This is a genomic window from Rosenbergiella collisarenosi, from assembly GCF_018494085.1.
Classification (GTDB): Bacteria; Pseudomonadota; Gammaproteobacteria; order Enterobacterales; family Enterobacteriaceae; genus Rosenbergiella; species Rosenbergiella collisarenosi.
This window is the reverse complement of sequence record NZ_JABBFP010000002.1, coordinates 56,869-172,211: the sequence shown is the minus strand read 5'-3', so window position 1 is coordinate 172,211 and position 115,343 is coordinate 56,869. Positions and strand designations below refer to the sequence as shown.

The window sequence follows — 115,343 nt, the reverse complement described above, 5'->3', positions numbered from 1 at the left end:
CTTGCGTTAACGGTAGCGGTGCGCCGACCGAGACGACAAAAGCAGTCGGGAAATCGGTAGCAAACCAACGACCAATTTCCGCCATGGACCGAGGATCATCACCGTTACGATGAAACAAAATAAATAATTGTGGCTGTGGCCCGCTCCCCTGCTGAACCATTACATAGTCGATATGTGCCATAAATGACCTCTTACTGATGGGTGCCTCGCCGCCGCTTAGTGCGGCTTAGGCAAAAGGGTTAAAAGTATTGCCGTTTCACGGCGTAACTGTGCCAGCCACTGTTTATGGCTGTATGTTTCAGGTAGCTGTGATTGGCGAAGGCAGTGTTGAAGACTCGATCCAAGCGCCAAATGGGGGTGATCATGACTCGCGCGCCACAGCGCAGGATAACTGACGCTCAGTGGCCGATGCGCCTGCGCGAAGCCGATCAACTCGTCATAATCGTCGGCAGAAAACCTATTATCAGCGTTAATAGGACACGCCAGTGTAATATCTGGACTATAGCGAGCCTGTTGCAGGGGCCAGTCGCGTTGGAAATGTCTGGCGGCCAGTTGGCACAATTGTTGACCCGCCTGCGATATCGGATAAATCGCCATGGCGGCAATACAGCCACTACTGGCCTCGCGCTGAGTCCCTATTCTCACCAACTGGAAACCACAACGCCGCCAAAACTGCCACAGGTCGGGTGTAAAACCGAAACTGACCGAAACAAAATCTTTATCTTGGCTCTCATCGATAACAGCAGTGACTAAGCGTCGGCCAAGCCCGGCACGGCGCAACGGCTCACTGATAGCGATACGGCTAATACGTCGACTTGCCAGGATCATCGCTTGCGGGAAGCGGCTATGCGCTGCTAAAGACTGCGCCACTAAATTACCTCGTGGTCGGCGTTCGCCACGCCACACGGCTTGCGCCAATTCGCCGGATTGCTGGCCTTCATCGACCCATCCCAACGCCCCGTAACAAGACTCCCCCGCCACCAGCTGACAATAACCTGTATGTGGGGCATCCATCATACGCCGTAAGTCGGTAGGCGTAGTGCGGTAATGAGCAGCTTGTAAGAGTTGAAAAGTGCTCAACGCGAGGCGTGGTTCGACATGCCAATCGTGCGGGTGATAAGTCCGCAAATGTAGAGAGAGTTCATCGGTATTAGACGCTTGCGGTAGGTTATGTTGACCCAGTATCTTTTCGATAAAGGTTTCTAGCGGATCGCAGGCCCGATAGCGCTGCGGCTCATGCAGTCTGTAGTGCCGGGTTATCGCCAATAAGGCACTGAGTTTGAGCAAAAAGCCCTGCCCCGTTCCTTCATAGCCTTCGGTGGTGGTCAGTAATAAGCAGCGAGGGAAACGCTCAACTAATGCTTGTAACTGTGGCAGTGGTAAGGAGGCGGCTTCGTCAACAATCAACCATTGCCAATCTGGGGACGCCGCTTGACCTAGGATCGAATCTGGCGACTGAAAATAATAATGATCGCCAGCGAAGTGTGCGAGCACCGAGGTCGATATCTTGGCCGGTCCGGTAATTAAGCAGGGAGGATACTGCGCGGCCAACATCCCACCGAGGGCTGACTTCCCTCGGCCACGCGGGGCAGTAACAATGCAGGTAGCCGTCGGCAGTGCGGCTATCTCTGCAACGATCGCCCTCTGTTGTGCTGCGCCTTGTGGCTGCCAGTCGGTCGTAGGCTGTGCCAAGCGTAGGGGTTTGATCTCGCCTTCACGCCAAATAAGGGTATCGGCAGCCTGTTCTAACTGTTGCCAAAAGTGATGATAAAAAATCGGTGTCGCGATGGGCTGCTCACACTCTGCCCAACGTTGGCTATCGTGGTCCAGCAGAGAGTCTAGCGCAGACGGTATGGGCATCAACACGACCAGCCAGCTCCCCGCCACCAAGGTCCCCGCCAGCGCTGCAAGGGCTTCCAGATGGATCCCCTGCGTCGCATCATAGATAGCATGCAGCCACTCTTGACCAAGAAATTGCCGCGCTCGCTGTGCGAGGACTTCCGCTGTGTGCCCCGTTGCAGCCGTGGTCACGCGCAACCAATCACCCGGAAAGTCATCCTGCCACTCGCGCAATGCGGCGGTACGAAAGGATTCGCTACCGCTGATAACACAAATGCGTCGCAACCCCTTGCGACGCATTTGCTCGGCAATCAACCTAGCCTGCACGTTAACTATCCAGCGAAGGTGTTACATTGACTTGGTTCGCCACTGTCGAATCCACGCTTAAACCATGTATAACGTTGCTGCGAGGTACCATGTGTAAAGCTATCGGGAACGACGCGGCCTTGGCTCTGTTGCTGCAGCTTATCGTCACCAATCGCTTGTGCCGCGTTCAATGCCTCTTGCAGATCGCCGGTCTCTAAGACCTCTTTTTGCTGCATATAGTGTCCCCACACGCCGGCAAAGCAATCAGCCTGTAGTTCAAGCTTCACAGAGAGATGATTCGCATCAGTCTGCGAGCCTTGTTGCATCTGTTGACGGACTTTGCTCTCGATACCGAGTAGGTTTTGCACATGATGTCCGACTTCGTGGGCGATAACATAGCCCTGAGCAAAATCGCCACCCGCACCAAGCTTATTCTTCATTTCGTCATAGAAAGAGAGGTCAATATAGACAGTCTTATCGGCTGGGCAATAGAAAGGCCCCATTACCGATTGTCCGGTTCCGCAGCCTGTCCGTGTGGCATTACGATACATAACCAATTTAGGCGGTTGGTACGTCTTGCCCATTTTTTGGAATATTTCGCCCCAGGTATCTTCAGTATCAGCGAGAACAACTCTCGTAAATTTAGCGGCCTGTTGGTCATCGGCGCTCTGCGTCGCAGGAGCGTGGGATTGGCTGACCGAGGTACTTTGTCCGCCACCACCCAGCAACGGCGTTAAGTCGTATCCGTAATAGCCGGCTACCACCACCACGATAAGTAAAACGATACCGCCTTTACCGGCAGGGATACGAAAGCCTGAGCCTCCCCCGGTCGGTGCTGGACTCTCGCCTCGACGGTCTTCAACATTGTCACTTTCTCTACGTCCTTGCCAACGCATACTCTACCTCTCCATCTCGATAATCGCTTATAGATAAATAGTAATCGTAGAGCGCGCGGATAACCAGTAGAAAAACTAAAGTTGTAATCAGGGAAGGGAAAACAGAGGCGCACCCGCTCCTGAAGAGCGAGTGCGATAAATCATTAATTGAGGGGAACACCAAGACGTTGAGCAACGACTTCATAGGCTTCAACGACGCCACCTAGGCTTTGGCGGAAGCGGTCTTTATCCATTTTATCTAATGTTTCTTTATCCCATAGACGTGCGCCATCGGGTGAGAACTCATCACCCAGCACGACTTCACCATTAAATAACCCGAATTCGAGTTTAAAATCGACCAGAATAAAGCCAGCATCATCGAACAATGCCGTAAGGACTTGGTTTGCCTTGAGAGTTAATTCACGCATACGCGCTAGATGTTCGCCGCTGACCCAACCGAAAGTTTCACAATAGGACTCATTGATCATCGGATCGTGGTGCGCGTCATCCTTTAGGAACAGGTCGAAGAGCGGTGGAGTCAACACGAGTCCCTCCTCAACGCCAAGGCGCTTAACCAGCGAGCCTGCTGCACGATTACGCACCACACACTCTACGGGAACCATATCGAGTTTTTTAACTAATGCCTCGGTATCGGAGAGTAATGCTTCCATCTGCGTCGGGATACCAGCTTGCGCCAGTTTTTCCATAATAAAATGATTGAACTTGTTATTGATCATACCTTTACGGTCAAACTGCTCAATACGTGCTCCGTCTCCGGCTGAGGTATCGTTGCGAAATTCCAGAATTAGCAGGTCCGGGTTATCGGTGCTATAAACTGTTTTTGCTTTACCGCGATACAGTTCAGCTTGCTTTTGCATCTTATTAACTCCACTCGTCGTCGACTCTGAAAATGACTCTGCTTAGCACGCAGATTTCATTGCTACGCAATCGTTTACCTAGCTAGGTACTATTATGCCAAAATAAAATAAAAAAAGGCCGGAAATTTCCGGCCTGAGCATAAAATTTATTTATTTAACGCGGCTTGCAGTACAGCGACTAGCGCATCATTCTGCGATTGCGTCAGGATATGGCCCTTCGGATCGATAAACTGCAGGCTACTGCGGTTATCGAGGTCACCGACTTGTAGCTTATATTTACCTTCTGCCAATTGCGGATCTTTCGCTCCCAGTGACGTCCACTGGCTGCTACTCAATTCGCTGTAGCTCAGTTGCAAGCTACCATCAGCACGATTGCTATCGGATACGGTCATCCCTGCCAGCGGTAGCGCTTTAGGGAGACGTTGCCAGGTCACATCAAAAGGCGCACGCACGATAAGGTTAGGTAAGCCGGTATCGTCCGCGCCGCTTTGCACATCAATACTCCCGGTACGGCTTGCAGCAGCAGCATTTTGGCGATCCGTCGCAGCAGTATTCAGCTGTGATGAAATATCATTGAGTAGCTGAGCAGTATAGCGCTGGATCTCTGTATTACTCGTTACCGCCTGCCCTTTTTGCTCTAGGGCAATAGGTTTCACCATCAGCGTTTGCTCGTAACCTTGTGCCACGACAGATACTTGGTAACGGCCACGATATTGGTGATCTTCGTCTTCACGGTTCCAGCTTATCCAGTCTGTAGTGAGCTGTTGACGGGCATCGTCTTGCTGCGCGATAGCAAACTTGTTCGCGCGTAGCGCGGCGACGGTTTGTCCCCACAGTGAAGGGCCTGTGTTAGCGATCTGCAGCACACCAGTAGTGCCTTGGAACTGAGCACGACTGCCATTAAGCAGAGACAGTGCCTGTACCGGTGGGCGAATATCTAATTGCTTACCGACTGCCCCTTGCGCGCGCCCTTGTGGGACGGCATAGTTTGCGGATTCTAGCGGTAGGATCATTCCTTGCGGAACACTCAGCTGGCTAAGCGCTGGCGCATTGAGATAATCTTCATTGCCATTCACTTCGCGTTTGTAGTGTTGATCATGTGAGCAACCGGCGAGTAGCATTGCCACGGATAATCCAGCTACTTTAACTACCGCCGAATTTTTAACTGAGTAAGCCATTAAAACTCCCTAACTTATCGCAGACCTGCATCACGGATTGCCTGTAACAGTATCGGTTCCGAAGTAGCCGATAGCGGTGTCATTGGCAGACGCAAGGTATCATTAGCGATCAATCCCAGCTGTTTAGCCACCCATTTCACTGGGATAGGATTTGGTTCATAAAATAAGTGCTGATGAAGCGCCATGAGTCGTTGGTTTAGAGTTCGTGCTTCAGTAAAATTCCCTGCTGCGGCAAGCGCGCATAGCTGAGCCATTTCGCGAGCAGCAACGTTCGAGGTTACTGAAATAACGCCCTTCCCACCCAACTGCATAAAGTCTAACGCTGTTTCATCATCACCACTAAGTAAAATAAAATCTTCTTTGGTCAACGCTTGGATCTGACTTACACGGGATAAGTTCCCCGTTGCTTCTTTAATTCCGATAATATTTTCTACTTCGGCAAGACGTGCAACGGTTTCCGGCAACATATCACAGCCAGTGCGTCCCGGCACATTATAAAGTAATTGCGGTAAATCGGTACTCTCTGCAATCGCTTTAAAATGCTGGAAGATCCCTTCTTGTGTAGGGCGATTATAATAAGGGACTACGGTTAAACAGCCTACTACGCCGCTGTTCTCTAAACGTTGTGTCAGGGCGATACCTTCCGCGGTAGCATTAGTACCGGTCCCCGCAATCACAGGGATGCGTCCAGCCGCGAGTTCAACGGTACGCAGGACGACGTTGATGTGTTCGTCATGGGTTAAGGTTGCTGATTCACCTGTCGTGCCCATGGCAACGATTGCAGAAGTTCCACTATCAATGTGGTAGTCGATTAATTTTTTTAGGCTGCTCTCGCAAACTTGCCCGTTTTCGTCCATCGGTGTGACGAGTGCAACAATACTTCCGGTAAACATAGCTATCCCCTCATTTCCCAAGGTCTTCATGGTAAGGTGTCCATCGCACTAAAAGCAAGATGATGAATGCACTCAACTGCTTGTCAGCAGTTTTTTTTATGTTTACCTTAAGATAATTAGTAAAACTCTGGGAAATATCACATTGTCATCGTCACCTGTGCATTTAGTTATCACCGCGCTCGGCAGCGACCGCGCCGGAATAGTCAATACCATTACCCGACACGTTAGCCAATGTGGGTGTAACATCGAAGATAGCCGGCTGGCGTTACTCGGTGGGGAGTTTACCTTTGTGATGCTCCTTTCCGGCTCCGCTAACGCAATTAATATGATCGAATCGACATTACCGATTAAAGGCGCTGAACTGGAACTGCTGATTGTCATGAAGCGCACACCTACAGGGTCGACCCCCGTGCGCCACGAAGGCTTCTCACTGACCGTTGATGTCCCGGACTCTCCACGGATTATCGAGCGTTTTACGGCATTGTTGACACAGCATGATATGCACATCGCCGAACTGATGACCCGCGCGCACCCAGGGACTCCCGCAATATTGTCTATTCGCATCCATGCCTATGGAAGTTCTGCCAAAGCGTTAGCCGATCTCGCTTATAATTTTCAGCAGCTATGTCAGGAATTATCCGCGCAAGGAACGCTACAAGCCGACGGGCGACAGGAAACCGACCGCTTATAAAACCGCCTTTTCATGTATGACATTTATAATTAACTTGAAAGCAGATAAAACTACGCTCTATCCTTACCATTGCAAAAACAGTTTTCCGCCGTAATCTATGCTGAAATAGATGACTGATGAACCCATCAGTTCTGGCACATAACGATTGGAGAGAGACTATGTCCCCGTTGAATGTAGGCGATACCGCGCCGCAATTTACTTTACTCGACCAAGATGGCGAAGAAGTTAGTTTATCTGATTTCAGTGGTGAACGCGTTCTCGTCTACTTTTACCCTAAGGCTATGACGCCGGGCTGTACGGTGCAAGCCTGTGGTCTGCGCGATAATATGTCTTCGCTAAAAACGGCTGGGGTGCAAGTCTTAGGGATTAGCACAGACAAACCAGAAAAACTTTCGCGTTTCGTTGAGAAAGAACTGCTTAACTTTACCCTACTCTCCGACGAGGACCATAAGGTCTGCGAAGCTTTCGGCGTCTGGGGCGAGAAGAGCTTTATGGGGAAAACCTACGACGGCATTCATCGCATCAGCTTCTTGATCGACGGCAAGGGTCAGGTTGAAAAAGTCTTTGATAATTTCAAAACCTCCAACCACCATGATATCGTCTTAGAATACGTACAGGCCCATTGATAAGGGCGTTCCAGCGAGGGGGCGTAGTGGCTTTACTAAATAAAAGGCTGATCGCAACAGCAGTTGCCGCTTTTCTTAGCTGGAACAGTATTGCTTTGGCCGATGTGGCCGACACCCTACCGGATATCGGCACCACGGCCGGCGAGACACTGTCCATCAATCAAGAACTACAGATGGGCGATTTCTACGTACGCCAGCTCCGGGCCAGCGCGCCATTAATCGATGACCCGCTGCTCACGCAATACATCAATGGCGTGGGACAACGACTAGTGGCTCATGCTTGGTCGGTAAAGACTCCCTTCCATTTCTTTCTTATCCAGAACGATGAGCTGAACGCCTTTGCTTTCTTCGGCGGCAACGTGGTACTCCATTCTGCCCTGTTCCGTTATACCGATAACGAGAGCCAATTGGCCTCGGTCATGGCGCACGAAATTTCACACGTGACACAGCGCCACCTGGCACGTGCAATGGCCGATCAAAAAAGTACTGCACCTCTCACCTGGGTCGGTGCACTAGGATCTATTCTACTTGCCATGGCGAACCCTCAGGTAGGAATGGCCGCATTAACCGGTACTTTGGCCGGATCGCAGCAAGGGGTCATTAGCTTTACGCAAGAGAATGAGCGAGAGGCCGATCGTATCGGCCTGCAGGTACTCCAGCGCTCTGGCTTCGATCCCGAAGCAATGCCTGCATTCCTGCAAAAATTGGCCGACCAAACGCGTTTCTCTTCGACACCGCCAGAGATCCTACTGACCCACCCCCTGCCAGATAGTCGTCTAGCCGACGCGCGAAACCGGGCTAACCAAATGCCACGGCTGATCGTTCAATCGTCGCAAGATTTTTACTTTGCCAAAGTCAGGATCTTAGCGATGTACGGCTCAGAGCAGGAGAAGAACCAACTGGATGATGTGCTCAGTAACTACGATAAGGGCAATAGCCGCGAAAAATTAGCGGCAACTTACGGCCGTGCAGTGATGTTTATGCAAGCCAAAAGTAATGATAATGCAAAGCGATTAATCACGCAGTTGCTTAGTCAACAACCGACCAATCCTTGGTTTCTCGATCTCGCCACCGATATCGATATTGCCTTGAAACAACCCAATCAAGCGGTTAACCGGCTGACCAGCATCCCTAACTATGCGGCGAATCCTGTTCTTCGCGTCAATCTTGCTAATGCGTATCTCGAGGCTAAGCACCCAGCACAAGCCTTGGCGATCCTCAATCGTTATACTTGGGACTATCCGGACGATCCGATCGGTTGGGATCTGATGGTACAGGCTACCGGAGATCTCGGCATGACCAACGAGCAACGCTTCGCTCAAGCGCAAGGGTTAGCACTCAGCGGTCAATTGGATCAAGCTATCAGGGCCTTAAGCGATGCCAGCGGTCAAGAAAAAACGGGGAGCCTCGCACAGCAGCGCTATGATGCGCGTATCGATCAGTTACGTGTGTTGCAGCAGCGTTTTCGGCAATATCAGAAAGGATAGTGGTACAGGTGTGGTTAGCTAGCGGTTATGTGCCCTAATTATCCTTATTAATTTCTCGTATAAAGCCCTCTCTTTTTTTTCCGACTCCCCAAGCTGCGTCAATAAGACGAGTACAGACCGGCGAGGCGTTGCCATACTTTCACTCTCTATAATGCGTTTTTGGAAAACAGAGAAAAATAATAAAGGTAGCAATAGAGGGTATTAACCGTACAGGTTAAATACTGATAAACCTTATTGCACTTAGAAAAGTATTCATCCGTTTTCCCACCTAAAGCCCCAGCGCCTCTTTCACAAAAGGAATGGTTAATTTGCGTTGTAGACGAATGGATGCATGATCGAGCTTATCTAAGGTTTCAAACAGAGTACGCATTTCACGATCGAGGCGTTTAATCAGAAAGCGCCCCACATCCTCCGGGAGTTCGAACCCACGAATGCCAGCACGCTTCTGTAAGGCCAAGACTTTTTCATCATCGTTTAGCGGCTGTAACCAGTAAATCTGCCCCCAATCTAACCGAGAGGCCAAATCTGGCAGCTGCAGATCGAGCTGGCGAGGCGGCGCATTACCACTAATTAATAGCCGCGTTTTCCCCATTTCCAGAATACGGTTATACAGGTCGAAGATCGCCATCTCCCATTCCTCATCACCGGCGATGCAATGAATATTATCAATACATACCAACGCGAGTTGCTCCATCCCCTCCAGCACTTCTGGCGAAAACCAGGTTCTCTTATCTAAGGGGACATAGCCCACCGCTTGTTCACGCGCCGAGAGTTCGCTACAGGCTGCATGCATCAAATGGCTGCGCCCGGCTCCTTCCCGTGACCAAAAGTAGATATAACCGCCCTGAGGCTGATTGAGAACCGTAGTAATCGACGCGAGTAACGCGGAGTTTGACCCGGGCCAGAAACTGGAAAAGGTTTCATCATCAGGTAGATAGAGTGGTAAAGAGAGTTGTGCTGGCGTGTTCAGAATAACCTCAATAATGGGAGCCAGTTAAAATCATAGGCAGTTTAGCATAACTTTTCGTAAGTGTTGACTGCGTTGAAATAGCGACGACCCTACCATTAAAAAAATAGGGGAAAGCTTTTCTACTTCCCCCTATTGAGTTAATCCTGGCTCACCGCTTCCGGCATCCAGCGTTCAATAAGATAGAAAATCAGGCTCAGCGCAATACCTACTACTGTAGCTAATGCCATCCCTTTCAGTTCAGCCGCGCCGATATGAATCGACGCCCCGCTCACCCCAATAATAAGAATAATAGCGGTAAGAATTAAATTTTTCGCTTTACTGTAATCGACTTTAGCATCGATCAATACGCGAATACCCGACGCGCCGATCACCCCATAAAGCAACAATGAAACGCCGCCCATCACGGGGACCGGAATGGCCTGAATTATTGCAGCGAGTTTCCCGACACATGATAGTGCAATAGCCATGATTGCCGCCCCACCGATTACCCAAGTACTGTAAACGCGAGTAATCGCCATCACGCCGATGTTCTCGCCATAGGTCGTATTCGGTGTCGAACCAAAAAATCCGGAGAATACCGTCGACAACCCATTCGCCAGCATCGAACGATGCAAACCCGGGTCGCGGATCAGATCGCGTTTTACAATATTCGCCGTCACTACGAGGTGACCCACGTGCTCGGCAATCACCACCAGCGCCGCGGGTAATATCGTTAAAATAGCCATCCATTCGAAGCGCGGATGATAGAACGTCGGCAAGGCAAACCAAGCCGCGTGTTGTACCGGCACCCAGTCAACCATACCGAGCGCCCCTGCGACGACGTAACCCGCGACCACCCCAATTAAAATCGGGATAATGGCGAAAAAGCCGCGGAATAATACGGCACCAAACACCGTCACGCCGAGAGTGATCATCGAAACGACTAGGGTATGGCTATCACTCACTGCTCCAGCGTCGGTCACTAAACCCGCCATCTTCGCCGCCACCCCCGCTAACTCAAGGCCGATGACTGCGATAATCGCGCCCATCGCCGCGGGAGGAAATAGGATATCCAACCATCGGGTGCCAGCATATTTAACGATTAGCCCGACCAAACAAAATAGCAGGCCGCAGACGATAAAGCCGCCTAACGCAACCTCATAGCCCTGGGGTAGCAACAACAATACGGGTGAGATAAAAGCAAAACTCGACCCTAGATAGGCGGGGATTTTACCTTTACAGATAAACAGATAGAGTAATGTGCCCACGCCATTAAACAACAGTATGGTGGCGGGATTGACGTGAAAAAGAACAGGAACCAAAACCGTAGAGCCGAACATGGCGAAAAGATGTTGTAGGCTGAGCGGAAGCGTTTGATACAACGGTAAACGCTCATCGACTTCAATAGTACGACGACGCATAGTCACCCCCTGAATTAGGCATAAAAAAACCGACCATTGGGTCGGCATTCACGAATAAAGACGCTTACTTAGTACCAAAAATTTTGTCGCCAGCATCACCCAATCCAGGGATGATGTAGCCGTGCGCGTCGAGGCCTTGATCGATCGACGCCGTGTATAACTCCACGTCAGGGTGGGCGGCTTCAAGTGCTGCAAGCCCTTCTGGAGCAGCAACCAATACCAATACTTTAATTGCTTGGCAGCCTGACTGCTTTAATAGATCGATCGTAGCAATCATCGAGCCACCGGTTGCCAACATCGGGTCAACCACCAATGCCATCCGCTCATCCATATTCGAGGCGAGTTTTTGGAAATAAGGCACCGGCTCGAGGGTTTTCTCGTCACGGTATACACCAACTACGCTAATACGGGCGCTAGGGACGTGTTCCAGCACCCCTTCCATCATGCCAAGACCTGCGCGCAAGATAGGCACGACGGTAATTTTTTTACCTTTAATTTGTTCAATCTCGACCGGGCCATTCCAACCGTCAACAGTCACTACTTCGGTTTCTAAGGTCGCCGTGGCCTCGTAGGTTAATAAGCTGCCGACTTCTGAGGCAAGCTCACGAAAACGCTTGGTGCTGATTTCATTCTCGCGCATCAAACCTAATTTATGGCGAACCAGTGGATGTTTTACTTCAACGATTTTCATACCTTCTCCCCGAGCAAAAAAAATAAACTGCTAAAAAATCGACGGATTATAGCGCTTTTTAAGCGATGGCGGTATGGCTGATGGCAAAATTACCCCGCTTTTTTCATGGGTATCCCCTTCGTTTAGACTTATCGTTACTCAAGCGAAACTGAGGCTCGCAAACGATTGCGACGACTGATAGAATAGCCGCGCTCTCATTTAATTACCAACCGCAACTCGCGTGGGGATTTTGCAGTGACCGACAAAACCACTCTTAGTTATAAAGATGCCGGTGTTGATATTGATGCTGGAAATGCACTAGTCGATCGAATTAAAGGTGTTGTGAAAAAGACTCGTCGCCCTGAAGTCATGGGTGGATTAGGCGGCTTCGGAGCACTCTGTTCACTGCCGACCAAATACCGTGAGCCGGTATTGGTCTCAGGCACCGATGGCGTAGGAACTAAGCTACGTTTAGCCATGGACTTAGGCCTTCACGATACCATCGGTATTGATCTGGTCGCCATGTGCGTGAATGATCTTGTCGTGCAAGGGGCAGAGCCTCTGTTTTTCCTCGATTACTACGCGACCGGAAAGCTTGATGTCGATACCGCGGCATCGGTCATTACTGGTATTGCGGAAGGTTGCCAACAATCCGGTTGTGCACTCGTTGGCGGCGAAACCGCCGAGATGCCTGGGATGTACCATGGTGATGATTACGATGTCGCAGGGTTTTGTGTCGGCGTTGTCGAAAAGTCCGAAATTATCGATGGCAGTAAAGTCGGTGCCGGGGATGTATTGATCGCCTTAGGGTCAAGTGGCCCGCATTCTAACGGCTACTCATTAGTCAGAAAGATTTTAGAAGTCAGCAACACCGACCCGCTAACCGAGCAACTGAACGGTCAATCTTTAGCGGATCATCTTCTCGCCCCAACGCGTATTTATGTTAAAAATACGCTCGCGCTCATCGAAAAATTTGATATTCACGCTATCGCGCACCTTACCGGTGGGGGTTTCTGGGAAAACATCCCGCGCGTATTGCCTGAAAATACCCAAGCCATTATCGATGAAAGTAGCTGGCAGTGGCCTGCGGTGTTCGGCTGGTTACAACAAGCCGGTAACGTGAGCCGTCATGAAATGTATCGAACCTTCAACTGTGGTGTGGGAATGATTATCGCTCTACCGGCGGCGGATGCCGAGGCGGCTATCGCTTATCTACAAGAATTAGGTGAAAACGCTTGGCAGATCGGCCATATCACAGAAGGGGATGCGGCTGAGCAGGTTGTGATTGCATGAAACGCATTGTTGTCCTGATCTCCGGATCAGGCTCCAACCTACAAGCCATTATCGATGCCTGCCAACTCGGCAGGCTCAACGCCGAGATCGTGGCCGTCTTCAGTAATAAAACGGATGCTTTCGGCTTGCAGCGTGCACAACGTGCAGGCATCGCTACGCAAAGCCTTGCCATCGGCGACTATGCTGATCGCCAGGCCTTCGATCGCGCATTAATGCAACAGATCGATAGCTATCAGCCAGACTTAGTGGTGTTAGCAGGCTATATGCGCATTCTGAGCTCATCGTTCGTTTCGCATTATCTGGGCCGGTTACTCAATATTCATCCTTCTCTCTTACCGAAGTATCCCGGTCTGCATACACATCGGCGGGCGCTAGAGAATGGCGATAGCGAGCATGGCGTGAGCGTGCATTTTGTGACTGAACAGCTTGATGGTGGCCCCGTTATTCTACAAGCCTCCATCCCTGTGCTACCTGATGATACTGAGCAGGATCTTGCCGAACGCCTGCTGATTGAGGAGCACCGGATCTATCCGCAGGTTATTCAGTGGTGGGTGGAAGGACGTTTATCCCTAAGAGGCGATCGAGCATGGCTCGATAATGAACCTCTCTAGCTCACCCATTTGAACAGGCCGCAGACTTATGCGGCCTTTTTTATCTTACTTCGCCATCGTCACAAAACGAATATGCGTCGGCGTACCGATTTGCAAGGTTGCACCCGTTGGTGACAGGTCACCGGTCTCGAGATCGCGCGCAAACTCCACCACATTATTCGAGTAAACGTTCGCCACGAACAGATAACGACCCGTCGCATCAAACGTAAAGTCACGCGGCTCTACGCCACCCGCGGAATAGGTTTTGGATGCAGACAGCTTACCTGTCGCCTTATCCACCGCATAACGAACAATCTGGTTCTTCTCGCCACGGTTGCCTACATATAAGAAACGACCATCTGGCGACAGTGATAGACCTGCGCCACTCATATCGTCAGGCTTAGTCGAATCAGTCAGTTTCTCAGATTGCAGTAGCTCAGTCTTCCCTTGGTTAAAAGAGTAGACCTTCACCTGCGCGGACATCTCCGTCGTGATGTACAGATGCTTACCATCGGCAGAGAATAAGCTATGACGAGGACCATCGCCTTCTGGGAAGTTGATAGTTTTATCTGCTAACAAGCTGAACGGCTGTTTAGCTTTAGTATCGTAGTGATAGACCTGGATCTTATCCGCGCCCAAGTCGGCGGCTAGCACGTACTGACCATCAATACTGAACGTGACCGAATGCGCATGGCCCGAAGATTGGCGTTCCGCAACTTTGTTACTCCCTTGGTTATACGGGAAGAACTGTTGGGTTTTACCTAAACGGCCATCGCTCTGTACAGGGATAGCGCTCACTCCAGCTTGTCCGTCTTTCGCGGAATAGTTAGCAACCAGTAAGTAACGACCATCACGACTCAACGCCGAGTGCGTAGGGTGCATGCCGCTGCTATCGACGGTATTCAATAAGGTTAACTCACCATTTTTCTCAAGATGGTAGGCGCTGACTTTACCGTCTTCAACCTCGTTGACGACGTAAACGCGCTGATGCGTAGCATCAATCGTCAGCCAGGATGGACTTTGCGCTGGCGTTAGGGCAATCGGCATCATGCTGCCATTCGCCGCGAGGCGTACCGTATAAATGCCTTGGCTAGGATAGAACGCTTTCTGGACGCGCGCGCCCTGTGCCTCACCGGTCCAAGAACCGACGAGAAAGGTTTGCTCCGCAATAGCGGGTTGCTGATTTAATAAACGTGCCTCATCCGCGCTCGCCGCTTGGTTGAACAACAGTGCTGCCGTAATCCCTAGGTATTTTTTCATTAATATTTCCTAACAATTAAATAAAGACTAAGAGTGGCGTAACTCATGCCAATTGGCAAATAAAAACCACTGCTGAATCACCGATAGACAAAAGTGGTGATTGATCGCCATAATGGTGAAGAGAAACTGCAGTCTGCGTTCTGTTATGATCAACGGAGTCAGGATGGGTCAAGAAAAGCTGTATCTAGATAAAGAAATCAGTTGGTTAGCCTTTAACGAGCGCGTGTTACAGGAAGCCGCCGATAAACGTAATCCGCTTATTGAACGCATGCGCTTTTTAGGGATCTATTCCAGTAACTTAGAAGAGTTCTATAAGGTTCGTTTCGCCGATCTTAAGCGGCGGATCCTGATTAGCGAAGAACAAGGCAGCCATAACGTCCCTCGACATCTACTTAAGAAGATCCAACAACGCGTGGTCGTGGCCGATCAGGAGTTCGATGTCCTGTATAATGACCTGTTATTGGAGATGGCGCGTAACCAAATTTTTCTTATCAACGAGCGGCAACTCTCGGCGAATCAGCAACACTGGTTAAAAATCTACTTCAATCAACAACTGCGCCAACATGTCACCCCGATTGTGTTAAATGCAGAAACCGACCTCACGCAGTTTTTAAAAGACGACTACACCTATCTCGCAGTAGAAATTATCCGCCAACAGGACCGACAATACGCCCTGTTAGAAATCCCTTCGGATAAAGTTCCGCGCTTTATCGATCTCCCTGCCGAGCCGCCGCGGCGGCGTAAGCCAATGATCCTTTTAGATAACATCATGCGCTACTGCCTTGATGATATCTTTAAAGGCTTCTTTGACTACGACCAGCTCAATGCGTATTCGATGAAGATGACGCGCGATGCGGAATACGACCTAGTGACTGAGATGGAATCGAGTTTACTGGAGGTGATGTCCTCCAGCCTTAAACAGCGTCTTACTGCCGAGCCGGTACGCTTTGTTTACCAACGCGACATGCCCCCGGAAATGGTCTCGCTACTCTGTGAAAAGCTCTCGATCACCAATTTCGACTCGATTCTTCCGGGCGGCCGCTACCATAATTTTAAAGATTTTATTAAATTTCCGAATGTCGGAAAATCAAACTTAGAGAACAAAGCCTTACCCCCTATTCGTCACAAAGGGTTTAACGCGTTTCGTAACGGCTTTGATGCGATACGTGACCGCGATATTTTGCTCTACTACCCCTACCACACCTTCGAGCATGTGTTGGAGTTCCTGCGTCAGGCCTCTTTCGATCCTAGTGTGTTAGCGATAAAAATTAATATCTACCGCGTTGCCAAAGACTCGCGGATTATGGATGCCATGATCCATGCCGCGCATAATGGTAAAAAAGTGACGGTCGTAGTCGAATTACAGGCACGGTTTGATGAAGAAGCCAACATCTATTGGGCCAAACGGCTGACCGAGGCCGGTGTTCATGTGCTTTTCTCTGCCCCAGGCTTAAAAATCCATGCCAAGCTGTTTTTAATCACGCGTCGTGAAGGCGATAAAGTTATCCGCTATGCCCACATTGGCACGGGGAACTTTAACGAACGGACCGCGAGAGCTTACACCGACTACTCACTGCTCTCGAGTGACGCGCGGATCACCAACGAAGTCCGTCGCGTCTTCAACTTTATCGAAAATCCCTATCGCCCGGTACAGTTCGAGTACCTGATGGTTTCGCCGCAGAATACCCGACAAAACCTCTATCGCTTAATCGATACCGAAATCGCTAATGCACAGCAAGGGCTCGCGGCGGGTATTACCCTAAAAATCAATAACCTGGTCGATAACGGCCTCATCGACCGCCTCTATGCCGCCTCGGGGGCCGGAGTGAAGGTCAACTTACTCGTCCGTGGAATGTGTTCACTAATACCCAACATGCCGGGGATCAGTGAAAATATACATATTTACAGCATTATTGACCGCTATCTTGAGCACGACCGCGTCTACGTCTTTGAGAACAATGGCGACCCGAAAGTCTTCCTCTCCTCTGCTGACTGGATGACCCGCAATATCGATAATCGGATCGAAGTCGCCGTCACTATTCTCGATCCGAAGGTCAAGCAACAGATCTTAGCGATCATCGCTATTTTGTTTAGTGACACCGTTAAAGCGAGAATTATTGATAAAGAGCTTACAAACCGTTATCGTCCGCGCGGTAACCGACGTAAAGTTCGGGCGCAGCTCGCTATTTATCATTACATTACTACCATTGAAAGCACCGACTAACTTATGCCTATAAGCCAAAACAGCCCTGAAAAACCACAAGAATTTGCAGCCATTGACCTTGGTTCGAACAGCTTCCATATGGTCATTGCGCGCGTTGTTGATGGTGCAATACAAGTCCTTGGCCGTTTAAAACAACGCGTCCATCTTGCTGATGCGATTACTTTAGATAATCAGCTCACCGAAGAAGGAATTGAGCGGGGCTTAAATGTTCTCGCGCTTTTTGCTGAACGATTACAGGGCTTCGCTCCCGCAAATGTCTCTATCGTAGGCACTCACACGTTACGCGTCGTCGACAACGCCGAAGAATTCCTCAATCGGGCAGCGGAGGTTATCCCGTATCCCATTGATGTGATATCCGGTAACGAGGAAGCGCGTTTAATTTTTATGGGCGTCGAGCATACGCAGCCGGAAAAAGGCCGTAAGTTAGTCATCGATATCGGCGGTGGCTCCACTGAGCTGGTGATCGGTGAAGATTTTGAACCACAGCTCATTGAGAGTCGTCGCATGGGCTGTGTGAGTTTTAGTAAACTCTATTTTCCCGGCGGAAAAATCAGTCATGATAACTTCCGCCGCGCTCGCCTAGCGGCGGTACACAAACTTGAGACTCTCGCCTGCCAATATCGTCAAGCCGGTTGGCAAGTGGCAATGGGCGCTTCAGGCAGCATTAAAGCGGCCTGCGAAGTACTGGCCGCACTCGGCGAGAAAGAAAAAGTGATCACCCGCGATAGTCTCGCGTTGTTGTGGGAGAAAATCAGCGATTTCGATACCATGGATGAGCTCGATTTACCGGGGCTATCCGACGATCGTAAGTCCGTCTTCGTACCGGGATTAGCTATCCTCTGCGGGATCTTCGATGCCCTACAGATCAAAGAGCTGCTTTATTCAGATGGCGCGCTACGTGAAGGCGTCCTCTATGAGATGGAAGGCCGTTTTCGCCATCAAGATATCCGCAAACGCACCGCATTAAGCCTTGCCGAGCACTACGTCGTCGATCGCGACCAAGCCAAGCAAGTGTTGGAAACGACGCGAGTCCTACATCGTCAGTGGGAGAAGCAGAACCCCAAGCTCGCCAATAAAGCCCTCACCGCACTACTCGAATGGGCGGCGATGTTACATGAAGTCGGCTTAACGATTAACCACAGCGCGATGCAACGCCACTCGGCCTATATTTTGCAACATTCGAATATGCCCGGCTTTAGCCAACAACAGCAACTGCTGCTGGCGACGTTAGTCCGTTTTCACCGTAAGGGCATTAAAACCGACGACGTTCCGCGTTTCACTGCCTTTAAGCGTAAACAGTTTTTTCCGCTGATATTCTTATTACGCCTCGCCATTCTCTTGAATAACCAGCGTCAGGCCACTACACGCCCAGAAAAACTCTTATTGCATACCGATGAAGGCCACTGGACGTTGATCTTTCCAAAAGAGTATTTCAATCAAAATGCGCTAGTTCAATTAGATCTCGAGCGTGAACAAGCCTACTGGGCGGAAGTAACGGGATGGCAGTTGAATTTAAGCGAAGAAAAATAGCGCTTTACGCTGAGGTAAGTATGACAACACATCCAAAAGTAGAGGCTCTGCACCCTATCAAGCTGGCTGCTCCCCACCCCGAAGTCGTCGCGCTAGTGCCTCGATTGGTCGAAGGGGAGATTTTGGATCTTGGCTGTGGCTCCGGTCGGCATGCCCTTTACCTGCAACAGCAAGGTTTTCCCGTTACCGCATGGGATAACGACCTACTGGCCATCCAACACTTAACGCAGCTGAGCGCCAACGCCGCGCTCACGGGAATTACTGTTGCAACGCCCGATCTAAACCACCACCGGTTTAATGGCCAGTACCACGCTATTGTGGCAGTGGATACCTTAATGTATTTAGACCCCTCGGTGATCGGTCAGTTGATTGCCGATATGCAAGCAGCCACCCTTAAGGGGGGATACAACCTTATCGTCTGCGTGATGCGCGATGAACACCAAGCCAGTCCAGTCGAGTTCCCGTTTAGCTTCAGTTCAGGCGAGTTAAGCCATTATTATCGACGTTGGCATATTGTTCACTATCATGAACAGCTAGCGACTTGGTCCCCTCCCGCTTCGCCGACTGAACCAATATCGCTACGCTTTGCAACCTTATTGGCGCAAAAAATCTCGATTAAAGCGTTGTAATCTGCCGGAGGGATGATACCGGTTACTGTCTTCCCTCCGCTAACCCTGGAACCTTTTGATGAATAACTCACCCTTAAGTCGTCAGAAAAAGAAAAGCCGATCATTGATTCGAATTGTCTTCTGGTTAAGTCTAGTATTACTGGTAGCACGACTGATTTGGGTCCTGCCTGCTGCGTTTGACCATCACCGGGCCAAACAAGAAAGTACCGGAGCGCAACCCAAGGTCTCAGCCCCTTATCAGGCTACGCCTAGCCCCTAATTTATGACAATAAGGATATCTTAGCCCAGCTGAGAATCACAAAGGATGTAATATGTCAGAAGTGTATAGTCAATTACTGGCCCAACGCCGCCAGAATATTTTAGAGTTAGTGCTCAACAACCCATTATTGGTTGATAGCCTGCTAGAACCTGAAAAAAAACTGACTAACTCACAAGTTAAACAGGTCGCCCAACAGAAGCAACAACTGATCGAGACCGTTCTGGTGCTGCATGCTGCGGATATCGCGGATATTTTGGAGTCAATGCCAGAAGAAGCGCGACAAGCGGTATGGCAGATAATTCCTGTAGAGAACCGTGGGCGGATCTTAGTCGAGGCTTCTGAAACGGTCTGGGAAAGCCTGATTGAATGTATGAGCGATAAGCAGACCCTACAAGCTATCGCTCCCCTCGACCTTGATGATCAGGCCTGGTTATCGCGCTTTTTATCCCGCGATCTCACGGGAAAATTGTTAACTGGCCTTGAACCTAAGCAACGCGCACGTATCTTACAACTGATCGGTAAAGATCGTGGTGGCGTGGCGCAGGTGATGGACTTCAACATTATCACGGTGCGGCCGAATGTCACCCTTGGCGTGGTGCAACGCTATTTACGTCATCTGAAGAAAATTCAAAGTGGTACCGATAAGATCTTTATTATCGATCACCAAAATCAGCTTCTAGGCGAACTCCTTCTCACCGATATTCTGCTGCACACTCCCCACGCGAAGGTATTGGACGTGATGAATCCTCATCCTGTGACCTTCCAACTTGATGAACAGGCTGAAAATGCCGCCAGTGCCTTTGAGCGGTATAACCTTATCTCCGCAGCAGTGACCGACGGTGAAGGTAAATTGATTGGCCGGATTGCGATTGAAGACATCATCGACTTAGTCAATCAAGAGAACGAAAACAATATCCGGAAGATGGGCGGGATACGCGAAGAAGAAGATGTGTTTGCCCCGGTGGCGAAGTCGGTCAGAAACCGGTGGGCATGGTTAGCCCTTAACCTCTGTACCGCCTTTTTCGCCTCGCGGGTAATCGGTTTATTCGAAAATACTATTGCTCATCTGGTCGCCCTAGCAACCTTGATGCCGATCGTCGCTGGTATCGGCGGTAATACCGGTAACCAGACGATTACCATGATCGTTCGTGCCTTAGCCCTCCATCAAATCGAGCCGAGCAACTTCTCCTTTCTGTTTTTACGGGAAATTGGTGTCGCACTGATCAACGGCATCCTCTGGGGGGGCGTGATGGGTGGCATCACTTACTTGATGTATCACAATCTGGCACTCAGCGGCGTAATGATGCTGGCGATGGTGCTTAACCTCCTGCTGGCGGCCTTTATGGGCGTTATGATCCCACTGATTATGACCAAACTTAAACGCGATCCCGCCATCGGCTCTAGCGTACTGATTACTGCCACCACCGATACTGGCGGCTTCTTTATTTTCTTAGGATTGGCCACGCTGTTCTTACTGCATTAATTCCCTGTGGCACGGTTCGCGCCGTGCCCCCCGCTTTTAGATTTTTATTCACTGAATCATGGAACCGGTTTTTGATTGGCCATCAGAACCATTGCTGCGCCTAACGGTAAAAATGTTTCAAAATTTAATTATTCAAATAAATGAATAATTAATCTAAATCGGGCTAACTAATCATTGCCCCCCCACCAAAAAGGCTCTATATTGGCCGCGCTTTTTTTAGCACACACTTTTAATTATTTTATTTAATCAATTGGGGCTGAGCGCAGCCTTGGTTGTGGGAGAGATATGATGACGGATAAGGTCCGTATTGAAACTTTAGATGCCACCTCTTTCAAGGGGAACAACGATCAATTCTTGGCGCGTCAAGCAGAATTTGAATCGAATGTCAGAAGTTATCCACGCAAGTTGCCTTTAGCGATTGCTAAAGCGAACGGCGTCTGGATCACCGACGTTGAGAACAAAGATTATCTTGACTGTCTGGCTGGAGCAGGAACCTTAGCATTAGGCCATAATCATCCTGATGTCCTGCAAAGCATCCAAAATGTTATAAGCAGCGGCTTACCGTTACATACCTTAGATCTGACGACTCCGTTAAAAGATCAATTTTCAGAATATCTCCTCTCTTTGCTCCCTCACCAGGGTAAAGATTACTGTCTACAATTCACCGGCCCGACCGGTGCAGATGCTGTCGAAGCTGCCCTTAAATTGGCGAAAAAGACCACGGGCAGAAACAGCGTCATCAGTTTCTCCGGCGGCTACCATGGCATGACCCACGGTGCGCTATCGGTCACCGGAAACCTCGGACCGAAAGAAGCCACCAGCGGTATGATGACTGAAGTGCAGTTTATGCCTTATCCGCATCTTTATCGTTGCCCACTGGGGATTGGCGGTCAAGCGGGGATCGATGCACTCGGCTACTACTTCGAAAATCTAATTAATGACGTCGAAAGTGGTGTTCGTAAGCCCGCTGCGGTGATCTTAGAAGCCGTTCAAGGCGAAGGTGGGGTTAACCCAGCGCCAGTCGAATGGTTACAACGAATCCGTAAAGTGACGCAAGAACACGGCATTCTGTTAATCGTCGATGAAGTCCAAGCGGGCTTCGCTCGTACCGGCCGTTTCTTCGCCTTCGAGCACGCAGGAATCGAACCCGATATTATCGTGATGTCTAAAGCGGTAGGCGGCGGTTTACCGCTCGCGGTACTGGGCATTAAGAAAGAGTTTGATGCTTGGTCACCGGGTCACCACAGCGGCACCTTCCGCGGTAACCAACTGGCGATGGCCACCGGTCTTACCACGCTGAAAATCTTGAAAGAGCAAGATATTGCTGGTCAAGTCGCGGTCAAAGGTGAGTGGCTGAAGGCGCAGTTAACCCAACTGCAAAAACGCTTCCCGCAAATCGGTCATATCCGGGGTTTAGGTTTAATGATCGGTATGGAAATTGTGAAACCACAAGCTCCCACCGACCACTTAGGCTGCCACCCTGCCGACCCTGAGCTGGCGGTACTACTGCAGAAGAAATGTTTCGAAGCGGGGCTCATCCTTGAGCGCGGCGGACGCAACGGTTGCGTCTTACGTCTTCTGCCATCACTACTGATTAGCCAAGTTGAATTGACCTTGTTCCTCGAAAAGTTCGAGCAAGCGTTATTAAGCGCCGGCCTGCAACCTCAGGGATAATTATGACCAACCCTATCCTTACCGGTACGCCTGAAAGCCTTCAGGCCTATCAAGAAGCGATGACACAGAGCCAGCAAGCCGTCGCGGCTTGGCTTCAGCAGCCGGAAATGTATCAAGGCAAATCCGTTGCAGAACTTCGTGAGCGCATTAACCTGCACTTCACGGCTGAGGGCTTAGGTAACAAAGAAACTATCGACCGTGCGGTGGAGTATTTTCTGAAGGACAGCCTAGCGGTCCATCATCCACAGTGTGTGGCGCATCTACACTGCCCAAGTTTGGTGATTAGCCAAGCGGCGGAAGTGTTTATCAACGCCACTAACCAAAGTATGGACTCTTGGGATCAAAGCCCGTCGGCTACCATCATGGAAGTGAAACTGGTCGAATGGCTACGCAGCCAAATCGGCTACCCGGCGGGTGACGCCGGGGTCTTCACCAGTGGCGGTACTCAGAGCAACATGATGGGACTGATGTTGGCCCGCGATGCGTTTTTCGCACGTCGTGGCCACTCTATCCAACAAGATGGCTTACCGAATAACCTGCGTAACTATAAAGTTTTCTGCTCTGAGCACGCGCATTTCTCTGTGCAGAAAAATATGGCCCTGATGGGTCATGGTTACCAGTCGGTCGTGCAGATCAAAACCGATGAGTATTCGCGTATCGATCTCAACGATCTCTTGGAAAAGCTGGCAACCGCGAAAAGCCAAGGCGAAGAAGTGATGGCTATCGTTGCCACCGCGGGAACGACTGATGCGGGGGCGATCGATAACCTTACGGCTATCACCACCTTAGCGGCTGAGCAAAATATCTGGGTACACGTCGATGCAGCGTGGGGCGGAGCCTTACTGCTGTCGGAGAAATATCGTCACTGGTTAGCCGGGTTAGAACAGGCTGACTCGGTCACCTTAGATTTCCATAAGCAATATTTCCAAACCATCAGTTGCGGCGCGTTCCTACTAAAAGATCCGAAGCACTACGAGTTAATGCGCTATCAAGCGGCATACCTTAACTCAGAGTTCGATGAAGCACAGGGTGTCCCTAACCTCGTGTCGAAATCATTACAAACCACTCGTCGTTTCGATGCATTGAAACTGTGGATGGGTCTTGAGGCGCTCGGGCAAAAGCAGTATGCCGCGATTATTGATAATGGTGTGACCTTAGCACAAGATGTTGCCGCCTATATCGAAAGCATGGCTGATGTTGAGTTAGTGATGAAGCCTCAGCTGGCGAGTGTCCTGTTCCGCGTTCGTCGTGATGGCTTTGACGATACGCAAACGGCGCTGTTTAATCAGAAGATTGGCGATGCACTGCTTGACTCTGGACGGGCGAATGTCGGGGTGACCGAACACAACGGCGTGACCTGCCTAAAACTGACGTTACTGAATCCTACTGTGACGGTAGACGATATTAAAACGCTGTTAGCGTTAGTCTTGCAAACGGCAGAAACGCTGTAGAGATACAACAAGGCCCCTATCAACAGGGGCCTTTTTCTTATCCTACGATGAAATTCCTTGAATAACTACCTTGCCTAAAAAAGTACGGCTGCCTGTCTGAGCCAAGCACCTTCCCCACTGATAGCTGACTTCGCCTTTAGGCGTGAACACACCACACTGACCGATAGGGTTAAGTTACGCCTCTGCCTCGCGTAGGTTATCCCCGCTTGAGGCGTAATAATACTTATTGAACCCAGATTTAACTGCAGCGCTATTTATTACCCTAAGATGCGATGGTCGCAGCGAAAGAAACTCTCGGCCACTAGAGAGTGCGGCGAGGTGAAGGCGGTATGGTCAGCGTATAACTCAGATTAGTCGACGCCGAAGGTTTCGGCGTATTTTGCAGGGCACTAGGTTGATACTGTCGTGGGGAAGAGTCGTCAGCTCTTTAGCGACTTTCGTGAGGTATGAGGAGATCTCATACCTCACTTGTGCTTCTCAGCCGTTACTTATCTCAATTGAGGTTAAAATTCAACGCTTGCACTGAGGACCACATTACGCGTTTGCCCCTCTGAGACACGTAAGTTTCCGCCACTTGACGTGTAATAGTGTTTATTAAAGAGGTTGTTCAAATTAAGTTGTAAATGCGTTTTCTTCCCTAACAGTTGGTTATCCCAACCAATAAAGGTGTCCGCAACCGTATAGGCTGGCAGACTGAAACTATTATCCGGGTCTCCTGCACGTGTTCCCATGTAACGCACCCCACCACCGAGACGGAAACTCCCTGGTAACGAATGAATAGTGATGTTATGGCTTAAATACACCCCACCTGAATTTTGTGGCGCGTTTTGTAGAAGATTTCCGTTATTGTCTGAATTATTTTTGTCATTAACAATTTTCGCTTTGCCGTGACTATAATTCGCACTGAAGTCCCAACCTGGATAAATTTCACCGTTCAGTTCGAACTCAACGCCAGTTGAACGGGCTTTATCCACAGCATAAGTATCGCCGTTTAAATATAAGGAAAGATTACGCTCATCAATACGGTAAAGTGCAACAGTGGCTAATAATGATGGCGTCAGCTGCCACTTACTGCCAACTTCATAAGAAGTTCCTTCCTCAGGCGCACCAATATTCCCGTTATCATCTGGGTTAGTCGACGGTGTAAAAGATTTACTCATACTGCCGTAGAAAGATACATCGGGTGTCAGCTTATACACTAGCCCAGCCTGAGGGAGAAATTTGTTACCTTCATCGTCGTAACTAAGCGTCGTCGGGATCCCTTTCGTTTCTCGTTGTTCATAATGTTGATAACGAGCACCTGCAACAAGTATCCACTGTTGTGTTAATTCAATATTATCTTTGAGGTAAATAGAATGGTTATGAACTCTATTCAGTAGGTGTTTATCGGCTGATTTTTCTGTTGTGCTGTCCGTAACGGTTTGTAGGCCATAGACTGGGTTGTCGAGTGTAAAATCGCTGTTCTTTTTACCATTATAAGCGTGTGCACGGTACGTTTGGTCCATTTCATAATCGGTCCCAACGACAAGGTTATGCGTCATACCCAGGATTTTTGGCGTACCAATCATATCCCAAGACAGATATTTTGTTTGATGATTAAAACCGCGGAAAGCATCCGCACGACGGGTTACGACTCCCGTGGTCGTATTCACCGCCGTAGTCGTCACATTATCGCTATTGTATTTACGCTGGTTAAAGCCACCGGTAATACGTGTCGACCACGTATCATTGAACTGATAATCCCAATGTGAACTTAGGGTTTGCGTACGTCCCCATGCTCGGTTTGAGTAATCATCAAGTCGTGTTTTATAGCCAATATTAACGGGTTTACCCTTAATAAACGCTGTCCCGCGATCATAGGGAATATCGTATTGGTAATTTTCGTAGGTAATATTAAAGCTCGCCTTCTCACCGTACCACTGCAATGAAGGAGCGAGTAAAGTATGTTTATTATTGCCAAAACTACGCCAATAATCCTGATCTTGCTTCTCGGCAATAAAGCGAAAAGCGAAACCATTACCTAATGGACCGGTAATATCAATATTTCCAGCACCACCCCCCGTACCGTTATAGTGCCCACCCACTATAGTGCGCCATTGATATTCCGGTTTTTTACTGACAACGTTGATCATTCCCCCGGGATTTAGAATACCGTATAACAATGAGGAAGAACCTTTTAATACCTCAACGTGATCCGTTGTCTGATCGAAGTTTAATCCCTCACTACTGCGAATACCGTCGCGGAAGACAGAACCATCAGCATTAAGCCCAAAACCACGGCGAATAATGCCATCTTCAGTCTGACCTAGGGTGTTCGACTCGGAAGTTCCGCTGACAAAACGCATCGCTTCAGACACAGTTGTGGTTTGGAAATCTTGAAGCTGCTGTTGAGTCACAACACTGACCGACTGCGCTTCATCCAATTTTGAAGTAGGAGTTTTACTTGCGATAGACGTTGTTGGGCTAGAGTAGCCATCACCGTCATCCGTCTTATTAGCCGTAACGGTCAGCGTATTATTGTTAGTCTTATCGGTACTCTCGGCAGCGTAACTTCCCGCTGAAGAGACTAATGCTCCGCCATAAACCGCAAGCCATATTTTGCTTAATGGACGCTTGTAATGAGACATATTTCTGTCGTGCTTCATATCTACTATTTCCCAGGCGAATAAGGTCTTTTTTATAATTAGGATCGTCCCTTCCCCCAGCAACAGGCTGTAAAGGATGAGGGTATTGCGTTTAAGTGGTATGACGTCGAATAAATAAAAATACACACATTGATGTAATTGAGAATCATTCAATCACGAAGTAATGTAGTAGTATAGTTATTTTAAAATTAATTCACTACAGACCATCATTGACTGAAAACGGCGATTAAAAAACCGATTCCATCGCATTTCCACAGAAAAATAGCGGTATTACCACGACACCTTCTCTACATCGGGATATCGATGATCAATTACATCTTGACTACTACAGTGATTATTATCAAAATCACTACAAAGAGAATGAGAGTCATTCTTAGTTAAAAAGAGTCGATGCATTAATGTCATTTCCGCTTGCTACCGAAAATCTCTGCGCGGGTTACGATAAACATCAAGTCATTCATGATGTTACCCTCACTATTCCCGCGCGAAAAACCACCATCATTGTCGGTGCCAACGGCTCTGGAAAATCAACATTGCTGCATACTCTCGCCCGTCTTAAACCCGCGCTAGACGGTAAAGTATTGCTAGAAGGATGCGACCTTTCGCAGCTTAACCGCCGGGATATCGCTAAACGAATGAGCTTTCTAGCGCAATCCTCACCGATTCCCGACGCGATTAAGGTCTCCGCGCTAGTGGCTCGCGGACGTTTCCCTTGGCAAGGTCTTCTACATCAATGGTCGCCGCACGATGAACAGGCGGTCAATGAGGCACTGCAGCTCACCGGGCTAACGGCCTTTAAGGATCACCCCGTCGCGGCACTTTCTGGCGGGCAACGCCAGCGCTGTTGGATTGCCATGACGCTGGCACAACAAACGCCCCTTTTGTTACTGGATGAGCCGACGACCTATCTCGATTTACGCTATCAGGTCGAGGTACTGACGCTGTTACAAACGCTCACCCAGCAGCACAATAAGACCGTGGTCATGGTGTTGCACGATCTCAATTTCGCCCTCCATTTCGCCGATAGGCTCCTGTTCGTGAAAGCTGGCAAGGTCATTGCCCAGCTCGATGATGCTAACGACTGTACTGCAGAGCTGATTGAGGAAACCTTCGGCGTGCGCACCCACTTGGTTAGCGATCCGCGTACCCATAAGCCGATCGTCGTTCCGCATTGGTCAGCCAATGAAGGTTAGATCATTGCCCTTAGCTTGGGTGGCCGCCGTCTTATTACTCTTGCTGACCCTGCTAGCCTTTGCCGAGCTGAGCATAGGTGCGATGCACTTCTCTGTGGATACCCTCCTGCATGCGCTTTTTCACTATCAACCCACGGTGTTCAGCGATCGCATTATCGTCGATATTCGCCTATTACATCTGATTGTCGCTGCCGTGGTCGGAGCCTGCCTTGCGATGGCGGGGTATTTGCTGCAAACGATTATCGGTAACCCGTTAGGTGAACCGCATATTTTTGGTCTTAATGCAGGGGCCTCACTGGCGGTGGTGGCCTGTAGCGCCTTCGGTAATGCGCTATTACTCTCGCCGTTTTTACGTCCGCTGATTGCGGCCATCGGCGGTGGTGCCCTATTTAGTGCAGTATTATTCGCCGCCTACCTAAGCCGACAAGGGTTAGCGGTCGTCACCACGACACTGTGTGGGATTACGCTCTCAGCGTTTGCTGCCTCCCTGACCTCGCTTCTCTTGCTGTTCAATGAGCAGACGTTACAAGCTACGTTGCTCTGGTTAAATGGCGATATCGCGGGCTTAAACTGGTCTGCGGTCTATGCCACTTTACCGCCCTTTCTACTGGCGGTAGTCGTTGCGTTCCTGGTCTCACCCGCGCTCTGTGTGCTAAGTCTTGGCGAACAGGTTGCCGAGGGGCTCGGGGTTCGAGTACTGCGTTCACGGATTATAGGGCTTGGGGCCATCGCGCTATTTTGTGGGATCGCCGTCTCCTTGGCCGGTCCGATTGGCTTTGTCGGCTTAATCGTCCCCAATATCGTCCGCCAGCTTATTACCGTGCAACCGCGTAGTGCCTTGTGGGTCAATGCCTTGATGGGGGCTGTGCTATTACTGGTGGCCGATCTCTGCGCGCAGCATCTGCTCGGGAGCCAGTCTTTAGCCACAGGTACCGTCACCGCACTCCTTGGCGCACCGGTTTTCGTGGCATTGGCAGTGAGGTATTTTCGATGAGGCGTTCATTGCTACGTTCAGCGGATAAACCGCTACGTCTTGGCAGTATGAGTATCCTACTCTCCCCTCACGCCCTGTTAGCGGCTAGCCTATTCGCGCTAGTCATTGTGCTGCTGCTGATTTTCTCACTGACTCAGGGTGAGTTACCTCTCTCGCTTCGTGAAATCTATGAGCAACTTACCCATGCACAGGCTACCGCCTCACTCAATCAAACGCTCTTTTGGCAAATGCGTCTACCGCGCAGCGTGGTGGCGATCATTGCCGGAGGAGTATTAGGCGCCGCCGGGGCGGTAATGCAATCCACCACGCGTAACGGTCTAGCGGATCCCTCGTTATTGGGGATCAAGGAGGCCGCCTGCTTAGTGGTATGGATCGAGTTATTATTTTTTCCGACGCTCTCCCCACTATGGCGGCCGATCTCCGCCATGATCGCCGGCTTACTGGTAACAGGCATCGTTATGTTATTGGCCAGAGGGACCGCAAGCTCAAGATTTATTTTGATCGGTATTGGGATAAGTTGGGGGCTGAATGCACTGCTAGGCGTCATCTTGACGACGCTCGACCCGAAACAGGCGCAACAGCTGATGCTGTGGATGGCGGGTAGCCTGCAACACGCCACCCTCGATACGGCGCAATTTATGTTACTTATCGCGCTGCCCATTTTCGCGCTCCTACTCTATAGCTGCCGAGCCAGCACTATCCTGCAACTGGGAGACGCGACCGCAACCTCCCTCGGCGTTAATCCCCTACCGATAAATAGGCTGCGGGTGATAAGCGCGGTGATCTTAACGGCACTAACGGTCTCAACAGTGGGAAGCGTTGGGTTTATTGGTTTGATGGCTCCCCATCTTACGCGGCGGATCGTCAGCGGCGGACAAAGCTACTTACTCTGTGGCAGCGCACTCGTTGGCGCGCTATTGCTGCTGCTGGCCGATTGCGTAGGCCGTCTAGCCTTCGCCCCGACTCAACTGCCCGCGGGGATCATCGTCGCCTTACTCGGCGGCCCTTTTTTATTCATCTTATTGTGGAAACGCGCCACACACCGTTAACGACCAGGAGTCAGGATGCGCTCAGTAATATTACTTTTAGGACTTTGTGTGAGTCTCATCTGTACGGCGGCGGCCCCTCCCACCCGCCACTTTCTGGATGATGTTCAGCGCGATGTGGTGATCCCACAGCAGCCGCTGCGTATTATTTCTTTGCATGACTTAGATATTACGATCCCGCTGCTGGAACTCGGCGTAACGCCCGTTGGTAGCCATGGCCGCCTATCGGCGCAGGGCAAACCCTATCTGCGATCAGCAAAACGCTTAACCGGGCTCGATTTCGATAATACGTCTATTCAATATTTAGGTACTGCTGATATTAACCTTGAGAAGATCGCAGCATTACATCCGGACCTGATTATTACCGAGCCGAGCCGCACCACCGACCTACAGCAGTTACAGAATATTGCCCCAACGGTGAGCATCGATAACCGCCAAGGTGGGCCAGTAAGACTCTACCAACGGTTAGCCGACCTCACGCATACCCAAGGGAAATATCAACAGTTAGTGAGCAGTTATCAGGCACAAATTGCCGAATTACGGCGCTTACGAGGCGAACATCAGGTGACGGTATCCGTATTACAGGCCAACAATGGCAAGGTGAATATTCTGCATACCTATCATGCGCTAGGCCAAGTTTTGCGCGATGCCGGATTTAGTTTCCCAACACTTATCGACCAACTACCTGAAGAGGGACGCGCCAACCTTAATGCAGAGCAGTTACCGGCATTGGATGCCGATATCGTTTTCGATACATGGCGGGGGGACGGTGATTTGACCGCGCAGGATGAGCGTAAGGCGATGGACGCAGTGTTACCCGGGTGGTGCCAGTTTATGCAAGCGTGCCAACGGGGACATTGGGTAATGGTTGCCCGCGAGGATGCCATCGTCAATAGTTTTGCCTCGCTATCGAAGATGGTTGCCGTGGTCGAGACCAGCTTATCCGGGATGACCCTACCCCCGGCCACTCATTAAGGGAAGACTATGTCCATGCGACACGACTTATTTTCTGAGCGCTTACGCGCACGTATCGATAGCCTCTCTTCAGGCCTGCAACAAGTGCTGCTCTATATCGATCAACACCGTGCATTAGTGATTGAGAGCACCGCGTTAGAGATCGCCGCGGCCACGCAAACCTCAGATGCAACCGTGGTCCGTGCCATTCAAGCTATCGGCTTTAGCGGCTTGCGAGAATTGAAATCCGTACTGGAACAGTGGTTCGATCCCCCGTTAAACTCCGCCGATAAAATGGATACTACCTTGAGCCATCTTGCCGAGGATGTGAACCAATCGATCGACTATGTGGTAGAGGGCCATCTCACCGCCGTCCAAACCCTACGTAGCGGAGAAAATCGTCAGGCCATCGCCCAAGCGGTTTCTTTACTGGTCAATGCCCGACAATTAGCGATTTTTGGTATTAACGCTTCAGGGATCTTGGCGGAGTACGCTGCCCGCCTATTCCATCGCAATGGCTTGCCTACCCTCCCGCTTAATCGCTCTGGTATCGGCCTAGCTGAACAGCTGCTATCGCTACAACGCGGCGATGTGTTGATTATGATGGCGCAAAAATCCGCTCACCGTGAAGGGATGACGACGTTACGCGAGGCCCAGCGCCTAGGCGTTCCCGTTATATTACTGACCAGTGCTAAAGAGTCTAAATTCGTCCAGCAGGCCGATGTGGTGATTCATGTCCCGCGTGGTACAGAACAGAGCAATATGCCGTTACATGGGCCAGTGTTGGCTTGTCTCGAAATCTTGGTTGTCGCTACCGCCGCCTCAATGTCACAACGGGCGGTGAAGTCGATGAAAAGACTACAAGAATTACATCGTGGGCTAAAAAATACAGCATCAAAAAAATAGGGCGATTCCGAGTAAATAAAACGGTCGCTTCTTAGGCCTGAACTATACTTAGCGTTCTCTAATAATAACAAAGCTTCATCAGGGATAAGCTATGCCTAGACTTTCACCTTCCGATGCGGAAAAACTGGTTTCCTCGGATACGATTAAACAACGCCTATTTTTTATCGTCCTCGTTGCCACGATGGGGGCGCTTGCCTTCGGTTATGACACAGGGATCATCTCGGGAGCCCTCCCGTTTATGACGCAACCACTCGATCAGGGCGGATTAAACCTGACGCCATTGACCGAGGGACTCGTCACTTCTGCATTAATTTTCGGTGCGGCGGTAGGTGCCTTTATCAGTGGTTTCGTTTCAGACCGCTTCGGCCGTCGCGTCACCTTGCGCACGCTCGCATTAATCTTTGTCCTCGGTGCACTCGGTACGACCCTTGCGCCGAACGTACATATCATGATTATGATGCGATTCTTGCTGGGAATTGCGGTCGGAGGGGGATCATCGACCGTTCCGGTATTTATTGCCGAAATTGCCGGGCCTCGTCACCGTGCACCGCTGGTCAGCCGCAACGAGCTGATGATCGTCGCCGGGCAGTTAACCGCCTACATCGTCAGCGCCCTGATGAGCGTTTTGCTGCACGACAACCATCTGTGGCGCTATATGCTAGCGCTCGCCACGGTACCTGGCTTGCTGCTCTTCATCGGCACCTTTTTCGTTCCAGGCTCGCCACATTGGCTGGTAGCCGAGGGACGACTACGTGAGGCGGTACGCATCATGCGCCGCCTACGCCGGTCGCGTAAAGAGGTACGTAAAGAGATCAACCAGATGCGTGAGCAAGCTAAAGCCTCACGCGAAGGACCATCGACCAAGGAGCTACTCAAAGAGCGCTGGGTCGTACGTCTTTTATTATTAGGGATCGGTATGGGCGCAGTCGCTCAGTTTACCGGCGTCAACGCCTTTATGTACTACACGCCGATCATCCTAAAAACGACGGGAATGGGAACCAACGCATCCTTAACCGCAACTATCGGTAATGGTGTCGTAGCCGTAATTGCCGCGTTAATTGCTTTGAAGGCCGTCTCTCATGTGAAGCGTCGTTCGATGTTAATTTTCGGCCTGCTCGCCGTGATCCTGATGCAATTAGCCTTGGGTTCCGTACTCATTTTCCTACCGAAAGACATGACGCAGAGCTATTTAGCACTCGGTTGTATTCTGTTATTCCTATTCTTTATGCAGATGTGTGTCGCCCCCATTTACTGGTTATTAATGTCTGAGCTCTTCCCGATGAAGCTTCGCGGTGCTCTCACCGGTATTGCGGTAGCCTGCCAATGGATCTGCAATGCGGCGGTGGCCTTTATTTTCCCGCCGATGCTCTCGGCGATCGGTAACCAAAGCTTCTATGTTTTCGCTGCCATTAACCTGGTTTCTCTGGTCTTCGTCTTCTTTTGCCTACCGGAGACGAAAGATAAATCTCTTGAAGAGATCGAAGCCATGATGCGTAAACGTTACGGTAAGAAAGAGGAAGTCCCCGCTAACGTTAAGAGTGCCTAACTTAAGCAAAACGCCCACTTCGGGCGTTTTTTTTGCCATATTTCTGACATGTTGATCTGTTGTACTCTCTCTGTCTGATTACTCGTGAGGTGTACCATGCAACGTCTCTGTGCTTACCTACTCTCTGCCAATTATCCTAAATATATTAAGCGTACGGCTTTTCGTCTCGCACTCTGGCATGCCCATAGCCTACGCTAACGTTGTCAGGGGAGATGGACTCCCCTGCATTTTACAACTCGATATTGTCATGTGCTCTGCACGAAGAGTATTGTGTGGAAACGACCTCTTTTTTTGCCTTATTTCCTCTCTTCGGCAACCCTGACCAGATGTAGGGTGAGTACGTTATTTTCCCATTCCTCGTTTTCGATGAACTGAACCAGCAAAATTTCGGCTGTTTGGTTGTCGTACCGCGACGAAAACAGTCGCGACTTGGTTGGATACATAACGATTCATAGCTCAGAACTTATTTAAGCGGCTTTAAGGGCTAAACCTAGCATTCGTTTTAGAGCGTTTGAGTGGTGCACGTAGGATCAGATTAGGACAAATAGCACAACTACCTTGGGTGTACCCGGTGTATTGATGCTGGATATTTTTTTAAAGACGCAACAGGACGTATCGGCCTACGAACGAGTTCACCGTTACAGTTCGGACATATCCCCTCTAATTTAGTCTTCGTGCAATGACGACAAAAAGTACATTCGAATGAGCAAATAAAAACGTCTCTCGATTCAGGAGATAAATCCACATCGCAAAGTTCACAGTTTGGTCGTAGCTCTAGCATGTTTTTTCTCCGTTTCATTCCTTGTTTTTTTTAGGGCTCTCTTAAAAGTGGCTGATGTTGAATACTAATGCGTGGCATACCGTGTCCCAATCTTTCCAGTGGAGGGATTGTAATTTCCCTTGGTACTGTAGTTATTTAATTGAGTGCTGTCTCTTGTCGTTCTTTCGTATGAGTTGACATGGATACCATTTGATCTCATATACCCACTAGCTCTGCTGTGGCTATAACTGCTTCCGGTTCCTGATAAATGGTAGTAGCGACCTCCTGCAATCGCTGATGTAGAGAGGATGAGTGATAGTGCAGCAATGGCTATTTTTTTCACGTTTAGGGAATCCTTCATTGTTAGCTATTTATTGGCCTTAGGATTAACCTTATTACGTTATTCATCCAATCAGGACTATTAGTAATTATCTCTGCTCTAATACTTTCTTTGCTACGTCTTCTTTTGCTGGGCACACTTGTAGTCATGGTTCTTACGCTGAACCCGATGAATGTTGAACTTGCTGACACCACCATAGAGAAACCGATTAATTCTATGAGCTAGCAGGAAATATTGCCTAATTTCTATGCGCGGGCTATGTTCGTTTTAGAAGGGCTTACATTAGGCTAGTCCCTCTATAGGCTTATTGATATCGTAATAATTGAGGGGAGATGATGGAAGGGTAGGTGAAACCATTCGCAGGGCCACTTATGTTTTCAAGTGTGATGATAAAGGCAATTGGTTGTGTTCGATTGATAATTCTTACGGTACTGATCTTCTAAACGTCTAGCCTAATAATATGTAGGGATTACTCATGACTACGATATTTTTTACAAACCATAAGGTTACAGCAATACGCATGGGCGCTTACAAGCACTGATTAAGCTATCAGACCACTTTCCGCTATATGGCTTTCTCAAACATTTTAAGATGAATAGAAATCTACCACAGTGAATTCAGTCTATGTAAACTTTATAGACTTGGCGAAACAGGCTGCCTCTTCTCGGCCTACATAGGGTCCATAATTATCTATCCGTTTGAATCCATTATTTTTATAGAACCTCACTGCTCTGAAGTTGATGTGCCGTGTTTCAAGCCATATTTCACTATACCCCTTATTTTTAGCCCATGTTTCCAGATAATTCAGTAGAGCACTGCCGCTACCTGGAATGCTACGGTCTGAAAACATTCTTTTGAGTTCGCCTATATTTGGGGTTAATGGCCTAATGGCTCCGCATCCTACAGGCCTTCTATACTCATCTCTTGCGAGTACCCATAAGCATCCACTTGCATCCATTGAATCTACGTTAAAATGACTTTTACCACTATCGCCAGTAATAGTCGTCAATTCTAATGAAAGTCTTTCTATTAGAAATAGAGATTCCGTAGAACGCGGATCAGCGACTTCAACGGTGATCATGACAAAGTCCTTTAGTTGCTATTTAGCTAAAAAATTACACCAAAGATAGAGTTTTGGATAGGGTTGAGAAATTCCCTGACACCACTATCAAAGAATAATGTCAGCATAAACCAGAGCGATGCCCTGGCTTATTAAGCTTATTTTTTGTGCATAATTTGACAGATGCGCGATCTATGTCACATATTTTAAGGAAGACTTTATTTATTACTGCACAGGAGCGCACGATGAAGATGACCTCACCTTCGCAGTTTTCTCGACGCAACTTTTGCCAACTGCTGCTCGCCGCCTCGGCGATGCCGCTCAGTAGTTACGCTCGTTCTCAAGCAGAGTCCCCCCGTGTCGCCATTCAGCCCCTCTCCCTCACAAAAGTGGTGAATGGCGTACCGAACGATAAACTGCCGTTACTGATTTATCAACAGGCAGTTCCTGCTTCGACTGATGATGCGGATGGCTATCTTAGCCAGCTCTTCGCGAAAAATGGCTGGCCGGTACAATGGCGTTATCAAATCTTCCCCTTTACCCATTATCACTCGAATACCCATGAACTCCTGGGTGTTAGCCAAGGTAGCGCCAAGGTTCAGCTAGGCGGCGAGACGGGGCCAACCGTATCTGTTAACAAAGGCGACGTGATCTTAATTCCCGCGGGAGTAGGTCATAAACAGCTCTCCGCTACGGAAGATTTCCAAGTACTCGGCGCCTATCCTCAGGGGCTAAGCCCGGATCTCTATCACGACGACCCCTCGAAACTGGCAGAAGCTCAACAACATATCGCCAAGATTACGATGCCGACTACCGATCCGGTGACCGGCAAGCAAGGTGGTATTTTAACTCTGTGGAAAGCCTAATTTTTCGATCATTATTGGAACCGATTCCATTACTACGAGGATATTATGTCTGTTAAGAAAATCACTTGTCTTGCTTCTCTGTTGCTCGCCACGACCTTAGGAAGCCATACGGCCCTCGCGGCGCCCCCCTCTTCTGCGCCTGAAATCCATAATATCGGTATTGTCGGCGCAGGGAATATGGGCGAAACTTTAGGAAAACTTTGGGCCGATGCGGGATACCACGTCATGCTCGCCTCACGCCATCCCGATAGTTTGCAATCTACCGCCAAGGATATCGGTCATGGTACTCAAGTAGGAACCGCCGAGCAGGCTAGCCAATTTGGCGATGTCGTGGTGATGGCGGTCCCTTATGGCGCTTTGCCACAACTGGGTAAATCTCTTCACCAGCAACTTGCGGGTAAAACCGTGATCGATGTCAGCAATCCCTATCCAGGTCGTGATGGGGCAACCGCGGCAAAAGCTCTGAGCCTGGGTAGCGGTAAGGCGTCGGCACAATATTTATCGGGCGCACATGTGGTACGAGCCTTTAATTCGTTAGCCGCCACGGCTATTGCCTCGAATGCGCATCACTCACCGCTGATTGCAGTGCCTTATGCAGGCGACAATCCTCAAGCCTTGGCTCAGGCCAAAACGTTGATCCAGCAGGCTGGCTTTGCTCCAGTGAAGACTGGCGACCTCGCCACGGCGACACGTTTTCAACCAGGTTCATCGCTATTCTTGCAAGTATTAGATGAGAAAGCGCTGCGGGCGCAATTGGCCAGCGCCCGGTAATCGATGATGACTGAGCACTCAACGTCGCCGGTACTCGGGCGCTTTCAGCGCTTAGTATCGATTAAGCAAGAAGAGCTAGCCCCACTCTGTTGGGGCTGGTTATATATCTTTTCGCTACTATGCGCCTACTATATCTTGCGCCCAATCCGCGATACGGTAAGCACCCTCACCGGCGCGCACTCACTGCCTTGGTTATTTACGGCGGTGTTAATCACCATGCTACTACTACAGTGGCCTTATAATAAGCTCTCTCAACGGTTACCCCGAGAGCGTTTTATTAGCTATAGCTATCAAGCCTGTGCTGTAATCCTCTGTGCCTTCGCATTGGGATTTTCGCGCCACGGTGGGCTGCACGATCTGTTCTTGGGCCGCGCTTTTTTTATCTGGGTGTCGGTCTTTAACTTATTTGCGGTATCCGTCTTCTGGGCGCTGATCGTCGATATTTTTGATAGCGAACGCGGAAAACGGCTATTTGGCTTGCTGGCGGCGGCAGCGACGCTCGGTGCGATTGGTGGTTCCGGTTTAACCAGCCTAGTCGCCGACCATCTCTCGACCCCCATGTTGTTGCTTATTGCCGTCGGGCTCATCCAAGTCTCAGTGTTTAGCGCCAGACGTTTATCGCGCTGTGGTCGCCGACTGTCGCACACCACGAAGGAAGAACAGCCTCACCCCCCCGCTTCAGGCGGTGGGCTAGCCCCATTACTAATCGGTATTCGTCAGACGCTAGCCTCTCCCTATTTACTGGGGATTTGTGGTTATATCCTCTTCTATTCTGTCACCTCAACCCTGCTCTATTTTCAGCAGGCGACCATCGTCCAGCACGCCTTTACCCAACCCGCGCAACGGACAGCCTTTTTTGCTAATGTCGATTTGGCGATAAACGTATTAACCCTGATTTGCCAGCTAACCGCCAGTGGTAAGATACTCGCGCGTTGGGGCGTTGCACTGAGCTTAGCCCTGCTGCCGCTAGTCAGTATCGTGGGCTTTGGCTGGCTGGGCGTGGCCCCCAGTTTATCCGTTCTGGTCGGTTTTACTATCGTGCGACGAGCAATCAACTTTGCGTTGGCCCGTCCCAGTCGCGAGATCTTATTCACCGTGGTACCCACCTCGGAGAAATACCACGCCAAGGTATTTATCGATACCCTCGTTTACCGAATGGGCGATCAAGTGGGGGCGTGGAGCTATCAGGTCGTGGGCCTACTCGGGGTTGCCGCCCTACCGTTGACGCTACTTAGCATTACCTTAGCGGCAGGCTGGGCAGGCTTGAGCCTAGCCTTGGGGCGAGCTCAGCTTCGTAAGGCTCAGCAATTGCCGCAAGAGCCGCCCTCGTCATTGCAAAAATAAATTAACTGAGATGAGGATACACCCCAGGCCCAATGGGTAAGCCGCAGAAATACCAAAGGCTGAGCAGTGCAATCCAACTGATAAAGAAAACCAGTGGATACGGCATGATCAGCCGGTAATAAGTTACCAGCTCGGCCTCTTGACTCGCTTCTAGTTAAAAAACCAGTATAGCGGGAAGAGGATAATATCCTAAAGTATTGATATAACCGGTTAAGTGTCGTAAAGATAACCTTCAATTGTTGATTAGGAGTGGAGTCGTTATGGTACCTCGATTAGAAACAGCTCGACTTATCCTCGCCCCGTTGGTCGCAAACGATGCCCCCTTGATTCAGCAGGCTTTCCCGCGTTGGGAGATTGTGAAATACCTGACGCGTAAAGTGCCTTGGCCCTATCCTGCCAAGGGTGCGGAGACCTTCTGTGCCATGACCCTGCAAGCGATGCAGCAGCAAACGGAGTGGGTATGGACGCTGCGCCCTCTCTCTTCGCCTGAGCAATTTATCGGTCTGATCCGCCTCGCCTTAGAAGTGGATAACAACCGCGGATTTTGGTTAGTGCCAGAATGGCAAGGCCAAGGTTATATGCGTGAAGCCTGCCACGCGGTGACAGACTTTTGGTTTAATCAATTAAGGCAACCCGTTCTGCGCGCGCCAAAAGCGAAAGAGAACCATCGCTCACTTAAGATTTCACAGGAGAGCGGTATGCGAATGATCCGTGAAGAGATCGGCGAATACCATATCGGCGATGTGCCTTCGACATTATGGGAAATTACTCGCGACGAGTGGAATGGGCGGAAAGCGGTTAAGACGCATGCAGCCATGAGCTAAACGCCTAGCATCAAGACAGCGTTAAGAGGGTAATGACGGTTTGATTACCCCTATCGGTTAGGTAATAAGGTCAACCTACTGAGGCTGCATTGAGGACTGAGAGTTGGTAAACACTCGTCAGCGCTTCAAGCTCTTTCTTCGTAACACGGCGAGGATACATCTTTATCTACTAACCACGCGCAAAAGTGAAAAGAATAATTTCTACAATGAAGTTTATAGCTTTGTCTCTCATTGCTTCTCCAGATAAAAAATCAGCCTCTACAACTAACGAAGATGAATGTGGGCCTTTATATTTTTGTAGCAACTAAAACAAGCAACAATAGCAATTAGTAATGAGCAGAAGGTATCAAGGTAGAAGTCCAACTCGATGGACTGAAGGAATAGGTAAGACGTCACATCGGTATTTACCGAGCAATAGCCGTTAAGCGATAAGTAAGAATACCGGTAGGCTGATAGAGACAGCCTCACAAATTATCATCGACGATAAGTCGACTAGTGGCTTTACTACGCTTGTCGAAACACTTTAAACCTAAAAGTACCTCACAGAACCCTCATCTTTGTCTGGACAACGTTCCTATAAGAGCTAAAATTAGACCATATTTTAGCTCTGTGGAGTATTTACTATGCTAACCAAATCTATCCTAGCCAATCGCACATCATCGATTAGCGAGTTTAAAAAGAATCCATCGGCGGCTATGTCTGAGTCTAAGGGTGAGCCACTGGCTGTGCTAAGTCACAATAAGGCCGCATTCTATTGTGTACCCCCTGCCCTATTCGAAATATTAATCGATCAAGTGGGCGACCAACTTTTACTGCAAAAAGCCTTGTCTCGAGCAGACGACGAAGAAGTTGAGATTAGTCTGGATGACCTATAATGAGTCCAGCTTTTAAAGCTAAGCTAGTCTTTAAAAAACAGGCCCTTTCGGAATGGCAAGCCCTTTCCCCGGCAATTAAAACGAAGTTTAAGAAGCTCCTTGAAAAACGTCTGAACTCGTATGAATTGCTCACAATGCCGAAAAATAGGCTCTCATTACAGCATAACTGCTACAAGATTAAGCTTAGAACTGACGGCTATCGCTTAGCTTACACCGTGCATGATGAGTCAGGCGGCACATATATCGTAAAAGTCACTGTCGTGGCCGTCGATCGTAGAGATTCAATTTATGAAGAGTTAGCCGCCAGAATGGAACGATAACTGGCGAATTAGATGACCATAGGCTAAAGCGTTTTTTCTCAACGACTGCGGCTTACTGAGAGGGATTGCCTGCCTCGCCCTATTCAGCCGCTACCCGATTCAGCGATGAATGAGATAGCTAAAATGCTTAGCGAATTAGAACTGAATTAACCCTGGTGCGATGAGCTGACCGAGCCAGGGTTGGTTTAAACAACTATCTCAACTGATCCGATAATTTTTTCGAATCATAATAATCGCCCTGGTAAGTAATCTTACCTTTTGACACCTTGATAAAACTCACCCCATCAAAGCTGATTTTTTTATGCGTAGCCGGAGTACCGGCCCAAGCACCATCGTTAGTTCCGGTAAAACGCCATTGGAACGCAATTGTGTCGCCGTTATAGACCGGTTTACTGGTCATCACCCAGCGTAAATCAGGTACTGCATCGACGAAGGTTTTAACGACCTGTTGTGTGGCCTGTTGCTTACCGACGACGGGCTCACCGACCGAGGCATCGTAATAACTGACTTTGTCCGCGAAATAAGTCCCTGCCTTGTTACTGTCGTGCTGGTTCCACGCCTGCATATACTGCGTGACGACCGTTAGCGGCGTCGTTTCTGCATAGCTTAGTCCGCTCGTCAGGCAGAGTGTGAAAAGAGTGTAGGCACCGAATTTACGCATTATCACCTCGCTTAGTCTTGCTCAAGATCGATCATCACATGTTTCACTCGGGTATATTCCTCCAGCGCATAGGCCGAGAGATCTTTACCGTAACCTGACTTCTTAAAGCCGCCGTGAGGCATTTCTGCACAGAGCGGAATATGGTTGTTAACCCAAACGGTGCCAAAGTCGAGATCGCGCGTGAGTCGATGGGCCTTCGCCACCGAGCCGGTCCATACACTAGCGGCGAGCCCATAGTCGACGTCATTGGCTTTGCTGAGGGCATCAGCCTCATTGTCGAAGGATTGTATCGTCATCACCGGACCAAATACTTCCTGTTGAATCGCCTCATCTTCCTGCTTTAGTCCTGAAATGATGGTCGCTGGGAAATAAAACCCAGCCCCTTGCGCCGCACTACCGCCGATTTCCACTTTGGCATGGGCCGGTAACCGTTGTATAAAGCCTTCGACTTGCGCCAGCTGATTCGCACTGTTGAGCGCCCCGAATAAAGCGTCGCTATCATCAGGCTTGCCGAAACGGATGTGCTCAGTTTTAGCGACCAGCTGCTGTAAGAAAGCCGGATAAATTGAGGCCTCGACTAAAATACGCGTCGCGGCGGTACAGTCTTGGCCCGCATTGAAGAAGCCCGCGGTCGTAATACCGTCAATCGCCTTCTCGATATTCGCATCGGCAAAAACGATGGCCGGCGCTTTACCGCCTAACTCTAAATGGGACTTAGTCAGATTCGCAGCCGCCGAAGTGGCGACCTGTACACCGGCACGCACCGAGCCGGTAATGGAAACCAGTGATGCGTTAGGATTGGACACTACCAGCGATCCGGTTTCCGCCTGCCCTAAGATCACATTAACGGCACCTTTTGGGAAAAACTCTGCCGCCAGCTCGGCCAGTAATAGGGTGCTCATCGGTGTAGTATCACTGGGCTTAAGTACCACCGTATTCCCTGCGGCTAAGGCAGGCGCGATTTTCCAAATCGCCATCATAAAAGGATAGTTCCATGGCGTGACTTGCCCAACTATGCCCAGAGGCTCGCGGCGAATGCTTGAGGTAAAGCCGTCTAAATATTCGTAGCTGGCTCGTCCCTCTAAATGCCGGGCTGCTCCGGCAAAGAACCGCAAAGCATCACAAGAGGCCGCGACCTCTTCTTTCTCTATAAAGTGTTTTAACTGTCCAGTTTCTCGGCATTGCAGGTCGACGAGGCGTTGCGTGTTAGCCTCAACCGCCTCAGCTAGCTGAAGTAAGGCTTTTTGTCTCTCGGAGGGCGTGGAGCGTCGCCATTGCTTGAAGGCGCGGGCCGCCGCCTGATACGCCAGCGTCACCTCGGCGGCCTCTCCTTTTGGGCTCTGGGCATAGCAGCTACCATCCACCGGACTAATCAAGTCAAAATAGGCCGTTGATGCCGCATCAACGTATTGGCCATCAATAAAATGTTTCAGTCGTTGCATCGTTTTATCCTCGATAAGTTCACTACAAACCTAAGAAAAATGCACTCGCCGGGGATTCTCGCTCTAAGGCGTGGCGCAGCGCTTTGAAAAATACCCTTGCTGTGTTAAGACTGTTTTCCTCGTGGACAACCGGTAAAAGCATAACGATGATGACGCATGCGATAATATTCGCGCCAATCGGACAGGCAAGCCGAGCGGAACAGATTGTGACCCGCCTCGCCAATGCCATCATGACTGGGCTGTTGCAGGCCCATGAACAGCTGCCCAACGAAGCAGAGCTGGCCAAGATGCTGGGGGTTTCGCATATCACGGTACGCGAGGCCTTGAATACACTGCGCGCCAAGGAGCTGATTTACACCAGTCGTGGACGCCACGGTGGCAGTTTTGTCTGTGCGAACCTTGAAAATCGACCCCATAACTATCATCCGCTCCGTCAACTCAGTAGTGATTACTTGCTCGATCTTGGTGAGATGCATTGTGCCGTACTGACACACAGTGCACGCCTCGCTACTAAACGAATGAGCGAGAGTGAACAGCTCACCTTCTTCGCATTAATCGACGCTTTTCAGCAGGCAGATAGCGCTGAATCGCGCGCTCAAGCCGATATGCGCTGCTTACTCTTTCTCTCTGCAAGCTCCCAATCGGCTCGCTTAGCCAATAGCGAATTATTGCTGCAATCCGAATGGGCACCGTTCGTGGCGCTACTCTATGGTGATGACGCATTACATCGGCAATGCGTGCAACGTTATCAAGAACTGATGGAAGCTTTGTCTCAACACCGTAGCGAAGCGGCTACCCAAGCTGTCAGTGATCTTATTATGTTTATCGCTGAACAGCTTCTTGACTGTAAGCGCAATCTCAATATCCCCACATCAGGGAGACTCTCTTAAGTGAAATCGACTGCCTCGTTACACGCCGTTATTGACTCACTCGAACAACTGTTCGATCAATGTTCACGCTCAAGCCAGCAACTCGCTCTGCAACTCACGCAGCTATTGACACCTCTCGTCACCGCGGTCCTGCCCACGGCGCTACCGGTTCACGCCTTCCCTACTCCACCCATCAAATCCCTCATCCGCGACGCGCTCTCTACCAATCGCTTCGCTTCTGGGGCGGGCTTTGCCTATCACGCCGATAGTCCATTAAATCCGCAGGCAACTTGGTCCCTATTCTGGATGTATAAAGAAGCCGCCGATGGCACTACACTGGAATTAACGCCGCTGCCCCATCAACATCTCGACTTTCGCACCTTCGAATGGTTCCTTAAGACTAAATCTTCGAAGGACCACTATTTTCACGGCCCCTATGTCGATTACATCTGCAATACGTCTTACACCATGACCTCTGCAGCACCGATTTTTATCGAAGAGTGCTTCTATGGGGTTGCCGCCATCGATATTTTGGTCAGTCGTATCGAAGAGGAGATCGTCAATGCCCTTTCTTCGCCAAGGACTAAGCTAGTGGTGACCAATAGCTTCGGTCGTATTATTTTTTCGACGCTAACCGGCTACCGTGTCGGGGATATCCTAGGGAGTAGCACGCTGAGGCTCAGCCACCAGCATGCTCTTTTTTCCCTGTACTTACCGCTATGATTCCGTTTGACGGCGCAGTTCTCTCAGCGCATTAGCATGCTCTAGCGCATCGTTTTCTGGTGCGCTAGATTTCCCGTAAGGACGGCGAATCAGCATGTAGAGTAATCCAACGCCAACCACGATCGCCAAGCCAATCAGCACTGTCCATTTATCGATGAAGTTAGGACTCTCCGCAGGTTGGGCCAGTAGGTAGATCCCCACCACGCCATAGGCCAATGCGATGACGTTCACTATTAATCCACTCCCGCCGATATGCCATTCTCCTCCAGGCTTCCAGCCTTTTAAACGTTGACGTAACGCGGCGAAGACGACCATCTGGAAAGAGAGATAGATGCCGATGACCGCAAACGCGGTAATACGCGCTAAGTTATCCGGTTGGAAATAGACCCAGACACAGAAGATCACCGGGAGTAGACAACTGATAATCATCGCGTTATCGGGCACATCATGAGTGGATATTTTCGCCATCCAACGGCTGCCTGGTAACATCTGATCGCGAGAAAAGGAAAAAATGAGGCGGCTTAGTGCAGCTTGTAACGAGAGTATGCAAGAGAGCATGGCGATAATCGCAATCACGATAAACACTTTCGCCCCAATGGGCCCCAAGGCCTCGTTGAGAATCGCTGGAATGGGATCACTGACCTTACCGCTGACAATATTGCGTAGATTAGGTGAGGAAAGCAGATACCCTAATACCGAGATAATCGCCGAGATTGCCCCGAAGACAATACTTAGGATCATCGCTACAGGAATTTTACGACTGGCGTCTTGCACTTCTTCCGCGACGTTGCCGCAGGCCTCGAAACCGAAGAACATAAACAGCCCCATCAGCGAGGCGGCCATAAAGGCCCCGACATAACTACCGCTACTCGATAAGATCCCCATTGAATCGAAGATAACGGAGAAGGGTTGTGAACGGTGAAATATTAACAGATAGATCCCTAATGCAATCACACTGACAATCTCACACCAAAAGCCAATTCTTGCGACACGAGCGAGGTTTTTAGTCCCTGATAGATTTACTCCCATCATCACCGCTAGCAAGACCACTGAAGTCATCAGGAGATGAAGCGGTGTAGGGCTAAATGCAGCAAGGCTGGCCACAAACGTAGCGGTATATTCCGCAATCGAGGTAATGGTCACCACCAAAGCCCATAAATAGACCCAAGCCGCAATCCACGCATATTTTCTTCCCCATAAGCGCCTTGCCCAAGGGTATAGCCCTCCCGTGATGGGGTATTGTGAGGCGATTTCGCCAAAGACTAACGCCACTAACAGTTGCCCTACCGCTGCGATGACGATCCACCAGATCGCCGGAGGCCCCGCGAGGGTAATAGCCAAGGCGAATAGTGAATAGACGGCGGTCAGCGGTGAAAGATAGGTAAAGCCTAACGAGAAGTTGGAGATAAGCCCAATTGAGCGTTGGAATTGCTCTTTACCAGCTTGCGGTGCATCTTGTACGGGGGATTGTGTTGATTTTTCCATTGTAGAGTCTCTCGCTGGCACAATACATTCAAAAAAGTGAACTCATTTATAAAACATAAAGGATTATATTTATAATGTTTTAGATCACGGTTCTAGAAAAATAATTTAAAATTATTTAAAAACAAACAGTTAGATGGCATATGTTTTTCTTATCGTTGCTAGTTATTGGGGGAGAGAGGCTTCTTTGGTTAAAGATGCTGATAAATTTCCTTAAATATCTCTAGAGAATTATCATATAAATCAAATAATCCTAAATTGTTGATGCTAAGGTTAGCCAATTATGTGAGAAGTAATTTAGTGCTGAAGATCCGACATAGCAATGTTCAATCTTAGAACTAGAAATACAGTTTAGGATATAACTTCCTACCACTTAGCTTAGAACCCGCTTGGTTGCAAGGTTTCAATTTTTACTTTTAAGTGTGCGTTAGTCTTTGATTGACTCCAATCTCCATCACACACTACAACGATTGCAACTTAGTAGATTACGTTTCAACATATCATCTATTTTTAGCCTTAACTGATGTATTGGTCCTTGAAGCGAGAATAACCGAACAAGGAAAAAATGATGTAGAAATACAAGGTTTTTCCTTGCAAGGAGAATAACTTTAAGACGATGAAAGTAATATTAGTTCGACATGCCGAAACTGACTGGAATGTGAAAAGAATTATTCAGGGACACAGCGATAGTTCGCTAACACCTAAAGGTTTACGCGAAACTTCAGCCTTACTAGCGGCGCTAACTATCCATAATTATCAAGTGGAATGTGTGTATACTTCTCCACTTAACCGTGCCTTACATATGGGGCGGAGTCTATCTGACCACTTTCTCTGTCCATTGATAATTGAGCCTGCGCTTAAGGAACAATCATTTGGTCAGTTTGAGGGGATGTCATTAGACCTAGTCATGAAGCATTATCCAAAAGAAGCTAATGAGCTATTTAAGCTCAATCCCGAGTTTCGACCTGTGGGCGGAGAGTCACTGGCGGAGTCTTCACAGCGCATTGTTCACTTTATATATAATCTGGAAAAAACTTCACCTCACGAAACTATCTGCGTAGTGTCTCATGGTCGTATTATTCAAGGAATTGTTACGTTATTGAAAGAAAGGACTCTTAATAATTTCCCTGAATATACACAACCGAATGCAAGCTACACCTTATTTGATCTAGTTAATGGGGAATGTATCGCTCTAAGATGGGGAATCGCTTCTCACTTGCTTAAAATTTAGCGGAAGGAGTAATGATTAACTTTAATTAAATACCTCTTTATCCTTATACAATGCCTATTGAGCGATGAACCATAGCAGACTTCCAAACTATTTATATTAATCTTATCTATTCGGGTGAACTTTATATCAAAGTTCTCCCTCAACGGCATATCATCCTTCATCGCAATTGACTATCTTTACTCCCGCGGCGGTTGATACCGCTCGCCGCAGACATTTTCTTATCCTGCGTGTCTTGGCAGTTAATACAATAGATCACTCCCGGTAATGCTTGACGGCGAGCGAGCGGTATAGGCTCACCACAGGCCTCGCAAAATTCCGCGCTTTCACCGTGGTGGAGCTGACTCCTCGCCTGCGCGATGGCGTCGTCGACGGTATCATCAATCTGTTTTTGAACTGCGCCATCTTCCGCCCATCCTCCAGCCATAGTACCTCCTGAATCATCCGTACAAATAATAAGTATAGATGAAGGGTGATAGGTTTGCTGGCAGTGCCTATCCTAGATCTCACCTACTGCTTAGGGAGCAGTTTAGCGGTCATATGCACGCCATTGTTGAAATGTGCTTCAGTAATTTTGTAAGAGGCACCTGCTTGCTTGGCTTGCGCGGCGACGATACCTTCGGCTTCGTCGATCGTAGAGGCACATGCTGTAACACTTTGCGCAGAAGCTCCAAATGAGGCGAGAGTTAAAGCAAAAATGGCGACAATTTTTTTGATTGATTTCATGATTCTGTTCCGTAGTTTTACTGGTTTTGAATAAGACCCTGTTGCGATAGCCGCTATAATACTCACCGTCTTTTGGATTGAATATCGAAAACAATTGCCAATCTTATTCAAATAATTAGATGTAAATTACATTAACTTTGTCAGCCTAATTCAGTAAAAGAGTGGAGAGATAAACAGTTAAGCGCCTCGACATAATGCGATGAGGCTTCACCTCAAGAGCAAAATCACTTATCCTTCTAACCTTAATCTGTCACCGCTGAGACCATCATGGCGAGTATTATCGATACTTTTATCGCCCCACCCTGCGAGGCCGCAATCGAGATCCTCTATCAGGATGAGGCACTACTTGTCATTAATAAGCCCAGCGGATTATTGAGCCTTTCTGGTAAAAACCCGCTTAATTGGGATTCGGTTCATTACCGTCTGCTTCAGCAGTTTCCGGGGTGTACGCTGGTGCATCGACTCGATTTTGGTACCTCCGGTCTGATGCTCGTTGGGTTGAATAAAGCCAGTACTGCTGCCCTTAGTCAGCAATTTAGTGAACGTTCTGTCGACAAGACTTATCATGCCCTTCTTTGCGGCCATCTTCCGAGTAATAGCGGGATCATTGACGCACCTATTGCAAAAGATCCGCAGCACTTCCCCCTAATGCGAATCGATGCAACGACAGGTAAATCGGCGCAATCTGGTTATGAGGTGGAGCAACGTATTGAGTATCCGTTGAGTACCGGCCAAACACTGCCGATCACACAAGTGAAACTGTCGCCGCTAACAGGCCGCACACATCAATTACGGATCCACTGCCAATATTTGGGCTATCCCATTTTGGGCTGTGACCTGTATGGTGGCCGTGATTATCTAGACTCAGCACCGCCCCTACGCCTGATGCTTCACGCCAGCGCGATACGCTTCCAGCATCCCCTCTCTGGCATGGCCATGGCACTTGAAAGCCCACTGCCCTTTTAACTATCCTGACAACAACAAAGGACATAATGAATCGTTATTTCCAAGAAGTGATTGATGCCCACCAGCTCATCAGTGATGTTCTGGGTGAACACGACGCTAGCGGCGATAAACGCTTACAATTACTCGCTCGATTCAACCCTGCGTTTACCATGGTAGCGCCCAATGGGGCGATATTTGACCATCAACGACTCGTCGACTTTTTCGAACAGCAACAAGGCACGCGCCCTGGGCTTACGATCTCGCTTTTCGACTTTATCCTGAAAAGCCGGTACAGCGTTCCGCAGGAGCTTCTATCAGCATACATGGGCCTATACGGGCTGATCGTTCTTACGGTCAATATTGCACTTAGTGGCTACATCTCTTCTGAGCGTAGAAAGGCGGCGACCATTCAGGAAATGTATGACTGTAATGTCCTTAGAATAAAATGGAACGACCTCCGCGTGGGAAAGAAAATTTCCAGGGATAACGTATTCAGGGCAGCACGTTTCTATCAGGACAGGCCGGACAAGGCACAAGCCCGGTTTGGCAGCGAAGGATGGTACGTCAATAAGTTCTACGATGCACCGCAGAGTGTAATGGCTTTATTGTGCCACGGTAAAAACTTCGGCTGGGACAGGTCTTTAAGGGATCGTCTGAACGTGTTCTATATCTGGGGCATATCCATATCGTTTTTCAGCCTGCTTCTATATGCGGTTATGATGAAGGCTACGCTGAACGATGGCCTTTTTTACGTGGTTTTCACCCTTCCCTTAATCAGATACATTCTCCTGCAGTTTCTCGATAACAGGAAGAGCAGGGACAGGATTGAAAAAGTGAAAGATTACATAGATAAAGAAATATCGGATATCAAGATTGCCGGCCGTTTTAACAATGATGACCTGAACCATAAACTCAGGTCCATTCAGGACGAGGTTTTTTCACACCGCGCAATGAGCCCGCCAGTGCCGAACTTCATACATCTCAGGATGAAGAAGGACAACGAAGCGGTTTATAACGACTACTTTGAGGAAAACCTTAGGCTGATGACGTTTCCGGAAAGCTGACTGCTTCAGGCTTAATTAAGGAGTGTGCTTTCACCTCAGCTTATAGAAAACATAGGCCTCATTTTGCAGCATCATAGGTACCGTTTCTTTTCCTTCATTTGTCTGAAGCATCAGTTGACCAAGCAGGCCTGGCGTAGCTATATTTGGTGCCTGATAGTTAAGATTTGTATAAATTGACAGTTCTGCAGTGGAGCAGATCCGGCGCGCATTTTCATACATACCCCACACAGTCAAAGCTCGGTTGGTTACAGGACTGATCGCGGTAATGACCTTCTCGATTAGATTGATTTTTTCACGAATTGATTCAATCGCGGTCTGTTTATCTACGGTTCTAATTTTTATCCAGATGCAGTCATGGTGAAAAAGTCTGTTGCGGTAATCTCTTATCTCTTTTAGAAGGTTCAATAGTTTACGACGGGCCTCAATAGGTTTATTGTCAATTACGCTTAGTCTTCTCAACGCTTTGGGAAGAGAGTTTGGCCAGAGGTAATTGGTTTTTTTAGAGTTATCGTCTGTATGAAGGGCTTCAAGGAAAACGTTCTCCCATGTAGAAAATTTGTCGCCGCAATAATATCATCATGCGTAAAAACTGGTGGCGTCGTTGTTATTTGCGATGCATGGCTTAAGCCAAGGCGAGCGACTTCTTTGGCTTTCCAATTTTTGAGTAAGCTCCGTTCAGCATCTCTGATGCAGTTGATGAACTTATCGTGATTGTCTTTCGTCGTATCATACGAGATGGTATCCCACCACCGATCACCAAATCTTGTACGAGCTGTTTTATCAACAGAATTCCTGAGAACCAGTTCAAGTTGCTGTACTAGTGGATAGAGTGAGGCAGATGCATTCTGGATCCAGAGACTAAATCCATACATTTCCAAGTCGGTGTGTACGTTGAAGATAGCTGGAACGCTTTTAAGTCTTGCTGTTGAGAGTAGTGAAAGTACAGGTTGGTAATCATTGATTCTCTGAGGCATTTAATCTCCTATCCAGGGACATACCCTGTCTCGCTTTCTATGCACATTGACGTACCAATAATAGTACGCAATTATAATCTCATAATATTAGCCAGTGTTGAATCATCCCCCATGTTTCATGGGTTCTAGTGAAGGCACAGCAGGCAAAAGAATTGAAAGGCCCCGGCTCTGCTGGGGTTTTTCGCATCTAAAAAACACCAATTTTTCATTCCTCCAAGAAGTTTCCCCGGGTACCGCGTAGTATAATTTCTAAGCATCAGATAGTTTACACACCCGAATAACAGTCATTCTGGAAACTCCGGCCAATCGAGCTGTCTCATTTATCGATTTTCCGTTTTGCAGGCGTAACGTTCGTATTAGCTCATGTTTAGCCTTATCTGCCTGCCGACAAGCATACTTACCTTCTAATCTGGCTTTTTCTACACCCTCTTTCTGTCGTCGGCGACGATCCTCATAGTCTTTTCGAGCGATAGCGGCCAACATGTCCAGCATCATGCCATTAACAGCCCGCAGCATACTTCTCGTGAAGTCATCCGAAGCAGCATGAGTAAGAGCAATATGACTGGTAGGAAGGTCAAGACTAATGACCGATAGCTCCTTTTCAAACATACGTCGTTTAAGTGTGTCCCAGTCACCATCACTGAGGCGAGAAAGGCGATCTACCTGCTCAATCAGAATCACATCACCTGATTCCATATCAGACAGCATCCGATTTAGTTCCGGACGGTCGAGCGATGCTCCCGATGCGTGTTCAACATGGGGTCAGTTTGGATATCGAAAATTATTGTACGTTAAGGTGATTTTTTGTACCTCTGAGCTGTGGTAGAGCTTGACCATGTTGACAGGCAGCTTTGAGCGATCAGCAGACGTTTGCATTATCGCTCATGCATCGATAAATGAAATATGGCTTACGGATTACATAAAAAGAGTCCGGTGTAATCGGACAATATAATCTGCAGTCGGATTGGATCGCTTATCCCCCATTCGCTCCTGAATTGCCTGAACAGCAATATCCCGACGCGCAGGCAGCCGCGTTTTTTCCGTTGCGGCGATCGCTGACTTCATTTCATCATATGTGAGGTCAGTGCAGTAGCAAGGTGCACCCGGTTGTTGACGCCATGACTCCTCAATTGTACCTGCATCGAAAGCGTCGAATCCCGTATCACTGACAAGACGCATAACCATTTTCTTGTGCTCTTCGATATTCCCTGCCACCGGAATTGAAATACGTCCCACCGTGCCCTCTGCTGTACCTTTTGTCGCAAGGGAATCTGAACCTATTGCATTCCACGCCTTCACCAGCGGACGGTTCAGGAGATGCGCCACCCACGCGCTTTCGACCTGACCATCTGAGAACGCATCAATGTTGCCGTCGCGATGTGGATAATAGTTAGAGGTATCAGCAACGATAACATACTGGGGTAATTTCCGGATCAGAGGAGCGATATCCGCAAGCTTTGCCATAGGTATGGAAAGGATGACAACCTGCGCATCCTTCATGGCACTGACTGCATCAGCTGCTGCAGCGCCCGTTTCAAGCACGTCGGGGGCTATCGTTTCAGGTCCGCGTGAATTAGCAACCTTAACGGAGTAACCGGCAGATGCGAGACTGCGAGCAAGCGTTTTACCGATGTGGCCGGTTCCCAGAACAGCAATCCGGTACTTTTCATTACTAATCATAATTTTCCCTTTTTGGCTCAGGCCGTTACTGCACGGTTACGTTTGACGATAGCATCATGAGTGAGTTGTTCGCCTGCAGACATAAACTCCCTGATCAACGCATCTCTGTTCAGTGGAGCGCGAGTTTTATCCGCTGCCTTAAGGGCTGCTTCAAGCTCTCCGGTTTTTAGCTCAGTACAGTAGGCTGGCGTGCCGGGCTGTTGCCGCCATGATTCGCTAAGCGTACCGGCATCTACTGCATCGAAACCGGTCTGACTGACCAATTCAAGCGCAACAGATTTTGCTACCGGACTGTCGCCGGCAACCGGGATAGCGATACGGGACGGTGAACCGGCAGCCAGCCCTTTCTCTTGAAGCGTCTGGGCCAGAACAGCGTTCCAGGCTTTGACAAGAGGGCGTTTGACTATTTCACTGGCGTACACGCTTTCAGGTTTGCCTTCACGGATCTCTTCAATGTCCCCGTCGCGGAAGGGGTAGTAATTAGAGGTATCAATGACGACGACGCTTTCCGGAACATCACGCAAGAGTTCAGCCAATTCACCATGCTTATCAAAGGGTATAGAGAAGATGATGACGTCCACATCTCGTACGGCCTCCTGGCGCTCAACCGCCAGCGCACCCACTCTTCGCGCCAACTCTACAATGGTTTCCGGTCCTCTTGAGTTCGCCAGTTTGACCTCATGGCCCTGCACAGAGAGCTTATGTGCCAGCGTCGCACCAATGTTTCCGGCGCCAATAATGCCTATTTTCATACAAGTACCTTTTATCTGAGTGGAGGATGATCAGTTATCAGCGGGATGGGCAAAGCTATTCAGGGTATCTCGTAACTCCTCAAGCTTTGTATCCGATAACTGACAGGCTGATTTGATTCTTTCGGTTACGCGCCACAGCTCGCTTTGCAACGCGAGCCCGTCATCGGTGAGGGTAATGAGAACCCGCCTTTCATCTGCGCGATCCCGCGTGCGGGTTATGCGTCCGGCAGCCTCAAGTCTTTTGAGAATGGGAGTAATGGTGCCGGTGTCCATGCCAAGCTTATTCCCAATATCACCCACGGTGCGTGGGGTTCCGTTAAACAACTCCAGCATGACCAGATACTGGGGAAAGGTAAGGCCCAGCGGATCCAGGAACGGCTTATGTAACCGGTTCATGCGGCTCGCCGCACCATAGAGCGCAAAAGAAAGTTGTGTCCCTATTTCCTGTCGTGACTGCATGTTCATATGCCAATCCATTATCTTGTTGATGATTATATAGTGTGCTAGATAAAAGCATATAGCAAACTTTTCGTCAGTTATAGAGTGATGAATAAGTAATTCGTGCGGTATGACAATGACAACAAATCAGGCTGAGAAGTCTCCAGACCGACGGGTACTATCGTTCTGGGCTATTCAAAAAGGTCTGCTGTTGGCACGCAGCGGACTTTACTTACATAGATGATGCGTCACGCTGCTAGTCACAGGGCGCTAACTATTACGCCATGGCTGCAAATAAACACTGTTATTTCAGCTTTTCAGGTTGATTCATTATTTTTATGAAGCGCTTGTATCCGGCAAACCTGTGATGCACTGTAGCCCGTAGCATCAGCCGTTTCCTGGATACTCAGTTTCTTTACCTGTCGGCAGTACAGGACTTTCTGATGCCGCTCCTGATCGGCTTGTTTACCCCGGTATTTCCCCAGTGTATGTGCCCGTTCAATTCCCTGCTTCTGGCGCTGGCGGCGGCTCAGCCAGTCCTTATGCGACATCGCGGCCATCAGGTCGATAAGCATATTATTGATGGCGGTTATCACGGCACGGGTGATTGGATCAGCCTGCGAAGGGTCTTTATCTGACAGCGCCTGCCATGAGGTGGGTACATCCAGGCTGACAATCCGCAGTTCGTGTTGTTCTATCTGCTTTTTCAGCGTCATCCAGTCACTGTTACTCAGACGGGTCAGGCGGTCAATTTGCTCGACCAGTAAAATATCATTGCGGTGACTGTCCATCAGTAAGCGTCCCAGCTCCGGGCGGTCGAGTTTTGTACCGCTTATGTTCTCCCGGTAGTAACTGGCTATTTTATGTCCCCGCTCCTGAACAAACTGCTCCAGCATCTCTTTTGCCCGATCGGCGAACTGATCTTCCGTCGATGCCCTTAAATAAGCTCTGATGAACACTTTTCCACCACGTTATCGCATTTAGGTTATTGCATTTAATCTATCGCATATAGGTTATGTCATTCATCGTGTGTCGTCACGTTTTGAGTATGGCGTCAGGGTGTACTCCCGTGCTATACGGAGTTTTCAGGGGATTTGACCTTAACCGGATGACATAAATGCGATACCGCGAGAGCGATACCTTAAAAGCGATAGCCGCTGACACAAAATCAATCCGTTACGCATCGCGATTGGTTAAATATTGTACTTAACGTACAAAAATTTCCAATCTCCAAACTGATCCCATTTACCGTTACTCGTCATTTTCGGGGGGTCTTCCACTGGACCCCATAATGGAAAAGTTTTTGGTGGACTAATACTGTTATTTATATTCATATCCCAGATAGCCTTTTTTACTTTGAAAAATCTCAAAAATGGAAATGGGTAACAGGAATCATGACAGCATTGGCATTCCTGTTTTTCTTCATCAGGTAAGGCCTGTTTAGATTTTTGCAAACTTTGATTATAGCTGGCTTCAGATTTACATGTTCATCCCGCGCCTACGCTGTCTGATGAGATCTGATACAGGATCATTCGCTTGTTCGTTCGCGTGGGGATGAGCTTAACGTGAGTTTTCGTTCTACTGAGCGTCAGCCCCCATTATCAACCGCATGATGGCCTATACTCCCGGACTGCATCAGATTTCGACCGGCACCACGGATAAAGAACGGATGGCATTAACCCAGGAATACCCGGGGTTTTACCGTTACGCCCTCATCATGGAAACTGTTCCCGAGTAGGCGAGCCAGAAGTCATCTCGGTCTTATGGGTGAGTTTGCAGCTAAAATGTAGGCAACAACATCTTTCATGGAACGGGTAATTTCGGATGCGAAACAGTCCCAAAATCATACAGCAACTACAGTGGCGACCGATTCGGCAAGCGGAAGAATCGATACTGACGAGTATCAGTCGGGCCACTTTGTCACCCACAGTAAGATTATGGCATGCATGTTATGAACCTAAATACTTTTCAACCAACCACTCCTTAATACAAAAAGCGTTGCATGATGTGGGGTTGGAAACAGCAACAACCAAACGACAGGCCGAATTTTGGGCTGGCCGTTGTCTGATGATGCGGGCATTTTGTCAGAATATCCCTTTAGGAAAATCAGCGTCCGGGGCTCCAGCATTTTTTAAAGGTAAAAATGGGGCATTGTCACACTCTCTTAGAGATGTGTTATTGCTCGAAGGATCAGACGACCTGCTTTTTGGTGTGGACATCGAACCACTCTTAATACCGGTTTCATTACAGGCCGTACTCAGTAAGGTAGCAACGGAAACTGAGCAAAAATGGTTAATAGATCTTCCCCCAGAACACTTGGTTCACGCCGCAACCATTCTGTTTTCAGCAAAGGAGACCCTTTTCAAATTACTCAACATGGAGATGGATATTCGACCAGATTATGACACCATCGAGGCCAAAGAAGCGCCAGCTGCAGGTTCGCTAGTCTTTGAGTTGACCCAACGAGCAGGCCATAGGCTAGCTGCGGGGAAGCGTTTTTTGATTATGTATGACAAGATCGGGGAGAATAGGGTGACATGGGGGATCCATTCACCAGAAGATTCCTTCTTCAGGAGCAATTGATCTTTCTTTCAGCCATACATAGCGAAAAAATGGGTAAAACACAGCATCTGTGATGCTGTCTGACAGCATGTATCCTCCGCCTCAACCTGAGCATTTATAAAATACCTAACTAATTGATTTGTCTTTAGTTATAGCTCGCCGACTCAATTCCATCATTGCATCACGAAGGTGGCTTTTTATCTTATTCCCGATCAGACGGCCGAACACTGGTGCTAACAACCCAGTCATAGTGACGGAATGGCAAATGCGTGCAGGATCCCCTTTTTCCAATGAGGCAAAATATTCATGATCGAAAACCAGACTCGTTAATGGCAGCTTAGCCATATCGGAAAAAGCGCGGTTGAGTTCGACGCGACTCAGCGTAAAATCGACTTCTGGTCCACTGGCTGGCTTCATTTTTCCAGTGGTCCCCTCGATAAAGTCGCCATTCAATTTGACCCACTTAAGTTCACTGTCCCAACATGGCCAGGATGAAACATCCTGCCACATTGCCCAAATTTGTTCTGGTGTAGCCTCGGTTGTAACGCTTTCACTGTAAGTCCATTTAAACATTTTATTCCTCCGAATATAAAATCAACGTAACGTTGATGCTCGTTGATGAAAAAGACAAAAAGGGATAGCTAACATGACCATAAATGCTGCGGTAAGCGGCAAGTAAAGTATGCCGTGAGCAGCAATCTGTCTTGTAGCAATAAAAGAACTGAGTGACATACCCAGATTGAAGGCTGATACATTCAGACTGGCAGAAATACGTGCGTCTGACTTTCCTGCATCAGTAATCACCCAACCCTGTACCATTGGTGCGGTAGCAAACGCACCAACGCTCCAGAGAACAAGACACAGTGCCGAATTTACTGAATTAACCGTGCAGGATATCCCCAAAAGACCGACAACCTGAATAATGACTACAGTGACCAATGCGGCGGGCAACCCGATTTTCCCAGGGAGTATACCCCCCACAATATTACCCACGAGAGAACCCAAACCAACAGCCCCCATAATTAACACCACGGTCTGAGGTTCCAGCCCTGCTGCATCAGTCAACCATGGTTCGGCATAGGAAAAAAAGACAAAACCGCCGCCAAATGCCAACACGGTAAAACAATAAGGCCTGATTAATGCCGGATTGTTGAGCGCGAAGCGGAACACTGATGTGCGGCCGGTAACATCAGCTGCGGGGCCAAATGTTGCGGGTAGGACGAACCACAAGAGAACAGCTCCGATAGCGGCAACACTGGAAATGACAACAAAGGGTGCTTGCCAACCATAATGAACAGCGGCCACCATCCCGGCTGGTACACCAAGCACCATAGACAATGTCAGACCTGAAAACATCAATGCAATGGCCAACGGGGTCTGACGAGAGTCCGTCACTGTTGGCAAACTGGCGGATGTTAGGCTGAAGTAAGCACCATGTATGGCCCCAGCCACTACACGCAACATAAGAAGAATGGTGAAATCAGAGGTGATTGCAGAACCAGCGCTAAGAATCGAAAAAAGTGACATGAGGATAACCGCCAGCGATCGTGCACTGTACGACAGTGTTAGTACCGTGAGTAACGGTGATCCCAGTGTTATCCCCAAAGCATAAGCCGTCACCAACAACCCAACCTGAGGCATTGTCACACCGAATTCTGTGGCAACCTGACTCAGTAATCCGATGACAATGAATTCAGACAAACCAGCAGAAAAAGCGGTTATTGATAGCACTGCGATTATCAGTTTTGGCATGGAGGATTTCGACATTCCGGCTCTCTCATTTCATAAACGTTGAACAAATAAAATCGGCCAAACGTTCCCGTAAAATGGGAACCAGTTCTGGTTTGTACACACGCCTGTAACAGACGCATAACTGACTTTCTTGTTCGAACTCCCACAGACCTGACTGAATAAGTAGGCCATCCCGATCACGGGCACCAATGAAAATATGGTTGCCCCTTCGCCTACGGGTAATGGTCAAATTATCGATACCGTCCAGTCCGTCCAGTTCAAGCAAAACCTTGTTTACAGAGAGCTGATGCCAGGCGATAGTTTTTGACCAGGCTTTTACAAGATGCGACCATTCAAGGCGGCGAAAAAAATCCTCTTGGGTGACGTTGTCAAACACCACAATAATGGTCGAAAACCGACTCATCCCAATCCCCTCATGGCTAATCTGAGTAATTCAGCATCATGCTCACTGATCTCAAAGAAACCTCTGCGGGCCAGCATCCCCCAATGAGGGTTTGCGGTGAGTTCAAGTCCAATCACTTCTTTCAATACGACTGGCTGAAACTTTCTATTGAAAGTCACATCCTTACGAAACGGTTTAAAACCGGGGAACTGTTCAACCTGATATACATCATCATTATTAAATACGCACTGGAACTCGACCGTTTTTAGGATTTCCCCCGCATTGATTTCACTACGAGGGCAATAAATAAAAACTTCATCCCCGGCACTCGTTTGGCGCAAAGGACCTGCTTTTCCGTGGCAAACCTGAAGGAATTCAGAATCGGCAGCAATGCGGGCATGAGCCCGCGAGATAACCGCTATCCAATGTTTCATGCACCTTCTTCTCCTTTAAGGGTAAATTGCGAGAGTTCATTAACACTGGTGATCACATCTGCTTGCAGCTTTTCCAGTAGCGGAGGCGGAAATGCGGGGCCACCCTCGACCGGCAAAGCGCAAATGGAATGTTGCAGGCTAACGTTCTGGCCGTCATCATTCAATGTCAGGGTATGGCCAAAAGAAAGGAGTCCCATGGGGCTGTTCGCTGTTGTGGTGAAATGGACACCTTCAATTAATGCCGTCACACTGACCGCAATAGCACCGGGTCCGGCTTTTGGAATAACCAAAAAACGTTTACCTAGTGATAGACCATTTTCTGTGGCTTCTATCCCTTTTAAAGATGCATCCCAGTGTTGCCAACCCGCCAAGTTGTTCCATGCGTCCCAAACGCGAGCTGCTACCTCCGCAGGAATATTGACAGAGTGAGAAAATACAAAGGGATTGTTGTTAATTTTTGACATAACGGTAAAGCCCCTTATGAGTGGATAAAATTTCGCTAATATCTTCTTTACTGCTTTCTGATGAAATCAGGCTAAACGCCCCAAAAGCGACAGGTTTGCCATCAGTAATGTTATGTGCACCAATTCGTTTTGGGAGACATTCAAATGTGCCCACAATCACAGTTCCAATCTTCTCACCCTGCAAATTACGCAAGAATAAACTCTCGATAGCAGCGGCTTGCATATGAACATTATTGGTGGCCAGCGTGATAGCCTCGGCCTTATTGCCTTGCTCAATGGTGAGATAGCCCTGAAGGCTGGCAGGAAACCATGCCGTGGCGACATAACTGTTCACCGCCTCAAGGGTGACAGCAATATCGCTGCACATCATTTCCGTTACATAATCCCAGTTGGCATAACGATTCAGGATCAACAGGGGTGTATTCTTTGGATCGGCATCCTGACCTTCCAGTTGTTTATTTAGGTCATAGTACTGCCATAGCCCTCCGGCAAGCCGGGAGGTGATTGATAACTTGGCTCGCTGTCGGCGTGGGATCAAGGCGTCAAATTCACGGTATGTCATCGATGAGTCTAGCGAAGTGGTAAACTTGACTGCATCCTGATTTACAATACAGGTGAACGTCTTAGACATGACTATTCTCCATAATCATCGAAGGGTGGATCCCAGAAAATCCGCTCGCAGTCTTTAACATCGCCTTAATCTGCAATGGCACTGCTTGTGAACGTGGAGGGATCTCCTCATAGGCATCAACAGGCAAAGCTTGAGCTGTTGGAGGGAGAATACCGGTCATCATCATTTTCCACGCCAGAGCCACCTCAATCATATTGGCCCCGCCCAGAGCGTGGCCGTGGTTGCCTTTAAATGCTGTGATTGTTGGTAAATCAGCGCCAATCACATCTTTTAACGCCTGATATTCAGCCTGATCATTTTGCTGGGTCCCGGAAGCATGAAGATTGACATGATTGATTGCACTTTTATCAACCCGCGCATCTTCCATTGCTCGTTCAATGCTTTGCCGTATAGAGCTGCCATCCGTCGCAATATCTGTCATGTGGTATGCGCTGGAAACGCAACCATATCCAGAAATACGTGGCATTTGTTGTTCTGTTGCTTGTGTGCTAACCAAAATGGCTCCGCCACCATCGGCGAAAAGAAATCCGTCCCTGTCACGACAAAACGGTCGAGAAGGGCTGGTGATTAAACCTGGAGTGAAGCTGCGGGTCGCGTTGATTTTATTAAATGCCTCTAACGCCAGAGGTGTCAGGCCAAAATCCAGAGACATGATCAATGCACGCTTAAGTCCCATGCGAGACATAGCCGATTTAGCTAAACCAATGGCTTGAAGTCCGGCACAACAGCCGGTAGGCACACAAACAAACTGAGTGTTTTCCCCGTATACAGACGTGCCAACAAAAGCACGCTCAATAGCCGCAAAATCTAATTGTTTAAGGGTAACCGGGCGACCGGCATAAATTTCGTTTTCCACTTCGGCTAAATTACCCACCGCACTGGCGAAAAAAATTGCATCCACGGGCTCGCTGACGGCAAGTTCACTGACCAGTTTGAGGATTGTCTCCGTGAAAAGAGGGGCGTAAGCGGTAATATCAGAACCTGTACCGGGAACGGATTCAGCAACGAAAAAATCTCGCCCACCAGGCAGGCTTGCCTTATCGTAAACGCTGACTCCCTTAAGTACGTTTTGCCAGATTTCTTCCAGCGAACCACCAAGCGGACTGACTGCCGCCGCCGCAGTGATATAAAGGTCTTTCATTCAACAATCCTTGCTACAGCCCGAGCCCAGGCGGCACCACAGTGCAACTTTATGGGTAAGGCAATGAAATCAATAAGTTTGGCGGTTTCAAAATCCCGCAGATTTGCCAGCCGTTCGATCTGGTAATATGGGCGTTTACGTCCCAATACATGCGCTGGCCAAAGTATGGAGGGATCTCTTGTTTCAACATAAGCGCGGGACATCACAGCAAAGGGTGGATCTATGCTAAAGGCATCCGTACCAATTAGGGTGTAACCGCGATCAAGTGCAGCCTCAACGTAGTGGGCAGGTATACCTTTAAACTCAGTGAAATAGCTGGATTCACCATAGCGCTCATAGGCACCCGTAATGAAAAAGACCGCATGCGCCCGCCCGGTATAACAATCAAGACGCTGCAGATAGTCTTGCCAATTCAACTCCACTTCTGGACCGCAGGATATGCGATCAGTAAAGATCACCGCTTGTCCCATAAAATGGTTAATGTCGGCAGCGACAATATCGGAACCGTCAGGTGAATAGTGGAGGGGGGCATCAATATGCGTTCCCTGATGTGTGGATAACGTAACCATCTCATTTGAAATACCGTAACCATCAGGCCAGTCTTCAGGACTAATGTCGAATCCTTTGCACAAATGGGCAACACCATCCACATGGCTAAGCGTATCTACCTGAATAGAAATGGGCTCGCCATTCCCCGGATAGAGCGCGGTTGAAATACAGGTGTAATTTTTCATGAAAATAACTCTTGTGGCAGATGTGGATCGATTTCATCGTTTTTCGGGCGTTTCAACAAATGCCGTGACAAAGTGGTCGCACCGGTGACTTCTCTGATCTGGGACAGCGCTTTAAGCATCCCGTATTCACTGAGTGGACAAGACAAATAACCAGCATCGCCTAGTGGTGTGACATGACCGACAGAGCATGTCATCGCAAGTGCTTCTGGCTCAGCACATCCGCTAAAAATTATGCTTTCCGGCGTAACATTAATGCCTTTACCCATCATGGCCATGAGCAATTCAGCTGTTGAAATCACATCAGAAGGTAAGCATGAACATCCTAGTGATACCCTGTCATTACCGACTGGGATCATGAAAAATGTGCGCCTGACGCCTCCACTGGTATTTTCAGACCAGAAGCACATTTCGTCTCTATCTTTACCAGAAAGAGAAGAAACTACCAGATAGCGGCAAGCTGTCCGCGCAGGATGCATAGTGTGTGATTGATATGCGGGATCGTTCATCACAGACTTGCTACCGCGGCAGTCGAATACCCGATCAAATCCCACTAAATCGGCGATGTTAGCCACCTCTTGCTTTACACATTGTGCAACAGGAATGCTTTCAGCTAAAAACGCTGCCAGCCGCCCTTTGTCATAAACAAAATATGCTTCGTTTGAGGTAAGTCGCACCTGTTGAGACCGATCATCGTGCTGCCAAAGCACCCATTGAATAGCGGGTGCTGTCTGGATGATGGTTTCTGCTTCATTTAGACTACTAATGGCGTCAAAAAATGCCCGCCGGGGCACTATTTCAGGAATGCCACTGGCAAAAGGTTTCGGGGACTGAAACAGCGAAACGTCAAAGAAAGGAGCCAAAAAACTGGTGGCCAAACCAGCAGTAATTCCGCTTCCAACAATGGCTATTTTGGAGCGCATAAAGACATTCCTGTTAATCTGTCGATGTTTTCCCGCAACAGGGAGAACATTTTGCGTGCCATGTCCGGCGTATATGCATCCTCTTCGATCAAAAGATGCCGGCTAGCAAACAATACGCCTGGATGCGCAGTTTCAGTCCACCATTGTGCACTCAATGCAAGTACATTTGGCGGAGGAATCAAATGCATCACTTTTATTCTGTCAGCCAAACGAATACGTTCAACCTCAACCTGGTCGGGTTCTGGCCTGTCTGCGTCAAAGAACAGAGTAAAGTGCTGTCGAATAGCACTTTCTGAAATCCGGTTGATGTCACAAACACGATCGAGCGCGCTCAACCAGTGATCGAGAGACCAGATCTGAGCCAAAGCTCCGGGACCGGATGACACCTTTTGTTTGGTCACCAGATTAAGGCAGATCTCAGACATTGTTTTCACCATTCCCGTAGCGAGCCCAGGTGCTCAATGCTGCGTGGATATGCTTTCTGATGAGAGCAATAGCGTCTTCTGCGTTTGCATCCTCTGATAGCGAAAACCCATGGTAACTAATAAGACGGGTTTGTCCTTCTCCGAGTGACTGAAAACGCCAGCCCCCCTTATGGCACTTAAACCCTTTGGGCGGTAATGGCTGAGAAAAATCAATGACGCGAAGCTCCTCATTGACGTATCGCCATGATTTAACAAAATACGCTTGCCCTGTCCCCAACTCTTCAATATGCATAATGAATGTTTGTAGTCGACCATCATCACTATGAGCTTCAATCTTCGACACATGACTCAGAATTTCGGGCCATCGCTTATAATCTCGGATGTAGCCAAATACCGAATCAATATCACGGTTGATAATGATGCTACCTTGCAAAACAAAAGGCACATCTTGATGTAGCCAGTTATCCCGATGTGTAACAAGATGATCGATCAAATCACTAATGGTGCTAACATTATCTTCATGAAGCGGTTTTGCCGAAATTGCCAAAGAGGAAACAATTTCGACAAGCGTCATTACCTCTTGGCTATCCAGACCAAGTTGGTCCCGAATGTTTTTGTTTGGATCGACGCTTTCATCTGGCGAATCTGTTATTCCCAGCTCAAAAAGAACAGACGCGACATCGCCTTCCGCGCGGCGGTAATTTTTTTCATTAAGCATTGTTTTCATTCCTTGTGGACTTAATTACATCCTTGCGAGCCAAAACTCTTTTTTAGAGGCACCAATATCAATCATGTGGTTATTCATTGCCCAAGAACTTTGTTGTTGCTTTAGGGCTTGTGAATTTTCCCACATACTGTCATCAAAAAACTCCAGCATAATATTCTGTAGCCAGCTCTTCCCGGGTTCAGTAACAATAAATTCCGTTTCGGTATCCTGCATTAGGTTGTCACGAATAAGCCCATCAATAATGGATTTAAAATCGTCGTAACACTCAGTTTTCCAGGCTTGGCGGTAATGTGCTTTGTCAATTCGATAATAAAGTAAATTAAAAATCATATAACGCTGTTTGCTTAATTTTGGCGTTAGCTGAATACTTGCGGTAGTGAAAGTGTTATCACCATTAGTTACCGCATTAATATACCGTTCAACATCTTTAGAAATGCCAGTACGACGTTGATTGATAAAGCTGTACGCTCCAGGGCCGAAACCGAGTGCGTCCACGCATTCCTTCATAGTCCAGTGATTATACTTGGACTCATATCCCGGTAGCGCGTAGTGCTCATACATATAGTTATGCATACCCGAATCAGCAGCAAACTGCCTGATCATGGTCTGCATCTGTTTGACTATGGCACTTTCAGCATCCGCAACAGGGGCAACTTTACCTGCTTTGATAAGGGATTCCTGACGGGTTCCCGGTGTCACTCGATAGAGATAAGTTGTTAAATGCTTAATATCCAGTTCATGAAGCACTTTAAAATCTTTTTCCCAGTGTTCAAGAGTGTGGCCTGGCATGTTATACATCATATCCAGCTGGATATGCTTAATACCTGCATCTTGTAACATGCGAATTGCATCAATGGTTTGTTGAGCCTTATGCGGGGAACCTACTATTTGCAATACCTCAGGCTGGAAAGATTGTGCACCCAGTGAGATCCGGTTGATAATCGAATTTGCTACAAAAATAGCTTTTTCTTTATCAAAATCCTTGGCATTTCCTTCCAAAGTAATTTCACAATCATCCGCTAGTCTGAAATAGCGGCTAAGTGTGGAAAGAATTTTATCCAAGTGGCTAATTTCAAGCAGGGATCCGGTACCTCCGCCAATATACACACCCCGCAGGCGTGCATTTCCCCATCTGCGCGTTGCGGCATGGCGTTTAAGATCAAGTACTAATGCATCAACATATCGATCTAAAAGTTGTTGAGTTTTGCCGTTATTCATAGGCAACAAATCAACAAAGTAGGGGCAAGCTTTGCAGCAAACGCGACAATAGGGAATTGACAGATACATGACAAAATCAGTTCCGTCGCTGTCCAAATCTAATGACTGGATAAGCTGACTATCCGCTTTTGCATCAGGAACATCGTACATATCGGGAGGGTAAAGAATGAATGGCATATAACAACGATTTTTGTACACGTACACCTCCTTGTGTTTGGGTAAAATCCATGTTCCCTATAGTGTTCTAAGTCAAAAAAAAATCAATTAGATAAAACCTGGTATAACTTCATATCCGATCAGTATTCCGAGTTCCACGGTATCGTCATACCGGGGAGAAGGCCGCCATGCCGTCGCTAGGGCCATCTGTTATGGGCAGCGTGATGAAATCAGAAAACGTTATCGTGAGAGAGAGGAAGATCAGTTGGGTGCGCAGGGCCTTGTTACGAATGCAGTAGTCCTGTGGAATACCATCTATATGCAGGAAGCGCTTTCACACCTTCGGGCGACAGGAGAAAAGCCGGATGACGAGCATATTATCCGACTCTCTCCACTGATGCACGGTCATATCAATATGCTAGGGCATTATACGTTTACGCTACCGGAGGATATTCTGAAGGGAGAACTGAGGGCATTAAATTTCAATTTAAACAATGAATTATCTTCTTAACGTAGTTTTTTACATCATTGACAGTCAAACCCCTATAAAGAACGGCAAGACTTCCCAGACAAGCCCAGTACCTTACGCTATTCCACCTTGGTCTTGACCCATGAACAAGACAGATTACAGTGGCGACATTTGCACGAAACATTCCTGCCTTTATAACGTTCGAACCTGACGGAATAAGATTTAATTGGTCGGTAGCGCGTCATTGCATCGATTGTAGTTTGAGGGAGCAGTCGATAGATGACTGTTCCTCTATACTAAAAAAATTGGTCTGTATGCAAGAGGATGTCGATTGTGACCAGCCGATTTGGTTGGCTATTCATTCTGATCTCGCACATTCGCGCAGAGTGAGAGCCGTTGTTAATTTTTTAGAGACGTTAATTTCGGAAAACAAGACATTATTGTCGTAAGCATTGTCCAAGATAGAGCTCTGTTCAATCTATCACTCATTCCGCATGGTACGGGATGAGTGATATCAATGATTACATCGTAATAACGACTTTACCGATATGAGTTCCTGTATCCAAGCACTCATGTGCTTTAGCGATCTCTTCTAGAGGATAGGTGGCATAAATAATGGGTTTGCAACGCCCCTTCTCCAAGGCTGGCCAGACTTTTTCTTTTAACTGCTCAGCGATCGCTCTTTTTTCCTCTAGATTTCGGCCACGCATGGTTGAGCCCGTGATCGTAATACGTTTGACCATCATGTTTGTGATATCAAAATTATCGACTAGGTTCCCCCCCATAAAGCCAATAATCACCAACCTGCCATCTTTTTTCAGTAGATTCATGTTCTTATTGAAATAGGATGCACCGACGATATCTAAGATAATATCAACGCCTTGGTCCTGAGTAAGCGCTTTCACTTTTTCTTCGAAGTCATCTTTCTTATAGTTGATGAGAGTTGCCGAGTGTTTTAATTCCTCAATTTTTTTGTCGTCTCCGACGGTGGCGAAAACATTCAGGCCAAATTCTTTACATAAAGCCATGGCGGTGGTACCAATGCCGCTGGCTCCACCATGGATTAGGACGCTCTCTTGAGAGCGTGCCTTGCCAATCTGAAATAAATTCGCCCAGACAGTAAAGAATGTTTCCGGTATCGCCGCCGCTTCTTCGAAACTTATCCCCTTAGGAATCGGCAAAGTCTGTGCTGCAGGAACGGCACAAAACTCTGCATAACCGCCACCATTAGTCAGTGCACAGACGGCATCCCCCACTTTGTAGGTTGTCACCTCTTCGCCGATCGCTTCGATGGTGCCTGATACTTCTAAGCCAGGGATGGGGGTTAACCCCTTAGGCATCGGGTATTTACCCTGACGTTGTAAAATATCGGGCCGATTAACGCCCGCAGCATGCACCTTTATCAAGACTTCATGCTTTTCAATGGCAGGACGTTCACCCTCGGCAATCTTAAGGACTTCGGGTCCACCAGGCTGAGTGATCTCAACGAATCTCATACCTTATCCTTTATTGAAAAATTCAAGTAACGTATTCGCCGCGACTTTACCTAATTCGTTAGCAGCAAAGGGGCTATCGCCAGTGATTACTTTTCGGTCAGCGTAAACTTTTCCTGTAATATCCTTATTAACTAAGGTCAGCCCCATATCTGTTAACTGCTCACCGAAGAACCACGTTAATCCACCGGGCATATAGCCGATATCTGGTGTTTGTTTGTCGGCGCTGTCTGGGAAAGCACAGATTGAATAGCCTTTCAACGGATTGTCGCCATCACGCAGAGATAGGAAAGCCGCTGGGCCGTGGCAAATTGACAGAATAAATTTATCTTTCTCAATCGCCCAACGTAAGATTTTAGCGACGTTATGGTCGTCTGGTAAACCAATTAACGCACCATGACCTCCCGGGATAAAAACGGCAGCATAATCATGCTCTGACAGCTGTTCGACAACATCAGGAAGCGCTAATGGATTGAGGAATTTTTCTTTATATTTCTCAAAGAATGGGATGACCTTTTCATCATCATTTGGCATCGCCCAGTATTCAAATTTAGTCATCCTTCCCGAAGACGTCGCGATATCGAAATCAAATCCAGCGGCATGGAGATGATACATCGGTAACAGTGTTTCGACAGGATGATTACCCGTCGAAAACAATTTCCCGTTATCGGTCGTTAAGTAGCGCTCATCGGCGGCAATGACGAGTATCTTTGCTTTACCTTGGTACTTATTCACGTATTCGGCATCATTAAGGTCAGACACCGAGGATGTAAACTGGGAAAGGGAATATGACGATGGGAAAAAAGCATTACGCTCAGCGTGATCGACTTGTGGGGCTTTACTTTGATTGTCTGTCATGATTATTCCTTATAGTTGTGAGGAGCCCACTTCGAAATCAAGGGCCATTCTTAATAGTGACTATACTCACTATAATTTAGTTAAAGAATCTGGGCTTAACATGACGAGGGATAATCTAAATTATCGCTTCGCTTACCCTTTGAGTAGGTCAAAATAACGATTGTTTACATCTCTAAATGGCTGTTCATTGATATGGGAGGCATTGATAGAATCATGACGATAAGCACTCATCTTGCCGAATATCAACGGAAAAAGTCATCCACAGAATCGCTCCACTCATGGCCAGAGAGCGACCACTCATGGTTTGTTGGCGGCGGAAAACCACTTCTGCAGTAGCCATTTTTTCCTACAAAATCGAACACTCCGTGCGGGTAACCGTTAATGAGCAGTACGCACTTTTGGCTGTCTTCTGACCAGCCAATTTGAACGTTGGAAGGAATATGGCCGTCAGAAATATCTTCAGCGTTGTAGATATGTACGGCATCCACTATCGGATTTTCGGCGATAGATTCATCTAGGGCGTAGAAATACCCGGTGTTGCCATCGTCTTCGAACACTGCCGCAAACGTACCTGCAGGAGCTAAGCTCTCTATCACCTGTGGCTTCCCGACAACGAGTTCGGCTTGTACCGTTACAGTAAGAGCCATTCGCTTTACTCTCCCTTGTTTAATTTCCTAGCTAGCCTCAAGGTAGCCTGATAAATTTACCTTCACTCATCATAAAATTAATAGTAATGATTAAAGAGATAGATCATCTAAGTATAGATGACCTATGGATTTAGACATTGTCTTTGGATCTTTCATTCTCTAAACCTGTAGCTCAGGCAAACGATGCTTCTCCTAGTCTGATATCGAATCGCGTGAATTTGATGGTGCTGGGCTCGCATCCTCGAGTGTTTTTCGGCTAGAGAGAGGTATTGCTAATCGCTGCCTAAAGGGTAAGACACAAAAACAAAAAAGCCCGCAATGACGCGGGCTTAGAGGTGTTTATTGCTTTTACGTACCAGCCATTGCTAGACGTTACATTATTCCCACTCGATCGTCGCAGGCGGCTTACCGCTGATATCATAAACGACACGGGAAATACCGTTAACTTCGTTGATGATACGGTTAGAAACACGGCCTAAGAACTCATAAGGCAGGTGTGCCCAATGCGCGGTCATAAAGTCGATGGTTTCTACGGCACGCAGCGAGACAACCCAATCGTATTTACGGCCATCGCCCATTACCCCAACTGAGCGCACCGGTAAGAATACGGTGAAGGCTTGGCTGACTTTATCGTACAGTTTGGCTTTATGTAGCTCTTCGATAAAGATGGCATCGGCACGACGGAGCAGATCGCAATACTCTTTCTTCACTTCACCCAGTACACGTACACCAAGGCCTGGACCTGGGAACGGGTGGCGATAGAGCATGTCGAACGGCAGGCCTAATTCTAGACCGATTTTACGGACTTCATCTTTGAACAGCTCTTTAAGCGGCTCAACTAGGCCCATCTTCATCTCTTTCGGTAAGCCACCTACGTTATGGTGTGATTTAATCACGTGCGCTTTACCGGTCGCTGATGCGGCAGATTCGATAACGTCTGGGTAGATAGTCCCTTGCGCTAACCACTTCACGTCTTGCAGTTTCAGCGCTTCTTCATCGAACACTTCGACGAATACGCGACCAATGGTTTTACGCTTCGCTTCGGGTTCGTCAATTCCCGCCAATGCGTCGAGGAAACGTTTTTCCGCTTCAACATGGATGATATTCAGGCCGAAACGATCGCCAAACATCTCCATCACTTGTTCTGCTTCGTTTAGACGCAGCAGCCCGTTATCGACGAAGACGCAGGTTAAGCGATCGCCAATGGCGCGATGAAGGAGTAGCGCGGTGACTGAAGAGTCGACTCCGCCGGATAGGCCGAGGATCACTTTATCGTTACCGACCTGTACACGCAGACGCTCGACGGCATCATCGATAATCTTAGCGGGCGTCCATAACGCCTCACATTGGCAGATATCGCGTACAAATCGCTCAAGCAGTTGCTGGCCTTGGCGAGTGTGGGTCACTTCAGGGTGGAACTGTACGCCGTAGAAACGCTTCTCTTCGTTCGCCATAATCGCAAACGGGCAGGTTGCGGTGCTTGCCACGGTGGTGAAGTCAGCTGGGATGGCGGTGACTTTGTCACCATGGCTCATCCACACGTCTAAGATAGGCGCGCCCTGCTCGGTGAGGCTATCTTTGATATCACGGACTAATGCACTGTCGGCCACGACTTCGACTTGCGCATAACCGAATTCGCGCTCGTTGGAACCTTGAACTTGGCCACCCAGTTGCATCGCCATGGTTTGCATACCATAGCAGACACCGAGAACTGGAACTCCGGCAGTAAACACATATTCTGGTGCGCGTGGGCTATTGTTTTCCGTCGTACTCTCCGGACCACCCGATAAAATAATACCGCTCGGGTTAAATTCGCGGATCTGTGCTTCGGTCACATCCCAAGCCCATAATTCACAGTACACGCCCAGCTCACGCACGCGACGTGCGACCAGCTGCGTATACTGGGAGCCAAAGTCGAGGATCAGAATACGGTGTTTATGAATATTTTCTGTCGTCATTAAAATTTTCCAGGCGATAGCGTTATGAAATGACGCGCCCGGCAATCGCCGGGCGCAAAATCAGTCGGGATTATGACCCCATACGATAATTTGGTGCTTCTTTGGTAATGGTAACATCGTGGACGTGACTTTCCGAGATACCTGCACCACTGATGCGGACAAATTCTGCTTTGGTCCGTAAATCATCAATGGTCGCGCAGCCAGTTAAGCCCATGCATGAGCGTAAGCCACCCATCTGCTGATGGATAATCTCTTTTAAGTGACCTTTGTACGCGACACGACCTTCGATGCCTTCAGGCACTAATTTGTCTGCAGCGTTATCCGTCTGGAAGTAACGGTCAGAAGAGCCTTTAGACATCGCGCCTAGAGAGCCCATGCCACGGTAGGATTTGTAAGAACGACCCTGGAACAGTTCGATTTCGCCAGGCGATTCGTCAGTACCCGCTAACATTGAACCTACCATCACGGCAGCTGCTCCCGCGGCGATCGCCTTAGCAATATCCCCCGAGAAACGGATCCCGCCATCGGCGACGACTGGAATACCCGTTCCTTCCAATGCTGCGACGGCATCTGACACTGCGGTGATTTGTGGGACACCGACGCCAGTAACAATACGAGTGGTACAGATAGAGCCAGGACCAATCCCTACTTTAACCGCGCTCACACCTGCGTCAGCCAAGGCTTTTGCGCCCGCTGCAGTCGCGACGTTACCACCGATAATTTCTAAGTCAGGGTATTTAGCACGCGTTTCACGAATACGTTGTAAGACGCCTTCTGAGTGACCGTGCGACGAGTCGATCAGTAAGACATCAACGCCTGCTGCGACGAGAGCATCAACACGCTCTTCGTTGCCAGCTCCAGCGCCAACTGCCGCGCCGACGCGTAAACGACCTTGTGAGTCTTTACAGGCGTTAGGCTTACGTTCCGCTTTCTGGAAGTCCTTAACGGTGATCATGCCACGTAGATGGAATGCCTCATCAACGACCAATGCTTTTTCAACACGGTGCTCGTGCATTTTTTGCAGAACGATTTCCCGTGCATCACCCTCTTTCACCGTCACTAGACGCTCTTTCGGCGTCATGAAGGTGCTGACGGCTTGGTTGAGATCAGTCACGAAGCGTACGTCACGGCCAGTAATAATACCGACCAGCTCGTGTTGCTCGTTCACAACCGGATAACCCGCAAAACCATTAATTTCAGTTAACTCTTTCACTTCACGCAGGGTAGTGGTAGGTAATACGCTTTGTGGGTCGGTGACGATACCACTTTCGTATTTTTTAACCTTACGCACTTCATCCGCTTGGCGCTCAATGGTCATGTTTTTGTGAATAAAGCCTAAACCGCCTTCTTGAGCCAACGCGATGGCTAAACGGGCTTCGGTCACAGTATCCATCGCTGCAGACAACATAGGGATATTTAGGCGAATGTTTTTCGTCAGTTGGGTAGTCAATGTAGCCGTATTTGGCAGCACTGTAGAGTGGGCAGGAACCAGTAAAACATCGTCGAACGTGAGGGCTTCTTTGGCAATTCGTAGCATGGCAATATCCCAACCTAAGGTGTGTGAGAACGGATAAAATATTGCCGATGCATTATACAGGCGCATTGCCCTTCGCTCCAGCTTTATTTATCGAAAAAACTTGATAGTTATAAGGAGAAGGTTAGTATCAACGCTTAACCCTCTGATTTAAAGTTTGATCTTGATCACATGTTACCAGCAGAAAACAGCACAATTTATTCCGTCGCCCAGCTAAACGGTAGCGTTCGACAGCTTTTGGAGAAGCAGCTGGGTCGCGTCTGGCTTAGCGCCGAAATTTCGAACTTTAGTCGTCCCGCTTCTGGGCATTGGTACTTTACGCTGAAAGATGATGCCGCCCAGGTACGCTGCGCGATGTTTCGTGGTAACAATCAGCGCGTCACTTTCCAGCCACAGAATGGTATGCAAATCCTCGTTCGCGCCTCAGTGACCCTTTACGATCCGCGCGGCGACTACCAATTAGTCGTCGAGTCGATGCATCCGGCGGGCGAAGGGTTGCTACAGCAACAATTCCAAGCCTTGAAACTCAAGCTAGACAGCGAAGGACTCTTTGCACAGGGGCGTAAGCGCCCTCTGCCTACTCCGGCGACACGCGTGGGGGTGATAACTTCTCCATCTGGTGCCGCACTGCATGATATTCTTCACGTCTTACGCCGACGCGATCCTGCGCTCCCGGTAGTTATTTACCCGACCGCTGTGCAAGGCCGCGATGCGACTGCTGCCATCGTTAAGGCCATCGCCCTCGCCAACCGACGTCAAGAATGCGATGTGTTGATTGTGGGACGTGGCGGCGGATCGCTGGAAGATTTGTGGTGTTTTAACGAAGAGAGCGTCGCACGCGCTATCGCGGATAGCCAGTTACCGATCGTCAGCGCCGTCGGCCACGAAACGGATGTTACGATTGCTGATTTTGTCGCCGATTTGCGCGCGCCAACACCTTCAGCGGCTGCAGAGATGGTAAGTCGCAATCAACAAGAGCTATTGCGTCAGCTACAGACGCAACAGCAGCGCCTAGAAATGGCTTTCGACTATTACCATACTGGACAGCAACGTCGTTTAACGGCCTTGACGCATCGCCTTACGCAACAACACCCGCAATTGCGATTAGTTCGCCAACAATCCCAATTGCAACAGCAACAACGGCGGCTACAAAATGCCGTACAGCGCCTGCAATCTCGTACCGTACAGCGCTATGAAGGCCTAACGCGTCGCCTTACCCGTCAGGCCCCGTCGGCAAAGATTGCCCAGCATCATCAATCGCTATCTTTACACCATTACCGATTACAGGCCGCCTTACAGCAGCAGATCGAACAGCGTAAACAGCGCTTCGGTAACCTTGTCGTTCAACTTGAGGCTGTCAGTCCACTCGCTACCCTTGCTCGCGGCTACAGCGTTACGACAAGCCAACACGGCGAGGTGATACGTCAGACAAAAGATCTCCGAGCGGGAGATAAGCTCCGTACTCGGCTCGAGGACGGTTGGGCGGAAAGCGAAGTGCTGCATGTCGAAAAGACAAAAAAACGTACTCGTAAAAAGCCCGATACGCTCAATTAAAACTAGGCCTAACTCGACAGCGTTAGGTCGAGTGACCCTCGCCATCATTTTAGAGAACTCATAATGCTAACAGGTTTGAACCACATCACTCTTGCGGTCGGTGATTTATCTAAAAGTATAGATTTCTATGTAAATACACTCGGATTTACGCTCAAAGCGCGATGGAGTCAGGGAGCCTATCTCCTTTTGGGCGAGCTATGGTTTTGCCTTTCTGTAGACACAGTATCGATTAACAGTGACTACACCCATTATGCATTGACTATCTCTGGTGATAATTTCGATGATTTTACTCAACGAATAAAAGATAGGGGTACCGTGGAATGGAAAGTTAACCGGAGTGAAGGGCGGTCCTTCTACTTCTTAGATCCAGACGGCCATAAACTGGAAATTCACGACGGAGATATCGACAGCCGTCTCAAGCTTTGCCGCTATCACCCTTATGAAGGAATGGAGCTTTTCGAGTAAGCGTAACGACTCGATGAAACGACCTTGAGGCAGACTATTATCTACTAGCACGCTTAATCAGCGATATAAATAAAGTGCTGCTAGCACCCGCTATTATCACTTCATAAGCACGCCGAGTAAAACTATTCTGATTGATAATATTCAGAGGGTTTTAAGCTTATATTAGCTGAGTAGCTAAACCTGGTACTCCTCCTTCCATGCCAAGGGTAAGATTTGGTTTTTCGTCAACGGTGCTAAGGTGATAGCTGCAACGTGGTCAGCACTCAGCCAGATTGCTTCTGCTATCTCTGCTGCGGGTCTGATCTGTAACGATACGTCCCTGATCGTAAACATATGAGCGAATAAGGTATGGTTAAGTTCGTTTGCTGCAACGTCTGTGAATAATCCCATTGGCATTAATTGTTCTTTATCGATGACTATACCTAACTCCTCGAAAAGCTCTCTTATCAGTGCGTCTTCTGGGGATTCTGTCGGTTCTATCTTGCCACCAGGCTGCATAAAATAGTCAGTGCCCTTCTTCCTGACAAGTAGCACGTTTTTTTCACTATCTTGTATTAGTGCTGCCGCAACGTGAATGGTGCCAACCTCTGACATGTATCCTCCTATTAACGTTATTTTGTGTAATACCTAATGAACAAAATCTACTCTGTATCTTACTAAATTAATTCTGCCATTATTCAGCTTATGCCGAGTATTGAACTATAGATTCTTTAAGCATCGTTCCGTTCACTCGCTATTTGGTAAGAGCGCCGATTGATGGTCTTCTCTAAATAGGTATTGATAGGCTCGTCTAGCTCTATACCACAATACTTGGCCCATTGAAGTGTTTGCGACATAAAGATATCCGCTAATGAAAAAGTATCCGACGCTATCCATTTTTTGCGAGGATCGATCTTTATTTGAGTAATAACTTTATAAACCTCATCTCGAAGCTCGCTCACTATGGCGCTATTTCGTTTATCTTCCGGTATAAACAATAGTTGTTTAAGTAAACCCCATACACACGACTCGAGATCGGTCATGGCGAAGCTGATCCACGTATTAACGAGTGATTTTTCTAGGAGGGCGGAGGGATAAAGCGATTCACCACTGTATTTTTCACATATAAATATACAGATTGCCAGCGTTTCGCTGATGGAAATATCTTCGTCAACAAGATAGGGGACTTTACCAAAAGGGTGAGGTGATTCACTATTTTTATTTGCTGTGAGTAGGTCAACTTTTACGGAGTCGTAAGCGACCCCGAGTTCTTCTAAGGTCCATAATACCTTCAACGAGCGGCTTCGAGGAAAGCGGTAAATGATCAATGCGTTATCCTACCTTTACTAACAGAAGATAAGCCATAGTAACGATATCCACTCGATATCTCTATTATTAATATGACATCCCCCTTTCATATATGCTCAAGTATGGGTAGAGGTTGTTAGCATTGGTACAAAGACGAGTTCTTATGGAATTTTAATGATACTCAAATTCATCACTATTACGGGGATTATGCGCCTGTAGCACGACGCAAAACTATCAAACAAAAAGGCCAATCAGTGTCTACTGACTGGCCTTATAAATAGATCACCGTATTAATTAACGCTTATTCTTTTTCATATGCGCCATTAGACGCTTACGTTTACGCTGCTGCGTCGGAGTAAGCAGGTTACGCTTACCAGCGAATGGGTTCTCGCCCTCTTTAAACTGGATACGGATTGGCGTTCCCATCACGTTTAGCGTTCGACGGTAATAGTTCATCAAATAACGCTTATAGGAATCAGGCAGGTCTTTAACCTGATTACCGTGGATCACCACGATCGGCGGGTTATATCCTCCGGCGTGGGCGAACTTCAATTTCACCCGACGGCCACGCACTAGTGGCGGCTGGTGATCATCCTGCGCCATATGCATGATACGCGTCAACATTGCGGTATTTACACGCTTCGTGGAGCTGTCATAGGCTTCAGTGATGGACTCGAACAAGTTACCTACACCGCTACCATGTAACGCAGAGATAAAGTGTACGCGCGCAAAGTCGATAAAGCCTAAACGATAATCCAGGGATTCTTTGATTTCGTCTCTGACTTCCTGAGATAAGCCATCCCACTTATTCACAACGATGACTAGAGAGCGACCGCTGTTAAGGATAAAGCCAAGTAACGACAAGTCTTGGTCAGAGATCCCTTCGCGAGCATCGATGACCAACATCACTACGTTAGCATCTTCGATCGCTTGCAGCGTTTTAATGACCGAGAATTTCTCTACTGCATCATTAATTTTTCCGCGCTTACGGACACCCGCAGTATCGATCAGGATGTATTCACGCTCATCACGTTCCATCGGAATATAGATACTGTCGCGCGTGGTACCAGGCATGTCATACACGACGACGCGGTCTTCGCCTAAGATACGGTTAGTCAGTGTTGACTTCCCGACGTTAGGGCGTCCGACGATAGCCAATTTAATAGGTAAGGTCGTCGGGTCAAACTCTTCCTCTTCCTCAAGCTGCTGTAGCTCTTCCGCTTCCAGCTCAGCCCAGTAAGCCGCGTTCTCTTCTTCCTCGGTGAGTGGGACTTCTTCTTCTTTCTTGTCCATCCACGGGAATAATGCGGTTTCGAGTAGCGAGGTCACCCCACGTCCATGGGATGCCGCGATAGCATGAATATCACCCATGCCTAAAGACCAGAAATCGCTGATTGCCGCATCGGCATCGAGACCATCGGTCTTATTCGCAACGAGGAAGGTCGCCTTTTCACGTGAACGCAAATGCTGTGCAATCTGCTCGTCCGCTGGCATCACACCCGCGCGGGCGTCGACCATAAATAATACGACATCAGCCTCTTCGATTGCTAGAAGCGATTGTGCGGCCATTCGCGTTTCAACGCCTTCCTCAGTACCGTCAATACCACCTGTATCGATACAGATGAATTCACGACCTTCTATTTCGGCTTTCCCATACTTGCGATCGCGTGTCAGACCAGGGAAGTCCGCAACCAGCGCATCACGTGTGCGAGTTAACCGATTGAATAATGTTGACTTTCCAACATTCGGGCGCCCAACAAGCGCGACCACAGGTACCATAATAAAGCCTCATGACAAAATAAATCTGCTAACCCAACTTTTATTCGCAATCACTCTTAGTCAAATAAAAGTGGCTTACCATAAAAAATAAACGGCTCCCGTATTCCAGGAGCCGTGCAATATAACACACCTAAGCGAAATTACTGAGGATGTTTAACGCGAGATGGAGTAAACCTCGCCACCTTTCGCTTGAATCAAGAGTTTAGTTCCCGCGACAACAGGGTCGGTCTGGAAGCCTGAACTATCGACTTTCTGCTGGGCGACAAAGCGTCCATCTGCCGTGTTGATCCAGTGCAGGTAGCCTTCGCTGTCCCCGACCACTAAATAGCCGTTAAACAGGACCGGCGAGGTCAAATTACGGTGTAGCAGCTCGCTTTGACGCCAGATAGCCACGCCGCCATCGGTATTCAGCGCGATAACCCGATCGTCTTGGTCGACAACGTAAATATTGTTACCTTCCACGATGATGTTTTTCACGCCACCGACATCACGTTTCCAGATCACTTGTCCAGAACGTAAATCCATCGCCGTCAAGCTACCGTTGTAGGCTAAGGCATACACCACGTTGTTAACGATGATAGGCGTCGTATCGACATCATTCAGGCGGTCGATCTCTGTCGAGCCGCTAGGCTGAGAGATCCGCTGCTGCCAGATGATTTGGCCTTGGTTAAGAATAACCGCGCTGACTCGACCATTGTCGCCGCCGACAATCGCTCCACCATACGCCACAGCAGGTGCCGACTCACCACGCAGGGAGAGTGAAGGAATATCTAAGTTCACCGACCATTTAATAGCACCCGATTGCTGATCCAGCGCCTGGAGAATGCCGTTACTTTGATGCACTAAGACTAAGCCATCGCTGACCACAGGACGCGACATGGCTTCGCCAGTCACCTGGGTTTTCCATAGCGTCTTACCATCAGCAGTATTCAGGGCGTAGACCGCACCGCGCTCGCTACCAATGTAGAGCGTTGACCCATCAACAGTAATCCCACCGGAGAGTAAGGCAGAGAGATTGCTGGAGAAGAAGCCTTGTTTCTCAGACAGATCAATCTGCCATTTTTCTTTGCCATTAGCCGCATCGAGCGCTTTGACGGTACCGTGGCGATCTGCCGCATAAACAGTACCATCCTGCCAAGCTGGATGCAGATTGGAATAGAAATTACCCACACCGTCACCGACCGAAGTACTCCATGCCGTAGAAGGGGTAAATTGATTTTGTACTTTTGGAAGCGGCGCCATCTTTACGACGTCCTCTTCACCACTGAACAGCGAACAACCACTTAATAGGGTGGCCGAAATTAATGCCGGCAGCAGGTATTTACGTAATTCCATGCGCTCTCTCACTGGCTTAGCTAAAATTGTTCAATTTAGTTTGCATCATCTGCTTCAGTGCAGGCGATACCTCTGATTTCATTCCTTGACGCCAGGCCGCTGCAGCGCCCTGCTTATCGCCTTTATTCAATAAAACGTCGCCACGAATATCGGCAGCGATGCCTGCCCAGTTATCCCCTTTCACACCATCAAGGGTTTTTAATGCGGCATCGGGTGTCTTAAGTTCAGACTGTACGCGCGCGAGTCGTAAGCGGATAACGGCTTGCAGGCTAGGGTCTGAAGAATCATTAAGCCCCTGAGCTAACGTTTTTTCTGCATTGGCTAGGTCATGTTTATCGATATACGTTTTTGCTAACGTCAACGATGCCAATGCACCATAACTATTTTTTTCGTGATCGACGAAGCTGGATAATGCTTGAATTGATGCCGGATTATCGCTCTTAAGCGTCGAAACAAGCTGCTGGTAGTGGTCTGAAGATGCTAAAGCATTATTTTGTTGATGATTCACCCAAAATCGCCATCCCACTAGCGCGGCAATACCGATCACCGCACCGACTGCGAGGGCTTTACCATTATTCGCAAAAAACTGTTTAACGACTTCAGTCTGATCGCGTTGATTATCGCTGCTATAAACTTCCACCACTCTTACTCCTGTATCACTCTCTACCCGCGCTTACTCAGCGAGAAGCGCTGCCTGTAATTCGGCCAGAACATCCTTTGCGCTCACCAAGGTTTGCTCACCACGGGCCAAGTTCTTAATCACGACCTGTCCATTCTGGACTTCATCTTCACCCAGTACTAGCGCAATTTTCGCCCCGTTTTTATCGGCGCGGGCAAATTGCTTCTTGAAATTACCACCACCGAAGTTAGTCATAATTTTCAAGCTAGGGGCTTGATCACGCAGCGTTTCGGCTAATTGCATCGCGGCAGATTGCACACCTTGGCCGGACGATATGACGTAGACATCGACTTTGTTAACTGGTTCAAAATCAGGAACAACAGACTGAACTAACAGTACTAAGCGCTCTAGACCCATAGCAAAACCGACGGCTGGCGTAGCACGACCACCGAGCTGTTCGACTAGTCCATCGTAGCGTCCACCCGCACAGACAGTCCCTTGAGCGCCAAGGCTACTAGTGACCCACTCGAACACCGTGCGGTTGTAGTAATCTAAGCCACGCACTAGGCGTTGATTGATTCGGTAGCTAATCCCTGCATCATCTAATAATTGGCAGACACCCGCGAAGTGCTCACGCGACTCCTCGTCGAGATAATCATGCAGCTTCGGCGCATCATTTAACAACGTTTGTACACCTGCGTTTTTGCTGTCGAGTACACGCAGTGGATTACTATACATACGACGCAGACAATCTTCGTCCAACGCATCTTTGTGCTGTTCAAGGAATGCTACTAACGCATCGCGGTAAGCGGCACGTGCTTCGAGAGAACCAATAGAGTTAAGTTCTAGCTCCACATGTTCGGCAATCCCTAACACCTTCCACCAGCGCGCCGTCATCATAATCAGCTCGGCGTCAATATCCGGTCCCTGTAAGCCGAAGACTTCAGCACCGAGTTGGAAGAATTGACGATAGCGCCCTTTTTGTGGACGCTCGTAACGGAACATAGGTCCCATATACCACAAGCGTTGCTCTTGATTATAAAGTAGACCATGCTCGATGCCTGCACGGACGCAGCCAGCGGTCCCTTCTGGACGTAACGTTAAGCTTTCACCATTACGGTCGTCAAAGGTATACATCTCTTTTTCAACCACGTCGGTGACTTCACCAATCGCGCGTTTGAATAATGGTGTCTGTTCAACGATTGGTAGACGGATTTCACTGAAGCCGTACCCTGCCAATACTTGTTTAAGACTCTGCTCGATGCGCTGCCATACCGCGGTATCGGCAGGCAGATAATCGTTCATTCCGCGTATCGCTTGAATATTTTTCGCCACGTTACAATCTCTTTATTTCAAAGGCTAATAACAGGGCACGAAGCCCTATTAAATCAATTAATTATCGATATGTTGAATAGCAATGCGTGCATTTTCGTCCAACATTGAGGCTTTTGCACGAATTCGAGCTTCCAATTGGTCAATCATATCGTCGTTGTCTAAGCGAGCACGTTGGCGCACACCATCTTCGTAGAAACCGCTCTTCTTATTGCCACCGGTGACGCCGAGGGTAGATACCGTCGCTTCGCCAGGGCCATTGACCACACAGCCAATGATCGAGATATCCATTGGCGTAATGATATCTTCAAGGCGTTGCTCTAAGGCATTCACCGTACCGATAACATCAAATTCTTGACGCGAGCAGGTTGGGCAAGCGATAAAGTTAATCCCTCGCGCACGTATACGCAGTGATTTGAGAATATCAAAACCGACTTTAATCTCTTCAATCGGATCAGCGGCAAGAGAAACGCGTAGCGTGTCCCCGATACCCTCTGAGAGTAACAGTCCTAATCCAATCGCTGATTTCACCGCTCCAGCCCGTGCACCGCCAGCTTCGGTAATTCCTAGGTGTAGAGGCTGCTTGATCTGTTGAGCGAGGAGTCGATAGGATTCTACCGCCAAGAATACGTCGGAGGCTTTAACGCTAACTTTAAATTGATCGAAGTTGAGACGGTCTAAATGCTCAACATGACGTAACGCCGACTCGACCAAGGCTTGTGGAGTGGGTTCGCCATACTTCTCTTGGAGATCTTTTTCTAGAGAACCGGCATTAACCCCGATACGGATCGGGATATTATAGTGACGAGCACAATCAACGACTTGTCGAATTCGCTCGTTATTACCAATGTTACCCGGATTAATACGTAAGCAGTCAACGCCGTATTCGGCGACTTTTAATGCGATACGATAGTCGAAGTGGATGTCAGCCACCAGCGGCACATCGACCTGCTGTTTGATGAGCTTAAAGGCTTCTGCTGCATCCATAGTTGGAACCGATACCCGCACAATATCTGCACCGACGCGCTCTAATGCTTTGATCTGATTGACCGTCGCGGCAACGTCGGTAGTCCGGGTATTCGTCATTGATTGTACGGCAATGGGAGCGCCATCGCCGATTGGCACCTTACCGACATAAATACGCGTGGATTTACGACGATTAATGGGAGCCTGGTTATGCATAGCTTTTCTCCGCTGGCCTCAATGCGGACGCTTACGCGCCCACACTCAGACGTGCTACCTGATTACGATGAACAAAACGGCTAAGATCGACGGGCTGGCCACGGAACTGTACCGATACCGTAGATGGGGCGCCGATTTTCAAACGATAAGGAAGCTTACCGCTTAGATTTAGTGAAGCACCACCATGTTGTAAGCCGCTAAACAGCTTCTTCCCTGTTGCATCGCTCACTTCTAACCAGCAATCAGCCTTAAATTGTAAGGTTAACGCGTCAGCGCCTGCTGGAGTCTGTACCGCGGCTTCGTTAGATTGAGTCGAAGCAGGCTGTGCAGGAAGTGAGGTGGAAACGGCTGGGGGAGTCGTCGCCGTAGTCGGTTGAGTTGGAGATACCATACTTGAAGAAGTCGCCGCAGCATTGCTCTCCGTGGCCGGAGCGCTAGTGGTGGGCGTTGAGGTATCTGGTTGCGTGCTCGGCTCAGGCTGAGCATCATTCACCGCGGGTTGAGACTCGCTTTGCGTCGCTTGCTGAGAAGAAGGATCGGTCGACAACGGAATAGACTGGCTGTTACCACCATTGTCGTTATCCTGTGTCGCAACGCTATTCGTCAGTTCGCTCTGCGCCGCTTTGTGATTTTGCCACCACCACGCGACGGTAAGACCGACAACAACAAAAATAATTAGCCAAGTAAAAGTCGTCAGCAAGCCGTCACGTTTTTTTCTACTGCGACGACTGTTTAGCGAGTAATTCTGCATCGGCGTTATTTTTGCTGGGCGTACCGGGGCTTGCTGCGTGATCGCGGGAAGCAGCTCGCCTTCTGGTATCTGTACTAGACGCGCATAGGAACGGATATACCCGCGTAAGAAGGTTGCCGCGAGTTCAGCAGGTGCTTTATCGTCTTCGATATCCCGCACTGTAGAGAGTTTGAGGCAGAGCCTATCAGCGATATTTTGCTGCGTCATCCCTTTAGCTTCACGAGCATTACGTAAACGCTCACCCGCAGATTTATTGATAGTTTCTTGATTGGCTTCAGTATTCATTCGCAATATAACGTCAGTACTGTATCGAGGGTGAAAAGTGTGCGCTAACGATGTTCTGTCTTGATGGCTGACGTACTCGTTCTTCGTTGCGCGGCGATAAAATCATAGTCCACATTACTCTGTTCAGCTGATCCAGTATAATCATAGAGCGTTTTACTGAATACAACCGCTACTTAGCGGCCGCTGTTTAGTCTTATTCGGTTCTCTCTTGTCAGCCAGCATCCTTCATAGTCGTGGCGTCACTTCCACTACTGGTCGGCTGGCCCTTAGGCGGTAAACAGGAAGAGGACGAGTTTCCTCGCACGCTGTTTTGTTTGCCTGCCCTTTTTTCATCGTATTCAACGATACGTCGGGCTTCATCATACTGCCCTAAAGCACAGAGAAAAGCACCGTAATTATCGCGCAAGAGGGCATTTTCTGGAGCCATCTGATACGCATACTGATAATAAGATGAGGCCGCTGCCGTGTCGCCTTGTTGGGCTGTAGTCTTTGCCAAGCCCCACCACCCCTGGCTGCTTTTCGGTTGTAACACTGTGACTTTTCGAAAATTACGTGCGGCATGGTCCAGTTGATTAAGTCGTAAATATTGCTCGCCAAGGTAGAGCCGTAACGCCACGCTTTGCTCGCTGTGCGGGGTGGAATGACATCCGGCCAATAGACTGATCACTAAAACCAGACTCCCTTTACGCATCCGCTTCTCCTTGTCATCCCTGAATACCCATCAAGGATGACACAACACTCGAAGCGAAGGTGGACTCTTTGATTAACGGCTAGACGGCTTTCACAGAAATTTGTTCACCTGCCATCTTCTTGCGTAGCGTACGCTTGGTTCGGTCGATAACATCCCCTGCCAGCTGTCCGCAAGCGGCATCGATATCGTCGCCGCGCGTCTTACGCACGATAGTCGTGAAACCGTAGTCCATTAACACCTTAGAGAAGCGGTCAATACGGCTATTTGAGCTACGTCCGTAAGGAGCACCTGGGAAGGGATTCCATGGGATCAGGTTGATTTTACACGGCGTATCTTTGAGCAGTTCCGCCAGTTCGTGAGCATCATCGGTGCTGTCGTTAACATGGTCCAGCATGACGTATTCAATCGTCACACGTCCTTGGTTAGCATTAGATTTTCCGATGTAGCGTTTAACGGCCGCTAAGAACATTTCAATATTGTACTTTTTATTAATAGGTACAATCTCGTCACGGACTTTATCATTCGAAGCGTGCAGCGAAATCGCTAACGCGACATCAATAACATCGCCGAGTTTATCGAGCGCAGGGACGACACCTGAGGTAGATAGCGTAACGCGGCGTTTAGAAAGCCCAAAACCAAAGTCATCTAACATGATTTCCATGGCAGGTACCACGTTGGTCAGATTGAGTAGCGGTTCACCCATCCCCATCATCACGACGTTAGTAATCGGACGTTGACCGGTCACTTTCGCTGCCCCGATAATCTTCGCGGCGCGCCATACTTGACCGATAATTTCGGAAACTTTTAAGTTACGGTTAAAACCCTGTTGCGCGGTCGAACAGAATTTACACTCCAGAGCACAGCCGACTTGCGAGGACACACACAAGGTGGCACGGTCTTTTTCCGGAATATAAACGGTCTCAACCAGTTGGTCACCGACTCGTATCGCCCACTTGATGGTGCCATCAGAAGAGCGCATTTCTTCAGCGACCTCTGGTGCACGGATCTCCGCCATATCACTGAGTTTCTGACGGAATTTCTTATTGATATCCGTCATTTGCTCAAAATCGTCACAGCAGTAGTGGTAGATCCACTTCATTATCTGGTCGGCGCGAAACGGTTTTTCGCCCAACGATGCGACAAATTTGCGCATTTCTGTGCGGTTTAGGTCAAGTAAATTAACCTTGGTTGATTTGGCTGGCGAAGGTGTTGGCGCGAAAATTTCTGGGGTGGTGATAGAGTCTGACATAATAATCTCTGGCCTCGTTGTTACACGTTATGGCTCGTAACAGGAATTAAAAAGTAAAAAAACGCACCCCCTCGCTTAGCGAAGGGGTGCGTATTGTACATCATCTGCTAACAGATGCGAATGTACGGTGTACTACGACGCGTTAAAAATTAACGAGTACGTGCACAAACTTCTTCTGCAGAGAAGAAGTAAGCAATTTCACGTGCTGCAGACTCAGCAGAGTCAGAACCGTGAGTTGCGTTTTCGGTGAAGCTATCAGCGTAATCCGCACGCAGAGTTCCTGCTAATGCGTTATCTGGGTTAGTTGCACCCATCAGATCACGGTGACGTTGGATAGCGTTTTCGCCTTCTAACACAGAAACAACTACTGGACCAGAGGTCATGAACTCAACCAGACCGTCAAAGAATGGGCGGCCTTTGTGCTCAGCGTAGAAGCCTTCTGCTTGCTCTTTAGTCAGTTGCAGCATTTTAGCACCAACGATTTTGAAGCCTGCGCTTTCAAAACGGTTGTAGATTGCACCAATTACATTTTTAGCAACGGCGTTTGGCTTGATGATAGAAAAAGTACGTTCGATTGTCATAGTGACCTCAGTCTGAGCTTGCAAAATACCCTACCGTCATCAGCCATCATAGATGAGTGACGATAGTGAGAAACGGCGCCGATTATAGGTGGCAAACAGGTCGTTGCCTAGGTTAATCCATTATTTTTTATCATTTAGTCCTGATTTTCTTCTATTGGGCCTCTAAACAGAGTGGCGGTGGACCCGCTCTCCTGAGACGTTAAAAAGCCCCGTGACAAATCCAGTAAGCTTTGTCACTCTGTTCTTCTTGATCTTTTAAGGAGTGGAGAGACTATGAGCAACGATATTTTTGTCACGCCGCAGTGGCTGGCCGAGCACCTCAATGATACGCAGATACAGGTGTTAGATGCCCGTTTGCTGCCTCCCGGCCAAGAACTGGTGCGAGATATTGATGCGGAATACCTCGCAGAACATCTACCATACGCGGTATTTTTTAATATTGAACATCTCTCCGATCTACACAGCCCCTACCCCCATATGTTACCTCGCGCCGATCAGTTTGCCGTTGCCATGCGAGAACTCGGGGTCGACCATGAAAAACATCTTATCGTTTACGACGAAGGAAATCTTTTTTCCGCCCCACGTGCGTGGTGGATGCTACGCCATTTTGGTGTAGAAAAGGTCTCGATATTGGCGGGAGGATTGAAGGCTTGGCAACAGGCAGGCTTGCCGCTAGCCACCGGTGAGGTCACTCTGCCGACGACACAATTTGAAGCTCAAGTGGCTGACGAGGCCGTAGTATCCCTGACCAAAATGTTAGTGCTTAGCCACGAGGGCGGCACGCAAATTATCGATGCACGTTCTGCCCCACGCTTCAACGCCGAGGCCGATGAACCTCGCCCGGGATTGCGTCGCGGGCACATCCCGAACAGCCTTAATCTGCCTTGGGACCAATTAGTGAGTGAAGGACGCCTTAAGGATAATATTCAGTTGCAAGCTCTGTTCGAGCAGGCGGGCATCGATACTACACAGCCGGCTGTGGTAACTTGCGGGTCTGGGGTTACCGCAGTAGTACTGTTGCTGGCACTCTATCAACTGGGGCAATCACACGTAAGTCTTTATGATGGCTCTTGGGGGGAATGGGGAAGTCGCGACGATCTACCTATTAGGCCTTAGCGGCACTAAGACTCAGCCGATTAATGGCCGGTTTCTCGAGCAATTTATCCTATGCGATATCCTTTGGCATATCTATCGCGGATCAACTCTGCCATTGAAGTCGGCTGCGTACCCAACGTAAGGGAGCGATTATAATGGTTCCCTTCCATCTTTTACTTATTTCTTAAAAGAATTGGTTAACTTGATAATTACTTATACGTGTATTTTTTATGCTACTGAACTTTTATATTAACTACACGTGCAGTACAGCTTACGCAAAAGGGATACTTTTCTGAAGAGTACTTCGGTAATCCTGGTTTAGTGACGAAATAGCTGACCAAAAGCAAATCTGAAAGTTGCAAGGCTCGTGCTGATAGTGCAAACATCTTACAAAAAATCCCCCAATAGGGTTATCACTATCGGGGGATCGAATTATTTATATTATCCGTTCACTACCTTTAAAATCACGCAGAAAACTGCCCCAACGCCGCTCATAAAACGGAGTTATATGCGCGGTAAAGAAGTGGCTGACCCCGGAAGCTTGACTCGTCACCTCACAAAGATCAATCAATGCATCGTCCGGCAGGGTATCCACCGCGACCTGGCCAGCTTGCTGGATGACAGGTTCGATATCCTCATCCACTTCTATGCCAACGAGTAGATTAGCAGGCTGCCCTTCCCCTTCGCGGATCTCCGCCAAAAAGGCACGACGAACAGGTTTAAGTCCGGCAAACAATGTGGTGAGTGAACTCACCAATTGTGCAGGCGGTTCGTCGACGGCGGACATTAATAACGCCTGTCCCCCTTCCACTACCCTTTGTTCAGTCAGTGCATTGCCTTGATTATCGAGTAAGGCGGTGATTTCAGCCGGGGAGAACTCTTTACCCGTAGTCCGTTTAGGATTCAGGAATAGGGTTTCGCCACGCGTGAGCTCGAAAAGCGTTTTAACCGGAAGTTTAACCCACGGCTCTCCCGCCTCGCAGACCTCGTTAAGCACCTGTTCAGAGGTAAAGAAGGGGATCACGCTCTCGCCATCCGCTTTTTCCCAATGCGTTAGTTCGACGGCGGAATCTGCGGTCAGCTGTTGTTCGACGCTACGGCCCAAAGCCCAGACATCAGCCTCTAATAATGACTGAAAAAAAGCAGGTCGATGTGCAGGTTCGGTGGCGGCCTGCTCCAACAACGTTTCCAATTCAACGGACATAATCGGCTCTCGATATCGGCAGGCTACGCGCCTGCCGGTAAATTATTTTAATAAGAGATTTGCTAAAGTACGCACGCCAATACCCGTAGCTCCCGCTGACCATTGGTCGACCGCCGACTTGCGATATGTCGCCGAGCAATCGATATGTAACCAGCCTTTTTTATAGTCAGTCACAAACCAAGATAGGAAGGCTGCGGCGCTGCTTGCACCGGCAGTGTGCGCAGGACTGGCGATATTATTCAGATCAGCGAAGTTAGAAGGTAAGTGTTGGCGATGGAATTCAGCGAGCGGTAAACGCCAGAAACTCTCCCCTTCAATACCGGCACTGTGTAATAGCGATTGTGCAGCGATATCATCAAAGCTAAACAGAGCATGGTAATCATTACCCAACGCCATCTTCGCCGCGCCGGTCAGGGTTGCCGCATCGATCAATAGCTCTGGCTGCTGAGCACTTGCATCAATCAATCCATCGGCCAACACTAAGCGGCCTTCCGCATCGGTGTTCATCACCTCGACCGATTTGCCATTACGGTAACGGATAATATCGCCGAGGCGCATTGCATTGCCGTTAACCATATTATCCGCACAGCAGAGGATCAATTTTACGCGTTTAGTTAAGCCACGGGTGATAGCTAAAGCCAACGCGCCAGTTAGGGTCGCTGCTCCGCCCATATCTGACTTCATCGAGTCCATCGGGGTGCTAGGCTTGAGGCTATAGCCCCCCGTATCGAAAGTGATCCCTTTACCGACTAAGCAGGCAAAGACAGGGGCTGACTCGTCCCCTGTTGGGTTAAAATCGAGGGTCAGTAACGCAGGTGAGCGGCTTGACGCGCGTCCCACCATGTGTAGCCCCGCGTACCCCTGCTCGCGGAGTTCTTCGCCTTTGAGAATACGGTAGTTAACCGCATTCGGCGCAACTCGATTTAGAAGATCCACAGCAGCACGCGCAAGGTCTTGCGGACCGAGGTCTTCGGCAGGCGTATTGATAGTATCGCGCACCCAATCGATGATGGTTAGACGGTGTTCAAGCTCAGTGCGGTCCGCTTCAGAGAGCGTGGGCCAGGTGACGTCACGCTGCCCTTTTGGCGAGCGAAATCCTTGCCAGAACGCCCAACAGGCTTCAAGATCCCATCCTTCGCCCGCGAGGACGACGTGACGAATGCCTTGTTGATCGAGTTTACGGCCCGCACGCTGAATGGCACTATTTTTCTCTGCCTCAGCGAGATGAATGGTCATCCCTTCGGCATGGGGGCTCATCAAGGCTTTAGTTCCCCAGCATTCTGCTGCGGGTTGCTGACTTAGCTGTAATTGCATGGCGATAGTCATCACTGACTCCTCTAATTATTCGTATTCGTCAATCCAGACTAACAGAATGGCTTCTAGAATTTTTTCGTTTGATGCGTCAGGATTATCATCGAAATCCTCTAGCCCACAGATCCAGGCATGGAGATCCGTGAATCTTACGGTTTTCGGATCGGTATCGGGGTAGAGGTCATAAAGGGCTTCGCCGATCTCGCGGCTATCGGTCCATTTTAACGACATGCTCATTATCTCCATAACAATCGGGCCAGATAATAAGTCTGGCCCGAAGAGGAATTAATTAATGTTCCCGCGCGTGGTTCACGGTATAGCGTGGGAATTCGACAGTAAGATCTTCGTCAGTAACGCGTGCTTGGCAGCTTAAGCGGCTCTCCGGCTCTAGGCCCCACGCTTTATCTAACATGTCGTCTTCGAGCTCCGAGCTTTCCGCCAGAGAATCGAAGCCTTCGCGAACGATACAGTGGCAGGTAGTACAGGCACAGGATTTCTCGCAGGCATGCTCGACATCGATTCCATTTCTCAGCGCCACATCCAGAACGGTTTCTCCAGGGGTCGCATCATAGACACCGCCATCCGGTAATAAATCGGCGTGGGGTAAAATCACTACTTTTGGCATAATTAAACCTCATCCACAGAATGTCCGGTCAACGCTTGACGAATGGATTTATCCATCCGTTGCGCGGCGAAGTTCTGGGTTACTTGATCGAGTTGTTTTATTCCGTCAGCAATACGCTCAGCATCACTCCCCGCCACTGCATTACGCAGTTCGGTTTGTGCGGCGTTAATTGCTTGCTGTTCATCTTGGCTAAGCAGGGCAGCATCTTCAGCTAATGCTCCCGCTAAACTTTCTAACACACGCAGCCCATCGACTTTCTGTTCAGCCAGCTTACGCGCCGAGATATCGTCGCGAGCGTGAGTCATCGAGTCGGTAAGCATGGTCGCAATTTCGTTTTCAGTTAACCCATAAGAGGGTTTAACCTGTATAGAGGCCTCGACGCCCGTCGATTTTTCCATTGCCGTAACGCTCAATAAGCCGTCTGCATCGACTTGGAAGGTCACCCGAATATGGGCGCCCCCTGCAGGCATCGCCGGAATACCCCGTAACGCAAAGCGAGCGAGTGAGCGGCAATCTTCTACCAACTCCCGCTCCCCTTGCAATACATGAATACTCATCGCGGTTTGACCATCTTTAAAGGTGGTGAACTCTTGCGCGCGCGCCACGGGAATGGTGGTATTACGCGGAATGACTTTCTCCGCGAGGCCGCCCATGGTTTCCAAGCCTAAGGATAGCGGGATAACATCGAGTAGCAACATCTCGCTGTCCGGTTTATTACCCGCCAAAATATCCGCTTGGATCGCCGCACCGAGTGCAACCACTTTATCAGGATCGATTGATGTTAGCGGTTCGCGACCGAAGAATTCACCTACACGTTCGCGCACGGCGGGTACGCGCGTCGACCCGCCTACCATCACGACTTGCGCGATCTCATCGTCTTCAACACCCGCATCTTTTACCGTACGGCGGCATACCGATAAGGTACGCTTGAGTAATGGCGCTATGAGCTGTTCAAATTGTTCGCGGGTTAATGTCCCTTGCCAGTTTCCAATGGTAATCGAGGTTTCTGATGCGCGACTTAGTTCAATTTTCGCCTGTGTTGCTGCATCCAACACCTGACGCAGTAAATGACGATCGGAGAGATCGGTGATACCAGCCTGTTGTTGGACCCATTGAGCGATCAGCTGATCGAAATCATCCCCGCCCAATGCCGAATCGCCACCTGTTGCCAGCACTTCAAATACGCCGCGGCTAAGACGAAGAATCGAAATATCGAAGGTCCCACCACCTAGGTCGTAGACGGCGATAACCCCTTCCTGTCCAGAGTCCAACCCATAAGCGACCGCAGCGGCGGTTGGCTCATTGAGGAGACGTAATACGTTTAGTCCTGCGAGACGTGCTGCATCTTTTGTACCTTGGCGTTGCGCATCGTCGAAATAAGCGGGAACCGTGATCACAACTCCATCGAGTTCTCCCCCGAGGGTATCTTGCGCGCGCTTCGCCAAGGTGGCTAGAATCGCAGACGAGACCAAAATCGGGTTTACCTGCCCCTGCGGAGTCGACATCAGCGGTAGGCCATTCTCACTTGCGGTGAAGTGATAAGGAAGTTGCGGATAACGCTGTTGTACGTCGGTCAAGGAGCGCCCTAATAAGCGTTTCACCGAACTAAAAGTATGTGCTGGATCAGATACCGCTTGTTCTCGAGCCGCCCAGCCAACGATTGTCTCTTTCGCAGCATAACGCACGACCGAAGGGAGCAGATCGCGGGCTTGCTCATCGGGCAAGGTTGTCGCTTGGCCACTGCGTACTGTAGCCACTAAGGAGTGGGTGGTCCCCAAGTCGATACCAGCGGCTAATCGACGCTGGTGCGGAACCGCGCTAAGGCCGGGTTCGCTGATTTGAAGTAACGCCATCGTCTGTCCTTAAAAATCGAGCCACTTCTCTTCCAGCGCTTCGGCATGCTCGGCCAGTCTGGAGAAGAAACGGAGTTTACGCACTGTGTCGGCTGCTTGCTGCCACTGTTGCTCAGCGAGCTGCTGCGCGACAACGCTCATTAGGGCTTTATGTTGCTGTTTGATATCGCTTAAATAGTCTGTTAAACGGTCGCCATCCTGTTGCTGCTCGATCTCTTCGAGCGTCTCGCGTAATGTGAGTTGCGCCATCAGAAATTCGGTATCGTGCATAGTGTGTTGTTCGTTATTGATATCGAAACCATGTAACGACAGGATGTATTCAGCACGAGGTAAAGGCTTGCGTAAGGCTTGATAACCCTGATTGATATTGGCCGCGTACTGAAGGGCTTGTAAGCGCTCGCCTTCAGGCTGAGTGGCAAAATTATCCGGGTGATAACGACGTTGTAAAGCTTGATAACGCTCGGCGAGAGACGAGGTGTCGAGCGTGAAGCTTTCTGGCAGATCAAACAGCGTAAAAAAGTTCATAAGCTTTCAGTTCGCATAAGACAAACTCATCGCCCCAGCGAGCTGGGGCGATGAGTTAAATCAGTGTATGACATCAAAACTATACGTTGAAGCTTTCGCCACAACCGCATTCGTCTTTGACATTCGGATTATTAAATTTAAAGCCTTCGTTTAATCCTTCTTTCACGAAGTCTAGCTCCGTGCCATCGAGGTAGACGAGACTTTTTCCATCAACAATCACTTTAACGCCCTTATCTTCAAAAACAAGATCGTCGGGCTGTAACTCATCGACAAACTCTAAAACGTAAGCCATGCCGGAGCACCCTGAGGTGCGAACCGCAAGACGAAGGCCTACGCCTTGTCCGCGGTTGGTAAGGAAGGCACCTACACGAGCTGCCGCTGAGTCACTCAGGGAAATAGACATAATCGCTCCCTAACTTACTTAGCAGTTTTCTTGCTCTTATAATCGTCGATAGCCGCTTTAATCGCATCTTCCGCGAGGATAGAACAGTGGATCTTCACTGGCGGTAGCTCAAGTTCTTCGGCGATCTGCATGTTAGAGATGCTCTGCGCTTCGTCTAATGATTTACCTTTTACCCACTCAGTGATTAGTGAGCTTGAGGCAATTGCAGAACCACAACCATAGGTTTTGAAACGAGCATCTTCGATAATCCCGCTATCGCTCACTTTAATTTGTAGTTTCATCACATCGCCACACGCTGGTGCGCCAACCATGCCGCTCCCAACACTTGGGTCTGCATTGTCGAACGATCCCACGTTACGTGGGTTTTCATAGTGATCGATTACTTTTTCGCTGTAAGCCATGATATTTTTCTCCAGAAACCTAAAATTAGTGGTGCGCCCATTCGATGCTATTTAAATCTACGCCAGCTTTAAACATCTCCCATAATGGAGATAAATCGCGGAGGCGACCGATAGATTTGTGGCATAGGTCGATAGCATAATCGACTTCTTCTTCAGTGGTGAAACGTCCTAAAGAGAAACGAATTGAGCTATGAGCCAGTTCATCGTTCATACCTAACGCACGGAGTACGTAGGAAGGTTCCAAGCTAGCAGAAGTACAAGCTGAACCCGAAGATACAGCAAGATCTTTCAGTGCCATAATGAGCGACTCGCCTTCAACATAGTTGAAGCTGACATTAAGAATGTTCGGGGCACCGTTTTCTAGATCACCGTTCAGATAAACTTCTTCCATATCTTTCAGGCCATCCCACAAGCGACGACGCAGTTGACTCAGACGAGCCATCTCAGTGCTCATCTCTTCCTTGGCAATACGGTACGCTTCGCCCATACCGACGATTTGGTGCACAGGCAGAGTCCCTGAACGCATGCCACGCTCGTGTCCACCACCGTGGATTTGTGCTTCAAGACGGATACGGGGTTTACGGCGCACATACAAGCCACCGATACCTTTCGGTCCGTAGATTTTATGTGCAGAGAAAGACATAAGATCGACTTTTAAGGTCGAGAGGTCGATAGGTAATTTACCCACGCTCTGCGTCGCATCGACATGGAAAATAATACCTTTAGCCCGGCAAATCTCGCCCAGGCCTGCGATATCTTGTACCACACCGATTTCGTTGTTTACGTGCATAACCGATGCCAACACCGTATCGTCACGTAACGCTGCAGTGAATTGCTCTAAAGTGATGAGGCCATTGGCTTGCGGCGATAAATAGGTGATTTCAAAGCCTTCGCGCTCGAGCTGACGACAGGTATCGAGTACCGCTTTATGCTCGGTTTTCACCGTGACGACGTGCTTACCTTTCTTCTGGTAAAACGTCGCGGCACCTTTGATTGCAAGGTTATCCGACTCAGTCGCGCCAGAGGTGAAAACGATTTCGCGTGGGTCAGCGCCGATCAGCTCAGCGATTTGATTACGCGCGATATCAACTGCCTCTTCCGCCTGCCAACCGAAACGGTGTGAGCGCGACGCTGGGTTACCGAAGTTGCCGTCTTGGGTCATGAACTGCATCATTTTTTCAGCAACGCGAGCATCAACAGGTGTCGTCGCTGAGTAGTCGAGATAAATTGGTAATTTCATTGCTCTTAAGCTCCGTACATCACTTCATTGCATGTTATATTTTATTGAATTCGGGCGTCGATATCAGTGTAATGGCTACGAGCCGACAGCGCGTAACTTCACGTCGATTTTTTCTGCTAAACGGCCAGCATGTTGAAAACGACGGTTATCGACAGTCACTTGGCGACCGGCAACATCCAAGATCTCTTGGTTATTGACCAATTCCGCCAGCGTAATGTTATTTAAGAAATCGCTGATTCTATCGCTAAGGTCACGCCAAAGCGCATGCGTTAAGCAGCGCTCGCCGCCTTGACATCCTTCTTTGCCTTGACACTTAGTCGCGTCAACCGATTCATCTACCGCCATGATCACGGTACCGACGGAGATATTGCCAGCCTGCTGACCCAAAAGATAACCGCCGCCCGGTCCACGCACGCTGGCAACGAGTTCGTGCCTTCTGAGGCGAGAGAACAGCTGCTCTAAATATGAGAGCGAGATACCTTGACGTTCTGAGATATCCGCTAGGGGCACTGGCCCTTCATGTGAGTGTAACGCAACGTCTAACATAGCGGTGACTGCGTAACGCCCTTTGGATGTCAGTCTCATTGTGATGCGACCTCGGTTTTCACAGTTGTCAGAATGTTAAATAATTGATGCGAACAGTCTGACATTCCTGAGTGAATTGGTCAACTATTTACCTGACTAAATTACTCAAGTATTTAACCGAATGTGCGTACTCACGGCCCTACCCTTTATTACGATCGCCCTTCTGAAAAGATGACAGCATCCCGCGTAAGATATTCAGCTCATCGCGTTCCGGACGTGCGCGGGTAAAGAGGCGACGCAACTTGCTCATCACTTGACTCGGGTTACCCTGACGGATAAAACCGCTTTCCATCATCATACCTTCCATATGCTGATAGAAACGCTCGAGATCATCGACTAAAGGATAAGGGGACTCATCGTGTTTAGCGGGAACCGGTGCTTCCTCGCTCGCTAACCATGCCATCCGGACTTCGTAAGCGATGATCTGTACCGCCATCGCGAGGTTTAACGAGCTATAGTCTGGATTAGCCGGAATGGCGACGTGGTAGTGACACTTCTGTAATTCGTCGTTCGTTAACCCTACACGCTCTCGACCGAAAACCAATGCCACTGGAGCCTGCTGCCCCTCCTCGACGCTTTTAATCCCACATTCACGGGCATCCAGCATCGGCCAAGGTAGCGAACGCGAACGTGCGCTAGTACCGACTACTAGACTACAGCCTGAAATGGCCTCATCGAGGGTATCGACAATCGTCGCATTGCCGATCAAGTCGCTCGCTCCGGCCGCGAGGGATATCGCTTGCGAATCGGGCTTGAGCAGTGGGTTAACCAAATAGAGGTTAGAGAGACCCATCGTTTTCATTGCGCGGGCGACGGAGCCCATATTTCCGGTGTGCGATGTTTCGACCAGGACAATGCGGATATTCTGTAACATAAGTAGGATTCGTGTCGCTAATAGAAATGATGCACGAAGAATAACATAAACTGAGACTTTTATTTAACCTTCTGCTATACTCGCCGCGATTTTTCGTTCTTTAACATCCAGTGGGAATAACCGATGCATCCGATGCTGAACATCGCCGTGCGCGCAGCGCGCAAGGCCGGCAATCTTATCGCCAAAAATTATGAAACGCCTGACGCAGTAGAAACAAACCAGAAAGGCACCAACGACTTTGTTACCAACGTTGACCGTGACGCCGAGCGTTTAATTATCGAAGTCATCCGTAAATCTTATCCTCTGCACAGCATTGTGACGGAAGAGAGCGGAGATTTAGGTGGTGAAGATAAGGATATACAATGGGTTATCGATCCCCTGGATGGCACCAGTAACTTCATCAAGCGTTTCCCCCACTTTTCTGTCTCTATCGCGGTACGTGTTAAAGGTCGTACTGAAGTCGCGGTCGTTTACGATCCGATGCGTAACGAACTCTTTACCGCCGTACGTGGTCAAGGCGCTCAGCTTAATGGTTACCGTTTACGTGGCAGCACCGCCCGCGATCTCGATGGTACAATTCTCGCAACTGGTTTCCCATTCAAAGCCAAACAGCACGCTGCAAGCTATATGAATGTTGTAACGGCACTGTTCACCAAGTGTGCAGATTTTCGCCGTACTGGTTCAGCCGCGTTAGATTTAGCCTACGTTGCAGCTGGCCGCACCGATGGTTATTTCGAGATTGGCTTAAAACCTTGGGACTTTGCAGCAGGCGAGTTACTCGTTCGTGAAGCGGGAAGTCTGGTGACCGATTTCACCGGTGGGCATGGCTATCTGCAATCAGGAAACATAGTGGCAGGCAACTCACGCGTCGTCCGTGATATGTTATCCGTAATGCGCGATCAGTTAAGCGATGCATTAAAACGCTAAGTCCTTATTCATAAAAAAGGCCGCGATAGATACCTATCGCGGCCTTTTTATTATCTAACTCTATTACGCGTAAACTGGGAAACGCGCACAAAGCGCCAATACTTGGCCTTTTACGCGCTCGATAGTCGCAGCGTCGTTCACGTTGTCCAACACATCGGCAATCCAGCCCGCTAATTCGCGAACTTCGGCTTCTTTAAAGCCACGACGGGTTACCGCCGGTGTACCAATACGGATCCCCGATGTCACAAACGGACTTTTCGGGTCGTTCGGTACGCTGTTCTTATTAACGGTAATGTTCGCGCTACCTAGCGCCGCATCCGCTTCTTTACCGGTAAGGTTTTTCTCAACCAGATCTAATAAGAAAAGATGGTTGTGAGTCCCGCCGGAGACGATGTTGTAACCGCGTGCGAGCAATACTTCTACCATCGCCTTAGCATTTTTCGCGACTTGCTGTTGGTAAGTCTTGAACTCTGGTTCCATCGCTTCTTTGAACGCGACCGCTTTACCTGCGATAACGTGCATCAGTGGGCCACCCTGACCACCTGGGAATACGGCAGAGTTTAGCTTCTTATACAGATCCTCGTCGCCCCCTTGCGCCAAGATCAACCCGCCGCGTGGACCCGCTAAGGTTTTGTGGGTCGTTGTGGTAACCACATGTGCGTGAGGAAGCGGATTGGGATAGACATCTGCTGCGACGAGGCCGGCAACGTGTGCCATATCGACAAATAACCATGCGCCGATGCTATCCGCGATTTCACGCATTTTGGCCCAGTCACATACGCCTGAGTAAGCCGAGAATCCGCCAATGATCATTTTCGGCTGATGCTGCTGAGCGAGCGCGGCTAATTCGTCATAGTCAATCTTCCCGGCCTCATCGATACCGTAAGGAATGACGTTATATAATTTACCGGATAAGTTGACCGGAGAACCGTGAGTTAAATGGCCACCGTGCGCTAAATTCATCCCAAGGATAGTATCGCCTGGGTTCAGCAACGCGGTAAATACACCGAAGTTAGCTTGAGAACCTGAGTGAGGCTGGACGTTTGCATAGTCGGCTCCGAAAAGCGCTTTGGCGCGATCAATCGCGAGTTGTTCAACGATATCAACGTGCTCACAACCACCGTAATAACGCTTGCCTGGGTAGCCTTCAGCATACTTATTTGTTAGCTGTGATCCTTGCGCTTCCATGACACGTGGACTGGTGTAGTTTTCTGAAGCAATCAGTTCGATATGCTCTTCCTGACGCACCTTTTCTTGCTCCATCGCCTGCCATAATGCCGCATCGTAATCGGCTATGTTCATCTCTCGCTTTAACATTCCCATCTCCACTCAGCTTGCTTTTAACATCAAAAATCCCCCACAACGGGTAATGTCCGTTAGTGTAAACGCTTTTCAAGCTGGGTGGTAGAGAGAAGCCTGTCTTTTTACGCAATCGTTTGGCTTTTAACCTCGAACGCTTTGCCAGTCACAATGTTACGTTGGATGAGGGTAGATAATGAAGGATAAAATTAGTAAGGAGGGCTTTGTAAAGGAGCAAAATTGAGCAGAGAAAACCAGAAACCTCCCTGCTCAATTCTCAATTGCGAAGGAACTTTAAATCGCATCCTCATCTTCTTCGCCGGTACGAATACGCACTACGCGCGCAACGTCTACGACAAAGATTTTGCCATCACCGATCTTACCGGTCTGTGCCGTCTTCATGATAGTTTCAAGACAGGTATCAACCATCTCATCGGCAATTACGATTTCAATTTTGACTTTGGGAAGGAAATCGACCATATATTCTGCGCCACGATATAGCTCAGTATGTCCCTTCTGACGCCCAAAGCCTTTGACTTCCGTGACCGTCATACCGGTAATGCCTACTTCCGCCAACGATTCTCGAACATCGTCCAATTTGAAGGGTTTAATGATCGCTTCTATTTTCTTCATGACAAAACCTTATTAGCAGTTGCGTCACCATCACTGATGGCTTACCGCACGGTTAACGCGAGAGAAAGGTATTATTGCGTAATTATTTAAGGAAGTCACTGGACGAGGAAAAGGTGCCCCACTGATGTGATGTCCAGATAGGATAAACAATTATCAACTCTAGGACAGAGGGCACCTTTAAAACATCATTTATATTTATGAATCTTAGTATCATCATAACAGTAAATGAATCCAGCGGATGATAACAACAAAGCGCTGCCAGACAAATAGGCTGACAACGCTTTCGGAGTTATCCAGAGTGACTCTTAGCCTAACTGTTTACGCGCATTTCTAAATAGACGCATCCATGGGCTATCTTCGCCCCAGTTTTCAGGGTGCCAAGAGTTGCTGACCGTACGGAACACACGTTCTGGGTGTGGCATCATGACGGTGACGCGTCCTGACGTTGTCGTTACCGCGGTGATGCCGTTAGGAGAACCGTTCGGGTTAGCCGGATATTGCTGAGTCACTTCACCGTGGTTATTCACGAAGCGTAAAGCCGCCAGTTTATGACTTTCCAGCTGTTGCAGATGCTCTTGGTCGCGGACTTCAACGAAGCCTTCACCATGGGAAACGGCGATAGGCATGCGCGAACCGACCATTCCCTCTAGCACTAGCGATGGGCTTTCCACGACTTCGACTAAACTGAAACGTGCCTCGAAACGCTCGGACTGATTACGGACAAAGCGTGGCCATAATTCGCTACCAGGGATAATCTCGCGGAGATTAGAGACCATCTGACAACCATTGCAAACGCCCAGTGCCAACGTTTGATCACGGTTGAAGAACGCCTCGAAGGTGTCCCGTACACGTGGATTGAAGAGAATGGATTTCGCCCACCCCTCGCCGGCCCCAAGCACGTCTCCGTAAGAGAATCCGCCACATGCCGCCAGCATATGAAAATCGTCGAGCGTCGTCCGTCCTGCGAGTAAATCACTCATATGTACGTCACGGGTATCGAAACCTGCCCGGTGGAATGCGGCAGCCATTTCCACATGAGAGTTAACCCCTTGCTCACGGAGTACCGCCAGCACAGGACGAGCGCCAGTTGCAATCATCGGCGCAGCGATATCCTCATTTGGATCAAAGCTTAGCGAGACGTTAAGTCCGGGATCGCGCTCTTCCAATTTCGCATGATGCTCTTCATCTGCGCACGCCGGGTTATCGCGCAGACGTTGCATTTGCCACGTCGTTTCCGCCCACCACTCACGCAATTGCGAGCGTTTTTCGGTATAGACAGTTTGCCCTTGCGCCACGAGTGTTACGTGGTCTCCTTTGCTTGCCTTACCGATGACTTTCAGTTCGTCAGTTAACCCCTGTTCTGCGAAGACAGCTTCAACTGTCGCAAGGTCTTCTGACGCGATCTGTATTACCGCGCCCAGCTCTTCATTGAATAGAGCTGAAATATGCTGAGTCCCCAGCGCGCTAATATCGGCATCGATCGCGCAGTGGCCGGTGAACGCCATCTCGGCTAAGGTGACAAAGAGTCCACCATCCGAGCGGTCATGGTAAGCCAGCAGGGCACGCTCGCTAACCAGCTGTTGAATCGCAACAAAAAAGCCGCGTAATTTCTCAGTATCGCGTACATCGGCAGGCTGTTGACCCAACTTGCGATAGACTTGGGCCAGTGCGGTGGCGCCCAGCGCTTGTTGTCCTTGGCCTAAATCGACGAGTAATAACAGGTTATCGCGGTCAGTACGTAGCTCTGGCGTTACCGTTAGCCGTACGTCTTCCACTCGAGCAAATGCAGTGATCGCCAATGACATCGGTGAGATCACCTCACGATCTTCGCCCTGCTCCTGCCAGCGGGTTTTCATCGACATGGAGTCTTTGCCTACTGGAATCGTGAGCCCCAGCGCCGGGCAGAGTTCTTCACCGACAGCTTTCACTGCATCATATAATCCAGCATCTTCGCCAGGGTGTCCTGCCGCCGCCATCCAGTTTGCAGAGAGTTTGATCTGCTTGAGATCACCGATAGCAGTTGCCGCCAAGTTGGTCAGCGCTTCACCTACCGCGAGGCGGGCAGAGGCCGCGTAATCGAGCAGTGCAACGGGTGCACGCTCGCCCATCGCAAAGGCTTCGCCCGTGTAGCTATCTAAACTGGTCGTGGTTACCGCACAGTTGGCAACCGGGATCTGCCAAGGTCCGACCATCTGGTCACGCGCGACCATACCGGTAACGGTGCGGTCACCAATGGTGATTAAGAACGTTTTCTCTGCGACTGCGGGAAGATGCAGTACACGTTTGACCGCCTGTGCCAGATCGATACCCTCGGCAGTGAAGTCATCGCCTTGTGCCTGCTGACGACGAACGTCACGCGTCATTTTAGGGGTTTTACCTAATAGGACATCCAGCGGCATATCGATCGGTTGGTTAGCGAAGTGTGGATCGTTTAACGTCAGGTGTTGTTGCTCTGTCGCTTCACCGATCACCGCGTACGGCGCACGCTCACGCTGACAGATCGCGTCGAATTCCGCTAATTTTTCGGCATCGATCGCGAGGACATAACGCTCTTGAGATTCGTTACACCAGATCTCTAAAGGCGTCATCCCCGGCTCATCGTTGAGGATCTTACGCAGATCGAAGCGCCCGCCGCGCCCACCATCTGAAACGAGTTCTGGCATCGCGTTGGATAGCCCACCCGCGCCCACATCGTGGATAAAGAGAATAGGGTTTGCTTCACCACGTTGCCAGCAGCGATCGATGACCTCTTGGCAGCGACGCTCCATTTCTGGGTTGTCGCGCTGGACTGAGGCAAAGTCTAAGTCAGCATCTGACTGGCCTGAATCCATCGATGAGGCGGCCCCACCACCCAGCCCGATATTCATCGACGGGCCTCCGAGAACGATCAGTTTCGCTCCAACCGTGATCTCACCTTTTTGAACATGATCGTCACGGATATTACCGATCCCGCCAGCTAGCATGATCGGTTTATGGTAACCGCGGATCTCTTCGCCATTGTGGCTGTTGACATTCTCTTCATAGGTACGGAAGTAGCCATTAAGGGCCGGACGACCAAATTCGTTATTGAATGCGGCACCGCCTAGTGGACCTTCAAGCATGATATCCAGAGCGGTGACTATACGTTCTGGTTTACCAAAGTCTTCTTCCCATGGCTGCTCAAACCCAGGAATACGTAAGTTGGAAACAGAAAAACCGGTTAATCCCGCTTTTGGTTTTGCGCCTCGACCAGTCGCCCCTTCATCACGGATCTCACCGCCTGAGCCTGTTGCAGCGCCCGGCCATGGCGAGATTGCCGTTGGGTGATTATGCGTTTCAACCTTCATTAAAATATGCACAGGCTCTTGATGGAAATCATACTGTCCCGTTTCGGCCTCTGCATAAAAACGACCGGCTACCGAGCCTTCCATTACTGCAGCATTATCTTTATAGGCTGAGAGAACATGATCGGGTGTCGCCTCAAAGGTATTTTTGATCATTTTGAACAGCGATTTGGGTTGCTCTACACCGTCGATAATCCAGTCAGCATTAAAAATTTTATGGCGACAATGTTCTGAGTTTGCTTGCGCAAACATGTACAGCTCGACGTCATTAGGATTACGGTCCAATTGGGTGAAAGCGTTGAGCAGGTAATCAATCTCATCTTCCGCCAGCGCCAGACCAAGGCGTCTGTTCGCTTCGGCGAGCGCTTGGCGTCCGCCTTGTTGAATATCAACCACCGTCAAAGGATGGGGTTCTTGCTGTGTAAAGAGCTGCTCAGCAGCAGAAAGCGTCGTAAAGACAGTTTCCATCATACGATCGTGCAGTAAGCCAGAGACTTGTGCAAATTGTCTCTCGTCCAATTCAGGGGCATCAATATAGAAGGCTAAACCGCGCTCCAACCGTTTGACCACGGAGAGTTCACAGTTGTGTGCAATATCGGTAGCTTTCGATGACCAAGGCGAGATGGTTCCGGGACGAGGGGTAACTAAGAGTAATTGGCCCTGTGGCGTATGCTCGGTTAAAGAGGGACCGTAGCGTAATAATTTTTCTAGTCGCGCTGTTTGCGTATCCGTTAACGGCTGAGTTACATCAGCAAAATGTACGTATTCGGCATAGAGTGAACGAATAGGCAGTTGAAGGTCTTGAAAGGTCGTGACTAGCTTGTTAATTCGAAAGGCAGACAGGGCAGGCGAACCACGCAAAATTTCCATCATTAATCATCTCTCGTCGTCGGTATGTCTGGCTGACATACACTGGCGCTACAGTGGGAAAACGGCGCTAGTATAATAAATCTCGCTGCAATACGAAACCGTTTGCGCGGAATTTATCGTATTCATCAAGTAAGTTAACCTTGAACATTTCTTGCTTAAAAAGTTGCTCTCTGGCGTTAAATTGCTCAGAATGCACTCCGTCTTGCGCTAAGAAATCATAAGATTCACTCCCCAATATTAAGGGGGGCGCGAGCAGAAACGAGAGATAACTATTTGAAATATATAAAATTTAATTATTTCTTTATCGGTCTTGTCACCTTACTATTAGCATCAGCTTTATGGCCAGCAATACCCTGGCACACTGGGAAACAAGATTCTCTCGCGCAGATCCAAGCGCGTGGAGTGTTGCGGATCAGCACCCTTAATTCGGCGCTGACTTACCAACAGATTAAAGATCAATCGCAAGGGATGGACTACGAACTCGCTAAACGCTTTGCCGATTATTTAGGCGTTAAGTTAGAGGTCACAGTCCGCCCTACTATCAAGAGCTTGTTTAACGACTTATCAGAGCAACATGCAGACCTGTTAGCCGCTGGCTTGAACTGGGATGCGAACCGAGCTCAAGAATTTGTCGCGGGACCGGCTTATTACAGTACTTCGCAACAACTTGTTTATCGTGTCGATAAACCACGACCGAAAAACCTAAGTGATTTGCAAGGCACCTTAAGTATCCTCGAAGGCTCCACCTTCGCGCAGACGCTTGAGGCAGAGAAAGCTGCACGTTCCCCGCATTTACAGTGGGCGACAGAACAGTATCTGGGGCCGCAGCAGATCTTAAGGGAAGTTGTTGAAGGTAAGATCGATTACACGATTGCGGACTCTGCAACGATTGAGATGATGCAGCGTATTTACCCGAAGCTGGCGGTCGCGTTTACGGTAACCGAAGACAAACCCGTAAACTGGTACATTGGTGCTGCGCAGAGCGATAGTTTACACGCGGCAATGTTGGATTTTTTCAATCAACTCAATGAGCAAGGGACGCTAGCGCGTTTAGAAGAGAAATATTTAGGGCATTCAGGAAGCTTCGATTACGTCGATACCCGGAGTTTCTTGCAAGCCGTAGATACACGCTTACCGACCCTGAAGCCGGTTTTCGAAAAGTATGCGCAGAACTTTGATTGGCAGTTGCTCGCGGCGATGGCGTGGCAAGAATCGCACTGGGATCCCCATGCCACCTCCCCTACCGGAGTGAGGGGTATGATGATGTTGACGAAGACAACCGCCAGCAGTCTTGATGTGAGTAATCGTCTCGACACCGAGGAGAGTATTCGCGGAGGAAGCGAGTATCTGCAGCGACTACTCCAGCGCTTACCTCGCGAGATACCGAAGGATGAACGCATATGGTTTGCCTTAGCTGCCTATAATATTGGCTTAGCCCATCTTATGGATGCTCGACAGCTGACGGTTAACCAAGGCGGCGATCCAAATAGTTGGGGCGATGTGAAAGTACGTTTACCTTTACTCGGCAAAAAACGTTACTACTCACAAACGACTTACGGCTACGCTCGCGGGCAAGAAGCCTACAACTATGTTGAGAAAGTTCGTAAATACAATCTAAGTTTAGTCGGCTATCTTAACGAGATGGAACAGCAGCCTCTCGATACGCCACATTCGCCAAGCGGCATTACTACGACACCGCTTGAACCTCAATTAGTGATGAATTAGCTTTATTCTTCTGCCCGCGCTGCAAGGCGCGCGGCTTTTTTTTCGGCTCGTCGCTGCCTGAAAAAATCACTGAGCATGTTGCCACACTCTTCTGCTAACACTCCCCCACTAATGATCGGCTGATGGTTCATCCCAGGATGGCGTAATAGGTCAACTAACGATCCCGCCGCGCCCGTTTTCGCATCGCTCGCACCATACACTATCCGACCAATACGCCCATGAATCATGGCTCCTGCGCACATCACACAGGGTTCTAAGGTGACATATAGCGTCGTATCGAGTAGACGATAGTTTTCTAAGGCCTGTCCACCTTGACGAATGGCCATAATTTCCGCATGTGCGGTCGGATCGTGGGCATTAATTGGTAGATTCCACCCCTCGCCAATCACTTGCTGTTGATAGACTAATACAGCACCGACCGGGACCTCACCCAATGTATAAGCGCGTTGCGCGAGTTGTAACGCATGGCGCATCCATTTTTCGTCATCATTAGCAGGGATAGTATTATCCATAGTCGCGATCCTTAAAGCAGTCAATAACGAGGTATTATACGCATTGCTTACTATTTTAGGGGGAGATTATTGATGCAGGGTAAGCGCCGGGGACTAAAATATAGCCCTTTGTTTGAACAATGTGTTGGAAAAAAAGTCATTTAAAATTGTTTACTAGACGCTTCTTCTCAATTTCTATGACGTTAATTCCTGTCGTACTTCTCACTGGCTGTCCAGGTTCAGGGGACAGATTAAAAGCTGACGAAACCACTAATATCTCCGAGTGAGTTCAAAGATATGCTTTTTAGTACAAGAAGCCGTAAATTTGTATCCAACCCTTATCGCTATCAACCCAAGAGGCACGCCAGCTTAACAACTATCTGTTAACCTCACCCCGTCACTCACTTTAAAAAAATAACCGGTTATGCGTTCCGCCAAGTTTTTATACATTCGCCGATAATAGACAGTATATCGTTCAATATATTCTTAGCTCCACGACCCATCAACGTCCACCAAGCAGTGCTGTCACAGAGATTGAGGTTTCAGCCGGGTAGGTTAACACCTTCAGACTTACTAAGAGTGAAATCACTCGTTTGGGGGATGAAAACCTGCATCAATAAGCCGCTGAGGAACAGCCTGCGAGAGAGTATAATAGTTTTATTTGGGGACCCAGAAGCTTAGCTACACCATTTTTTGGGTAAGCCTATCTGTAGCGGGTCGGCTTTTCAAGCAATACGCACACTTTCTCACATAGCTGACTTCGCCATTTTTTCAGTGGACGCACCATAGCCATAGCCTCCGCAACCTGCCTATCATAATCACGCAGCGTCAGTGAACCGCCACACAGCTGTTTCACCCTGTACATCGCCGTTTGCGTTATCAGGCGGTGGTTGTAATCTGTTGCCTGCTTCCATCGCGCATTATTGCCGGTAATTCGCTGATTCGCTACGGCACGATTACAGTCTGAGTAATCAACCAGCCAGTAAGCCGCTCTTTTTCGGGAAGAGATTAGTGCACTGATTTTTTACGTCGCAGTTCATCGTGGCATAGCAGGGTATCGTAGTTGATTAGGGTTTTATTATAGGTATGCCAGTGGGTGATTTTGAATTTCTGCTTTGCCACGGAACTGCCTGCGTTGTCAGGGAGTACGAGATCAGATCCTTCAATTCTGCAAAAATTCGATTTATTCAACAAAGCTGCCTTATCGATGATCCCCCACCCGGCTAAATGTCGGATGTTTTTTACGACTTGCTATAGGTTTTTGTTATTTTTCCGTTAACATCGATATTAAATTCAAATCGATATTTTTTTCCATTTATTGCGTAAACCAATCCGTAATCGGCATTATTTACTAATTCTATCTTTATACAGGTATCGGGATATTTTTTAGCTATACCATCCTCCATAACTAATGGTGGATGATAATTATTTACAGAATAACTTAGCATATAATAATCTAAAATATCTCCGGATTCTGACGCAATACAAATAGAATTTTTAAGCACAACAGCATCACCTTTATCACGGAAAACTAACCTATCACCAACGCAACCCGATAGGAAAAAAAGAATAAACGATAAATATACATATTTCATCACAGAGGAAATCCGCCAAGGACCTTCTGATATTTTACAATCAAAGATTTTTTAGGCTCCGTGTTATCGTAATTTACGTAATTGACTATTCGTTTAAAACCGTTAAAACCGAACCGGATAAGTAACCAATAATCCGCGACAATACTCGCCTGTTGCTCCATGGGATAACTAGATAACATTTTTCTATCAAGATCGTATTTGTAATTTACCGCCCAAGAAACTAAACCGCGAATTTTGACATTCATACCGCGCTGATATTGCCAAATATGCATCATTTCATGCATGAACAAATGCTGTAAATCTATTAAATTTTTCGAATAATCATCACGATAAACGTTAGTTTCAAACCATATTTCGCCGTTCGGGGTCATCGCAGTGTTATTTTCCTGCATACCGAATGGTAAGTAGCTACCGTGATGAACCCATATCCGATTGTATTGGATGCTTTGACCATATAACTCCATTGCCAGGCGAATTTCACCCGTAGTTAATAATCGCAAACCACCTCTTTTAAGCATAGGGACTCCTTCCCACAAACATTTAACCATTCCCGTTTAACCTATATCATAAGGCTTTTATGCCCAAGGTATTATGGATCGACCTCGAAACTTTCAGATAAGTGCCCATGAAAAACGGAACCCATGCCCACACCGAAAAGGTAGTGATCATGCTGTTTCCCCTGGGCGATTGATAGTGACCCTATACAGGTATGGCATGTTAACGCGAATACAAAAATCCCTCGTGAACTCCGACTCGAGCCCGAAAATCCTGATGTGCTGATTTACGCCCACAATAGCCATTTTGACCGCACTATAATAGATCACGCCATACCGGGCCTAACAGCTAGTGGCGTCGAGCGCTGGCGGGATACAATAGCAGGCCGTTGGCACACGGCCTGCCGGGTACGCTGGTCGATCGGTGTGCCATTCTCAGTGCTTCACAGGATGAAGCCAAGAATAAGGTCGGTAAGCAACTGATCCAGCTATTCTGTAAGCCTCGCCCTAAAAACAGCACTATCCGCCAAAATACACCCTGTCGAGTGGCGGCGATGAGTTGAATACGCCGGGCAGGATATCGATGACATGCGCGAGATCGACAAAAAGCCACCTGGCTGGAATTCCTCAGGTCAGGAAATGGCGCTCTAACACCGGGATCAGCGCATTAATGATCGTGGCGTATTCATGGACGTGCAGCTTGCAAGGGTAGCGGTGAGATAGAACAGAAGGTTCTAGCCAAACGAGCATGGGAACTCATGGGCAGCGAGGTGCCGGTGGCAACACAGCGTGACGCCATGCTGAAGCACATAGCAGATGCTTTTGATCTCGAACTACCCGATATGTAAGCCAGCACCTTGCAGGGCTACAGGTTTGGATTCTTGAACACCTTTTGGGGTTGACAACCGTTAGCTTGAGTATGGTTTTTACTACCGTAGCACAGATTCACATGTGTGGGCTTGTGTGCGGCGGCTTACCCCCCTCCCTTCGTTCTAAAACGCCCAAAAAACCATCATTATTGGGCTTTTCGGGGTTCTGTGTTAGAGTGCGCGGCATTGAAATTCCTTATCCTATGGCCCATCGCGAGATAGGCTCGCACATGAGGATTTTTAGGGTGATGATTTCGGTCTGTGTTGCGGTTTTGTGTTACGCAAGTGAGTGTGTCAGTGCTTTATACTGTCCGAATCCACAGGTAACCAACCATCGCAGGGAATGCAGTACTATATAACCAATTGATTATAGAAGATAAAAAGGTAATTTATTGAAGTGGCTTTACTAATTACGAAACGCTGTATCAATTGTGATATGTGCGAACCAGAGTGTCCTAATCAGGCCATCGCGCTCGGTACAGAGATCTATGAAATCGATCCGACCCGTTGCACTGAATGTATCGGACATTACGACGCACCGACCTGCCAAAGTGTATGTCCTATCACACATACGATCATTCAGGATACTGAGTGGCAGGAAACTCGTGAACAACTATGGGAAAAGTTCGTAATGCTTTACCCATAATTACCAAAATTTTTTTACTCACTCTCAAAAATAACTGTCGCACAGGCGTAGCGGCGTTCATCCGCAAGGGTTACATGGTGATGCTTTATCTGTAATTCCTCAGCCAGCACGGCAGCTTGTCCAAGTAATCTTAAACACGGCTTACCGAGAGGATTATTAAAGACTTCAAATTGATTAAATGCTAATCCGTTACGGATCCCCGTCCCGAACGCCTTCGCAGCAGCCTCTTTCACCGCAAAACGTTTCGCCAAAAATCGTACTGGCTGGTGGTGCTGCTGATACTGTAACCATTCACTTTCGGTCAAAACACGTTTTGCTAACCGGTCACCTGAACGTTCTATCACCTGTTCGATACGGGTGATCTCGACAATATCAGTCCCCAGCCCCACGATAGCCATTAGCGTCGAGCATCCTGTAAGCACTGTTTCATCTCGCGTACGGCATCTGACAGTCCACTGAATAGCGCACGGCCGATTATCGCGTGCCCAATGTTAAGCTCGTAGATCTCTGGTAACGCTGCAATAGCTTGAACGTTATGGTAAGTCAGTCCGTGACCGGCATTCACTTTCAAGCCTTTCGACGCCGCGTAGCTCACTGCCGCCCGGATGCGTTCTAACTCGTTTTCAATTTCCTGAGGATCCTGTGCTTGTGCATAGGCCCCGGTGTGGATCTCGATAAAAGGCGCTTTTGCTGCGACGGCTGCATCAATTTGTTGAACATCGGGGTCGATAAATAATGACACTAAAATCCCCACTTGCTGTAAACGGGCTACCGCGTCATTCATTTTACTCTGCTGCCCTGCAACATCTAGCCCCCCCTCCGTCGTCACTTCTTCACGCTTTTCGGGGACTAAGCAACAAAAATGCGGTCGAGTTTGGCAGGCAATAGCAAGCATCTCTTCGGTTACCGCCATCTCCAAGTTCATTCGGGTCTGGATAGTTTGGCGAAGCAGCGCAATATCGCGGTCAGTAATATGTCGGCGGTCTTCGCGTAGATGTACCGTGATACCATCGGCTCCCGCTTGTTCTGCAACAAACGCGGCTTGTACTGGATCAGGATAGTGCGTACCTCGAGCGTTACGAACCGTGGCAATATGGTCGATATTAACGCCTAAATAAACTTCCGCCATGCTAAACCTCGTAGATATTCACAAAAATAAAAGGGGATCACATCACTCTTCCGGCTTAATGGCAGGTAGCTGGAATTGACGAAAGAGTGCTTGGCTTTTTAGCGGACGCCCGCCTAAATAGGGCTTCAACGCCATTCGAGTAAAGCGTTTTGCCGCCCGTAGTGTATCAACTTCTGGGAACTCACGCTGATAAAACGCCCGCAACTGTCGTCCAGTGAAGGTCTGCGCCGTTGGCATAATACTCGCAATAAAACCACGCTCTTGGCGATAGTTATAGGTCATTTCATCACTGACTTCTTCTCCGCTTCCCGCGCAGTGTAGGAAATCGACGCCGTAACCCAAATGGGATAACAGCGCAAATTCGAAGCGGCGTAAGACAGGTTCTGCGGAGGTATCGAGTGCGGCGAGCGATTGTAAGCAATGAAGATAATCGAAAAAGAGGGCCGAATGGCCAATCTCCTGCCCGAGGACTCTCATCAACAGTTCGTTGACATAAAGTCCGCAGTAGAGATAAACACCACTTAAGGGTAGTCCCATTGAAACAGGCTCGGCACTACGTAGTGTCTTGACTTCCCCTTTACCACTCCAACGCATGAGAAGTGGCGTAAAGGGTTGCAACGCACCTTTGAGGTTAGAACGACGTGAGCGAGCCCCTTTGGCTAATACCGTGACTCGCCCATCACTTTCGCTGAAAATCTCAAGCAGCAGGCTCGTTTCGCTATACGGACGAGCATGTAATACAAAGACGCGCTGCCAGCCCTCCATCAGTTAGTGATCGTCGGAATAGCCTAAGCTACGCAGCGCACGCTCATCATCTGCCCAGCCGGACTTCACTTTCACCCATAGCTCTAAGTGAACGCGGGATTCAAACATATCTTCCATATCACGGCGTGCTTCGATACCAATGGTTTTGATCTTAGTCCCTTTATTACCGATAACCATCTTCTTCTGGCCTTCGCGCTCGACCAGGATCAGACCGTGAATATCGTAGCCCCCCCGCTCATTTGTCACGAAGCGCTCGATCTCGACGGTCACCGAGTACGGTAATTCAGCCCCTAAGAAACGCATTAATTTTTCGCGAATAATCTCTGAGGCCATAAAGCGTTGTGAGCGATCGGTCACATAATCTTCAGGGAAATGATGATCCGCTTCCGGCAATGTATTATGCACTATACGCGCGATAGCATCGACGTTCTGCCCGGATTCAGCACACAGGGGTACCACATCGGCGAAGTTCATCTTCTGACTAATCTGCTGAATATGCGGCAGTAAAATGGTCTTATCTTGGATATTATCGATTTTATTAATCGCTAAAATAACCGGCACTTTTACCGATGTTAATTTATTTAATACCATCTCATCGTCGTCAGTCCAGCGCGTGCCTTCGACAACGAAAACGATAAGCTCAACGTCACCGATAGAGCTGCTAGCAGCACGGTTCATGAGACGGTTAATCGCACGCTTTTCTTCAATATGCAGACCCGGGGTATCAACGTAAATAGCCTGATATGCCCCTTGAGTATCGATGCCCATAATACGATGGCGCGTCGTTTGCGGTTTGCGTGAGGTGATCGAAATTTTCTGACCCAATAATTGGTTCAATAAAGTTGATTTACCGACATTCGGACGGCCGACAATTGCGATAAAACCGCAATGGGTTGCTTGTTCGCTCATTCAATTCCTAACTTAGTCAGTGCTTGCTCTGCAGCAGCCTGTTCTGCTTTGCGGCGGCTAGAACCAATGCCAACTACCGCTTCATTCATACCACTCACTTGGCAGTGAATCGTAAATTCTTGATCATGGGCCTCTCCCCTCACCTGTACCACGAGATAAGCCGGTAGAGGTAAGTGACGCCCTTGCAGGTATTCCTGCAAACGAGTTTTAGGGTCTTTCTGTTTATCGCCTGGGCTAATTGCTTCTAACCGTGACTGATACCAGTTGAGGATTAATGTCTCGGTTTTCTGAATATCGCTATCTAGAAAAATCCCACCAATTAATGCTTCGACGGTATCTGCAAGAATTGACTCGCGGCGAAATCCGCCACTCTTAAGTTCGCCCGGGCCTAAGCGTAAGCATTCGCCGAGCTCAAATTCCCGCGCCATCTCTGCCAAGGTGTTACCTCGTACCAGCGTTGCACGCATGCGGCTCATATCACCTTCGTCAACGCGCGGGAATTGACAATACAATGCGTTGGCAATTACATAACTTAAGATCGAGTCACCTAAAAACTCTAAACGTTCGTTATGTTTACTACTCGCACTGCGATGCGTCAATGCTTGTTGAAGAAGTTCTGGATGAGTAAAAGTGTAGCCTAATTTACGCTGCAGCTTGTTTGTAAGAATGGGGTTCATGCTGTTCCAATTATTCTTTGCGTAGGTTAATTGCACATGAAACAGGGCTGGTAGCAACTCACGGTTTCATGTGCAGTAGTGAAAGTTTAACGTAATGGGCCCATCCTTGGGCCCGATATCACTTAATGGATACCGCCAATACGGCTTAATCTTACGCCCGTTGGCCATTTGCCTTCTTGCTTATCGAAGCTCATCCAAATAGCGACGGCTTTGCCGACTAAGTTTTTCTCTGGGACAAACCCCCAATAACGGCTATCAGCGCTATTATCACGGTTATCACCCATCATGAAATACTCTCCAGCGGGTACCACCCATGTAGACTGCGATTGGCCGTCTTGCTGGTAGTAAGCATCCACTTGGCTTTGCGCTTGGTTAACCAATAAAATATTATGCGTTACGTTGCCGAGCGTTTCTTGGCGTTCACCAAGTTGCAGCCCGCCGGGTAACATACCCGCTTTAGAGATTTGATAAAAGCCATTACCGACTTCGTTGCCATCAAAACCACTAAAAGTTTGTAGGAAATCGCTCTTTTCCATAGCCGAGTAAGTCACCGCAACGGGATTCTCACAATGACCTGCGCCACATCCTGGCGTCACCGTAACAGTTTTACTGTCGGGATCGAAAACAATTTTATCCCCCGGCAAGCCCACCACACGTTTGATGTAATCGACGGAAGGATCTTTCGGATATTTAAAGACCACTACGTCACCACGTTTTGGATGCCCTGTTGGGATCAATGTCGTCTGGGTAATCGGATCTTTAAGCCCATAGGCAAATTTTTCCACTAGGATAAAGTCGCCAATCAGTAACGTCGGCATCATCGAACCAGAAGGGATCTGGAAAGGCTCATAGATGAATGAACGTACAATGAAAACCACTGCTAGTACCGGGAAAACCGATACAGAGGTTTCGACCCAGCTTGGCTGACGTGCAACACTATCCAGCGCCGATTTATCGAGTGGGCTAGCTGCCTGGTCTTGCGCATGTTGACGCTTAACGCGTCGCGCAGGCGCCCATTTAAATTTATCAAGACACCAGACAATACCGGTGAGTAGTGTCGCAAGCGCCAAAATCAGTGCAAACATATTTGCCATGACTAATCCTTTTTAATTAATCTTTACCAACATGCAAAATTGCTAAGAAGGCTTCTTGCGGTAATTCAACATTACCCACTTGTTTCATACGCTTCTTACCGTCTTTTTGCTTCTGCAACAGTTTCTTCTTACGGCTAACGTCACCACCATAACATTTCGCAATAACGTTTTTACGCAATTGTTTAACGGTGGAACGCGCAATAATATGGTTACCGATGGCGGCTTGGATTGCGATATCGAATTGCTGGCGAGGAATGAGCTCACGCATTTTCTCGACGAGATCACGCCCACGCGATTGTGAATTATCACGGTGGGTGATTAGCGCCAAGGCATCCACGCGCTCGGAGTTGATCATCACATCAACACGCACCATGTCAGAATTTTGGAAACGCTTAAAGTTGTAATCCAGCGATGCATAACCGCGCGACGTCGACTTGATGCGGTCAAAGAAGTCCAGTACGACTTCCGCCATTGGGATCTCATAGGTCAACGCGACTTGATTGCCATGATAAACCATGTTGGTTTGCATTCCGCGTTTCTCGACGCAAAGTGTAATAACGTTACCTAGGTACTCTTGAGGTAACAGCATATGGCATTCGGCGATCGGCTCGCGCAATTCCTCGATGTTATTCAGCGGTGGCAATTTAGCCGGACTATCGACGTAGAGCGTCTCGCCGCTTGTGGTAATCACCTCATAGACCACTGTCGGTGCGGTAGTAATAAGGTCAAGGTCATACTCACGCTCTAGACGTTCTTGGATGATTTCCATGTGCAGCAGGCCAAGGAAGCCACAACGGAAACCGAAGCCCAGGGCTGTCGAACTTTCTGGCTCATAGAATAATGAGGCGTCGTTCAGACTTAATTTGCCTAACGCATCGCGGAAGTTCTCATAATCGTCGGAGCTTACAGGGAATAGCCCTGCATAAACCTGCGGTTTAACCTTTTTGAACCCCGGTAAAGGCTTATCAGCCGAGTGCTTCGCCGCGGTGAGAGTATCGCCGACTGGCGCACCAAGGATGTCCTTGATCGCACAGACCAACCAGCCCACTTCCCCGCTCCGTAACTCATCACGGTCAACGCGTTTCGGTGTGAAGATACCTAGACGATCGGCGTTATAGACCTGCCCGGTACTCATTACCTTAATTTTATCACCCTTGCGTAACACGCCGTTTTTGACACGTACTAAGGAAACAACCCCCAAATAATTGTCGAACCAGGAGTCAATAATCAAGGCTTGCAATGGTGCATCAATATCCCCTTCCGGCGGTGGGATATCACGTACAAGGCGTTCTAGTACTTCAGGAACGCCAAGTCCAGTTTTCGCCGAGCATCTTACCGCATCGGTTGCATCGATGCCGACGATGTCTTCAATCTCTTGTGAGACACGATCCGGATCCGCAGCAGGCAGGTCAATTTTATTTAAGACTGGAACGACTTCAAGATCCATATCTAATGCGGTGTAACAGTTGGCAAGGGTCTGAGCTTCAACCCCCTGTCCTGCGTCAACCACTAGAAGCGCACCCTCACAGGCAGCAAGAGAACGTGAAACTTCATAGGAGAAGTCAACATGCCCCGGCGTATCAATGAAGTTAAGTTGGTAAATTTCGCCATTTTGCGCGTGATAGTCGAGGGTCACACTCTGTGCTTTGATGGTAATACCACGTTCGCGCTCAAGATCCATTGAATCCAGAACCTGCGCGGCCATTTCACGATCACTTAATCCGCCACAGGTTTGAATTAGGCGGTCAGATAAAGTGGATTTTCCGTGGTCGATATGAGCAATGATGGAGAAATTTCTAATATTCTTCATTTCCGGGGATTTTTTCATAGTTTCCTGCAAAAATTTGTTCAGGTGGACACATAAATGGACCCATGATGCATGTACCCACTTTTTTACTGCGAAGCATATTACACGACCACGGCAAAGACGTCAGCATATCAACAGCCTTGGACAGTTTTTTTTTAAGGCAATATGTGGCAAAGCGAGCGAAATGGGGAGTGAGCAAACCGCTTGAGGTCATACGGTTTACTCGATAAAACGACTTAATTATGAGGCCGTATGCGAAGAATGGACAGGATCAACGCGTAATTGATCTGGACCAAGCGCGACGGTTAAGATTATTGGCTGGAATGAGTGCTTATCGCCCATCATTTTAGAAAGATATTTTGCGACAAAGAAGCCGCCTACTCCTCCCAATAATGCGCCGCCTGCGCTCGCTAAATCGGCGTTAAACCAGTACTGCATTAATCCAGCACCGATAAACAGTCCAACGAGTGGCGTGATATAAACCATCAATGCAGAGCTTAACAGGCTACTCTCTTTAATGCCGAGTTCAATACGCTGTCCGGGCTGGAGCGGTTTATCACTACTGATCTGCATAACGTGCGCGTCTTTAGGACCAAGTTTATTAAGCATCTGGCTGCCACAGCCTTTACGCGCTGAGCAGCTGTTACACGTCGTTTTAGCTTCGGTATGCAGCGTCGCAATACCGTTATCCCATGCGACGACCGTAGCCCATTCTCTCATCATTG

At 48.7% G+C, this 115,343-nt stretch carries 115 protein-coding genes and 5 pseudogenes (1 of these 120 running past the window's edge); 39 read left to right on the top strand and 81 right to left on the bottom strand.

Translation table 11 applies throughout. The features are described 5' to 3' along the window. The 6 genes from ypfH to dapA form a co-directional block, all read right to left on the bottom strand. Positions 1 to 181: the start of an esterase gene (ypfH, locus tag HGT70_RS03495; protein WP_071431019.1), read on the bottom strand. Its footprint begins 524 nt before the window's first position; only the first 181 of its 705 coding nucleotides appear in the window; it begins with the start codon at positions 179 to 181; its stop codon lies off the left edge, out of view. Between the two features lie 35 nt (positions 182 to 216). Continuing rightward, entirely contained in the window at positions 217 to 2,166 is a 1,950-nt protein-coding gene (locus HGT70_RS03490) for a tRNA(Met) cytidine acetyltransferase TmcA (protein ID WP_214194900.1), read from the bottom strand. A gap of 5 nt (positions 2,167 to 2,171) precedes the next feature. Beyond that, on the bottom strand, positions 2,172 to 3,041 hold the full coding sequence (ypfJ, locus tag HGT70_RS03485) for a KPN_02809 family neutral zinc metallopeptidase (protein WP_071431023.1): 870 nt from the start codon (positions 3,039 to 3,041) through the stop codon (positions 2,172 to 2,174). A 143-nt stretch (positions 3,042 to 3,184) separates the two neighbouring features. Further along, positions 3,185 to 3,898, bottom strand: a complete 714-nt coding sequence (gene purC / locus HGT70_RS03480) for a phosphoribosylaminoimidazolesuccinocarboxamide synthase (RefSeq protein ID WP_071431025.1) — start codon at positions 3,896 to 3,898, stop codon at positions 3,185 to 3,187. A 146-nt stretch (positions 3,899 to 4,044) separates the two neighbouring features. Further along, the gene (bamC, locus tag HGT70_RS03475; protein ID WP_071431027.1) at positions 4,045 to 5,076 is read right to left on the bottom strand and encodes an outer membrane protein assembly factor BamC; all 1,032 of its coding nucleotides are present in this window, start codon (positions 5,074 to 5,076) and stop codon (positions 4,045 to 4,047) included. A 14-nt stretch (positions 5,077 to 5,090) separates the two neighbouring features. After that, positions 5,091 to 5,969 (bottom strand): 4-hydroxy-tetrahydrodipicolinate synthase, encoded by an 879-nt coding sequence (gene dapA / locus HGT70_RS03470; RefSeq protein WP_214194899.1) that lies wholly within the window; start codon positions 5,967 to 5,969, stop codon positions 5,091 to 5,093. A gap of 142 nt (positions 5,970 to 6,111) precedes the next feature. Between dapA and HGT70_RS03465 the strand changes: the two genes are divergently transcribed. The 3 genes from HGT70_RS03465 (at position 6,112) to bepA (ending at position 8,773) form a co-directional block, all read left to right on the top strand. Next, a complete protein-coding gene (locus tag HGT70_RS03465) occupies positions 6,112 to 6,660 on the top strand; it encodes an ACT domain-containing protein (RefSeq protein WP_214194898.1) in 549 nt (182 codons plus the stop codon). Between the two features lie 158 nt (positions 6,661 to 6,818). Then, complete coding sequence (bcp, locus tag HGT70_RS03460; protein WP_071431031.1) at positions 6,819 to 7,286, top strand: thioredoxin-dependent thiol peroxidase; 468 nt, start codon at positions 6,819 to 6,821, stop codon at positions 7,284 to 7,286. A gap of 26 nt (positions 7,287 to 7,312) precedes the next feature. Next, the gene (gene bepA, locus HGT70_RS03455) at positions 7,313 to 8,773 is read left to right on the top strand and encodes a beta-barrel assembly-enhancing protease (protein WP_425328675.1); all 1,461 of its coding nucleotides are present in this window, start codon (positions 7,313 to 7,315) and stop codon (positions 8,771 to 8,773) included. Between the two features lie 268 nt (positions 8,774 to 9,041). Here the strand turns inward: bepA and hda are convergent, their stop codons facing one another. The 3 genes from hda to upp all read right to left on the bottom strand — a co-directional run bounded on the left by hda (position 9,042) and on the right by upp (position 11,834). Beyond that, the gene (gene hda / locus HGT70_RS03450; protein ID WP_214195197.1) at positions 9,042 to 9,743 is read right to left on the bottom strand and encodes a DnaA inactivator Hda; all 702 of its coding nucleotides are present in this window, start codon (positions 9,741 to 9,743) and stop codon (positions 9,042 to 9,044) included. Positions 9,744 to 9,880: 137 nt separating this feature from the next. Next, on the bottom strand, positions 9,881 to 11,143 hold the full coding sequence (gene uraA, locus HGT70_RS03445) for a uracil permease (protein ID WP_214194897.1): 1,263 nt from the start codon (positions 11,141 to 11,143) through the stop codon (positions 9,881 to 9,883). Between the two features lie 64 nt (positions 11,144 to 11,207). Beyond that, positions 11,208 to 11,834, bottom strand: coding sequence for a uracil phosphoribosyltransferase (upp, locus tag HGT70_RS03440; protein WP_071431038.1), 627 nt, complete (start codon positions 11,832 to 11,834; stop codon positions 11,208 to 11,210). 234 nt (positions 11,835 to 12,068) lie between these two features. Between upp and purM the strand changes: the two genes are divergently transcribed. Next, the gene (gene purM / locus HGT70_RS03435; RefSeq protein WP_214194896.1) at positions 12,069 to 13,106 is read left to right on the top strand and encodes a phosphoribosylformylglycinamidine cyclo-ligase; all 1,038 of its coding nucleotides are present in this window, start codon (positions 12,069 to 12,071) and stop codon (positions 13,104 to 13,106) included. After that, complete coding sequence (purN, locus tag HGT70_RS03430; protein ID WP_214194895.1) at positions 13,103 to 13,717, top strand: phosphoribosylglycinamide formyltransferase; 615 nt, start codon at positions 13,103 to 13,105, stop codon at positions 13,715 to 13,717. The genes purM and purN overlap by 4 nt, the downstream gene beginning before the upstream one ends. A 45-nt stretch (positions 13,718 to 13,762) precedes the next feature. On the opposite strand, the gene HGT70_RS03425 is transcribed toward purN, so the two are convergent. Next, entirely contained in the window at positions 13,763 to 14,956 is a 1,194-nt protein-coding gene (locus tag HGT70_RS03425) for a lactonase family protein (protein WP_214194894.1), read from the bottom strand. Between the two features lie 163 nt (positions 14,957 to 15,119). On the opposite strand from HGT70_RS03425, the gene ppk1 reads away from it, so the two are divergent. The 7 genes from ppk1 to HGT70_RS03390 all read left to right on the top strand — a co-directional run bounded on the left by ppk1 (position 15,120) and on the right by HGT70_RS03390 (position 24,206). After that, positions 15,120 to 17,180: a polyphosphate kinase 1 gene (gene ppk1 / locus HGT70_RS03420; protein WP_071431046.1), complete on the top strand. Its 2,061-nt coding sequence runs from the start codon at positions 15,120 to 15,122 to the stop codon at positions 17,178 to 17,180. Positions 17,181 to 17,183: 3 nt separating this feature from the next. Next, positions 17,184 to 18,710: an exopolyphosphatase gene (locus HGT70_RS03415; RefSeq protein ID WP_214194893.1), complete on the top strand. Its 1,527-nt coding sequence runs from the start codon at positions 17,184 to 17,186 to the stop codon at positions 18,708 to 18,710. Between the two features lie 20 nt (positions 18,711 to 18,730). Then, positions 18,731 to 19,339 (top strand): methyltransferase domain-containing protein, encoded by a 609-nt coding sequence (locus HGT70_RS03410; protein WP_071431050.1) that lies wholly within the window; start codon positions 18,731 to 18,733, stop codon positions 19,337 to 19,339. Between the two features lie 58 nt (positions 19,340 to 19,397). Next, positions 19,398 to 19,598: a YfgG family protein gene (locus HGT70_RS03405; protein WP_071431052.1), complete on the top strand. Its 201-nt coding sequence runs from the start codon at positions 19,398 to 19,400 to the stop codon at positions 19,596 to 19,598. A 52-nt stretch (positions 19,599 to 19,650) separates the two neighbouring features. Beyond that, positions 19,651 to 21,081: a magnesium transporter gene (gene mgtE / locus HGT70_RS03400; RefSeq protein ID WP_214194892.1), complete on the top strand. Its 1,431-nt coding sequence runs from the start codon at positions 19,651 to 19,653 to the stop codon at positions 21,079 to 21,081. Positions 21,082 to 21,369: 288 nt separating this feature from the next. Beyond that, positions 21,370 to 22,755, top strand: a complete 1,386-nt coding sequence (locus tag HGT70_RS03395) for a diaminobutyrate--2-oxoglutarate transaminase (protein ID WP_198363458.1) — start codon at positions 21,370 to 21,372, stop codon at positions 22,753 to 22,755. Between the two features lie 2 nt (positions 22,756 to 22,757). Next, positions 22,758 to 24,206 carry a pyridoxal phosphate-dependent decarboxylase family protein gene (locus tag HGT70_RS03390; protein WP_241569600.1) on the top strand — a complete coding sequence of 483 codons (1,449 nt, stop codon included), beginning with the start codon at positions 22,758 to 22,760 and terminating at the stop codon, positions 24,204 to 24,206. Between the two features lie 503 nt (positions 24,207 to 24,709). Here the strand turns inward: HGT70_RS03390 and HGT70_RS03385 are convergent. After that, positions 24,710 to 26,851, bottom strand: a complete 2,142-nt coding sequence (locus HGT70_RS03385) for a TonB-dependent siderophore receptor (RefSeq protein WP_214194891.1) — start codon at positions 26,849 to 26,851, stop codon at positions 24,710 to 24,712. Positions 26,852 to 27,249: 398 nt separating this feature from the next. Between HGT70_RS03385 and HGT70_RS03380 the strand changes: the two genes are divergently transcribed. The 6 genes from HGT70_RS03380 (at position 27,250) to HGT70_RS03355 (ending at position 33,490) form a co-directional block, all read left to right on the top strand. Then, positions 27,250 to 28,044: an ABC transporter ATP-binding protein gene (locus HGT70_RS03380; RefSeq protein WP_214194890.1), complete on the top strand. Its 795-nt coding sequence runs from the start codon at positions 27,250 to 27,252 to the stop codon at positions 28,042 to 28,044. Next, a complete protein-coding gene (locus tag HGT70_RS03375) occupies positions 28,034 to 29,038 on the top strand; it encodes a FecCD family ABC transporter permease (protein WP_214194889.1) in 1,005 nt (334 codons plus the stop codon). Before HGT70_RS03380 ends, HGT70_RS03375 begins: the two co-directional genes overlap by 11 nt. Then, positions 29,035 to 30,087: a FecCD family ABC transporter permease gene (locus HGT70_RS03370; protein WP_214194888.1), complete on the top strand. Its 1,053-nt coding sequence runs from the start codon at positions 29,035 to 29,037 to the stop codon at positions 30,085 to 30,087. Before HGT70_RS03375 ends, HGT70_RS03370 begins: the two co-directional genes overlap by 4 nt. A gap of 15 nt (positions 30,088 to 30,102) precedes the next feature. Then, positions 30,103 to 31,059, top strand: a complete 957-nt coding sequence (locus HGT70_RS03365) for an ABC transporter substrate-binding protein (RefSeq protein WP_071431067.1) — start codon at positions 30,103 to 30,105, stop codon at positions 31,057 to 31,059. Between the two features lie 9 nt (positions 31,060 to 31,068). Further along, positions 31,069 to 31,944, top strand: coding sequence for a MurR/RpiR family transcriptional regulator (locus tag HGT70_RS03360; protein ID WP_071431069.1), 876 nt, complete (start codon positions 31,069 to 31,071; stop codon positions 31,942 to 31,944). 91 nt (positions 31,945 to 32,035) lie between these two features. Continuing rightward, positions 32,036 to 33,490 (top strand): sugar porter family MFS transporter, encoded by a 1,455-nt coding sequence (locus HGT70_RS03355; protein ID WP_071431070.1) that lies wholly within the window; start codon positions 32,036 to 32,038, stop codon positions 33,488 to 33,490. A 553-nt stretch (positions 33,491 to 34,043) separates the two neighbouring features. Here HGT70_RS03355 and HGT70_RS03350 read toward each other — a convergent pair. Continuing rightward, entirely contained in the window at positions 34,044 to 34,271 is a 228-nt protein-coding gene (locus HGT70_RS03350; protein ID WP_157725338.1) for a DUF1272 domain-containing protein, read from the bottom strand. 662 nt (positions 34,272 to 34,933) lie between these two features. On the opposite strand from HGT70_RS03350, the pseudogene HGT70_RS16575 reads away from it, so the two are divergent. Continuing rightward, positions 34,934 to 35,041, top strand: a pseudogene (locus tag HGT70_RS16575) (DUF4440 domain-containing protein); the annotation flags it as partial. 171 nt (positions 35,042 to 35,212) lie between these two features. Here HGT70_RS16575 and HGT70_RS03345 read toward each other — a convergent pair. Beyond that, positions 35,213 to 35,671, bottom strand: coding sequence for a GNAT family N-acetyltransferase (locus tag HGT70_RS03345; protein ID WP_214194887.1), 459 nt, complete (start codon positions 35,669 to 35,671; stop codon positions 35,213 to 35,215). A 224-nt stretch (positions 35,672 to 35,895) separates the two neighbouring features. Between HGT70_RS03345 and HGT70_RS03340 the strand changes: the two genes are divergently transcribed. Genes HGT70_RS03340 through HGT70_RS03330 form a run of 3 tightly spaced genes read left to right on the top strand, consistent with a single transcriptional unit; the run spans position 35,896 to position 38,631 of the window. Then, entirely contained in the window at positions 35,896 to 36,516 is a 621-nt protein-coding gene (locus HGT70_RS03340; protein WP_157725340.1) for a cupin domain-containing protein, read from the top strand. A gap of 45 nt (positions 36,517 to 36,561) precedes the next feature. Beyond that, the gene (locus HGT70_RS03335) at positions 36,562 to 37,287 is read left to right on the top strand and encodes an NADPH-dependent F420 reductase (RefSeq protein WP_071431072.1); all 726 of its coding nucleotides are present in this window, start codon (positions 36,562 to 36,564) and stop codon (positions 37,285 to 37,287) included. 3 nt (positions 37,288 to 37,290) lie between these two features. Beyond that, positions 37,291 to 38,631, top strand: coding sequence for an NTP/NDP exchange transporter (locus HGT70_RS03330; protein WP_241569602.1), 1,341 nt, complete (start codon positions 37,291 to 37,293; stop codon positions 38,629 to 38,631). A 1-nt stretch (position 38,632) separates the two neighbouring features. Here HGT70_RS03330 and HGT70_RS03325 read toward each other — a convergent pair. Next, positions 38,633 to 38,773, bottom strand: a pseudogene (locus tag HGT70_RS03325) (AbgT family transporter); the annotation flags it as partial. A gap of 118 nt (positions 38,774 to 38,891) precedes the next feature. On the opposite strand from HGT70_RS03325, the gene HGT70_RS03320 reads away from it, so the two are divergent. The 3 genes from HGT70_RS03320 (at position 38,892) to HGT70_RS03310 (ending at position 40,650) form a co-directional block, all read left to right on the top strand. After that, positions 38,892 to 39,455, top strand: coding sequence for a GNAT family N-acetyltransferase (locus HGT70_RS03320; RefSeq protein ID WP_214194886.1), 564 nt, complete (start codon positions 38,892 to 38,894; stop codon positions 39,453 to 39,455). A 623-nt stretch (positions 39,456 to 40,078) separates the two neighbouring features. Next, positions 40,079 to 40,330: a type II toxin-antitoxin system Phd/YefM family antitoxin gene (locus tag HGT70_RS03315; RefSeq protein ID WP_071431076.1), complete on the top strand. Its 252-nt coding sequence runs from the start codon at positions 40,079 to 40,081 to the stop codon at positions 40,328 to 40,330. Next, complete coding sequence (locus HGT70_RS03310; RefSeq protein WP_071431078.1) at positions 40,330 to 40,650, top strand: type II toxin-antitoxin system RelE family toxin; 321 nt, start codon at positions 40,330 to 40,332, stop codon at positions 40,648 to 40,650. Before HGT70_RS03315 ends, HGT70_RS03310 begins: the two co-directional genes overlap by 1 nt. 193 nt (positions 40,651 to 40,843) lie before the next feature. On the opposite strand, the gene HGT70_RS03305 is transcribed toward HGT70_RS03310, so the two are convergent. Next, a complete protein-coding gene (locus tag HGT70_RS03305) occupies positions 40,844 to 41,311 on the bottom strand; it encodes an ester cyclase (RefSeq protein WP_214194885.1) in 468 nt (155 codons plus the stop codon). Positions 41,312 to 41,322: 11 nt separating this feature from the next. Further along, positions 41,323 to 42,753, bottom strand: a complete 1,431-nt coding sequence (locus HGT70_RS03300) for an aminobutyraldehyde dehydrogenase (RefSeq protein ID WP_071431080.1) — start codon at positions 42,751 to 42,753, stop codon at positions 41,323 to 41,325. An 83-nt stretch (positions 42,754 to 42,836) separates the two neighbouring features. Between HGT70_RS03300 and HGT70_RS03295 the strand changes: the two genes are divergently transcribed. Then, entirely contained in the window at positions 42,837 to 43,643 is an 807-nt protein-coding gene (locus HGT70_RS03295) for a FadR/GntR family transcriptional regulator (protein ID WP_232526845.1), read from the top strand. Continuing rightward, positions 43,644 to 44,345, top strand: a complete 702-nt coding sequence (locus HGT70_RS03290) for a cache domain-containing protein (protein ID WP_214194884.1) — start codon at positions 43,644 to 43,646, stop codon at positions 44,343 to 44,345. On the opposite strand, the gene HGT70_RS03285 is transcribed toward HGT70_RS03290, so the two are convergent. Next, positions 44,340 to 45,830, bottom strand: a complete 1,491-nt coding sequence (locus tag HGT70_RS03285) for an APC family permease (RefSeq protein ID WP_214194883.1) — start codon at positions 45,828 to 45,830, stop codon at positions 44,340 to 44,342. The genes HGT70_RS03290 and HGT70_RS03285 overlap by 6 nt on opposite strands. Positions 45,831 to 46,443: 613 nt before the next feature. On the opposite strand from HGT70_RS03285, the gene HGT70_RS03280 reads away from it, so the two are divergent. Further along, the gene (locus HGT70_RS03280) at positions 46,444 to 47,058 is read left to right on the top strand and encodes a histidine phosphatase family protein (RefSeq protein ID WP_214194882.1); all 615 of its coding nucleotides are present in this window, start codon (positions 46,444 to 46,446) and stop codon (positions 47,056 to 47,058) included. A 157-nt stretch (positions 47,059 to 47,215) separates the two neighbouring features. On the opposite strand, the gene HGT70_RS03275 is transcribed toward HGT70_RS03280, so the two are convergent. Next, positions 47,216 to 47,482 carry a DksA/TraR family C4-type zinc finger protein gene (locus HGT70_RS03275; protein WP_071431089.1) on the bottom strand — a complete coding sequence of 89 codons (267 nt, stop codon included), beginning with the start codon at positions 47,480 to 47,482 and terminating at the stop codon, positions 47,216 to 47,218. 83 nt (positions 47,483 to 47,565) lie between these two features. Continuing rightward, positions 47,566 to 47,781, bottom strand: a complete 216-nt coding sequence (locus tag HGT70_RS03270; protein WP_071431091.1) for a YdgH/BhsA/McbA family protein — start codon at positions 47,779 to 47,781, stop codon at positions 47,566 to 47,568. Between the two features lie 267 nt (positions 47,782 to 48,048). Here HGT70_RS03270 and HGT70_RS03265 point away from each other — a divergent pair, with 267 nt between their 5' ends. Together HGT70_RS03265 and HGT70_RS03260 are read left to right on the top strand one after the other, a co-directional pair. Beyond that, on the top strand, positions 48,049 to 48,747 hold the full coding sequence (locus tag HGT70_RS03265; protein ID WP_214194881.1) for an RluA family pseudouridine synthase: 699 nt from the start codon (positions 48,049 to 48,051) through the stop codon (positions 48,745 to 48,747). 26 nt (positions 48,748 to 48,773) lie between these two features. Further along, positions 48,774 to 49,790, top strand: a complete 1,017-nt coding sequence (locus tag HGT70_RS03260; protein ID WP_214194880.1) for an S-4TM family putative pore-forming effector — start codon at positions 48,774 to 48,776, stop codon at positions 49,788 to 49,790. 30 nt (positions 49,791 to 49,820) lie between these two features. Here the strand turns inward: HGT70_RS03260 and HGT70_RS16570 are convergent, their stop codons facing one another. From HGT70_RS16570 to HGT70_RS03230, 7 genes and pseudogenes are all read right to left on the bottom strand, one after another. Then, positions 49,821 to 50,195 (bottom strand): hypothetical protein, encoded by a 375-nt coding sequence (locus tag HGT70_RS16570; protein WP_244968813.1) that lies wholly within the window; start codon positions 50,193 to 50,195, stop codon positions 49,821 to 49,823. 50 nt (positions 50,196 to 50,245) lie between these two features. Next, positions 50,246 to 50,764, bottom strand: coding sequence for a hypothetical protein (locus HGT70_RS16565; RefSeq protein WP_241569608.1), 519 nt, complete (start codon positions 50,762 to 50,764; stop codon positions 50,246 to 50,248). A gap of 249 nt (positions 50,765 to 51,013) precedes the next feature. Beyond that, positions 51,014 to 51,523: pseudogene (locus HGT70_RS03250) on the bottom strand (recombinase family protein); the annotation flags it as partial. 156 nt (positions 51,524 to 51,679) lie between these two features. Beyond that, complete coding sequence (locus HGT70_RS03245) at positions 51,680 to 52,444, bottom strand: NADPH-dependent F420 reductase (protein WP_214194879.1); 765 nt, start codon at positions 52,442 to 52,444, stop codon at positions 51,680 to 51,682. Between the two features lie 17 nt (positions 52,445 to 52,461). Further along, positions 52,462 to 53,196, bottom strand: coding sequence for an NADPH-dependent F420 reductase (locus HGT70_RS03240; protein WP_214194878.1), 735 nt, complete (start codon positions 53,194 to 53,196; stop codon positions 52,462 to 52,464). Between the two features lie 30 nt (positions 53,197 to 53,226). Continuing rightward, positions 53,227 to 53,661: a MarR family winged helix-turn-helix transcriptional regulator gene (locus HGT70_RS03235; protein ID WP_181540659.1), complete on the bottom strand. Its 435-nt coding sequence runs from the start codon at positions 53,659 to 53,661 to the stop codon at positions 53,227 to 53,229. Positions 53,662 to 53,951: 290 nt separating this feature from the next. Then, complete coding sequence (locus tag HGT70_RS03230; RefSeq protein WP_214194877.1) at positions 53,952 to 54,593, bottom strand: recombinase family protein; 642 nt, start codon at positions 54,591 to 54,593, stop codon at positions 53,952 to 53,954. Between the two features lie 1,054 nt (positions 54,594 to 55,647). Between HGT70_RS03230 and HGT70_RS03225 the strand changes: the two genes are divergently transcribed. Further along, on the top strand, positions 55,648 to 56,217 hold the full coding sequence (locus tag HGT70_RS03225; RefSeq protein ID WP_214194876.1) for a 4'-phosphopantetheinyl transferase superfamily protein: 570 nt from the start codon (positions 55,648 to 55,650) through the stop codon (positions 56,215 to 56,217). Positions 56,218 to 56,322: 105 nt separating this feature from the next. Here the strand turns inward: HGT70_RS03225 and HGT70_RS03220 are convergent, their stop codons facing one another. From HGT70_RS03220 to HGT70_RS03165, 12 genes are read right to left on the bottom strand one after another with little or no spacing between them, the layout of a single operon-like run. Then, entirely contained in the window at positions 56,323 to 56,769 is a 447-nt protein-coding gene (locus HGT70_RS03220) for an SRPBCC family protein (RefSeq protein WP_214194875.1), read from the bottom strand. Positions 56,770 to 56,790: 21 nt separating this feature from the next. After that, positions 56,791 to 57,963: an MFS transporter gene (locus tag HGT70_RS03215; RefSeq protein ID WP_214194874.1), complete on the bottom strand. Its 1,173-nt coding sequence runs from the start codon at positions 57,961 to 57,963 to the stop codon at positions 56,791 to 56,793. A gap of 10 nt (positions 57,964 to 57,973) precedes the next feature. Further along, a complete protein-coding gene (locus HGT70_RS03210) occupies positions 57,974 to 58,351 on the bottom strand; it encodes a hypothetical protein (protein WP_214194873.1) in 378 nt (125 codons plus the stop codon). Further along, entirely contained in the window at positions 58,348 to 58,764 is a 417-nt protein-coding gene (locus HGT70_RS03205) for an EVE domain-containing protein (protein WP_214194872.1), read from the bottom strand. The genes HGT70_RS03210 and HGT70_RS03205 overlap by 4 nt, the downstream gene beginning before the upstream one ends. After that, entirely contained in the window at positions 58,761 to 59,228 is a 468-nt protein-coding gene (locus tag HGT70_RS03200; protein WP_214194871.1) for an SRPBCC family protein, read from the bottom strand. Before HGT70_RS03200 ends, HGT70_RS03205 begins: the two co-directional genes overlap by 4 nt. Further along, entirely contained in the window at positions 59,215 to 59,859 is a 645-nt protein-coding gene (locus HGT70_RS03195; RefSeq protein WP_214194870.1) for a hypothetical protein, read from the bottom strand. Before HGT70_RS03195 ends, HGT70_RS03200 begins: the two co-directional genes overlap by 14 nt. Further along, complete coding sequence (locus tag HGT70_RS03190; RefSeq protein ID WP_214194869.1) at positions 59,852 to 61,000, bottom strand: beta-ketoacyl-[acyl-carrier-protein] synthase family protein; 1,149 nt, start codon at positions 60,998 to 61,000, stop codon at positions 59,852 to 59,854. The genes HGT70_RS03195 and HGT70_RS03190 overlap by 8 nt, the downstream gene beginning before the upstream one ends. Continuing rightward, a complete protein-coding gene (locus tag HGT70_RS03185; protein ID WP_214194868.1) occupies positions 60,997 to 61,734 on the bottom strand; it encodes a cyclase family protein in 738 nt (245 codons plus the stop codon). Before HGT70_RS03185 ends, HGT70_RS03190 begins: the two co-directional genes overlap by 4 nt. Then, a complete protein-coding gene (locus HGT70_RS03180) occupies positions 61,731 to 62,654 on the bottom strand; it encodes a hypothetical protein (RefSeq protein WP_214194867.1) in 924 nt (307 codons plus the stop codon). The genes HGT70_RS03185 and HGT70_RS03180 overlap by 4 nt, the downstream gene beginning before the upstream one ends. After that, complete coding sequence (locus tag HGT70_RS03175) at positions 62,639 to 63,079, bottom strand: hypothetical protein (protein ID WP_214194866.1); 441 nt, start codon at positions 63,077 to 63,079, stop codon at positions 62,639 to 62,641. Before HGT70_RS03175 ends, HGT70_RS03180 begins: the two co-directional genes overlap by 16 nt. After that, complete coding sequence (locus HGT70_RS03170; protein WP_214194865.1) at positions 63,072 to 63,797, bottom strand: SRPBCC family protein; 726 nt, start codon at positions 63,795 to 63,797, stop codon at positions 63,072 to 63,074. The genes HGT70_RS03175 and HGT70_RS03170 overlap by 8 nt, the downstream gene beginning before the upstream one ends. Positions 63,798 to 63,821: 24 nt before the next feature. Further along, on the bottom strand, positions 63,822 to 65,222 hold the full coding sequence (locus HGT70_RS03165) for a coproporphyrinogen-III oxidase family protein (protein ID WP_214194864.1): 1,401 nt from the start codon (positions 65,220 to 65,222) through the stop codon (positions 63,822 to 63,824). Positions 65,223 to 65,352: 130 nt separating this feature from the next. Here HGT70_RS03165 and HGT70_RS03160 point away from each other — a divergent pair. Next, positions 65,353 to 65,691, top strand: a pseudogene (locus HGT70_RS03160) (Tn3 family transposase); the annotation flags it as partial. A gap of 479 nt (positions 65,692 to 66,170) precedes the next feature. On the opposite strand, the gene HGT70_RS03155 reads toward HGT70_RS03160, so the two are convergent. From HGT70_RS03155 to guaB, 5 genes are all read right to left on the bottom strand, one after another. Next, positions 66,171 to 67,145 carry an NAD(P)H-quinone oxidoreductase gene (locus HGT70_RS03155; RefSeq protein WP_214194863.1) on the bottom strand — a complete coding sequence of 325 codons (975 nt, stop codon included), beginning with the start codon at positions 67,143 to 67,145 and terminating at the stop codon, positions 66,171 to 66,173. A 3-nt stretch (positions 67,146 to 67,148) separates the two neighbouring features. Next, the gene (gene hchA, locus HGT70_RS03150) at positions 67,149 to 68,000 is read right to left on the bottom strand and encodes a glyoxalase III HchA (RefSeq protein ID WP_071431099.1); all 852 of its coding nucleotides are present in this window, start codon (positions 67,998 to 68,000) and stop codon (positions 67,149 to 67,151) included. Between the two features lie 242 nt (positions 68,001 to 68,242). Further along, entirely contained in the window at positions 68,243 to 68,647 is a 405-nt protein-coding gene (locus HGT70_RS03145) for a DUF2251 domain-containing protein (RefSeq protein WP_214194862.1), read from the bottom strand. 377 nt (positions 68,648 to 69,024) lie between these two features. Beyond that, entirely contained in the window at positions 69,025 to 70,605 is a 1,581-nt protein-coding gene (guaA, locus tag HGT70_RS03140; RefSeq protein ID WP_071431102.1) for a glutamine-hydrolyzing GMP synthase, read from the bottom strand. A 70-nt stretch (positions 70,606 to 70,675) separates the two neighbouring features. Further along, the gene (gene guaB, locus HGT70_RS03135) at positions 70,676 to 72,142 is read right to left on the bottom strand and encodes an IMP dehydrogenase (RefSeq protein ID WP_214195194.1); all 1,467 of its coding nucleotides are present in this window, start codon (positions 72,140 to 72,142) and stop codon (positions 70,676 to 70,678) included. Between the two features lie 168 nt (positions 72,143 to 72,310). On the opposite strand from guaB, the gene xseA reads away from it, so the two are divergent. Continuing rightward, entirely contained in the window at positions 72,311 to 73,693 is a 1,383-nt protein-coding gene (xseA, locus tag HGT70_RS03130) for an exodeoxyribonuclease VII large subunit (protein ID WP_214194861.1), read from the top strand. A gap of 63 nt (positions 73,694 to 73,756) precedes the next feature. Further along, complete coding sequence (locus HGT70_RS03125) at positions 73,757 to 74,158, top strand: fosfomycin resistance glutathione transferase (protein WP_071431106.1); 402 nt, start codon at positions 73,757 to 73,759, stop codon at positions 74,156 to 74,158. A gap of 174 nt (positions 74,159 to 74,332) precedes the next feature. Here the strand turns inward: HGT70_RS03125 and HGT70_RS03120 are convergent, their stop codons facing one another. The 11 genes from HGT70_RS03120 to ndk all read right to left on the bottom strand — a co-directional run bounded on the left by HGT70_RS03120 (position 74,333) and on the right by ndk (position 85,249). After that, a complete protein-coding gene (locus HGT70_RS03120) occupies positions 74,333 to 74,752 on the bottom strand; it encodes an NUDIX hydrolase (RefSeq protein WP_071431108.1) in 420 nt (139 codons plus the stop codon). Positions 74,753 to 74,868: 116 nt separating this feature from the next. Then, a complete protein-coding gene (locus tag HGT70_RS03115) occupies positions 74,869 to 75,465 on the bottom strand; it encodes a glutathione S-transferase family protein (RefSeq protein WP_214194860.1) in 597 nt (198 codons plus the stop codon). Positions 75,466 to 75,739: 274 nt separating this feature from the next. Then, positions 75,740 to 77,224 carry a ribosome biogenesis GTPase Der gene (der, locus tag HGT70_RS03110; RefSeq protein WP_071431112.1) on the bottom strand — a complete coding sequence of 495 codons (1,485 nt, stop codon included), beginning with the start codon at positions 77,222 to 77,224 and terminating at the stop codon, positions 75,740 to 75,742. A 153-nt stretch (positions 77,225 to 77,377) separates the two neighbouring features. Beyond that, positions 77,378 to 78,559 (bottom strand): outer membrane protein assembly factor BamB, encoded by a 1,182-nt coding sequence (gene bamB, locus HGT70_RS03105; RefSeq protein WP_071431114.1) that lies wholly within the window; start codon positions 78,557 to 78,559, stop codon positions 77,378 to 77,380. Positions 78,560 to 78,575: 16 nt separating this feature from the next. After that, positions 78,576 to 79,199 (bottom strand): YfgM family protein, encoded by a 624-nt coding sequence (locus HGT70_RS03100; RefSeq protein WP_071435038.1) that lies wholly within the window; start codon positions 79,197 to 79,199, stop codon positions 78,576 to 78,578. 33 nt (positions 79,200 to 79,232) lie between these two features. Next, the gene (gene hisS / locus HGT70_RS03095; protein WP_071431116.1) at positions 79,233 to 80,513 is read right to left on the bottom strand and encodes a histidine--tRNA ligase; all 1,281 of its coding nucleotides are present in this window, start codon (positions 80,511 to 80,513) and stop codon (positions 79,233 to 79,235) included. A 57-nt stretch (positions 80,514 to 80,570) separates the two neighbouring features. Further along, a complete protein-coding gene (gene ispG, locus HGT70_RS03090) occupies positions 80,571 to 81,692 on the bottom strand; it encodes a flavodoxin-dependent (E)-4-hydroxy-3-methylbut-2-enyl-diphosphate synthase (protein ID WP_071431118.1) in 1,122 nt (373 codons plus the stop codon). 31 nt (positions 81,693 to 81,723) lie between these two features. Continuing rightward, positions 81,724 to 82,728, bottom strand: coding sequence for a cytoskeleton protein RodZ (gene rodZ / locus HGT70_RS03085; RefSeq protein ID WP_214194859.1), 1,005 nt, complete (start codon positions 82,726 to 82,728; stop codon positions 81,724 to 81,726). Positions 82,729 to 82,939: 211 nt separating this feature from the next. Continuing rightward, entirely contained in the window at positions 82,940 to 83,419 is a 480-nt protein-coding gene (locus tag HGT70_RS03080; RefSeq protein ID WP_214194858.1) for a tetratricopeptide repeat protein, read from the bottom strand. Positions 83,420 to 83,498: 79 nt separating this feature from the next. After that, complete coding sequence (rlmN, locus tag HGT70_RS03075) at positions 83,499 to 84,668, bottom strand: dual-specificity RNA methyltransferase RlmN (RefSeq protein ID WP_071431123.1); 1,170 nt, start codon at positions 84,666 to 84,668, stop codon at positions 83,499 to 83,501. 149 nt (positions 84,669 to 84,817) lie between these two features. Next, entirely contained in the window at positions 84,818 to 85,249 is a 432-nt protein-coding gene (ndk, locus tag HGT70_RS03070) for a nucleoside-diphosphate kinase (protein WP_048912436.1), read from the bottom strand. A 273-nt stretch (positions 85,250 to 85,522) separates the two neighbouring features. Here ndk and sseA point away from each other — a divergent pair, with 273 nt between their 5' ends. Further along, positions 85,523 to 86,365: a 3-mercaptopyruvate sulfurtransferase gene (gene sseA, locus HGT70_RS03065; protein ID WP_214194857.1), complete on the top strand. Its 843-nt coding sequence runs from the start codon at positions 85,523 to 85,525 to the stop codon at positions 86,363 to 86,365. A 415-nt stretch (positions 86,366 to 86,780) separates the two neighbouring features. On the opposite strand, the gene sseB is transcribed toward sseA, so the two are convergent. The 11 genes from sseB to trmJ all read right to left on the bottom strand — a co-directional run bounded on the left by sseB (position 86,781) and on the right by trmJ (position 95,365). Further along, on the bottom strand, positions 86,781 to 87,548 hold the full coding sequence (gene sseB / locus HGT70_RS03060; RefSeq protein WP_214194856.1) for an enhanced serine sensitivity protein SseB: 768 nt from the start codon (positions 87,546 to 87,548) through the stop codon (positions 86,781 to 86,783). Between the two features lie 42 nt (positions 87,549 to 87,590). Then, positions 87,591 to 88,874, bottom strand: a complete 1,284-nt coding sequence (gene pepB, locus HGT70_RS03055) for an aminopeptidase PepB (protein WP_244968812.1) — start codon at positions 88,872 to 88,874, stop codon at positions 87,591 to 87,593. Between the two features lie 15 nt (positions 88,875 to 88,889). After that, positions 88,890 to 89,090 (bottom strand): Fe-S cluster assembly protein IscX, encoded by a 201-nt coding sequence (gene iscX, locus HGT70_RS03050; protein ID WP_071431132.1) that lies wholly within the window; start codon positions 89,088 to 89,090, stop codon positions 88,890 to 88,892. Between the two features lie 58 nt (positions 89,091 to 89,148). Continuing rightward, positions 89,149 to 89,484 (bottom strand): ISC system 2Fe-2S type ferredoxin, encoded by a 336-nt coding sequence (fdx, locus tag HGT70_RS03045; RefSeq protein ID WP_071431134.1) that lies wholly within the window; start codon positions 89,482 to 89,484, stop codon positions 89,149 to 89,151. Between the two features lie 2 nt (positions 89,485 to 89,486). Beyond that, the gene (gene hscA / locus HGT70_RS03040; RefSeq protein WP_214194855.1) at positions 89,487 to 91,337 is read right to left on the bottom strand and encodes a Fe-S protein assembly chaperone HscA; all 1,851 of its coding nucleotides are present in this window, start codon (positions 91,335 to 91,337) and stop codon (positions 89,487 to 89,489) included. Positions 91,338 to 91,346: 9 nt separating this feature from the next. Continuing rightward, positions 91,347 to 91,862, bottom strand: coding sequence for a co-chaperone HscB (gene hscB, locus HGT70_RS03035; protein WP_214194854.1), 516 nt, complete (start codon positions 91,860 to 91,862; stop codon positions 91,347 to 91,349). Between the two features lie 79 nt (positions 91,863 to 91,941). Continuing rightward, positions 91,942 to 92,265 carry an iron-sulfur cluster assembly protein IscA gene (gene iscA, locus HGT70_RS03030; RefSeq protein ID WP_071431140.1) on the bottom strand — a complete coding sequence of 108 codons (324 nt, stop codon included), beginning with the start codon at positions 92,263 to 92,265 and terminating at the stop codon, positions 91,942 to 91,944. 14 nt (positions 92,266 to 92,279) lie between these two features. Then, on the bottom strand, positions 92,280 to 92,666 hold the full coding sequence (iscU, locus tag HGT70_RS03025; RefSeq protein WP_071431142.1) for a Fe-S cluster assembly scaffold IscU: 387 nt from the start codon (positions 92,664 to 92,666) through the stop codon (positions 92,280 to 92,282). Between the two features lie 25 nt (positions 92,667 to 92,691). Next, the gene (locus HGT70_RS03020; protein WP_071431144.1) at positions 92,692 to 93,906 is read right to left on the bottom strand and encodes an IscS subfamily cysteine desulfurase; all 1,215 of its coding nucleotides are present in this window, start codon (positions 93,904 to 93,906) and stop codon (positions 92,692 to 92,694) included. A gap of 75 nt (positions 93,907 to 93,981) precedes the next feature. Continuing rightward, positions 93,982 to 94,491, bottom strand: coding sequence for a Fe-S cluster assembly transcriptional regulator IscR (gene iscR, locus HGT70_RS03015; RefSeq protein ID WP_071431146.1), 510 nt, complete (start codon positions 94,489 to 94,491; stop codon positions 93,982 to 93,984). Positions 94,492 to 94,630: 139 nt separating this feature from the next. Beyond that, positions 94,631 to 95,365 carry a tRNA (cytosine(32)/uridine(32)-2'-O)-methyltransferase TrmJ gene (gene trmJ / locus HGT70_RS03010; protein ID WP_071431148.1) on the bottom strand — a complete coding sequence of 245 codons (735 nt, stop codon included), beginning with the start codon at positions 95,363 to 95,365 and terminating at the stop codon, positions 94,631 to 94,633. 123 nt (positions 95,366 to 95,488) lie between these two features. On the opposite strand from trmJ, the gene suhB reads away from it, so the two are divergent. After that, the gene (gene suhB / locus HGT70_RS03005; protein WP_071431150.1) at positions 95,489 to 96,292 is read left to right on the top strand and encodes an inositol-1-monophosphatase; all 804 of its coding nucleotides are present in this window, start codon (positions 95,489 to 95,491) and stop codon (positions 96,290 to 96,292) included. A gap of 63 nt (positions 96,293 to 96,355) precedes the next feature. Here suhB and glyA read toward each other — a convergent pair whose 3' ends face one another. From glyA to purL, 3 genes are all read right to left on the bottom strand, one after another. Then, positions 96,356 to 97,609, bottom strand: coding sequence for a serine hydroxymethyltransferase (gene glyA, locus HGT70_RS03000; RefSeq protein ID WP_214194853.1), 1,254 nt, complete (start codon positions 97,607 to 97,609; stop codon positions 96,356 to 96,358). A gap of 276 nt (positions 97,610 to 97,885) precedes the next feature. Next, positions 97,886 to 98,224: a nitrogen regulatory protein P-II gene (gene glnB / locus HGT70_RS02995; RefSeq protein WP_214194852.1), complete on the bottom strand. Its 339-nt coding sequence runs from the start codon at positions 98,222 to 98,224 to the stop codon at positions 97,886 to 97,888. A gap of 305 nt (positions 98,225 to 98,529) precedes the next feature. Then, entirely contained in the window at positions 98,530 to 102,420 is a 3,891-nt protein-coding gene (gene purL, locus HGT70_RS02990) for a phosphoribosylformylglycinamidine synthase (protein WP_214194851.1), read from the bottom strand. A 270-nt stretch (positions 102,421 to 102,690) separates the two neighbouring features. Between purL and mltF the strand changes: the two genes are divergently transcribed. After that, complete coding sequence (mltF, locus tag HGT70_RS02985; RefSeq protein ID WP_071431180.1) at positions 102,691 to 104,142, top strand: membrane-bound lytic murein transglycosylase MltF; 1,452 nt, start codon at positions 102,691 to 102,693, stop codon at positions 104,140 to 104,142. Between the two features lie 2 nt (positions 104,143 to 104,144). Here the strand turns inward: mltF and tadA are convergent, their stop codons facing one another. The 4 genes and pseudogenes from tadA to HGT70_RS02970 form a co-directional block, all read right to left on the bottom strand. After that, complete coding sequence (gene tadA / locus HGT70_RS02980) at positions 104,145 to 104,654, bottom strand: tRNA adenosine(34) deaminase TadA (protein ID WP_071431182.1); 510 nt, start codon at positions 104,652 to 104,654, stop codon at positions 104,145 to 104,147. 682 nt (positions 104,655 to 105,336) lie between these two features. Next, positions 105,337 to 105,695: pseudogene (locus HGT70_RS16560) on the bottom strand (hypothetical protein); the annotation flags it as partial. A 179-nt stretch (positions 105,696 to 105,874) separates the two neighbouring features. Then, the gene (locus HGT70_RS02975) at positions 105,875 to 106,228 is read right to left on the bottom strand and encodes a putative T6SS immunity periplasmic lipoprotein (protein WP_071431183.1); all 354 of its coding nucleotides are present in this window, start codon (positions 106,226 to 106,228) and stop codon (positions 105,875 to 105,877) included. Beyond that, positions 106,228 to 106,746 (bottom strand): type IV secretion protein Rhs, encoded by a 519-nt coding sequence (locus HGT70_RS02970; RefSeq protein ID WP_071431185.1) that lies wholly within the window; start codon positions 106,744 to 106,746, stop codon positions 106,228 to 106,230. The genes HGT70_RS02975 and HGT70_RS02970 overlap by 1 nt, the downstream gene beginning before the upstream one ends. A 365-nt stretch (positions 106,747 to 107,111) precedes the next feature. Between HGT70_RS02970 and HGT70_RS02965 the strand changes: the two genes are divergently transcribed. Continuing rightward, positions 107,112 to 107,285, top strand: coding sequence for a hypothetical protein (locus tag HGT70_RS02965; RefSeq protein WP_214194850.1), 174 nt, complete (start codon positions 107,112 to 107,114; stop codon positions 107,283 to 107,285). Positions 107,286 to 107,349: 64 nt separating this feature from the next. On the opposite strand, the gene HGT70_RS16705 is transcribed toward HGT70_RS02965, so the two are convergent. Continuing rightward, a complete protein-coding gene (locus HGT70_RS16705; RefSeq protein WP_277753405.1) occupies positions 107,350 to 107,472 on the bottom strand; it encodes a hypothetical protein in 123 nt (40 codons plus the stop codon). A 516-nt stretch (positions 107,473 to 107,988) separates the two neighbouring features. Between HGT70_RS16705 and HGT70_RS02960 the strand changes: the two genes are divergently transcribed. Next, positions 107,989 to 108,237 (top strand): YfhL family 4Fe-4S dicluster ferredoxin, encoded by a 249-nt coding sequence (locus HGT70_RS02960; protein ID WP_214194849.1) that lies wholly within the window; start codon positions 107,989 to 107,991, stop codon positions 108,235 to 108,237. A gap of 14 nt (positions 108,238 to 108,251) precedes the next feature. On the opposite strand, the gene acpS is transcribed toward HGT70_RS02960, so the two are convergent. The 8 genes from acpS to rseC form a co-directional block, all read right to left on the bottom strand. Next, on the bottom strand, positions 108,252 to 108,635 hold the full coding sequence (gene acpS, locus HGT70_RS02955; protein WP_071431191.1) for a holo-ACP synthase: 384 nt from the start codon (positions 108,633 to 108,635) through the stop codon (positions 108,252 to 108,254). Further along, positions 108,635 to 109,366, bottom strand: coding sequence for a pyridoxine 5'-phosphate synthase (gene pdxJ / locus HGT70_RS02950; RefSeq protein ID WP_214194848.1), 732 nt, complete (start codon positions 109,364 to 109,366; stop codon positions 108,635 to 108,637). Before pdxJ ends, acpS begins: the two co-directional genes overlap by 1 nt. A gap of 42 nt (positions 109,367 to 109,408) precedes the next feature. Further along, complete coding sequence (gene recO, locus HGT70_RS02945; protein ID WP_214194847.1) at positions 109,409 to 110,131, bottom strand: DNA repair protein RecO; 723 nt, start codon at positions 110,129 to 110,131, stop codon at positions 109,409 to 109,411. A 3-nt stretch (positions 110,132 to 110,134) separates the two neighbouring features. Continuing rightward, on the bottom strand, positions 110,135 to 111,040 hold the full coding sequence (gene era, locus HGT70_RS02940; protein WP_071431197.1) for a GTPase Era: 906 nt from the start codon (positions 111,038 to 111,040) through the stop codon (positions 110,135 to 110,137). Beyond that, positions 111,037 to 111,717 (bottom strand): ribonuclease III, encoded by a 681-nt coding sequence (gene rnc / locus HGT70_RS02935; protein WP_071431199.1) that lies wholly within the window; start codon positions 111,715 to 111,717, stop codon positions 111,037 to 111,039. The genes era and rnc overlap by 4 nt, the downstream gene beginning before the upstream one ends. Before the next feature lie 122 nt (positions 111,718 to 111,839). Then, the gene (gene lepB, locus HGT70_RS02930; protein ID WP_214194846.1) at positions 111,840 to 112,811 is read right to left on the bottom strand and encodes a signal peptidase I; all 972 of its coding nucleotides are present in this window, start codon (positions 112,809 to 112,811) and stop codon (positions 111,840 to 111,842) included. Positions 112,812 to 112,827: 16 nt separating this feature from the next. Then, positions 112,828 to 114,621, bottom strand: coding sequence for a translation elongation factor 4 (gene lepA / locus HGT70_RS02925; protein WP_214195193.1), 1,794 nt, complete (start codon positions 114,619 to 114,621; stop codon positions 112,828 to 112,830). Positions 114,622 to 114,858: 237 nt separating this feature from the next. After that, positions 114,859 to 115,341: a SoxR-reducing system protein RseC gene (gene rseC, locus HGT70_RS02920; protein WP_071431203.1), complete on the bottom strand. Its 483-nt coding sequence runs from the start codon at positions 115,339 to 115,341 to the stop codon at positions 114,859 to 114,861. Positions 115,342 to 115,343 lie beyond the last annotated feature (2 nt).

Bases quoted from the DNA above. Each gene is read 5' to 3' on its own strand.
- HGT70_RS03395 (WP_198363458.1), top strand. From the start codon at position 21,370: ATGACGGATAAGGTCCGTATTGAAACTTTAGATGCCACCTCTTTCAAG.
- HGT70_RS03380 (WP_214194890.1), top strand. From the start codon at position 27,250: ATGTCATTTCCGCTTGCTACCGAAAATCTCTGCGCGGGTTACGATAAA.
- uraA (WP_214194897.1), bottom strand. From the start codon at position 11,143: ATGCGTCGTCGTACTATTGAAGTCGATGAGCGTTTACCGTTGTATCAA.
- HGT70_RS03370 (WP_214194888.1), top strand. From the start codon at position 29,035: ATGAGGCGTTCATTGCTACGTTCAGCGGATAAACCGCTACGTCTTGGC.
- suhB (WP_071431150.1), top strand. From the start codon at position 95,489: ATGCATCCGATGCTGAACATCGCCGTGCGCGCAGCGCGCAAGGCCGGC.
- HGT70_RS03310 (WP_071431078.1), top strand. From the start codon at position 40,330: ATGAGTCCAGCTTTTAAAGCTAAGCTAGTCTTTAAAAAACAGGCCCTT.
- dapA (WP_214194899.1), bottom strand. From the start codon at position 5,969: ATGTTTACCGGAAGTATTGTTGCACTCGTCACACCGATGGACGAAAAC.
- HGT70_RS03235 (WP_181540659.1), bottom strand. From the start codon at position 53,661: ATGAACATGCAGTCACGACAGGAAATAGGGACACAACTTTCTTTTGCG.
- HGT70_RS02975 (WP_071431183.1), bottom strand. From the start codon at position 106,228: ATGAAATATGTATATTTATCGTTTATTCTTTTTTTCCTATCGGGTTGC.
- tadA (WP_071431182.1), bottom strand. From the start codon at position 104,654: ATGGATAATACTATCCCTGCTAATGATGACGAAAAATGGATGCGCCAT.
- HGT70_RS03260 (WP_214194880.1), top strand. From the start codon at position 48,774: ATGAATCGTTATTTCCAAGAAGTGATTGATGCCCACCAGCTCATCAGT.
- rlmN (WP_071431123.1), bottom strand. From the start codon at position 84,668: ATGTCAGACTCTATCACCACCCCAGAAATTTTCGCGCCAACACCTTCG.
- bcp (WP_071431031.1), top strand. From the start codon at position 6,819: ATGTCCCCGTTGAATGTAGGCGATACCGCGCCGCAATTTACTTTACTC.
- HGT70_RS03205 (WP_214194872.1), bottom strand. From the start codon at position 58,764: ATGAAACATTGGATAGCGGTTATCTCGCGGGCTCATGCCCGCATTGCT.
- hchA (WP_071431099.1), bottom strand. From the start codon at position 68,000: ATGACAGACAATCAAAGTAAAGCCCCACAAGTCGATCACGCTGAGCGT.
- sseA (WP_214194857.1), top strand. From the start codon at position 85,523: ATGAGCAACGATATTTTTGTCACGCCGCAGTGGCTGGCCGAGCACCTC.
- ndk (WP_048912436.1), bottom strand. From the start codon at position 85,249: ATGACAATCGAACGTACTTTTTCTATCATCAAGCCAAACGCCGTTGCT.
- HGT70_RS03125 (WP_071431106.1), top strand. From the start codon at position 73,757: ATGCTAACAGGTTTGAACCACATCACTCTTGCGGTCGGTGATTTATCT.
- rseC (WP_071431203.1), bottom strand. From the start codon at position 115,341: ATGATGAGAGAATGGGCTACGGTCGTCGCATGGGATAACGGTATTGCG.
- ispG (WP_071431118.1), bottom strand. From the start codon at position 81,692: ATGCATAACCAGGCTCCCATTAATCGTCGTAAATCCACGCGTATTTAT.
- HGT70_RS03345 (WP_214194887.1), bottom strand. From the start codon at position 35,671: ATGATCACCGTTGAAGTCGCTGATCCGCGTTCTACGGAATCTCTATTT.
- HGT70_RS03180 (WP_214194867.1), bottom strand. From the start codon at position 62,654: ATGCGCTCCAAAATAGCCATTGTTGGAAGCGGAATTACTGCTGGTTTG.
- HGT70_RS16565 (WP_241569608.1), bottom strand. From the start codon at position 50,764: ATGCCTCAGAGAATCAATGATTACCAACCTGTACTTTCACTACTCTCA.
- HGT70_RS03170 (WP_214194865.1), bottom strand. From the start codon at position 63,797: ATGCTTAATGAAAAAAATTACCGCCGCGCGGAAGGCGATGTCGCGTCT.
- acpS (WP_071431191.1), bottom strand. From the start codon at position 108,635: ATGGCTATCGTGGGGCTGGGGACTGATATTGTCGAGATCACCCGTATC.
- HGT70_RS03200 (WP_214194871.1), bottom strand. From the start codon at position 59,228: ATGTCAAAAATTAACAACAATCCCTTTGTATTTTCTCACTCTGTCAAT.
- HGT70_RS03415 (WP_214194893.1), top strand. From the start codon at position 17,184: ATGCCTATAAGCCAAAACAGCCCTGAAAAACCACAAGAATTTGCAGCC.
- HGT70_RS03155 (WP_214194863.1), bottom strand. From the start codon at position 67,145: ATGAGATTCGTTGAGATCACTCAGCCTGGTGGACCCGAAGTCCTTAAG.
- recO (WP_214194847.1), bottom strand. From the start codon at position 110,131: ATGGAGGGCTGGCAGCGCGTCTTTGTATTACATGCTCGTCCGTATAGC.
- guaB (WP_214195194.1), bottom strand. From the start codon at position 72,142: ATGCTACGAATTGCCAAAGAAGCCCTCACGTTCGACGATGTTTTACTG.
- HGT70_RS03280 (WP_214194882.1), top strand. From the start codon at position 46,444: ATGAAAGTAATATTAGTTCGACATGCCGAAACTGACTGGAATGTGAAA.
- pdxJ (WP_214194848.1), bottom strand. From the start codon at position 109,366: ATGGCGGAAGTTTATTTAGGCGTTAATATCGACCATATTGCCACGGTT.
- hscB (WP_214194854.1), bottom strand. From the start codon at position 91,862: ATGAACTTTTTTACGCTGTTTGATCTGCCAGAAAGCTTCACGCTCGAC.
- ppk1 (WP_071431046.1), top strand. From the start codon at position 15,120: ATGGGTCAAGAAAAGCTGTATCTAGATAAAGAAATCAGTTGGTTAGCC.
- iscX (WP_071431132.1), bottom strand. From the start codon at position 89,090: ATGTCGTTAAAATGGACCGATAGCCGCGAGATCGGCGAAGCCCTTTAT.
- mgtE (WP_214194892.1), top strand. From the start codon at position 19,651: ATGTCAGAAGTGTATAGTCAATTACTGGCCCAACGCCGCCAGAATATT.
- iscR (WP_071431146.1), bottom strand. From the start codon at position 94,491: ATGAGACTGACATCCAAAGGGCGTTACGCAGTCACCGCTATGTTAGAC.
- HGT70_RS03300 (WP_071431080.1), bottom strand. From the start codon at position 42,753: ATGCAACGACTGAAACATTTTATTGATGGCCAATACGTTGATGCGGCA.
- HGT70_RS03245 (WP_214194879.1), bottom strand. From the start codon at position 52,444: ATGATTAGTAATGAAAAGTACCGGATTGCTGTTCTGGGAACCGGCCAC.
- iscA (WP_071431140.1), bottom strand. From the start codon at position 92,265: ATGTCTATTTCCCTGAGTGACTCAGCGGCAGCTCGTGTAGGTGCCTTC.
- HGT70_RS03350 (WP_157725338.1), bottom strand. From the start codon at position 34,271: ATGCTAGAGCTACGACCAAACTGTGAACTTTGCGATGTGGATTTATCT.
- iscU (WP_071431142.1), bottom strand. From the start codon at position 92,666: ATGGCTTACAGCGAAAAAGTAATCGATCACTATGAAAACCCACGTAAC.
- HGT70_RS03425 (WP_214194894.1), bottom strand. From the start codon at position 14,956: ATGAAAAAATACCTAGGGATTACGGCAGCACTGTTGTTCAACCAAGCG.
- HGT70_RS16705 (WP_277753405.1), bottom strand. From the start codon at position 107,472: ATGCTCGTTTGGCTAGAACCTTCTGTTCTATCTCACCGCTACCCTTGC.
- HGT70_RS03320 (WP_214194886.1), top strand. From the start codon at position 38,892: ATGGTACCTCGATTAGAAACAGCTCGACTTATCCTCGCCCCGTTGGTC.
- HGT70_RS03120 (WP_071431108.1), bottom strand. From the start codon at position 74,752: ATGTCAGAGGTTGGCACCATTCACGTTGCGGCAGCACTAATACAAGAT.
- HGT70_RS03410 (WP_071431050.1), top strand. From the start codon at position 18,731: ATGACAACACATCCAAAAGTAGAGGCTCTGCACCCTATCAAGCTGGCT.
- HGT70_RS03265 (WP_214194881.1), top strand. From the start codon at position 48,049: ATGGCGAGTATTATCGATACTTTTATCGCCCCACCCTGCGAGGCCGCA.
- lepB (WP_214194846.1), bottom strand. From the start codon at position 112,811: ATGGCAAATATGTTTGCACTGATTTTGGCGCTTGCGACACTACTCACC.
- glyA (WP_214194853.1), bottom strand. From the start codon at position 97,609: ATGTTAAAGCGAGAGATGAACATAGCCGATTACGATGCGGCATTATGG.
- rnc (WP_071431199.1), bottom strand. From the start codon at position 111,717: ATGAACCCCATTCTTACAAACAAGCTGCAGCGTAAATTAGGCTACACT.
- trmJ (WP_071431148.1), bottom strand. From the start codon at position 95,365: ATGTTACAGAATATCCGCATTGTCCTGGTCGAAACATCGCACACCGGA.
- HGT70_RS03305 (WP_214194885.1), bottom strand. From the start codon at position 41,311: ATGCGTAAATTCGGTGCCTACACTCTTTTCACACTCTGCCTGACGAGC.
- pepB (WP_244968812.1), bottom strand. From the start codon at position 88,874: ATGACTATCGCCATGCAATTACAGCTAAGTCAGCAACCCGCAGCAGAA.
- HGT70_RS03195 (WP_214194870.1), bottom strand. From the start codon at position 59,859: ATGTCTAAGACGTTCACCTGTATTGTAAATCAGGATGCAGTCAAGTTT.
- era (WP_071431197.1), bottom strand. From the start codon at position 111,040: ATGAGCGAACAAGCAACCCATTGCGGTTTTATCGCAATTGTCGGCCGT.
- HGT70_RS03365 (WP_071431067.1), top strand. From the start codon at position 30,103: ATGCGCTCAGTAATATTACTTTTAGGACTTTGTGTGAGTCTCATCTGT.
- HGT70_RS03285 (WP_214194883.1), bottom strand. From the start codon at position 45,830: ATGGAAAAATCAACACAATCCCCCGTACAAGATGCACCGCAAGCTGGT.
- HGT70_RS03375 (WP_214194889.1), top strand. From the start codon at position 28,034: ATGAAGGTTAGATCATTGCCCTTAGCTTGGGTGGCCGCCGTCTTATTA.
- HGT70_RS03385 (WP_214194891.1), bottom strand. From the start codon at position 26,851: ATGAAGCACGACAGAAATATGTCTCATTACAAGCGTCCATTAAGCAAA.
- HGT70_RS03405 (WP_071431052.1), top strand. From the start codon at position 19,398: ATGAATAACTCACCCTTAAGTCGTCAGAAAAAGAAAAGCCGATCATTG.
- upp (WP_071431038.1), bottom strand. From the start codon at position 11,834: ATGAAAATCGTTGAAGTAAAACATCCACTGGTTCGCCATAAATTAGGT.
- HGT70_RS03220 (WP_214194875.1), bottom strand. From the start codon at position 56,769: ATGTTTAAATGGACTTACAGTGAAAGCGTTACAACCGAGGCTACACCA.
- der (WP_071431112.1), bottom strand. From the start codon at position 77,224: ATGGTACCTGTGGTCGCGCTTGTTGGGCGCCCGAATGTTGGAAAGTCA.
- HGT70_RS03355 (WP_071431070.1), top strand. From the start codon at position 32,036: ATGCCTAGACTTTCACCTTCCGATGCGGAAAAACTGGTTTCCTCGGAT.
- HGT70_RS03315 (WP_071431076.1), top strand. From the start codon at position 40,079: ATGCTAACCAAATCTATCCTAGCCAATCGCACATCATCGATTAGCGAG.
- HGT70_RS03275 (WP_071431089.1), bottom strand. From the start codon at position 47,482: ATGGCTGGAGGATGGGCGGAAGATGGCGCAGTTCAAAAACAGATTGAT.
- HGT70_RS03080 (WP_214194858.1), bottom strand. From the start codon at position 83,419: ATGCGTAAAGGGAGTCTGGTTTTAGTGATCAGTCTATTGGCCGGATGT.
- xseA (WP_214194861.1), top strand. From the start codon at position 72,311: ATGTTACCAGCAGAAAACAGCACAATTTATTCCGTCGCCCAGCTAAAC.
- purN (WP_214194895.1), top strand. From the start codon at position 13,103: ATGAAACGCATTGTTGTCCTGATCTCCGGATCAGGCTCCAACCTACAA.
- HGT70_RS03360 (WP_071431069.1), top strand. From the start codon at position 31,069: ATGTCCATGCGACACGACTTATTTTCTGAGCGCTTACGCGCACGTATC.
- HGT70_RS02970 (WP_071431185.1), bottom strand. From the start codon at position 106,746: ATGCTTAAAAGAGGTGGTTTGCGATTATTAACTACGGGTGAAATTCGC.
- HGT70_RS03210 (WP_214194873.1), bottom strand. From the start codon at position 58,351: ATGAGTCGGTTTTCGACCATTATTGTGGTGTTTGACAACGTCACCCAA.
- HGT70_RS03335 (WP_071431072.1), top strand. From the start codon at position 36,562: ATGTCTGTTAAGAAAATCACTTGTCTTGCTTCTCTGTTGCTCGCCACG.
- guaA (WP_071431102.1), bottom strand. From the start codon at position 70,605: ATGACGACAGAAAATATTCATAAACACCGTATTCTGATCCTCGACTTT.
- sseB (WP_214194856.1), bottom strand. From the start codon at position 87,548: ATGTCCGTTGAATTGGAAACGTTGTTGGAGCAGGCCGCCACCGAACCT.
- HGT70_RS03190 (WP_214194869.1), bottom strand. From the start codon at position 61,000: ATGAAAGACCTTTATATCACTGCGGCGGCGGCAGTCAGTCCGCTTGGT.
- bamC (WP_071431027.1), bottom strand. From the start codon at position 5,076: ATGGCTTACTCAGTTAAAAATTCGGCGGTAGTTAAAGTAGCTGGATTA.
- HGT70_RS03270 (WP_071431091.1), bottom strand. From the start codon at position 47,781: ATGAAATCAATCAAAAAAATTGTCGCCATTTTTGCTTTAACTCTCGCC.
- HGT70_RS03185 (WP_214194868.1), bottom strand. From the start codon at position 61,734: ATGAAAAATTACACCTGTATTTCAACCGCGCTCTATCCGGGGAATGGC.
- fdx (WP_071431134.1), bottom strand. From the start codon at position 89,484: ATGCCAAAAGTAGTGATTTTACCCCACGCCGATTTATTACCGGATGGC.
- HGT70_RS03145 (WP_214194862.1), bottom strand. From the start codon at position 68,647: ATGGCTCTTACTGTAACGGTACAAGCCGAACTCGTTGTCGGGAAGCCA.
- HGT70_RS03175 (WP_214194866.1), bottom strand. From the start codon at position 63,079: ATGTCTGAGATCTGCCTTAATCTGGTGACCAAACAAAAGGTGTCATCC.
- HGT70_RS03240 (WP_214194878.1), bottom strand. From the start codon at position 53,196: ATGAAAATAGGCATTATTGGCGCCGGAAACATTGGTGCGACGCTGGCA.
- HGT70_RS03390 (WP_241569600.1), top strand. From the start codon at position 22,758: ATGACCAACCCTATCCTTACCGGTACGCCTGAAAGCCTTCAGGCCTAT.
- HGT70_RS03340 (WP_157725340.1), top strand. From the start codon at position 35,896: ATGAAGATGACCTCACCTTCGCAGTTTTCTCGACGCAACTTTTGCCAA.
- bamB (WP_071431114.1), bottom strand. From the start codon at position 78,559: ATGGAATTACGTAAATACCTGCTGCCGGCATTAATTTCGGCCACCCTA.
- glnB (WP_214194852.1), bottom strand. From the start codon at position 98,224: ATGAAGAAAATAGAAGCGATCATTAAACCCTTCAAATTGGACGATGTT.
- HGT70_RS03215 (WP_214194874.1), bottom strand. From the start codon at position 57,963: ATGTCGAAATCCTCCATGCCAAAACTGATAATCGCAGTGCTATCAATA.
- rodZ (WP_214194859.1), bottom strand. From the start codon at position 82,728: ATGAATACTGAAGCCAATCAAGAAACTATCAATAAATCTGCGGGTGAG.
- hscA (WP_214194855.1), bottom strand. From the start codon at position 91,337: ATGGCGTTACTTCAAATCAGCGAACCCGGCCTTAGCGCGGTTCCGCAC.
- lepA (WP_214195193.1), bottom strand. From the start codon at position 114,621: ATGAAGAATATTAGAAATTTCTCCATCATTGCTCATATCGACCACGGA.
- ypfJ (WP_071431023.1), bottom strand. From the start codon at position 3,041: ATGCGTTGGCAAGGACGTAGAGAAAGTGACAATGTTGAAGACCGTCGA.
- HGT70_RS03020 (WP_071431144.1), bottom strand. From the start codon at position 93,906: ATGAAATTACCAATTTATCTCGACTACTCAGCGACGACACCTGTTGAT.
- HGT70_RS03330 (WP_241569602.1), top strand. From the start codon at position 37,291: ATGATGACTGAGCACTCAACGTCGCCGGTACTCGGGCGCTTTCAGCGC.
- purL (WP_214194851.1), bottom strand. From the start codon at position 102,420: ATGATGGAAATTTTGCGTGGTTCGCCTGCCCTGTCTGCCTTTCGAATT.
- purC (WP_071431025.1), bottom strand. From the start codon at position 3,898: ATGCAAAAGCAAGCTGAACTGTATCGCGGTAAAGCAAAAACAGTTTAT.